This window comes from Gimesia aquarii (genome assembly GCF_007748175.1).
Taxonomy (GTDB): Bacteria; Planctomycetota; Planctomycetia; order Planctomycetales; family Planctomycetaceae; genus Gimesia; species Gimesia aquarii_A.
This window is the reverse complement of sequence record NZ_CP037422.1, coordinates 749,731-865,073: the sequence shown is the minus strand read 5'-3', so window position 1 is coordinate 865,073 and position 115,343 is coordinate 749,731. Positions and strand designations below refer to the sequence as shown.

Sequence of the window (115,343 nt, the reverse complement as noted above, 5' to 3'; positions counted from 1 at the left end):
CGTAACCGAGTTGGGCCGACCCGGACCTTATGCGACCAGTGTCGCTCAAGTGGTCAGACGTTGGCGTCTTCGTGGGGCGGACAATCCATTGACTTCGGATGATCTGAAAGAGTTTCCCTCTTTAGAAAATTCTGCTGTTGCCGCCTACAGTATGGTTAATGGTACTCTCCCCGCGTCCGATTTGAATCTCAAGAAACCGCTGACACAGGCAATTGCATTGGTCGATGTGACGCAAGCCGGGAATGTGAAGATGAAAATCAATTCTGTCAAAGGTTTGAAAGTCTGGCAGAATCAAACGCTGATTCCGGTAAAAGAATCGACTCAACTGTTACTACCTTCCGGTCGAAACCAGATCACGTTTGAAATTGACCGTGCGACCCGCGGTGAAATGGATTTAAGAGTTGAATTCCTCAATTCAGAGGCTCAACCCAATGGTCGTTTTAAAGTGGTTGGTGGACCTTAAACACAAATGCCCAAGCTTTTTGATCACATTAGTTCTGAAGTACACCCTGTAACCAAACCTGACACAATTTGGGCCAGCCTGAGATAGGGTTCTTGGAAGGTCGCATCCCGTAGCCATGCCCTCCTTTCGCGTAAAGATGCAACTCTGCATCAACTTTATCATCTTTTAATGCGCGACAGTAATTAAACGCACTATCGACCAGACGGCGGTCGTCCAAAGTTTGTACGATGAATGCCGGAGGCGTATTTGCAGTCACTTTGATTTCGGGAGCCATCTGACGCTTGTCTTTTTGATCATAGATATAGGCCGGGTAAATCAGAATGGTAAAATCAGGACGGCAGCTCAGCTTATCGGCAGCGTCAATCGGAGCATAGTCGCGTTTCTGATAGTTGGTCGAAAGATTGGCTGCCAGATGACCGCCGGCAGAAAAACCAAGTACACCAATCTGATCTGGATTGATACTCCATTCCTTCGCTTTACTTCTTACGATTCCAAAAGCACGTTGTGCATCCTGTAACGCGGCATCCCGTTGATTACCGGGCACCGTATATTTAAGAATGACAGCATGAATACCGATCGAATTCAGCCATTCGGCAATTTCAGTTCCTTCGAGATCATAAGCCAGAATCTGATAACCACCACCAGGGAAAATCACAACGGCAGGTGCATTCGGTTTTGCATTTTTTGCTTTATAGAATTCGATCGCAGGCCGCTTGACTTTGGTGATGCGAATAATTTTGTCGTATTTGACTTCATCGTCACTCTTTTCCAAGAGTGGTCGGTCAGGCCAGATTGCTAAGCTCTCATCTGGTTTTGGTGTTTTAATGGGAACTGCGGCCAGTGATAAGAGCAAAAACGCCACCAGGCAGAGATATCTCATTGTTGAAGTCTCCAGAATGAAGATTGAGCTGATTTTACAAAAGTGTGACTGTGTAAGGAGTGTCCTTATACTAGCAAGTATCATGAGTTAGATACAGTAATTAAAAGAGAGTAATTTACCGCTAATTTGCCAAAATTTCACATTACAAAGCAGACTGAATTCTTGCTTGCATTTTGGAAAAAACTAGCAATACTACTAATTTGCTCTCTCCCTTCAGAAATACATTCAGGTGAGATTCCGTCTCAAACTTTTTTATGAATCAAATTACCAGGCTCAAACTAAAAACGGTGCTCTATTTAGTAATCGCAGTGTTAATTGGCGGTGTCATAGGCATTGGTACTTTCACCTTCGGTTATGCCAATGGGGCCTCTTATCTCAAAGCGGATTCAAAATCTTGCGCAAACTGCCATGTGATGCAAGGCCACTTCGATGCCTGGGTTAAGTCATCGCATGGGAAGTTTGCTTCTTGCAACGATTGTCACGCACCGCATGACAATGTCGTTTCCGCTTACTACTGTAAAGCACGTAATGGTTTTTTTCACTCGTTAGCCTTCACTACAGGGGATTTCGAGGAGAACCTGAGAATTACAGATTATAACCGCGGCGTGACAGAGCAGGCCTGTCGAAAATGTCACGCTGATCTTGTCCATCAAATCGACATTCTCGCTGTTGGTGAGTTAAACAAAGATAGTTCAGAGCGACTTGAATCAAATTCTTGTATCCGCTGTCATTTAACGGTCGGTCATGATACATAATTAATAACGAAATTTGATGCTGCATTTTTCTTCTTAACTTTCGCGGAAAAACCATGAAAAAACAAACTAGTCAGATCACACTCCCCACACTGCTTCTGATTGTTATCCTTTCTGCAGGAATCTGTTTTGCGATGGTAGCACTGTTGACAAACATCTTTGAACGGAAACAGGAAGGCCGCTCGACCATCATGCGTGTTGTGGAAATCGATGATGACACATCTGACCCCGCGGTCTGGGGCAAGAATTTTCCACTGCAATACGATGATTACCTTAAAACCGCCGACATGATACAGACGACCTATGGTGGCAGCGAAGCCATTCCCCATGTTCCAACTGACGAAGATCCGCGAGACATCGTTTCGCGCAGCAAACTGGAATTGATTCCTCAATTGAAACGGATGTGGGCAGGCTATGCATTCTCTAAAGACTATCGTGAGAAACGCGGACACGCCTACATGTTGACCGACCAACTTTATACTGAACGCCAGAAAGTGGGTCAGCCAGGGACGTGTATTCATTGTCACGGTTCCACTTATGTGGCGATGAAAGAATTAGGAAACGGAGACATTCTGGCCGGGTTCGAAAAACTGAATGCCATGCCATACTCTGAAGCGAAAGAACATATCAAACATCCGGTCGCCTGTATCGACTGTCATGATCCCGACACGATGGCACTACGGATTACGCGACCGGCATTCATGGAAGGTATTGCTGCTTACAAAGCAACTCAGGGAATTAAGGATTACGATGTCAACCGTGATGCAACCCGGCAGGAAATGCGATCTTTTGTCTGCGGCCAATGCCACGTTGAATATTATTTCAAAGGTGATCAAAAACGATTGACCTATCCCTGGTCTGAAGGGCTGACCGTTGATGCCGCTTATGAGCATTTTGAGAAAGAAGAATTCAAGGACTGGGTCCACGCCGAAACCGGCGCGCCGATGCTCAAAGCACAGCATCCGGAATTTGAACTCTGGTCACAGGGCATTCACGCTCGCGCCGGGGTCTCTTGCGCGGATTGTCACATGGCGTATAAGCGTGTAGGAGCAATGAAAATCAGCGACCATCATATCCGTAGCCCGTTACTTAATGTCAATGCTTCTTGTGGAACCTGTCATAAAACCAGTGACCAGGAACTGATCGCGCGCACGGAAAATATTCAGACACGCCATCGTAAACTGGTCGAAGTGGCTCTCGATGCACTCATGGACTTGATTGATGACATCAACAAAGCTAAGAAAAATGGCGTTTCCGAAGAAAAGATCAAAAAGGCTCAGCAATGGCAGCGAAAAGCAACGTTTTACGTTGATTATGTTGAAGCTGAGAATTCCTCCGGCTTCCATGCGGGACAGGAAGCGGCCCGTATCCTGGCAGAATCGATCGACTTTTCAAGAAAAGGTCAAAATGTTCTCAGGGAGTCTACTCCCTGACGGATTCCCGATGGTGGCATTCAAAAACAGTTGCTTAAGTCATCCGACTTTCATTAGCAAAGGTAATCACCTCTCCCCAGGCTTGCTGGGCTGTTGAGAGCGATTCGCCTTTCATAATGGAATTCTCACCAATTCTTAATTGAATTGACTCCAGTTGTGGTGCGCCACTGACACGCCCCGCCACTTCAGAAAATAGTTGCCGTAAAGTCGGAGTATTTTGACTGACAGTCCTCTTGGCACGATAGCTTTCAGCCCCGATCGTAGCCTCGTATTCCACCCAGCCTTCTCTCGTCGGTTTATGTAGAAAAATGGTGATTGTGACATCTACTGAGTCACAACTCAAAGTCAGTTTTGTTTCAAATTCTTCTTTTTTTGCCAGAGTATCAGCTAGTTTTTGCAGAGCAGTCGCCTTCGTAAACCGTTTTTTGCCTACTTCAGGATTCACTGGTAACGTTGTATTTACCAGTTGATTTTCTGTAAATCGACATGCGATCCAGCGAATATTATTCAGACTACAATTTGTGAATTGACATTCTTGCATATCGACACAGAACCAGATTGTGTGTTCAAAATCGCAAGATTCAAACTGATTGTTTTCGAGACGTAGATTTCCAAAAACTTGAGATCGAAAGTCACACGATTGAAAGAGATTATTTTCAATGCGTACGGGATGGCAATCGTTTTGTGGTTCTATGTGACGGATTCGGCAGTGTTCGAACTGTGACATCTGAATGTGTGAAGGGCCAATGCTGCCGATCTCGGTATCGACCAGAGTCGGACCACCTTCTATAGGACAAGGCGAACCTTCGAAGTATTCAATCGTACTGTTCCGAATGGTAATTGAACCTTGAGACCAGACACGAAAGAACTGACAATCTTCTAGAGTCGAATGTTCGGGAACCTGGATGAGTCCGCTGCATCTTATCAGAACAAGGATTTGGTCTGGAATTCTTTCAAGATTCAGACCACCAAGTTGACTGGGATCATTCAGTTCTCGATCTCCGAAATGACAATCTTCAAAGATTGCGTGAGAGATCGATGCACTAACGCTGTGTTTGTGATAAAACCACACGTTCTTGAAAGTGAGTTTGTTACCCGAAAATCGCTCTATAGGAACTTTGGTGTCCTGAAATGTAATTCCCCATCCAAATGGACAATCCAGTAATTTCTGAATTCTTTGCAGGTTTTGTTTATCGCCTAATTTTTGAGAGAGAACTTCATCCGACACAGGAATTAACACACGCAGATCACTCAGTTCAATATGTTCCGGCTCCTCGCTATTCTGATTTGATTTTTCTGATTTCGTGCCATCGGCAACAATGACAAAATCAATTTTGTCTTCATCATCACTTACAGAAAATGTACCACCACCGTGTTTAATAAATCGGGAGAGTTTTTGAGTAATAGTGGGATCAAGATCTCGACAACGGAAACTCTTCTCCTGAAACCAGGGTTCGTCAAATTGAGCTAATGGATCTTGGGACATCTGACTGCTACTTTTTAACTCGTTGGATCCGATTTTATGAACACGTCTTTGAAAAGCCAGCCAATCTATTTTCCCCTTTTCAATTTTGCATTTCAACCCGCTCAGCTGATCAAGCGGCTTTTACACCTGCTGATAAAAATGGTCTGCTGGAACTTAACGTCTGAAATTCAGGAATAATTGTTGATCAACGTAGTGTTTGCAGATACCATAAATCTTTTGAATCTCTCCGTGATCAGACTCGATTCTGATTACATCGTTTCTCACCTGCAATAAAAAAGGCCTACCAGCATGAGTCGGTTCTTATTTTGTCTCTTGTTTGTTTTCGGTTCCACCTTGTCCCTCTTCGCTGCAGAATCTGCTCAATCGGAGAACATAGAATGGAAAGCCGGTGTGGCTTCTGCCAAGATTACTCCAGAAAAGCCGCTACGAATGGCCGGGTATGCGGGTCGCAAAGAACCTGCTGAAGGAACTGAGCAGGATCTGTTTGCTAAAGCGTTAGCTGTTGAAGATCAAGACGGTAACCGAGTGGTCTTTTTAACCCTCGATTTGATCGGTGTGATCGATCAATTGCGGGCTGATGTGACAAAGCAGGTTCAGGAAAAATTTTACCTGCCTCCGCAGGCACTTTTGATGAATGCCTCACATACTCATTGTGGCCCCGCCTATGGTCGCGATGATGCGAAAGCTTATTATGATACGTTAGCGCAAACTCTGGTTAAGACCATCGGTCAAGCACTTGAAGGTTTGCAGCCTGCGAAACTGAGCTGGTCGACTGCACGCTGCTCTGTAGCCATGAATCGTCGCACTCCGAGTGCCACTGGTTATCGTAATCACCCCAATCCGAATGGGTTGGTAGATCATCAGGTGCCAGTCTTACGCGTGGACGACCCGAAAGGGGAGTTGAAAGCAGTCATGTTTGGTTATGCCTGCCACAATACGACGATGGGTTTTCGCAAGTGGCTGGGTGACTATGCGGGATTTGCACAGGAGTATTTCGAAAAAGATCATCCTGGTGTCACTGCTTTATTCATGATGGGATGTGGCGGAGATCAGAATCCTTATCCACGTAGCGAATTACATTATGCTCATAAACATGGACGTTCCCTGGCCACAGCAGTCGAAGCGGCCCTGGAAGTCAATCAGCGTGCCCTGCGGCACCAACATCCCCTGCATGGACCACTCAAAGTCGCTTATGAGACCGTGCAACTGGAATACCTGCCAGAAAAAAAACGGGAGCCCTGGGATTATCCAGTCCAGGTGATTCAGTTCGGCAACGATCTGACGATTGTTGCTCTAGGTACCGAAGTCGTCGTTGATTATTCACTCCGTATCAAGCAGGAATTGTTTGAACCTGAAGGGCCAGCCATCTGGGTCGCCGGTTACTCGAATGTTTATTCAGGTTACATTCCCAGTAAGCGGGTGCTACTTGAGGGGGGTTACGAAGCTAGCCGTCCCTACCAACCAGACGTTGAAGAGCGCATCATCGGTAAAGTTCTGGAGCTGGATCAACGGTTAAAGAACCAGAAAGCAAAATGAGACGCGTTTTCAGCTGAGCCATCTCGTTAGCAACGTTCAAACAGGCTAGTGGAAGTAGAACTGTTAAGATGAGTTGAAATCAGTTCGAGGCTTCCGGAGTCATGTCTTCAGAGATACTCACCGCTTTCTCCACACCGGATATCAACTGATCAAGCCGAAACGGTTTGTAGAGCACGCATTTCAAACCAAGTTGACGTGCTTTGACAATCGAATGCGTCGGGTCATATCCAAAACCGGTCATTAGAATCACAGGCAAGTGCTCATGAATCTCTCGGATTTGAGAGAAGCATTCATATCCGTTCATATCAGGAAGACGAATATCCGCAATCACCACATCGTAATGAAAGCTGCGTACCATCAGAAATGCTTCTTCGCCATCGTGGGCCGTTTCCACTTCACACCCCAGGCGTCCTAACAGTTCGTGTGCAGCACGTCTGACAGAAGCGTCACTGTCAACAACCAGAATCCGCTTATTAAGTAACTTGGGATTCACCTGTCTCATCGTAGGCACATTATGATGATGGGGTGTTTGGGGAGCCATTTCTTCTCCCACCTGCTGAATCAGCTGTTTGATATGACGCGTATCTTTGAGGATACGCTGCAATCGCTCGCACACATTCGGCTCATGACCAATATAACGCTCCAGAATCCAGGCAGTATCGTTTAGGATTTCATCTACGGGATCCACGACACCACGCATTATTAATTCAGTGCTGGTAGAGGCCGTTGTTAATTTTTCGACCACCAACAACTCGAGCGTATTCAAAGCAATCGCGACTTCGCGACTGAACAGCTCCAGAAAATGCAAATCATTTTCATCGAAGGCCCCTGCATGGGGACTTTCTACATTGAACGTCCCCAACACTTCATCATGCAAGTTTAAGGGAACCGTTAATGAACTACGTGCGTCAGGAGCTCCTGTCATATAGAGCGGGTCATGTGCCGTGTCCTCACAGAGGTAACTTTTTCCAGTGGCTGCGACAAAACCGGTTACACCGTTGCCTTCAGGCTCGGCATGTAGTGTCCGATCTGCGGCCACTTGTTCCATACCCACGGCTAATAATACATCCAGGCGATTCGTCGCTTTGTCCAGAATGCGGATTTCAACGGTTTCAAATTCCAGCAGATCCTGCGTATAGTGCAGAATTTTGGCTTTTAATAATTCGACGCGGTCTTCAGTAGTCATCTCGAAGATTTCTTCTGGAGAGAGATCACCCAATTCCAGACCTGCCTGATAAATGGCGTTCAATTTTTGCCGTTGCAGGACATCTTCGGAGATATCGCGGATGCTGGCCACCAGATACGAAGGCTCTTGTCCACCTTCCACATCGCTCAGCACAGGCATCACTTCCACGTCATAATAGCTTTTATCGCCAACTCGTAAGCCACTCTTGGCGACAGCTCTTGTCGAAAATGCGGTGTGAAAGGGACTGAAGTCGGGACCTAATATTTCAGGAGCACCAAACGCATCATAAAAGGGACGTCCAATGAGTGGGGCCTGCTGACCACACAACTCACCCAATTGATGATTGGCCCAGAGAACCTTCAGGTCTGCATCGAGTATGGCAACAGCATGCGGTAAAAATTCAAGCAGGTTACCAGATTGGATTAGAGCAAGCGGCAATGTTCCCGAAGTGGCAGGAACCACCAGAGCAGAAACATTCCCCTGATCGAACTCTTCAATACCTTCCGCCAGATTTTCCGGGGTCACCACCAGATAGTCATTTGATGAGAACTTCTCTCTTAACGCAGATGTCTGGTCGTCAGTTGGCCCACAGAAGAGAATTTTTTGCGGATTGGTCACTGCAAAATCAGCCTTTGTCCACTAAGAAATACATTGCTAGACTTAAAAAAATATCCAAAACGAAGCCCCGTTGTTTCAGTTAACGAATAAAAAAATCAAACTGGAACTAAGTAGTATTCTTTTATTACGTCTTTTAAGGTGTAAATGCTAGAATACTCGTTCGGGTTTTATGCTTTTTGGCTAAAAACAGAGACGAGTGAAAACTACAAGCACATCGTAACTATGAAATCGGCTTTCTGAGAGTCAAAATTAAGATCCAACAACAGGAATCTTACATTTTTTCACAATTCTGAACCAGAATGAATACTTTTCCTCAAGTTTATAGGCTTAATTGACTGGCTGACAAGTAGCCAATTCACTGAACGCAATCACTCATTGACGCAGAAGAATACCATAAAATGCCTACACCTTGGGTCGCCATACAAAGAAACCCAATTTCTGGTACGGGAAATCGAGCCTCATTGCTACTGGAATTGATCCACCATCTCAAACAGAACGGCATACGACCCCGGCTTTTTTCCAATCGCGACCGTATGCAGGACATTCTGAATCAACTGGCAGTCGACGAACAGCCTCTGTGTGTTGTGGCTGCTGGCGGAGATGGGACCGTTCAAGATGTGATTAATCGCTATCCCAATCAAAAAATCGCTGTTCTCCCTCTGGGAACAGAAAATTTGCTCGCCCGTTATCTTGGCATCCCCAAATCAGGCCAGTTTGTTGCAGACATCATTAGTCAGGGTACCACACGGAATATTGATCTCTGCCAACTCAATGACCGAAAATTTGTCTTGATGGCAAGCATCGGCTTCGATGCTGCCGTTGCCTCGGAACTGGCTCAGTCCCGAAAAGGAAATATCTCCCATCTCAGCTATCTGAAACCCATTTTGAAAATGCTTTGGTCCTTTCCCTTTGAAGAACTCCAGATCACAGCGCGAGACAATGAGGGTGAGTACGAAACGACCGCCTATCATGCGATTGTGGTGAACATTCCCGCTTATGGATTGAATTTGAATTTCGCACCCGCCGCCAACGATCATGATGGCCTGCTCGACGTGATTCTCTTACAGGAAAAAGGGGTCTGGAATATGCTCAAATATGTGTATCGCATTATCCGTGGTACTCATCTTGACTCACCGGGCATTCAAAAGTTACAGACATCTTACATTCGGATCCAGTCTGCTCAGCCGGTTCCCGTTCAAACCGACGGCGATGCTTCCGGCTTTACACCAGCAGAGATTCAAGTGATTCCTGCGGCAGCACACTTTATCGTCCCTTGCTCAAACTCTGAAAATGATCAATAATTCAGATTCGTTGACGATGCTCTCTCAATACAGCCATAAAGGATTTCTCTGTGTCTCAAAATCCCGTCACCATTGGAAACATTCAATGTGGTACCAATCTGCCTCTTGTCTTTATCGCAGGTCCGTGCGTCATTGAGAGTGAAGAACTTGTTCTGACCACGGCAAAACAACTCGCTGAAATTGCCGCCAGGGAAAATTTGCCTTTAATTTTCAAATGCAGTTTTGACAAGGCGAATCGAACCAGTGTTGACAGCTTTCGAGGTCCCGGACTCGACGCGGGGCTTGAGATCCTGACAAAAGTCAAACAGGAAACGGGCCTGGAAGTCACAACAGATATCCACGAACCAGGTCAGGCAGCCCCGTCGGCAGAAGTGTGCCGGATTCTTCAGATACCTGCGTTTCTTGCACGGCAGACCGATTTACTGGAAGAAGCTTCCAAAGCTGCTTCGAAACATCAGGGAGTTGTGAATATCAAAAAACCACAGTTTGTCGCCCCGGAAGACTGCATTCACGCAGTCAAGAAATGTGAAGCGTTCGGTCTGGACCAGTTAATGCTCACCGAACGGGGAACTACTTTTGGATACGGACGACTGGTAAATGACATGCGCTGTATCCCCATCATGCAAAACATGGGAACCCCCGTTATCTTTGATGCCACTCACAGTGTGCAAACCCCCGGTGGAAAATCGACGGGAGGACAGCGGGACATGATTCCCTTTCTCGCAAGAGCAGCCGTTGCCTGTGGCTGTGATGGGATTTTTGCGGAAACTCATCCTGATCCCTCCCAAGCACTCAGTGATGGACCCAATATGTTACCATTAGATCAGTTTGCTAATTTTGCCCTCAATTTACAGAAATTCCGCTCACTGGTTAACGAAATCTGATGACGTTCAGACATTCCATCTGATTGAAAATCGGTTATAGTATAGAAAAGGAGTGTTACTGCCTTCATTATTTCTGTATTTATCCGTAGACGGATCTGATTAATTGAAGACTCATTTCCACCCAAATTATCGGTAGAGACGTCTATTCCCGCAAAGCAACGACTGATATGACATTGACCAATCTGCGACATTACAAATTTAGAATTCCTTCGGTTTTCCTGCTGAGCATTATTTTCATTGGTTTGTTGATAACCATTCCCGGTTGTGAAAAACCCGCTCCTCCACCTGCACAGAATCTGAATTCCGAAGACAATGCTCAGAATTCGGATTCCGAATCAGACGACCCGGATTGCAACAGTTACATTGATAACGCGATGAGCATGCTGGAGCCGGATCGTTTGGGGATTAGCGCCACGTTGGAACCTGCAATTGAACTGTTAAACCAGTGGACTTCGAAGTGTGGTAACTTCGATTCCAAACCTCCTGTTGTGACAGATTCACAAAAACCATTCTTGAAAAAATATTTAAGTGAAGCACAACTCGCGAAGATGGATCTCACTCGCTTTACTAAGCTTGACGGAAAATTCATCCGCAATTCACAGCTTTTTAAAGGCATGATCAACGCGGCGATCGCTGGCAAGACCAACGATAAGGACCGCGCTACGGCGGCTTTTTATTATTGTATCAATAACATCGCACTGGTCACAAATGAAAAAAACGTCGTGCCGCTGTCTCCATATGAAATCTGTATTTTAGGAGCAGGATCTGCCGAGCAGCGCGCCTGGGTCTACATTAATCTCATGCGGCAACTTCGCATTGATGCGGTTCTGTTTCGTCCTGCCAAGCCAGCTCCTTTTAAACTTCTGGTAGGAGTTCTTATCGACGAGGAGATTTACTTATTTGATCCGATCCTGGGGCTTCCGATACCTGCTACAGAACAACCCGCTGATTCCATACTCATTCAAAACCCGGCGACGCTCGCTTCCGTTTACAAATCTCCGGAGATCCTGAAAAACATTTACGGTGAAGACGCTGAAAATCGTTTTTCAGCAGAAGAACTGAAAAACGCTCAAGTTTTAATTATGGGTCAAAGCTGTGAATGGTCAGCCAGAATGCGACGATTGGAAGATTCGCTTTCACGCAAGCAAACCTTTGTACTGTTTCGAAACCTGGATGAATTTGAAGGAGACCCCGGTTTCATCGCCCATATTCAAACCATTGGAAAAGGAATCCTGAAAGAAGCAGAAATCAAGGTCTCAGAATATCCCGACGAACAAATGAGAAAAAGCATGGAAGTCGAAGGGGAGCTGGCTAAACGAATCGGTACGATGAAATTACCATTCCGCGCTCCTATTCCTTTTGATATCAATGCTCGAGTGAAAAAACCAGAAGGCTTTGAAGTCCAATGGGGGCCACCAACAAAAAAATTGCTCAAAACAAGAACAACACAATTAATGGGAGACCAGCCAGCGGCCATCCAGAGTTACGTTACTACACGTCTGGAACAAGGGTTTCCTGCCAATTTAATCGTGCCACAAGATACTCGATTGATGCACCTGATGGCCGCACAACAGGCGGCTTATTTCCTGGCATTGGGACAGTATCTCCAGGGAGAAGACAGCTCGGCTTCCAAGTCGTTTAATGATTATCTGCGGCTTTATTCGCGGGTCGAGCCAGACCGCACCTTAGCTGCCATGTACTTAATGGCAATCAGTGATGCCAAGGCAGGGAAGTTATCCAGTGCCATTTATTCCGTCTCTGAAAATAAACCTCCTGCTGCCATCAAACCGGCATTCCAATACTTCAAAGAACGCTGGAAGGATATTCGAGAAAAAGCGCCAAAGAAATAAACATTTCATCGGCATAACTTCAACTGAAATTCGAAACATGTTCGCCTTCCTACGTCGTCGCTGGTTTTTAATTTGTATCACACTGGTCATTGTCATCGGTGTTTATACGGGCCATCAGGGATCAGAAGAGATCCTCTCCGAACTGAAACAGTTCATTCGTCCCTCCTGGTTGACGGCGATTGTTTTATTTTTGATGTCGCTCAGTTTAAATTCCGAGCATTTGCTGACCTCCATTAAAAAGCCAGGTCCACTTTTCCTTTCACTGGCCACGAACATCATCCTGGTCCCTTTAATCGCCTGGGGCTTAATGCCTTTGCAGTTAACGCCAGACTTCAAAGTCGGTCTGATCATTATGGCCTGTGTCCCTTGTACGTTATGCGGGGCCTCTGTCTGGACACGACGCGCAGGGGGTAATGATGGCGTTTCCTTAATGGTGACAATGATTACCAATGGTGCCTGTTTTATCACAGTTCCGTTCTGGATCTTGTTAATCACGTCGCGCGAAATTGAATTCGATCGTTTTGAGATGATCACAAAACTGTTTTATGCCGCCATGCTGCCTGTCATTATCGGGCAAATACTCCGGCTCAATCATAGAATCGCAAAGTTTGCCGATCAAATTACATCCAAGCTGGGTACGATTGCGTTGGTGTTTGTGTTACTGATGGTTCTACTTGCTGCCGTACAAACAGGTTTTGGCATTCAGACTTCGGAACTTGGCATTTCCTTTGCCGCTGTCGCCATCGTCTGGATCAGTTGCATTGTGGTCCACATCACAGGTTTTGTGCTCAACATGTTATTGGGAAAAACGCTTCATTTTCATCCGCGCGATCGAATCGCCAGTGCCTTTGCCGGCAGCCAGAAGACTCTGCCCATTGCGGTCTTCCTGGCAACCGATCCTTCCATGTTTGGAAACGCTGGAATTCCGTCCGCCGTCTTCCCCATGCTGATGTTCCACACTTCGCAGTTCTTCATCGATACCATTCTGGCGGATCGACACCGTGAGAAATATCTCTTACTTGAAGAAGATGAATTAGCAAAACGGGAAGCAGAGCCTGTGTCGGCCTGCGAGCAGTGAGAGTATCAATACTTTCAATTCTGATAAATCACCACCAGAAACAGGACCGCTTCCCCACGTCCGCGGTTGATGATGGTGTGTGGCACATCGACGCGATAACTGGCGGAATCTCCCGGACCGAGTAATGTGGAGTCTTCACCCGATTCCAATTGGATTTTTCCTTTTTCTACGGTGAGAAATTCGCGCGTCCCTTTGAAGTGGGGCGCACTTTTCAGTTGGCCTCCCGTATAGAGCAGTACTTCATAGAACTCCACATCCTTCTCCAGATGAAGAGGGGACAGAGTTCGAATCCGGCACTCGGAATCAGAACGATAATGGAACGTCCTGTCATCGGCGCGAATCACTTCAATCGAAGAAGTCGATATCGGTGCTTCCACCAGATCGCCGAGTGCAATTCCGAACGCCTGTGAGATACGGACCGTCACGGCCAGCGTGGGATTCGCTTCTCCCCGCTCGATTTGGCTTAACATCGAACGACTGACACCACAGGCCGCCGACAACGAATCCAACGACCAGCCACGTTCTTTTCGCAAAGCGCGTACTCGTTGCGAAAGCTGCCCACTAATCTCATCCGGAGATATTTCCGCGGGAGTCGCTGTGCCGGCTGTTTTCTTCGCTGAATTTTTTGTCATCACAAAAATCTAATATATTGGATATTCTATCTTGCAAAACGGATTTCATTTTCTATTATAATGGATAACCAGACAATATGAAGGAAATTGCGTTGCGATATTTCTTAAAATTTTCAAGTGAGTGATCGAATCATGAAAGCACTGGTCAAAAAGGAATCAAAACCCGGACTTTGGCTGGAAGAGGTTCCTGTTCCCACGATTGGAATTAACGACGTTCTGATCAAAGTCGATCGTACAGGAATTTGTGGCACTGACGTCCATATCTATAAATGGGATGAATGGGCTCGGAAAACCATTCCTGTGCCCATGGTCGTCGGTCACGAATTTGTTGGCGAAATCATGGAGGTCGGTTCGAACGTCGTGGATTACGCTCCGGGCGAAATTGTGAGTGGTGAAGGGCATGTAGTCTGTGGTCGTTGCCGTAATTGCTTCGCAGGCCGGCGTCATCTTTGTGCACACACTGAGGGAGTCGGCGTGAATCGTCCCGGTGCGTTTGCAGAATATATTTCGTTACCCATGACAAATATCTGGCATCACGATGAATCCATTGATCGTGATATCGCTTCCATTTTTGATCCCTTTGGCAATGCCGTCCATACGGCGCTTTCGTTTCCCGTTCTGGGAGAAGATGTATTAATCACCGGTGCAGGCCCCATCGGTGTAATGGCAGCAGCCATTGTCAGACATGCCGGTGCGCGTCATGTGGTGGTGACCGATGTGAATCCCTATCGATTGGAACTCGCACAAAAAATGGGGGCGACCGTCGCTTTAGACGTCCGCAACCACCCGATTGCCGATGTGCAAAAACAACTGGGAATGTCGGAAGGCTTCGATGTGGGTCTGGAAATGTCAGGGAATCCTCAAGCATTTCGTGACATGCTTAACAACATGTGTCACGGCGGTAAGATCGCCATGCTGGGTATTCCCGAACAGGAAATGCCCATCGATTGGAATCTGGTTGTGTTCAACATGTTGACGATTAAAGGGATCTACGGTCGAGAAATGTATGAAACGTGGTATAAAATGACGGTGATGCTGCAAAGTGGCCTTGAGATCAGCCCTGTCATCACTCACCGTTTTGACGCCAGCGAATATGAAGCCGGATTTGAGGTCATGATCTCAGGTCAATCGGGGAAAGTGATCCTTGATTGGAAAAACGTTTAATCTTCAAGCTCTAAACGAATCAACAAAGCGAACAGGACTCATCCCATGTATGGATCGATGAAACAGGAATTGGAAAACACGCTCGCATCAATTCGTGAAGCAGGTTTATATAAATCAGAACGTATTATTACGACACCACAAGATGCGCATATTCGTGTCGCGGACGGAGAACCGGTCCTCAACATGTGCGCCAATAATTATCTCGGCCTGGCAGAACATCCCGAAGTGATCGCTGCCGCCCATGCCGGATTGGACCAGTGGGGATATGGCTTATCGTCTGTCCGTTTTATTTGTGGAACTCAATCCATTCACAAAACGCTTGAGAACAAGTTGAGTCAGTTCCTGGGAACCGAAGACACGATTCTCTATACATCCTGCTTCGATGCCAATGGTGGTCTGTTCGAAACGATCTTGTCTGCCGAAGATGCGATTATTTCAGATGAATTGAATCATGCCAGCATCATCGATGGGGTTCGTTTATGCAAAGCACATCGATTCCGATATAAAAATAGTGACATGCAGGATCTGGAAGAACAACTCAAAGCAGCCCAATCGGCTCGCTTTCGCATGATCGCCACCGATGGCGTGTTTTCCATGGATGGTTATATCGCAAATCTACCCGCCATCTGTGACCTCGCAGAAAAGTACGATGCCCTGGTAATGGTCGATGACTCACACGCCGTCGGTTTCATGGGCAAACAGGGAAAAGGCGTTCATGAATTTCACGATGTGATGGAGCGCGTCGACATCATTACGGGTACATTGGGTAAAGCACTTGGCGGAGCCAGTGGTGGCTATACCAGTGGTCGCAAAGAAGTCATCGACTTGCTCAGACAACGTTCGCGGCCTTACTTATTCTCAAACTCGGTGGCACCGTCAATTGTCGCGGCATCGATCAAAGCCATTGATCTGCTCTCAGAGTCAACTGAACTACGCGACAAGCTAGAAGCCAATACGAAGCATTTCCGCTCAGGTATTTCAAAAGTCGGCTTTGACGTTCTACAAGGAGAACATCCCATTGTTCCTATTATGCTGGGTGATGCGGCACTGGCTGCGCAAGTCGCCGATGCCCTGCTACAAAAAGGAATCTATGTCATCGGTTTTTCTTACCCTGTCGTTCCTCAGGGAAAAGCCCGAATTCGCACACAAATTTCGGCCGCTCATTCGATTGAGGATCTGGATTTCGCCATAGAGAAGTTCAAAGAGGTCAAGCAGGAACTGGGGATCTGAATCGAATACGGCGTAACGATTGGCAAACGAATTATCTCTTAATGTTTGCAGTGTCTCTCTTTTCAGGGGCAAAACCAATTACCGCATATTCAAATCGAGTTCTGCCGTTACTATCCGCCCGCATGCGTTCGGCGACGGCGGGAAGTCCCTGTGTCGCTGCAAAGCGAACCGAAGCCTTTGCGTCTCCATAAGAGAAGAGAATAATCACGAGGCTCTTGGGCTGAGGAACCGTTTTATAAATCGCATAAAAACGATCGACAAAAGACGGTATGGAATCAGCACGAAAGTCTGTGGTTTGTTTACCGATGGTCAATCGAAAGATGCCGTTCTCCGTCAGATAGAGTTCCCAGATATCACTGCGTTTGGTTAATTCATCATAGGTCAGAAAATGTTTTACGATATCTTCCGCCTTGGCACCTGCCAGCTCTCGTAGCTGTTTTTTAATTCGCTCGAGTTCTGCTTTCGTTTTCTCTGTATTGGGATCGGCTTTTGATTTGAGTACCGGGTCAAGGATTTGATCTGGAAGCTGAAACAATTGTTGTGCTAATGCGGCGACTCTGTCACGTTGCTCCTGGACTCCTTTGAGTTGCTCAGACAACTCTCGGTTTTCTTTTTTTAGAATTTGCTGTGAGGTACGGGAGAGCTTCAACGTCTTAAGCGACTGTTCTTGAGCTCTGGCAGTCTCACGCATAGCCTGTGCATTGAGCTCGGATAATTTTTTAATTCGCTGATGTGCCGACTCGCTGTCTTCAGAATATTTCTTGGCCTTTTGCTCTGCCTGTTGAACCTCTGTCGCGGCACGTTGTTCAATCCGTGCCGTTGTTTCCTGTGTATCCATGAACTGCGCAAAGATTACAATCAACAACAAGTCGAGCAGGGGAGTTAATTGGAATGTCAAACGACGCCGAGAAATCATTGCTCTGTCGAACCTCCGTTCGCAAAAGCAAGCTCACGCTTGGCCCGCACCACCGTATCTCGGACATGCTGACGATTCTCAACCAGATTCAAGAACGAGGTTTCCAGGATACTATTGAGGAACATCAAGAGAATGGCCGCAGCAAGGCCGGCAAACGTAGACCAGATCGCATCGCCAAAATGACTGACAATCGAATTAATGGCACTGGAAGTTTCAGAGCCGGTATTTAACTGCAGGGCGGCTCCCATCGCCAGTATGGTTCCCAACACTCCTGCCAGGGGATAGGCTTCGATCATTGTACGACAGATGTTGTAACTGGTTTCGAAAAAATGTGAGTTCAAGTAACGTCGTTTTTCGTCAAGAATGTGTACCCGCTGTGAGAGTACCTCCCGATCAGCAGGATTGGCCTTGGAATCGATGGTTTCATTCACATCCGCCAGAAACGCTTCGATCTGATCCGAGAGGTGGCCCGTGGAATCCAACACACTCCGATGTTTTAATCCACGTGTAAAATCATCCAGAGAAGACGCAATTCCCCGCAAATCCCGGCGCGACCAAAGCCAGAGCACAAAGAAAAAGAAGACATGCGCTCCAAACGTGACCGTGATTAGAAATGTGGACAAGCCTGATAGCTGACTTAAGTATTGCGACATCGATTGCTTCCAGATTCACTTAAAATGCTTGCTCAAGAATTCGAATTGGTTTAGATCTTAAACACAATCTCAGATAACACAAGACGAAACGCTTCCGGTACTCATAACGGCCCTTTCACACAAGTCGATCAAAATAATCTGTTTCAAGACGTATGTTACTCTTCACAAGAAACGTAGCTGTGACACATGAGCCATCGCATTGAATTGAACAAAAAAGGATGCAAGCCTTTGAAAAAGGGCTGCATCCTTCATTCACATGACACTGATTTCATCAATAATCAGGCACCATATTTTTCTAAACGACCGGCGTGAGCCATCGCCATTGACATCAGATACTTGGCTTCAAATTGCCCCAAGCCTCCCTGAATGCATTCCGCTTCGCCAAAACTCTGGCAGGCATCAAATCGGGCATTTTCAGCTGAGAGTAAAACAGGAACCGGATGCCAGCTATGCGATTTCATTTTCGCAGGAGTGCTATGGTCGCCGGTCACAATCAATACATCCGGATTTAAAGCAGTGATCCGGGGAATGCACGTGTCGACATGTTCCGTCTTGGCAACTTTGGCATCAAAGTTACCATCTTCCCCTGTGGAATCGGTGTATTTGTAATGCACAAAAAAGAAGTCGTGATCATCCCACACTTTTTCCAGACAATCCATTTGAGATTCCAGCGTCTGTCCGGCATCTTGCACATCCATACTGACCAGTCGGGCTAATCCACGATACATGGGATAAACGGCAATCGCAGCGGCTCTGGTGCCATAGACTTCTTCAAACGTCGGGATCTCCGGTAGCTTTGCGATGCCTCGCATAGTTAATAAATTGGCAGGCTGATCGTCCTTCAAAATGACGGCTGCCTGTTTCATAAACTCTTTACAGATCTCGGCGGTCTTTTGAGAGGCTGCATCAGCGCCTACGGGCTCTAAGGGAGGCACTCCGGTTTTCTGTGGGTCGGTATCATTGATGTTTCCGCTGAGCCCTTTGCCACGAATCACGATCACCAGACGATATTCTTTCACGTGACGCACAAACACTTCCACACCGGGAATTTCGATCTTGTCAAGTTTTTGACACAACTCGGCGCCAATCTCGCTGGCAATACGTCCCGCACGACGGTCGGAAATATTTCCGTCATCATCGATGGTACAGTAGTTACCCCGGATGGCGACGTCATCGGGTCCCAATTCAAAATCAATCCCTAACGCCTCCAGTACACCGCGACCAATATTAAATTCCAATGGATCATAACCAAAGAGCCCGAGATGGCCGGGGCCACTTCCGGGAGTGATTCCTGGTAGCACGGGAATACTGCGGCCTAAGGTTCCTTTTTTGGCCAGTGCATCGAGATTCGGAGTGTTGGCGGTTTCCAACTCAGTTTTCCCACCCGGCTCTAAAGGGAGTCCACCCAGGCCATCAGAAACCAATAGGACGATCTTGGAATCATTCTTCTTTTGCAGTTTTTTCATTAACGAGTGCAGGTCTGGCATCGAAATTGTTTTACCTTAATAATTAACATTGGAAAGAGAGGGGCCGAGATAGAACTCTACATTCAGTCAGTCTCGAATCAATAGAGGTACACAATACCTCAAACCAGCCCGATTGTTAAGCAGCACGATGCCTCATTCAAGTATCGGATGTCAATTGAGGCTCATTCTGCCTCAAACGTGAGGTCTCAACGGCCTTTTGAAAGAATTCTAAACTTTCCTCAGCCATCAATTCACTGCTATAGAACTGACGCACACGTTCATAACCCTGTTGTGCCAGTTGCTTATAATAGGCTTTGTCTTCATAAAGTTTTTCCCAGGCCGCTGCCAACGCTTCGGGATCTCCAGGGGGAACCAGCATTCCCCCCTCTGTCTTTTCGATGAGCTCCGGAAACGCCCCATGCGCCGGTTGTACGACAGGCACACCATTGGCCATTGCCTCCAATATAAACAACCCTTTAGGCTCATGGTAATCCGTCGGTACAGAGAGCACCGACAAGCGTTTATAAAAAGCGATTTTTTCTTCAAGTGAATCAGGGCTTCCCCAGTATTTGTAGGAATCGCCGAACGTCTGAAGAGTCTTGGTCGTTTCGTGAAAATAGTCTTCGCTTTCTTTTCCTAAAAACCCTCCCACATGCAATTGGCTCTCCGGATGAGACTGATGGAAGATCTCGAACGCACGCACGACATTGTGCAGACCTTTTTCTTTGCAAAGCCTGGCAAAAAAACCAATCGTGAAGGGCTCATTCCCATTTTCACCTGGTTTGCCGTCATGACCTTCCAAATTAATTCCCAACAGCACTTTGTGAATCTGATCAACGGGCAAACTGAAATACTCAGAGATGAAATCCCGGTAATAATCACTGTGTACCAACATGCCATCAATTTGTTGTATGTTATGGCGAATTAATTCCAGTGAGCGTGATCGATATGGTTCCCCAAGTTCTTCTAAAAAAACATCATCTCCCTGCAAAATACAAAACAGGGGACCAGAAAAATACTCTTTGATTTTTTTAATCGTACCAGACAACAGCGCGTTACTCAGACAAACGACATCCGGTTTCAGTTCTTCTCCCACAAACCGAGCTAATTCTTCGATTTCCATCAGCTCTGGACCCTGTTCTCCTTCGAGTAAGGTCACCGTCAGAGCCCCCAGTTCATGGGCATCATTGCTGACACCAAATCGTGTCGCGAGATTAATGATCCAGGGCGTATTCAACCAATGCTTGAAAATTTGTGGTAAACGCTGCCAGAATCGAGAACGATAGTTGAGATAGACATTAATTCCGCCCAGAAATACCTGCGAGCTACTCATATTCTGTTCGTCGACGCGAATCGGAGTGTAGGTGGGAATCAGAGTGGCTTCGGCCCCCTGATTGATCATCGATTTGGTCCAGGTATTGTCATGCATGCAAGCGCCACAAAACATCCCCGCGCCCCCTGAGGTGATGATGGCAACATGCAACTTGTTTTGAGGCTGTTCTGACATACGTTTGCCTGAATGCAGTAAGCAGTTGGATTATTTTTGTTCTAAGTGGATCGGCGCAATTTGTTGAACAAAACGTTTTAATAAGGCCATGGTCTCTGGTGTATCATGAATTGAATGCCGAAACTCTTCCATTGAGAGCCCCGCAATTTTTTCAACATATTCAGGATAGACGCGCAGCCGATTCAAAAACGATTTCTGATCTAATTCCGGATGAAATTGCGTGCAATAAATCGGACGATCTGTAAATCGATATGCCTGATTCTCAACCCGTTCTGTCGAAGCCAGCAATTCTGTTCCCGGTGGCAACTCTACAACGGTATCTTCATGGCCCATCAGCCCCTGCAGCACGGAACCCACGGGACCAAAAATCGGATCGGCTTTACCATGCTCAGTCAGAGTAACATGATGAACACCCAGCTCTGCTCGGTTGAGATCATGAACGACCTGCCCACCCATGGCACGTGCCATAGCCTGGAATCCCCAGCAGGAAGCAAATGTCGGCTTACGGGTGTCATGTACGACTCGCAGACTTTCCAGAGCCACTTCCAACCAGCGTCCTTCTCCCGCAGCAGAATAATGACCACTGCCGCCAATCAGAACGATATCAGTACGCTCTAAATCGATTTCCTGAAGAGGTCCCCCCAGAAGATCAAATACAGAAATCTGGCCGACCTGTGCATCCAATGCCTTGGCAAAACAGGAGACTTCCTGTTCTCGCATGGGATCGTCAGAATTACGAACTTGTAGCAATAAATAACGCAGTTGTTCAGACATCGGCAGCCGTCAATTTCCTTATCTGTGTATTAATGAAAAACGACCTATTACGGTCCTGGCGAGCTAATAGTATGCGAGAAACCCGCCGCTGTCGCGGTTCCTCTTTCAAATTGAAACATAATGAATCATTTATGTTACATTTCGATACAGACAATTGTAATCATGACTCAAAGAATATGTAGTCTATCTCCGTGGGAAACAGTCCACTATCCATACAATCTGGAATGGACATGCATTCAAACAGAAATTTTATGAAGAATTAATTTCCTGTTTATATTTGGCTTGACAATTTCGTCGATAAGAAACATGATGGGTCACCATAAGAGTGTTTTTATCTCATACATCATCTCCCTAGAGGATTATTTACTTCCTTTTTACTAACCTCTCTGATGTATGATTATTCGCGCCAGTCAACTCGTCTTGACTGGCGTTTTTTTATGCGCGTCACAAAGCCATTCCCGCCCTCAACTACAATGTCTATGACGCCGCAAATTTGAAAGCAGGAATCTTATTGACGGGAGAAATAAAAAAGCCTTTACCATTAGGATAAAGGCTATTCCATTGTAAACGAGCGCCTCTCACAAGACGATAAGAAGTACACCCCGCAGGGTTCGAACCTGCAACCTTCGGTTTCGTAAACCGATGCTCTATCCAATTGAGCTAGGGGTGCTCAACCTAAATTCATTTATAATAATGATTTGCAGTCTCTACGACTGGATTGCTCGAGAACACAAGTACGTTACCTTCTCTCAGATCAATCTGCTGAAGAGAAGCAACATACCAAATCGACAGTGTACGGTAAAGTTTCGAGAGTACTTTTGTTGTTTCCCTCTGATAAAACAGAGGGAATCTGAAGCGGTTTAGTTCGCTTTTCATTCAGAAAGTGCACTAACGTATCAGCTTTGCGAAAAGACTACGGTTCGGTTGCGATATTGTAAGGACTACCGATATTCAAAAAAAGTTCGCAGTATCAAGCTACTCAATACCGAGCTCATTCTTCCACCACTTGATGTAAATCTCAGGATCAGCCTCAGACGTGAAACCACGCTTTTTCATTCTGCCCTGATACCAACGGTTACTGGAATTGACGGCCGCTGATTCGTCCCTTTCAGAGATACGACCTTTATCGTCGGTACGTTGAACCCACTGATCGAGTTCGCTACTCATTTTTTGTAATGTCTGTGTGTAGGCAGAATCATGAGCGAGGTTACTCAACTCTTCGGAATCAGTCGTAAGATGATAGAGTTCTTCGGCAGGTCGCTTTTCAGTCCAGAAAATAGCAGGCGCTCCGGTAAGTTCATTGTGAAGGTGTAATACTCTTGCGACAGTGACTCCCGGATACTGAAGCGTTTTGTATCCACTGTGTTGTGAGTAGGGACGATCAGGATGATAGTTCCGAATATACTTGAAATGTTTCGTCCGAACACAGCGAACACGATCCAGTGTACTACCACAGCGATCACGTGCGGCAAAGACCATTTCTCTTCCTCTAAAGTTCTCCGCAAGCATGTCTCGACCATGCATCCACGCTGGAATTGCTATATTCGCCAGGCCAAGAGTCGCCGCGCTGACATCGATCAGGCTGACCAGTTCATCACAAACCTCGCCAGCCGAAATTTTTTGAGGCCGTCGAATGATGAGTGGCACCCGAATGCCACCATCATAAAGCCACTGTTTATCGCGATAGTGTGGTCGACCATGGTCACCAAAAAAGAAAACGACCGTGTTATCCATCAGATCTTCCTCTTCGAGCCGCTTTAGCACATTTCCTACTTTGTGATCGAGAACCTCAATCGTCTCCAGATAATTCGCCCAATCAACACGAATTACGGGATGCTCGGGATAATAAGATGGAATTTGAACTTTCGCGGCGCGGTCTGGGTCTTTCGCCCGCACGAAGTCGCGATGCGGTTCGTGAATCTGTACTTGGGCAAAAAAGGGTTGTCCCTGCTTTCGTTTGGACCAATCAGCGGCATCGTACATCTTGCCAGCGAATTTGAAATTATAATCGCGTTTTCCCGCCCGCTTCATCGTCGAGTTGCTGTTGCACACAAAATAACCCGCGCGACGCAATAACTCCGTGATTGGCTCAACTGGTAGGGGCAATGCCTTTTTGTTTAAAGTTCGATGTTGATGAGTTCCCGTGGTTGTCTGGTAAGCACCGGTAATGAATGCCGAACGCGATGATGAGCAAACAGGTGCTGTTGAAAATGCACTCGTATAACGGACTCCCTGTTGGGCAAGCCGGTCGAGATTCGGAGTGCTGACTCCTTTATAGCCGTAGCATCCGAGGTCGGGGCTAAGATCATCTGCAATGATCCATACAACATTAGGACGATCATCCGCGTAAGCATCAACATTGATGAACGTGGTAATAAATATTGCCAGAATACAGATCACATAAATAATTCGGTGCATAGTCATATCAAATTGATTCGTAGAGCAGAACGCTCAGTCGTTTGCGAACTAGAAAGAGGTTCAGGGACATAAAAATCGATTCCTGCTCCCTTAAACAAACAACCTCGGAACGCCTCGTCAACATGGTCGTGGTCCTCCTTTTGAGAAAAGGGGTAAAAACTTCCCTGGGAAATAGGGAAACCACTTCTGTTAGCAAGAACCTCGCTTTCACAGGTGTTAAAATAGGAATAATAAGTCAAGTTTAATGAATTGAACACCTGGCTTTACCAGAATAGTCCTCATAACCGATATAATCCATAAGGACACTGGCATCCTCATTTTCATCCTAAGCCTTGCATTTTACCATGGAAAAATTCGCCGTGAGAAAGAGTTTTCAGATGAGACATAAGCTCATATCTCTGATCGCTTTGTTGGCGTTCTGTTCTGTGGCCGACATTCAAGAAGCGCAGGCGCAACTGTTTGGTGATGAGGCTAACAACACGTTGATGCCCGCTTCGGGAGGGATGGCTGGTACCAGTATCGCCGAGCCGCAGGACCTCACTTCCGCGATCAATGGTAATCCCGCCTCGTTGACCCAGTTTCAAGACACACAATTTCTCTTTGGTGTGGCCTGGGCCGAACCAACGTTTCATTTGACTCAGTCTAAGCAAATCCCGGGACTGGTTGATCCGTTTTCAGCGAAGTCTTCTGGAGTGGGAATGCTGGCAGGAAATATTGGTGTCACTCAGGAATTCACTTTAATGGAGCGGCCCGCTACTTTCGGGCTCGGTTTCGTTTCGACCACTGGGGGTAATTTTGATTTTAGGCACGTCGACCAAAGTAAAGGCACAGACACATCCGCCGTAATTGTCAACTTGCCCGTCACCGTGGGCGTCGATCTGACCGATCGCGTATCCGTAGGCGCCGGCATGTCCTTGGGTGTCGCCATGTTCGATCCACCTTTTTTCGGTGCCATGTCGATCGCTTATGGATTGCGCGGAACGGTGGGCGCCAACTACAAATTAACAGAACAGACTACTCTTGGCGCTTATTACCAGACCGAGCAAGCGTTCAAGTTCAATAACATCATCGTCATAGATAGCCTACCTCCGCCATTCGACGGCGGACATGACCTGGACATGGAAATGCCCCAAAACATCGGATTTGGTTTAGCCAATCGTTCATTCGCCGGCGGCCGGCTGTTGTTGGCAGTCGACGTGCTTCTCAAGGTGTGGGATGAAGCCGAAATGTACCGTGGCTTCTATGACGATCAGTGGGTAATTCAACTCGGCGCCCAATATTCGACAGGCCGATACCGTCTGCGGGCCGGATACGCGTGGGCCGAAAACCCGCTCGATCCTACACCCGACGTCGTGGTCGGGGGGTTCGAACTACCGGGCGACGTCCCTTTTGTGCGTTACAACCAGGCCTTGGTAGCGAACACCAGTCAGCACCGTCTGGCAGTAGGAATCGGCATTAGCGATGTCGTGCCTGGGGTCGACTTTGATATCATGGCAGGCGGAATGTTTCGCGACTCGGAACAGCTTGGCGCCTCGACAGCGACCTCAATTTCGAGTTATTGGATCGGGGCCGGGCTAACGTGGCGTTTTGGTAGCAACAGTTGAAAACGGCTGCCTGACACCTTTTTTATGTCATCTAGAAGTCGAAATTGTCTGGATCTGGACCGAACCGTTTGCCACAGTCCATGCTGTCGATGAAGGCCACATCGTCCGGATGTAGCTCAAAATCGAAGATGTCAGCATTAGTGATGATCCTCTCCTTTTTCGACGACTTAGGAATCGTTGCCACGCCCTTTTGCAGATCCCATCGCAAGACGATCTGTGCGATCGTCTTAGAGTACTTTTCCGCCAACGCATTCATGGCGTCGAGCTTGAAAACATTGCCCCGCATCATTGGCGAACATGCCTGATATTGGATCACATTGGAAAAACAAAAATCGACCAGTTCTTGTTGTACAAGGTAAGGGTGAAACTCCACTTGATTCACCATCGGAATTACGGTTGCGTCGGCCATGAGATCTTCAAGGTGATGTTTCAAAAAATTGCTGACGCCGATTGCTCGCACTCTCTTTTCCCGGTAAAGCGTCTCAAGTGCGCGCCACGTCTCCTTGTACTTACCTTCGACCGGCCAATGGATCAGACATAGGTCCAAATAATCCAGGCGCGTACGCTTCAGACTGGCCTCAAACGCGTCCAGAGTCGAGTTGTATCCCTGGTCCGTGTTCCAAATCTTGCTCGTGACGAATATCTCCTCTCTCGGCACCCGGCTCGCCCGCACTGCCTCGCCGACTTCCGCCTCATTCTCATAAATCGAGGCGGTATCAACCAATCGATAGCCTGTCTCAAGAGCCAAAGTCACCGCTTCAACGACGTTGTCGCACTGAAAAACGCCCAGCCCAAGATAGGGCATCCGTACGCCATTCTTCAGTTCAAAGGTCCCACTCAAATCGGTAAGCTGATGGCGAGACGATGACATGCGATTCTCCTCTGATGTGTGTGCCACCTATTTTATGTCGTTGCGACATACGGGGCAACTCGGTAATATCAAAATACGAAACGGTGCAAGCACGAGAGGGAATGGTGATTCATTCGGAGTCCACAAGATGAACCTGATTTGCGCTTCCTGCTTGGCACTGATAATCGAGACGAATCAACGCGGAGTCAGGCAAAGAGGCTGCGATGAAAATACCGTCAAAAATGGAGGAAGTCACGCCCGCTTGGTTCACTCAGGTGCTTGCCCAGGAAGGACACATTATCAACTCCAAGGTTGTGAGAATAAAGACTCGACCGCTTGGATCAGGTATCGGATTCCTAAGCACAATCACTCATGTATCACTTGAGTACGATCATCCGGAACCGACTGGACCGACGTCCCTGGTCGTTAAGCTCCAACTCAGTTCTGGAGCATTACGCGAGCTCAGTGAGGATGTGCACGCTTTTGAGCGAGAGATTCGGTTTTATCGAGATGTCCCGCCCTTGGCTCCTATCCGCTTGCCGCGCTGTTACTTTGCGGCGATCGGGTCGCCCTCTAGCGTTCTCGTTATGGAAGATCTAACGTTCGCTACTCCGTGCGATCAGGTGAAAGGACTTCATGCCGCTGAAGTGATCCAGATTGCCCGTCTCATCGGTCGTCTACAGGGTAAGTTCTGGAATAACGACACCCTCGCGAGCCTAACTTGGATGCCAACGACAAACCGTCAATTCTGGGTTAATTTTGACTCTCTTTGGGATCGGTTTCTCCAAGACTTCGACGGTTCTATTGAGTCGTCTGCCCTGCAAGTCGGTGAACGTCTTCGGGGCCAGAGCGAATGGTTGGAAAATGAAACTGATCGACGGCCGCGAACCTTAGTTCACTCGGACCTTAAAGCAGACAACATCTTGCTTGGGCCGTCAGGAACACCTGAGTCGATCCTGATTCTGGACTGGCAACTGGCAATTCGCAGCATGGGCGCTTTCGACGTGGCCCGCCTGATGGGCGGTAGCGAACTTCCCGACGAGCGCCACGACCACCAATTGGACGTGCTCCGTGCCTGGTACGAAGAAGTTCGACAGAGTGATGTTGACTATGGATGGGAAGAAGCCGTCAATGATTTGCGATTAGGTGGTTTGCAAATGGTATGTTGGGCTATCCAGTTCTATGCAAGCGTCGCCGACTTGGAGGGTCGTCCCAGGGAGTTGGTCACACGGGTGTGCGAGCGGGCCTTCGATTCAGCTATGGAAATGGACGCCGTCAGCATTCTTCCACAGCAGAGGTAACTACCAACTCCGTGAGTCCGAAATAGTCACTCGGTGCATCGGTTGGACAAACGAATGGCACTGCCGCTGATTTTTGATTTGAATAAAAAAGCGATGGTTACCCACCATTATTCAATATGTGTAAATTGTCGCATCATCGAAACCTTCTTCCAGTGTCGCAGAGGCTTCCACATGGTAGTCTGAGAGTCGTTTGTCGCTGCCGCCCCAGTCATTCCCGCCTCCGTGGAAGTCGATCCGAAGATGATCAAAGTCGTCAAGAGGACGAATTGTAATCATGTATGGACAAACCAAAGAATCACGTATCTGCTTAGCCGTTATCGCCAGTGGCGGGTCTTCCTGGCTCAACAACGTATTGAACTGTGAGAGACGATCACTCGCCACAAAATCTCGAAACTTCTTAAACCAGGATTGACGTGCCATCCATATATGGTGAGCCGCTGGTGTTAGTTTTGCCAGTAGTTCGTCGGAACGTGTTTGTTGCGTATCGAAGGTGAAATCGATTTTGCGACCGTCGTGAGTGCGCTTCGCGACGAAGCTCTCAAAATTGTCGTCCCATCGGGTATCGTCAAACTTCGTTTTGTCATTAGAACCATTCATAGGATTACTTGAGTCGGCTAAAGTAATTGTTGACTGAATAATTATGTCCAAGCAATTGGAGTCCGTCAATCATGGTCTGCAGAAATTGGGCCGAATAAAAAGGTATCAGAAACGAATGGCACCTTCTATGTCCAGCAGTTTCTTCAGCTTGATTACCGTAAACTTCCGAGGGGTAAAGCGGTGTGCGTATTCAGGAAGCGATTACTTTGCAATCTTGTAAGCAGTCGTCAATACCATCCGTGGAGATTTGCTTGTCTGTGTGATGCAGCGTGGTGTATCATGACTTATTAATTTCGGAAATAGCAAATAAGGGTAGGTTTTCTACAGCGCAGACCTGCCCCTTTTTCTGTTCTAGTAAGCTTTATTATCTCGTGTCTCGACGTACTTTTGTACCCATGAAAAATCCCCACCTATTACCGCACTCAGATGGGTGAGCATAAATGTGCAAGCATTGTGAATTCCAATTCGTGCTTTCTTTTCGGAGGGAAATGGCCATTCATATTCGATGAAACCAGGGGTGATCGGCCCATCACCAAGATCCGATTTAGGCAGCAATACGGATAGCGCATGTGCTAGTTGAAGCATATTCTCACATTTCGTATCTTCTGGAAGGAATTTGACATTAATGTCACCATCTGGTGACTCAGAAAAAACGAAGTTGCTTTGCGGAAATGAAACGATGATTCCGTCGGGCAATTCGTTTTCAAGCCGATACGGCTCGGGCCAATCAAACTTGGAAAATTCTTCTTTCATCAGGTCCATGCTAAGAAACGATTCTTCGTCAAACATCATTCAACTTCCTGGTTAAAGTATTACAACAGTACCGTCGGGGAGAATCTGATAACCCAACGAAAGCAAGTAGTCCACTTCGCGCCCAAAAATCGATCGAATCTGGTTTCCTTGGGCGTCAAGGACGAATTCTGTTGTGTTTCCAATCCTGCGAGTTACGTAGGTTGCTAAATCATCGGCAGGATTTGAAACAAGCCGGAATGAATCACCACGCTTAATCGCAGCGTCCAACCATGGTTTGTTCGCTTGTTCCCAAAATTCATCAGTCACTGTCTTCCAGTACCTCGCAGAATCGCCCGATTCAAGGATAGCCATGTATTTCTTCTTGATGAAGTTCCATTGAGGTGACCTCAATATGTTGATGCCACCAGGGTTGGTCCTGTCTCCTTTTCCTGTCTGCCCTCTAATAAATCATCTCATCAATAATAAATGGCTTCTTGAAAAGAGACTTTATGACAGGAATCGACTCAAGGTATATCGGCGAGAGGATCAACCGGTTCCGCGTATTGAAAACGTAAAAACTCTCTCCATTTCGCATTAAGCTTAAAGACCTCTCAGGATTAGCGTTAACTAATACTGCAGCATACTCATAAAGTATCCTCATGACCTTAAAGATATCGGTCTCCTTATCGTAGGTGCCACCAATCATCCAGTTGACATCCAATCCAAATTCGCCGTAATCTTCTCGCATGACTTCACGATACGATGCATCAAGCTGTTGACAAGAAACATCAACGAGTCCATGAATGTGCAACCCAAATTGAGCATCGCCCCCATTAATTCCTAATAAGGGGGCAAACAAGTATTCCGGGGATGTAAGATCTGATTCCAGAAAAATGGAATAATCCGTTGACATTGAGCACTCTCTTATAATTTGAGGTGATGAACTAGGGAACGAAGTGATGAACAGTTCCATCGGGCATGAGGATTATGACTTCCTTCAGCCCTGGCACTGGATATCTTCTGACTTTGCTGTTTTTGAAGTGATCAATCGATGGATAAGCTGTTCTGGGGATAGCATTTTTATTTTGTTTCAGTTGTTCTCAAAACTGCTTGCGTAATAATTAAATACCAGTTGATTTAGTTTTTCTCAGATTCGAGGCAACTTTTTGAAAGTGAAATCAATTTCCATTTCATCAAACAGAATTTTAGTCGCATAATCCATTGGTATGGAGTCTCGATCATTACAAAAAACTTCCCCATCAGTTCTTAATATTTCACCAAGTTCACCATTTGACAACATAACTAAGTCGCAATACAACTCTTTTAAAAGCACTCCACAAAGTCGATAGAGTGTGGAATAGGATTCATAAGCGTATTTATCAAGTTGAACTTTATCGTAGTGAATTCTAATCTTGGGTATGAATCCATAAGTTTCTTCACAAAGTTCTTTGCCAATTTCAGATGCCTCAGCAACATAAATACTCGCGCCTTTCGAAACCAGGTATAAAATATCGTCTTGCAGTATAGGCTTTAAATCACAAGTTTCGATTAAGAGTTCCCTTGTTTCATCTAATGAGATGTTTGCATCCTCACCGAGTAGAATGCTACTGAATACCGACATGCTTTTCCTTCAATTTTTTATGAAATTGGAATAAGAAAGGTGTCAGTCACCTTTTTTGATACTCACTTGATGATCCATCGAAATGTTAAACTAATTCGCTCACTCGCGGCAGGATCTTTAGGAATCGCATGCATCCACTGAGCTTGTATTTCGTTTTGCATATAAAGTAAACCACCGCTATTTAACAAGTATTTAAATTTAATCTTTGAATCCAATTTGCTTCGGAAGGAAATATACCTACTAGATCCAAGCGATACGATCACGACACCGGTGTCCTCCATCAATTCATCTGTCGAATCGGAGTGGAAACCCATTGTAGAATGGCCATCGGGATAATAATTCATCAGACAATTATTTGGTAAAAACCCGATTTCCTGTTGAATTCTTTCACAAATCGGTACCAGTTCTGGCAACATTTCCTTCTGGGAATAAGTGATGCCCGAATAGTCGTACGAAATACCAAAACTTGCTGTTTTTCGGGCTTTCATTCGCTCGTCCCAATCAACTCCTTCTCGAAAAAAATCTAATAACTCATTCGGGTTTTCCAAGAAATTTTCGCGAAAGTAGAGTTCTGGTTCGTTCATGGTCCCATTTCACCAGTTGATGTTTATTTTTCTAATCGCAATTCATGCTATTGTCTACCGCCACAAAGAATGCGTTTTGTTACACCGGGTTTTAATTTAGACCGGATATCAATGGTTTGGGTTCGGACCACCTGAGTAATTGGATTATTGGAATGAACTGCTTCTTCGACATTCAATTTGTACGACAAAAAGGGGTCAGGGACAAAAAAATCGATTCCTGGCCCCTTAAATTCCTTATGTCGACTCTCAGCGATTAATCATTTTCATTGCGGCTTCAGGATATCGATCCCCTTTCACTATGATCTGAGCGGCAGCAGTCTCGATTTCAGCGAGATCGGATCCGGAGAGTTTGATCTCAGTTGCTCCGTTGTTTTCCTCGAGTCGATGAACTTTTGTCGTTCCTGGGATGGGGACAATCCAAGGCTGTTGGGCCAGGATCCAGGCCAATGCGATTTGAGCCGTCGTGGCGTTGTTACGCTTCGCGATCCGATCAAGAAGCGCAATCAGTGCCAGATTTGCTTTCCGGTTTTCCGAAGAGAAGCGCGGGACTTTATTGCGAAAGTCACTACTGTCAAACGTAGTTGATTCGTCAATCTTACCGGCCAAAAAACCCTTCCCCAGGGGGCTGAAGGGAACAAAGCCAATTCCGAGTTCTTCGAGTGTCGGGAAGATCACGTCTTCCGGTTCTCTCCACCAGAGTGAATATTCACTCTGCAGCGCGGCGACTGGTTGCACTGTATGGGCGCGGCGGATGACCTCTACGCCCGCTTCAGATAAGCCGAAGTGCTTTACTTTGCCTGCCTGAATCAGTTCTTTGACCGTTCCTGCCACATCTTCGATTGGCACATTGGGGTCAACACGATGCTGATAGAACAGATCGATATAGTCGGTCTGCAGCCTCTTCAACGACGCTTCCACGACTTCCTTAATATGTTCTGGTCGGCTGTCGAGGCCCGTCTGTTGGCCTTGCTCATCAATTGCGAATCCAAACTTGGTGGCAATGACCACCTGGTCACGGACAGGAGCCAACGCTTTACCAACCAGTTCTTCGTTCGTGTAAGCTCCATAGACCTCGGCCGTATCAAAAAAATTAATGCCCAGATCGACGGCCGTTCTGATCAAAGCGATTCCTGCTTGATCCTCAACGGGCTCACCATATCCGAAGCTCAGGCCCATGCAACCAAGCCCCAGAGCGGATACTTCCAGGTTACTGTTTCCAAGTTTTCGCTTATGCATTGCTATTTCCTTTTGTTGTATCGGGAAGTTTGTTCGTTGAGTTGATTGCCTTCAGTTCAGCCGAGAATAGAAGCAACTTTTACATGGTGCACAAAATTTTGTGAAACACTGCCTGCAAAAGAGTCTGATTGAGCCGCAGCGATCATAAAGTCATCCACTGTCTGCGTTCCCACTCCATAACTTGAATTAGACTGAATTAATTCGGGGCAACCCATTCACGAATCAATCAAACGTTTCCTGAGACCTTTTTATGTGACTCTGCATTGTTAGGCATCTTCAATCTGACTTTACAGGAACCATTGTGTTGGCGTCTCGAATGACGACCCAGCCATCTCCTTGTCTTTTCAATACGGAAAGCGCATCGCCCTTCATCAATGATTGCGACTTGGTGACTTTATCTGTCATTTTGAGAGTAATCGTCGATAGGAGACAAGCATGGTCGCCAAATATCTGGATTTCCTGAATCGAGCAATCAAGTTCAAAATCAGTGTTGGGATCCGTTGCGGTCGCAGCAGCGGCGAAACTCTCCTTGTCCATTTGCCCTGCACCTGGCACAAGGAAAATTGCATCGTCTGCAATTAAACTCCTCGCGAGTTCGAGTTCACCTTCTATTGTGGCCTTCATCCAATCATCGAACCAACGGCGGATGGCTTGTTCATCCTGATTCATTCTGACGTCTCCTTTGTTAGACTGCCCCTGACAGCCAAATAGTAATAGTAGCAACGGGGCGAATAGAATTGCCCACTTCATAATCGCACCACTTCCACAATGACAGTTAATACCAAACTTGAATTAGACTAAATTATTTCGGGTATAAAAAAGTGTCTATTTTCAGCTGACACACTTGTTGAGAACTCTTAATTGAAATTACTATCTTATCACTGATGATAAAAAACCAAAAAGATATATAAATCCTAGTGATACAAATACACAAAATACGCACTGATTTTCTAGTTGTTTCAATAAAGGAAGAGACAATACGGCTGAGACCAAAAAGTATATTCCAAAAATGAATCCATAACCTGAACCTTCCCCTCCATAAATAACAATAAGAGAAAAGTACAATAGTGGAAAAAATGAATAGCAGATAAATGCAGAATATTTATTAATAAAACGTTTTGGATATTCTTCAAAAATAATATACAAAATCCATCCAGGTACTAAAAACATTGATGAAAAAAATCCAATAATATATGGATCATCTCTAAGGAGTGATATGTCATAAATCAGACTAATAGTTAAAGTAATAACCAATGTTGTGAATCCAAAAATTGCGATGATTTTTTTGACTGTCTGATAAATGAAATTCATATTTTGCTTCCCAAGGTTAAAGGTAACGGGGCGGACACCTTTTTATATCCGGGAGGAATTCATAATGAAATCAATACTGAACGGTCTTTTTAAGACTCAAACGGCTTTGTCCCTGGCATGGGTTTGCGTTGCGGTAGCTTGCATGGCTACTCCCTTGATGGCATATCCGAAAGACAAAGACAAATTGGTTTATGAAAAAAATCTCGAAGTAAAATTGAATGACGGAGAGAAAGAAAGAACACGGATCATTGGAGTGATCAGGTTCTACTCCTACCCAAGTGGAGGCAGTGGTTACTACCAGGTCGAAAACAAAACCGATAAAAAGCGCAAGTATCAGCTCACGATCAAAAGTGTAGTGAAAGAGACTGGGGAAAAAAGAGAGAAAAAGGTCGCCGTTCGTGCCAATGCGAAATCGTTTTCAGGACGTGCCAGCTTTTCATCAGCAGGATTCAAGAAAGGACGCATTACTGACGTATTCGTTACCGTCCCTTTGGGCTCCTCTCGTTCCAAGACTGCGCCGGACTCGCTCGCTCTGGCAAAAAAGCTGGCAGACAAGAAGTTCAAAGGTTGGACCTATGGCAGCAAAGCCAAAGACAAGAAAATTGATTGCGTCCAATTCGTATTAGCTGTGACCGAAGAGGCTTTAGCTAAATCACTGAATGGGGAGACACGCAAGCAGATTCTGATTTCCCATCTCAGTGCAGCGGAGCAAAAAATGCTTCCGTCTCTCATCGAAATGGAAAGTGACAAAATCAAGGGCATTCAACATGCACTCGTTTCGATTCGACGCGGGACGGCAATCAAGCCAGACCAGGCCAGACCCGGTGACCTCATACAGTACTGGATGAAAAAACGCGACGGCACATGGTTTGGTCACGCCGGCGTACTTGAGAAAGTCGAAAAAAATGGTAAGACAATTCGAGCGACCATCTTTGGTGCCCACGCGAGTTCAAACGGAATTGCCTCATCTCAGTTCAAATTGAATTTAACGGGAACAGGCCGAAAAATTTTCATTGTCAGGCCGCGATAGTCAAAATAGGGGGCTGGTCCATTCAATCCTGCCCTCTTTCACTTTCTGTGCATGTATTGACGTCGCCCACTCCAATGTAGGGGCGAGACCCATGTGTCCGCCCGCTTTGTGACATTCCATTCACAATAAAAAGAACAATTGGAACCAGCGCGAAAGGTAATAATGGGGGCAGACATTGATCACTTAAGAGACCTGACCCCTTTTACAACCCACTGATTTTACCCGATGTAAAGCGAAGGCGATCTATTCTTCAGTGAAGCGTTTTCCTTTCATTTTCTGGACCTTTCTCAAAATGCAAGAAAATAAAATCTCTCACATTCTGCATAGATCAAGAAATGGTGGAAAGGTCATACCTCTTGACTCATCTCAAGAGACTTGGCGGCACGTTTAATCCCTCTCAACATACCGCCAAAAACGATGTTATGTAATGGAACCACGGTATACCAATAAAGGATACCTAGTAGACCTCTTGGACGAAATCGTGCAGTCATTGTGAGTCGCGTGAAACGGTTGTTATCTTCCACTGGTTCCATGCAGAACTCCAGTTGAGCGGTTCCTGGTAATTTCATTTCGGCATGAAGCAGCAGCGACTTGCCGCGTTCGATCCCGACCACGCGCCAGAAGTCGAGAGCTTCGCCAAATTCTACTTCCTCAGGATCGCGTCGGCCTCGTCGAAGCCCAGGACCTCCAACGATTTGGTCCATCAATCCCCGGATCCGCCACAAGATGTCCCCCGAGTACCAGCCATGACCGCCGCCAACACGGCAGACCGCGGCAAACACATCGGACGGCTGCGCTTCAATCTCGATCGACCTTTGATCGACATAGACCTTGCCACCAGCCCAATTCGGATCGCCAGGAATCGGTCCGGCTGCGGACCACCGTGTTGGTACCTTCCCCTCCAGGGTCTTTGCAATCGCACGGTGAATAGACTCACGCACCCCGAGCGATTGATGAGGCATTAGTGTCTGTGTGGTGTCGTCATTGACGACAACTCGATTGCGCAGGCCATCGGAGAGCGGACGAGCGATGCGATATGAAACTGGCGTGATGAGGCTGATCCACGCCGAGCTCAATCGCGGGGTTAGCACGGGGACACCGATAATCAGCCGTCGTCGAAGTCCCAACTCTTGAGCCATGATGTGCATTAGCTCGCGATAGGTGATCACATCGGGTCCACCAATTTCCAGGCTGCGACCGCTTGTCTCAGTTACGTGCAGACACTCGACCAGCCAGTACAATACATCAACAATGGACACTGGTTGAGATTCTGTTTGTACCCAACGGGGTGTGATCATCACGGGAAGTCGTTCGACCAAGTAGCGGAGTATCTCGAATGACGCAGACCCGGAGCCGATAATCATGGCAGCTCGCAGAGTTGTCACCGAAACTCCGCACGACCCCAAAGCCACTTCCACTTCGCGGCGCGAGCAAAGGTGTTGACTCAAACCCTCGCCAAGTTCACCTAAGCCACCCAGGTAGATGATTCTCTCAATTTGAGCCTCTGCGGCTGCTCTGGCAAAGTTATGGGCAAGTTGGGAATCGCGGTCTGCGTACGTACGACCTGAGGCGATCATCGAATGAATCAAATAATAAGCCGCTGAACAGTCGCGAATCTGAGCGGTGAGCTCGGCCACATCGCTTAGATCGCTGCGAGCAATCTCTACATTCGGGTTGTCGCACCAGGACCGTTCTTCAAGCTTACGTGGTTCGCGCGCAAGGCAACGAACACGATAACCTCGCTTGAGGAGCTCCGGAACCAGCCGGCCCCCCACATAACCTGTCGCCCCAGTCACTAGTATTGGGGATTCTCGAGAAATTTTGGTATTCAGGTTTATTCTCCAGTGGAATTAAAGTGGAGGGCGGGTGCCAGCACCCGCAGTGCGAAGCTAGGTCTCGGCAAGACTTTCACAGTCAGCCGAGAGCCAATACACACGCGTAACACAATTCCATGTCTTTTAAGAAGACGCAAGAGTGGCAGCATACTCATCGTTGCACAGCGGCCAAGTCGCCAAGCCGATTTCAGGTTTGCAACTTGAAGCAGCAGCTCGCGTCCTGTTGCATTTAGTTCGACCGGCCGACCGAACAGCGTTCCTTGCAGCTGGCCGGTCATTGTTAGTTTGGGGATGAACCAAGGTCACGCGTGCGTATCTTCATCGTGCCGGTCAGGGCCCATTCCGCATGCTCGGCGTTCGTGCCCGTGCCACTTGGAATTTTGATATGCATGTCATCAAACTCATAAGTAATCTCGGCGTTACGACCTGTCAAGCGGTCATAAAGGCCGATCGCCAGATCGCTCCAGTTTTTGGTATGTTCAGAGTCAGACATCAGATTCTCCTTTGAAACTTTAACTAATAAGGTACACGATTTTTTTCTCGAGCTGATTGAAACTATGCCTTTATAGTCGCTGCGAAAGCTGAGGAAGCAGAATATTTGCAAAAAAAAATTTTTTGAGCTGAAAGAGTCAAAGAATACTGACCTTCAGCGATATATGAGACTGACTGACCTTCTCCCCGTTTCTGGATCCATACAAAATGTAAGAGATCTTGTTCTCTTGCATTTTGAGAAAGGTCCAGAAAATAAACCAAAACGCTTCACTGAAGAACAATTCACCTTCGCTTTACGTCATTAAGAATCTTTCTCTAAATTTAGATTCTTAAAATACTTTTTAAATGCAAACAAATTGAAATGGTGAATTCCTATCTGAAATGACTACTATCTCGCCTGTTCTATTTGTATGCACTCCGCTACACCAAGTGTAGTAATCACCGCGCTTCTCGGGTTTTGTTGCAATAACCAATGAATCGTCGAGCTTAATTGTGAATTGCGTTTCCTTAGAATCTGAATTGCGGGATTCGTCCGCAGGCCGTCTCTCTACCTTCCCACTTAATATATTCCGTACGGTCTGTCTGCTAATCTTTTTGATACCAACGTTCAACTCATTCAGATTCATTTTTTTCATGCATGGGATGCATGATATATATACACAGAATGCATTAGATATATCGTCAGACCTGCGTAAAGTATTGTAGCAGGGACAGTGATTCCCCGTTGTCAAGATCGAAGTTCAAGCCAAACACGAGGAAAAATCATGAAAAAGTGGATCAAACGCACGATAACGAATTGGACGGTGCTGACTCTCTGTATCAGCACACCTGTCTTCGCTCAGAAAGAAAACACTGAGTCTACTACAGACCAGCAGCCGGCCCGGAAAATCCACAAAACACAAGAAGGCCAGACAACTGGTGGCAAGTGCCCCATTATGGGCATGATCAAGAGTGTTACCTCCCGACATACGGCAGCTGGTGGTATGACTAATGGAGACTGGTGGCCTAATCAGTTGAATCTGGACATCCTGCATCAGAATTCGAAGAAAAGTAATCCCATGGGGGAAGACTTCAACTATGCCGAAGAATTTCAGAAGCTCGACCTCGAAGCCGTCAAAAAAGACCTGAGAGCACTGATGACCGACTCGCAGGACTGGTGGCCTGCTGATTATGGACATTATGGCCCCCTTTTCATCCGCATGGCCTGGCACAGTGCGGGTACCTACCGAGTCTCTGACGGTCGCGGCGGTGCTTCGGACGGCACACAGCGCTTTGCGCCACTCAACAGTTGGCCCGATAATGCCAACCTGGATAAAGCCCGCCGCCTGCTCTGGCCCATCAAACAGAAATACGGACGCAAAATTTCCTGGGCTGACCTGATGATTCTGACCGGAAACGTCGCACTCGAATCCATGGGTTTTAAAACATTTGGTTTCGCTGGTGGACGGGAAGACGTCTGGGAACCTCAGAAAGATGTCAACTGGGGGCCCGAAACCGAATGGCTAGGCCGCAAACGTTATAGGAAAGATGAAAAGCTTGAAAATCCGCTCGCGGCCACGCAGATGGGGCTGATCTACGTTAATCCCGAAGGACCTGCGGGCAGACCAGATCCCCAGGCTTCCGCCCATGCGATCCGCGATACTTTTGGTCGGATGGCGATGAACGATGAAGAGACCGTCGCTCTCATTGCCGGCGGACACACTTTCGGTAAAGCGCACGGTGCCGCCAGCCCGGAAGGGAACGTCGGTCCCGAGCCGGAAGGGGCCAGCCTGATCGATCAGGGACTGGGATGGATCAACAAGTTCGGTAAAGGGAACGCTGACGATACGATCACCAGCGGTCTGGAAGGTGCCTGGACCTCCACACCCACACAATGGTCCAACGGTTACTTTGACAACCTGTTTGGCTATGAGTGGAAACTGGTTAAAAGCCCCGCTGGTGCCTGGCAGTGGACGCCTAAAGAAGAATCAGCCAAAGGGACGATTCCCGATGCACATGATCCTTCCAAAACTCACGCGCCGATGATGTTTACCACCGATCTGGCTCTCAAGGTCGATCCAGCTTACAGGAAGATCTCAAAGCGCTTCCATGAGAACCCGGACGAGTTTGCCGAAGCCTTCGCGAAAGCCTGGTATAAATTGACCCACCGCGACATGGGGCCGGTTTCCCGCTGTCTTGGACCACTGGTGCCGGAAGCGCAGATCTGGCAGGATCCCGTTCCCGAAGTCGATCATAGGCTCATCGACGAACAGGATATCGCTGCTCTCAAAAGTGAGATCCTCGCCTCGGAGTTGACGATTCCTCAACTGGTCTCCACGGCTTGGGCTTCCGCTTCCACTTTCCGTGGCAGTGACAAGCGGGGCGGTGCCAATGGCGCCCGCATCCGACTGGCGCCCCAAAAGAACTGGGAAGTCAACCAGCCCGAAGAACTGGCGAAAGTTTTGAAGACTCTGGGTGCAATCCAGCAGAACTTCAATGACGCACAGACCGACGGCACCAAAGTGTCACTGGCCGATGTCATCGTGCTCGGGGGTTGCGCTGCTGTTGAAGAAGCTGCCAAAAAGGGCGGATACACCGTCAAAGTGCCTTTCACACCAGGACGTACTGATGCCACACCGCAAATGACCGACGTCGAGTCATTCGCGGTTCTGGAACCCAAGGCGGACGGCTTCCGCAATTACTATTCGCACGGGCTTGATCGGCCGGCTGAAGAACTGCTGGTGGATAAAGCCAACCTGCTTACTCTGACCGCGCCTGAAATGACGGCCCTCATCGGTGGTATGCGGGTGCTCGATACGAATGTCGGTGTACCGGGAATGGGTGCCTTCACTAAACGTCCCGGCACTCTGAGTAATGACTTCTTCGTTAACCTGCTCGATATGAACACGAAGTGGCAGAAGTCACCCATGTGCGATCACTTCTTTGAAGGACGCGACCGCAAATCGGGCGACGTTAAATGGACTGCCAGTGCTGTTGATCTGGTCTTTGGCTCCAACTCCCAGTTGCGGGCCATCGCAGAAGTATATGCCAGCCGGGATGCCGAAAAGAAGTTGATTCACGACTTCGTAGCTGCCTGGAACAAGGTGATGAACCTGGATCGCTTCGGTCAGGAAACCGCGCTGCAAAAGGGGAATCGCTCCGTGACCCAAAACCAGAAGTAATCTACAGCGCTCGTAATCATAGGAACGCTAAGAGAAAAACGTAAGTGTCAGACCTATTCCCCTCGACGATTAGAGGGGAGTAGGTCTTTTTGAGGGAATAAAGGGGTCAGGTCTCTTTTATTCCTGGCTGTATTCTGTTATACTCCTTGTATGCCCCGTACCAAACGAATTTGTCCTGCCGGTGAAGTGTTTCATGTGCTCAATCGCTCTGTGGCGCAGATGACGCTGTTCGAGAAGCCGGACGATTATGCTGCTTTCATGCGGGTCGTTGAGGAAACGTGGGCAAAGATACCGCTACCGATCTATGCCATGTCCGTAATGCCTAACCACTGGCACTTTGTGGTACGCCCCCAGACAGATACCCAATTGACGGAATTCTTTCAACGACTCACCGTCACCCATACCATGCGCTGGCACGCGCACTATTCAACCGGGGGAAGCGGTCACTTGTATCAGGGACGATTTAAATCGTTCCCAATTCAGTCAGACGACCATTTGCTGACAGTGATGCGTTATGTCGAACGCAACCCGCTGCGAGCGAATTTGGTCAAACGTGCCGAGGAGTGGGAGTATGGCTCCGCCTGGGCACGACAACAAAAGGGAGATACGCTCGCGTGGCTGACAAAGCTCAAAAATCCACCGCTACCACGCCAATGGCGGTCACTGGTTAACAAACCACAAACGGACGCCGAACTGGCTGCCGTCAGAAAATGTATCACTCGCGGCACACCCTTCGGCGATGACAAATGGACCAGCAACACAGCCATCCGATTGTCCCTCGAAAGCACAATTCGCCCCCGTGGAAGACCCAGAAAAGAGACCTGACCCCTTTATTCCTGTTGCATAGTAATATTGGCCTACAGTTATGTCGCTGAATGAAATGAACCCTGACATCGAGGCTTTCAACGAAGATCAAGCAACACTCGAAGAGCAGCAGATCTGCGAGACGTTTGCGACGACCATTGACGACCTGCTTCCCGAAGCTGAGAGCAAGATTTGGCATCGGCATCCCGTCTGGTTCCTCAACGGAAACCCAATCGTCGGATACAGCAAACTGAAGGCGGGAATTCGGCTCATGTTCTGGAGTGGGGCGAGTTTCGACGAAGACAAATTGAATCCCGGCACTGGGAAATTCAAAGATGCTTCAATCATCTTCACGCATCCTGACCAGATCAATCTGAAAGACATGAAGAGATGGATCAAGAAATCGAAGACCATTCAATGGGACTATAAGAATGTGGCCAAGCGAAAAGGAAAGTTGGTCCGCTTGAAGGATTGAAGCGTTGATCAGTATTTGAAATACTTGGTTGTCTCTGAAGGATCGAGCCTTTGAAGATCACGATTTGAAACCACGGTGAATGTTCCCATCGACGCGACGTGGCGTGCGTGGACGACACCAGCTGACATCGTGCAGTGGAATGCGGCCACCGATGAATGGCACACTCCAAACGCAACCGTGCAGTGATCTTTTTCAAAGTCGCCGAAGGAATATTGTCTGAATGCAGATTTACGACTCGTCTAAGAAACAGCGGCTGGACAAACCGTCCCCACAATGGCAACGTGCTAAACTGCAGAGGTGGAAAAGATCGACGCACTTTACGTAAAAGCCGAAAGTGCGTCGGATTCATCGTCCAACGCACTTTGAAGGCAGCCACAAATCCCAAAAACGTTCGTTTTCGTTTGCTGTCCTGCATTCGATGAGTTTCGCAGGAATTCGATCTTGCCTTCGATCTGAGCAGCGTTCGAAATCGGAGAAAGCGCTCGCCGTTGATATACAGCAGCAGATACATCTTTGATGTATTCGATTTTGCGAAATGGGTGGTTTTTTGAAACGATTCGTAAAACGTATGGGTAAATGACACTTTTCGTTTTAGCCATCGCATTTCCGTCTGCTACCCGGTCCGCAGCGGTAGACAAACAAAAAAGAGGTTGTCACAATCGAACACGAAGTCTTGTGATTGGTGTCATTCACCGGGGCACGTCAGATTGAATCAGAGGATCCAAGATGAGCAACACGAATCAGGAAGAGGTCGGTAACCTGTCGAACGCTGAATGCGATTTCCCCAAGTATGCCGCCACTACTGAGCACACACTGCAACTCCCCAGCGGGCCACTTGCCTACAAGGCGGTTGCGGACTGGATTAGCTTGCGAAAGATCCACAAGCCTGTAGCACACCTGTTTTACACTGCGTACATCGCCGAACCACAGGATTGTACCCGTCCATTGACTTTTGTTTTCAACGGCGGTCCAGGGGCGGCATCAGCTTATCTGCACATGGGAGCCCTGGGGCCAAAGCGAGTGGTGTTCGGAAAAATGGGATCGCTGCCAGAACCGCCGACGCAGGTGGTGGACAATCAAGAAACTTGGCTGTCATTTACCGACCTGGTGTTCATTGACCCCGTGGGAACGGGATTCAGTCGGGCACTGAAGGAACCGGGCGCAAACAAGAATGCGGACGGCAGCAAGGAAAAGTCCGCCGAATCAGAACCGGAAGAGAATCCCGAGTTCTGGGAAATCGAGAAAGACCTCGATGCGCTGGGCGAATTTATCTGTCGATTTCTCTCAAAGTATCATCGCTGGACGTCGCCTCTGTTCATTGCGGGAGAGAGCTACGGCGGATTTCGAGTGGCCAGGATGGCGCGGAGGTTGCAGGAGAAGCATGGCGTGGGCTTGTGCGGCGCGCTGCTGATTTCACCTGCGATCGAACTCGATGCACTTCTTGATTCAGACTACAACCTGGCGTACTGGGTTGAACTGTTTCCGTCGCTGGTCGCGGCCGCACATCATCACGGTCGCACGGAGGATCTGGGCAATGATGACATTCAGAGCCAGGGAGAAACATTCGCCAACAACGAGCTGGTGCGGTGGCTGGCACAGGGTGAGGCACTACCCGCAGATGAACTGGCGTTGATCGTTGGGCGAATGTCCGCACTGACAGGGCTGTCGGCGACCGTGCTTGAGCGAGCAGGCGGCCGGATCAGTGCGACAATGTTCAGCCGCGAACTGCTGCGTGGCGAGCGACGATTATGCGGTCGGTACGATGCCTCTGTGACGACCGTGGACCCCTTCCCGGATCGCAATGGCTATGAAGGGCCAGACCCGACACTGTTTTCCATCGACCGTCTTTTTACCGGCGCCATCAATCATCACTTGCGGACCAACCTTAAAGTGGAAACTGAACTCGATTACCGCTTGCTAAGTATGCAGGTGAACGAGAAGTGGAAAGACAAGAGCAATCGGCACTTCTTTGTACGACAGGTTGGTGCTATGGATGATCTGCGATACGGAATGAGCCTCAATGAGCACATGAAGGTGTCTATCACGCATGGCCGCTTTGACCTCATCACGCCTTACTTCGGCAGTCAGCGACTAACGAAACTGATGAAACTTACCGACGAGCAGAAATCGAATTTGACCTGCCGGAATTTCGACGGCGGTCATATGTTCTATAGTTGGGACGAGTCACGCATCGAATTTCACGCGCAAATGCGGAATTTCTATCAATCGGCCTTGCCGGGCGATCGTGACGCATAGCCCAAGTGGTCTCAAGGCACATCCCGCCCGCGCAGGGCAATTGAAAGCGATCCCGAATAGCGGACGTGGAATTTCGGGTATACCGTTTACGCGATCACGCGAATCGGGTATCGTAAAACTTCTCCCGAAAATGGGTCGAATTACAGGACGTCTGAAGAAACAAATGAGTTTATTGTATAACGTCTTGCATAACCGGGCCGCCGCGGTTGATGCTCCATTTGGAAACGCGCTGTCGGCGGCTCCGCGTTCATGCCTTTGTTATGCCATGATTAGCCACGCGAGACGTATTTCTGAATGCAGTGAACGGCACCAAGCCCACGAGCGAGCCGGTGAAAGCTTGGGAGCATTTCAACGTTGTATCCAAGGTTCTCCCAGATTTGTTTGTTGGCATTGTCAGATGCCTGAAGATACGAGTAGTCCTTTTCGGACGATCCCGGCGACTGCAGGTCGTAACCGTAGGTTGGCAGCCAGACCTTCTTGTCGCCGGCGTCTTGTGTGTTTTGGACGAGTGCATTGTTCGCGGTAGCAAAGTACCAGCTACGCAATTCGACCTGAGAGACTCCAGCTGCAGTTAATGTTGTGTATATCGAGAAAAGCTCGGGATCGTGAGGGCGGTTGAACACAGAAACCGGCAACATCCGAGAAGAGAACGTGATTGGGAGTGGATTCCGGATGACTGTGTAACCGCTTGCAGAAAGATTGCTGGCGATATTGTCGAACACATTTTGCATCGAGTATCCCGCACCACTGGTGGACCATGGCGTGGCGGGACCTAGCGAAGGGTCTGCAACCAGAATCTGATAGCTACCGTTCTGATCCCTGCCAGCCAAAGACAAGAACATGTCGATGTGGAACAGCGGCTGTGCAGTGCCATTCTTGTTGCCCTGATAGACCATATCGACGTAGTACGTCCCCTGCTCCTGAGCGAGAACAATTCCTTCTGACGGTACGGGCACAGTTGATCCGATGTACCGAAGAGTTCGGCTGCTGTCGAGATATTCTGTATAAAGTCGGCGAACCAATTGTTCGCCCGTTTCGCCGGGGTTCGGAAATATTGAATTATTGACGTAGTCGAGTGTGTTTGTCGGATAGTCGATTCCAATAAACCAAAAATCGTCGCCAATCAGAATGTTGCCCCCTTGGAAGTAGAGCGGCGTCTGGAAATTTTTCAGCGAGGTTGCATTCGTTACGTAGTCTGAGATTACCGCATCGGCGTAACGGAGGAACGAAAGTGGTTCGATGAAGTAGGTCTCGCTGGCAGACGTTTCTGAAATTGCATACGCATCCTGAGCCCAAATCGAGAACCCAACATGGTCGGGAGCCTCAACCACGGCCGCATTTGTTCGGTTATAGGTTTGAATCCAGTTCTCGACAGTTGATTTCGAACCGGTGTTGACCAAGCACAACAAGTCCGTGTGAGCAGGGAGCGTCTCAAATAATTTGTCGTAGATCGCCGCAAAGTCGCCGGAGGTGTTCCCGACTGGGATCGTCAACAGCATGCCGGTGATCTTGCCGTCAGCACTCGGAATCAGTTTCGGATTTTGGGGTTGAGGGGGTTGCAGATTGTTGAGGAACTCAAAGTTCCGTGCGCTCGCTCGCGCACGTGTTGCCAACGCATTTAGTTCAAACGCATCTACTGGAATCGCGATGCTAGGAACGGCCATCGATTGCGGAAGGTCGCGTCGAACAACACCATCGTTTTCGAGGAGGCTATACAAATAGGCGGACGAACTCACGTGACACTCCTTTTTGTCCAAGCAGTTGGGTTAGTGGCATAACTTGTTATTAACCTGCACGGCCTTGTTCTGATATGATGCCCCAGCGGCTCCATATCACACATAGATTCTGGACATAATGCCAGAATGCTGTACATGATACTAAGCAAAGCTAGATTTTCAATATGTAACTTTATTCTTACTTTCTGTTTACATCAATTACTTGCTGATATTGAAAATAGAAAACGCAACCAGGAATGATGCCGAGAAACGTTGGTTTTATCTAATACTCCAGGAGCGTTTCTGACCAGAGTTTTCCGGTTGAGCGATGAATCCGTGAATACATATGGCTTTCACGCACACGTATGGAGTCCGCGAATTGGGTCCTTTGAGCTTACTGTCCGGTAATTGACGAGTTTAGCGAACAAAATTTGTCATATGTTATGTGAGAGCAGTTTTGATTTTGTTTCACTGCTAATCGAACACAACGTCTCAGCAAAATAAGTCGTTTTACTGTTTGGTCTCAAATAAAGGTGTCTGTTGGAAAATACGCCTGTGTTAGCTCAGCTGGTTAGAGCACCGGTCTTCGGAACCGGGGGGCTACGCAGAACTAGCGTTCGCCGCTGAAAAACGACTAGACGGGGACCGATTCGCGGTCTCCAGCAGCGGGCAGAAGAAAAAACAGAAATAAATCACCACTCGTTAGACACGGGTGAGGCGCGATGTTAAGTTGGGGAGGGATTCAGGGCATGGTATAGCCCTCCCGCTTCGTCAGCACGAGGTGGTTCTGGTAGACGATTACCCCTCGCAACAAAGGCCTGCCCCTTTTCTTCCGGGCAAAGTAAGACTAATGATGGCTATGAGCTTCTTCGATATCGCTGGCATCCTCGTGGCCCTCGCAGCGGCCTTCGCATTCATTAACCACAAACTGCTCAAGCTGCCGACGACGGTAGGCTTGATGCTGCTGGCTATGCTGCACGCGGTCGCGCTGCTGTTAATTGATTGGATCGTACCGGGGACGGACGTGCTCACCTCGGCCGAAACGCTCATCGGCTCCATCGACTTCGACCAGACGCTGATGCAGGGCATGCTCGGCTACCTGCTCTTTGCCGGGGCGTTGCATGTCAACCTCAACGACCTCAAGAAACAAACCGCGGTCATCGTCCTGCTCGCAACCATCGGCGTCCTCGCCACGACGTTCATCGTCGGCGGGCTCACCTACGTCATCACCGGCTGGCTCGGCATCAAGGTCCGCTTCATCTATTGCCTGATCTTCGGTTCGATCGTCGCTCCAACCGATCCGATCGCGGTCTTGGGGATCTTCAAGAGCCTCGGCGCACCCAAGTCGCTGGAGACCAAGGTCGCGGGCGAGTCGCTGTTTAACGATGGCGTGGGCGTGGTAGTGTTTATTGCGCTCCTGGGCATCGCGGGTTTGGGCGGGCATGGCGAGTCACCTGAAGACCTAACGAACAAGGAAGAGCCCAATCGCACCGTTGAACAGCGCGAACAAGAACATCCGCACGAGGTTCCAGCAAACAGAGAAGTAACAGAGATGAACGCAAGCGACGTCGCCAGGCTCTTCGCCCTCGAAGCCGGCGGCGGGATTGCGTTGGGCTTTGTGCTGGGGCTGCTCGCGTTCTTTCTGTTGCGATCAATTGATCACTACGCGACGGAGATTTTGCTTTCGCTGGCGGTGGTGACGGGCGGGTATGCGCTGGCGATGAAGCTGCACCTATCCGGGCCGTTGGCGATGGTGGTCGCGGGGCTGATCCTGGGTAACCATGGCCGAACGCTGGCGATGTCTGACAAAACGCGCGAGCACCTGGACACGTTCTGGGAGTTGGTGGACGAACTTCTGAACGCGGTGCTGTTTGTGCTGATCGGGCTGGAGGTCCTGGTGCTGTCGTTCGAGGGGCAGTATCTGCTGGCCGGGGCTCTGGCAATCCCTGCTGCGCTGCTGGCGAGGTTCCTGTCCGTTGGCACGGTGGTGACCGTCTTGAAGAAGGCGACCGGCCGGGAATTCACACCGCACGCGATCAAGATCATGACCTGGGGCGGCCTGCGCGGCGGGATCAGTGTTGCACTCGCGCTATCGCTCAAGGAAGAAATCCACGCCCAGCAATCGCAGTATGACAACGTCGGCGAACTCGTCCTGACCATGACCTACGTCGTCGTCGCCTTCTCGATCCTCGTCGGCGGGCTGACCATCGGGCCGATGCTGAGCCGGCTGGGTCTCGCGGGGCAGGACAAAACAGACGCCCACTAACTACTTATAGCAGCCTGCTCGCGGGGTTCACTTCGAGGAGAATAAAGGGGTCAGAGGAGAATAAAGGGAGGAGAATAAAGGGGTCAGGTCTCTTTTATTCCTGGCTGTATTCTGTTATACTCCTTGTATGCCCCGTACCAAACGAATTTGTCCTGCCGGTGAAGTGTTTCATGTGCTCAATCGCTCTGTGGCGCAGATGACGCTGTTCGAGAAGCCGGACGATTATGCTGCTTTCATGCGGGTCGTTGAGGAAACGTGGGCAAAGATACCGCTACCGATCTATGCCATGTCCGTAATGCCTAACCACTGGCACTTTGTGGTACGCCCCCAGACAGATACCCAATTGACGGAATTCTTTCAACGACTCACCGTCACCCATACCATGCGCTGGCACGCGCACTATTCAACCGGGGGAAGCGGTCACTTGTATCAGGGACGATTTAAATCGTTCCCAATTCAGTCAGACGACCATTTGCTGACAGTGATGCGTTATGTCGAACGCAACCCGCTGCGAGCGAATTTGGTCAAACGTGCCGAGGAGTGGGAGTATGGCTCCGCCTGGGCACGACAACAAAAGGGAGATACGCTCGCGTGGCTGACAAAGCTCAAAAATCCACCGCTACCACGCCAATGGCGGTCACTGGTTAACAAACCACAAACGGACGCCGAACTGGCTGCCGTCAGAAAATGCATCACTCGCGGAACACCCTTCGGCGATGACAAATGGACCAGCAACACAGCCATACGATTATCCCTCGAAAGCACAACACGCCCCCGAGGAAGACCCAGAAAAGAGACCTGACCCCTTTTAATTTCCAGCGGTGTGCGTATTCAGGAAGCGATTGCTTTGCAATCTTGTAAGCAGTCGCCAGTACCATCCGTGGAGATTTGCTTGTCTGTATCATGCAATATGGTGTATCATGACTTATTAATTACGGAAATAGCAAATAAGAGTAGGTTTTCTACAGAGCATTCCTGACACCTTTTTATATCTGAAGTGTCGTTTCAGCGGGGCATAAACACTCAATCAATGGTTTGTTCTAAGTCTCATTTTCACTGCTGATATCCAAATAGCAGAGGCAAAATCACCACGTAACCACTGCCTGGCAGAGATTGCACCCATTTCTTGCCCTCTCATTTGCCTTGAGTCAGATGTTTCAAATCTAGTGGTTGAAGATCATCGTATGTGATAGCCAGACGAAACAGTGATTCATCGAACGGTTGCTTGATTGCTCGAACTGAAGCATCGAGGAACACGGCATGTACTCGGTCTTGAAAGAGCCCCCCAAGCTTTGGGAGTGGTTTTTCAGGATCGAACGCGAGGTCGACTGGTTTTGTCCAAAGAACAGGTTCTCCAGCCTCGACAATAAGCAATGTGGATGAAACTCCGTCTTTGATCGAACTCAGCCGGAGTCCCTGTGAGCTCTCAAACGGCGTCCCTTTGCCAACGAAGACTTGGTAGAACGTCTGAAAGGGTTCTTTCGTCTTCACTCCCACTGGCGAGTAGACATCCGGCATCTTCGACAGTAATGCCTTGTTGTGCGGACTATTCCAAGGTTCATCGAGCTTAAATTGTTTGTGCAAATCGGCGAGTCCGAGGTACGGGAGCAATGCAACTCGCCAACTGAGAGTTGACTGGCCTTTCTTGTTCACAATCGCGGCGGACGGTAAACGTTTATGAACTTCGAAAAATTCATATGTTGCAAGACCCAACCGAGTCAAATTCTTTCGGCTTCGCGTCATGTCGGCTGTTCTCTGCTGAAGGAGATTCCCGGTGCCAGCTGACGTTTCCGCGGGTACAACGCGTTCGAGTACGAACGTCCGGCTTAATTTTCGGGGTAAAAATTCTCTCGGCCGCTTTTTATTACTGCGGGAAAAGGCAAGGTGGAGCGTCTTGTCCGATAGCAAATAAATTCCTAAATGGGAGTCGCCGCCCCTGGAGTTGATTCGCTTGTTCTGAGGAAACGCCAGCTCGTTTAATTTGATACGTCCCGGCTCGTTGGACGGGTCCAGTGAATAACGATATTGCTGAACCAACTGTTGCTTGTCATACACAAAAGCAATCTTGTCTGCCGTCACAACAACCTGAGGCCGTAGCTCCAGAGTTGAGGGGAATTTCGTTCCCCACCTCGTTTCATCGATGATCCGCCACGTTCCTTGAATTTGTTTGGCGTGATGCTGCGGCGCGGTAAGTTGCTCGCTGGAAATGTCAAAAGGAACAGCCGGTGAGCCATGTGTCTCTCGTTCGAGTTTAACGTGGACTAGTGTATTTGAACCTGTTGACGAAAATTCCTTGGGCATCTTGAATTCAAATTTATAACCAGGAGCGCCGAGATTAAGACAAAGCTCTAGATTTTTGTCATCAAGCTTATAGATTCCAGTGACTAACAAGTTTTGATAGTTACTGTTCGGGTGCGCCATAAAAATCTGTTTGGGATTGCGGTTGGCGTTCAGTTTGAAGATTGGCGTTTCTCGCGGAGACTTTCCGCTCATCCATTTGATCTGGTCGCCAACAATGATCCATCGCCACGTTTTCGATTTCTGTCGAAGAATGCCAGCTTCTCGCAATTCAGTGACCCGCCAGGTCCCTTGCAGTTTTTTGAGATCAGCCGCAGATTCCGAAGAGTTTTTGAGTGGTGCCCCCCGTCGAAACTCGAACATGAGAGAGTTTGAACCCTTCTTCGCGAGAAACCTGGTGGGACGAGGTGCGTTATGGCGTGTCGCCAGACTGAGCTTCAATGAATCGCTCTCCACCTGATAGATGCCTTTGAGCAATCCTGTTTTCAGTCCCGGGTTGAGAGCAGTAGAGGGGTTGTCAAAACTATTGGCGTTCAGATCGATTTCATTGTAGCCTTTGCCATTGATCAGCTGGTAGCGTCCGACCTCCCAGCCTCTATCTTTGTACTCAATGGTCAATTGACCGTTCACGAAATACCACACTCGGAATCGCGGCCGCAGCGATGTCGCCTTAGCCTTACCCGCCAGCCATGGCGGTACTTGATCTAGAGACACTTGCACCCATGAACCGTCCAAACTGTTCGGATCCGGTTCCTTCACTCCGGCGAGTTTCTCTTTAGTTGTGTTTTTGCCGTCGGACTGGCATGCCTCGATCGCGCCGGTGCAAAGCAAGTAACACAGCAACATGATTAGGTTTGGAAGTCGTATCATATTTGTCTCACGCGGATGTCGAATTCTCAATACAGTCGATGGTTTGTACGATCGGGAGCCATCTCTGACATTAGGGCGTAAATGATGCGCAGGTATCACGCAAATTTTACTCATTCTACTGAAGAAACTTAGTGGACATGTGCATCAAGCCATCCAAGCTACGTTGTATTCCGGTCGGTTGCGAGCAAAGGACGTTCGTCACTGTCGGTGACAGGTTTATCATGACCGAGACTCCAAAATCTCAAGCACACCCGTCTGAGAAAAAAGGTGTCAGGAACCTTTATCTCGTTCCGACTCGCTGGGAACGTTCTGATTTTTGTTACCCGTCAAATAATATTGGATTGCCGGTGTGACCCAAACAAAACAAAGTAATAGCATCACGACGATGCTCAACCTGAGCAACCGAAATACAGGCCAGTCGTCAATCGGATCGGGCAGCCACATCTCGTCAAACTCTGGTGATGACCCGGAACTAAATATCAGCACGCAGTAAAGGACAAAGGGAACCGACACAATCGCGGAAAGACCGTATGAAGTGAGTAGTGCCGCACGTCGTCGGAAGATGCCGAAGAACAAGGCGAGCATGACACCAACTCCGTAGACGACCGTACTGATCGCGGCCAGGAAGAGTAACAGGCCATTCCAGAAGGAAGCGTCAGCGTGCATTGCATTCTTCCGCGTTAGTGGGAACAACATCGGCAATCGTACCCCACTATCAATAAAACTTACGTTCTTAACTCCCAGAGTCGCCAGTATTGACATGCATTTCAACACCGTAAACCGGGAACATTGTTTTTGTTATTCTATCACCTACATAACTTGAACAAGACTAAATTGTTTCAGTATTACTCACTCAGGGTAAGAAAGAACAAAGGGGTCAGACCCCCTAAAGGGCAGGAACAAAGGGGTCAGACCCCCTAAACTGTAGCCCCCTAAACTGTTCGGCGTTCACCGGGCCATGAAGAACCACGTTGATTTCAGAATCCGCGTGGCCCGTAGCTCCGGTGCAACGCATTGTTATCCAATCTTTGTTGTCAACGGCGGAACGAGAATGTCCCTGTTTGCCTGTTAATCGTCAGCCATTCTTTGTGTCGATGAAAGGGTGGAACTGAAAGCTGAACCTCGAATTCCACGTCAGTCTCGTTTGTGATAGCAATTTTAGATTGCCGACAGATCCCGTTGAGCAGGTCATTGCCCATCTTGAGCGCCAACGTGCGATCAACTGGACCCACACCAATGCGATATTTCAGTCTACGTTGCAGCAGCGCCGACCAATCCACAATTTCTGGTCGCTTTTGGTCTCTTGCAATCGCTATCGCATCGTCCAAAGCACTCAGTTCGCTGTCATTGCCACGAAGCGTGAGGAACATCAGGTAAAAATCGAGGCTCGAAAGTATGTAATCGGCTTTTGGGCAACGAGTATCGTCCGCGATCGGAATCAGGATCGGCAGAAAGTCACGCCGTCCAAGTGCGAGATCTTCGTCCTGTTCATCGAGATGCAGGTTCTCATCATACGCCCATCGCTGAAGCGTTTCAGGACTTGGATCCCAATCGTGCAGTACAGTTTCTTCGGTCATAATGGATGGGGATAACTTGTTATTAACCTGCACAGACTTGTTCTGATATGATGCCCCAGCGGCTTCATGTCACACATAGATGCTGAATATAATGCCAGCATGCTGTATACGGTACCAAGCAAAATTAGATTTTCAATATGTAACTTTATTCTTACTTTCTGTTTACATCAATTACTTGCTGATATTGAAAATAGAAAACACAACAAGGCGTAAGAAGATCATGAAACTCATTGAGCAACTCGAACAGATATTAAAACGCAATCAGTTCTCGCCCGATTGAGACGAGCAAATGAAAAATATCAATGTCTGGGAAACAATAAATTACCCGGTCATTCAGAGTAAGTTCATTCCCCCTGCATCGTATCAATTCGTACGCCTAAAATCGATCGAAGTTAGCTGACTTCCTCCATTGAGTTGTAAACGTCAGTGACATAGAGCTGGGCCAGTTTTCCTTGATGAAACAACAGGAATACATTTGGAGCTACTACATAGGCGGTATGATTATCTGGTGGCCCCTCTTTAAAGTTAAGCAGAAGAGTGGGAATGGGAGGATCACCGTGCATGATGGCGTGCATCGGAGGCATTTTGATTAACTCCGGGGTTTAAATCAGCAATAATTTCGACGGCATCATATAACTGGATTTGGACAATATATTCATTTTTGAAATAAACATAGTGTCGAATGCCATGCATTTCCTCTGCACTCAGGTTAATTGCTAGCAAAATGGAGTGCTTGAGTTGTTGTACGAAAATGATGAGTTTCGTGAACAAAATTGAGCGGTCGGACTGACATGGATCAACTTCAGATCAAATCGCAGTGACGTGAAACTGTTTAACGGTGATTTAATGCTTGATTCAGAAATGGTATGAGTAAATGGGACTTTCAGCAAATTTAAGTAATGAATTTCGCTGAGGGATCCCTTCTACTTTCTATCCGCCTCACGGAATTGCCACTGATAGGCAACCCGACCACCAGCGCCAGTTAGTTTGATGTGGGATAGTATCACCTTGCCCTTACCAGCTGATGGATCGATCCGGACGGCGAGAACAGCATTCTTGGCAGTGAATTCGATCGCGTAGGTATGAGATTTGCCATCGTGATGAACGTTGAAGAGCTTACTTCGATCGCGGTGGAAGGCTGGGACGACCCCCTTCTCAGACCAGTATATTTGGCCCTTCCCAGAAGAGTTTGAAATCAACTTGAAGTGCAGCGTGAGCGTTTCTTTCGACACCTCTTCAGGAAGAACGTAACTCGCATGTGGATCTTTGCCAGAACTGGTAAACACCATGGAACCATCCTCGATCGAAAGCTGACATGTGCCAGAAGGTTGCCAACCGGCAACGGGTTTGCTTCGCTTTCGAGGAGATTGTTTTTGATTTTTTCTGCTCCTCTTCAAGGCCGCTATACCTTCGAGTTTGGGGCGATACTTCGACACATCGAATTTGGGATTGGGTTTTGGCTGGACTGCTTTGGTGTCGAGTAGGAACTTGTCAATCAGTGCGTCCATTTCATGGACTCGCTTGGGAAATTTCTCGGAGATATCTTTTGTTTCTTCAAGATCGTCCTTCAGGTTGAACAACTTCCAGCGATGCCGACATTCTTTGCCTCCATAGAAGATACGGATGAGCTTCCAGTCACCCTGATGAACCGAAACCGACGGAGGCAGCCAATCGGGCACGTTCGGGCTGTGGGGGAAGTACGTGAAGATGGCGTTGCGATTCAAGGACTTGCCTTTGAGTGCGGGCAGAATGCTTATGCCGTCGAACTTCTGTCTACGCTGTGGTTTGATCTCTAGCATATCGAGAAGTGTTGGATAGAAGTCGCTACTCTGGATGATTTCCGTGCTGCTTGAGCCTGCTTGCACAATCTTGGGATAAGCCACAATAGCAGGTCCTCGGATTCCCCCCTCATACATAGTCGCTTTGCCGCCGCGTAGCGGTGAGTTGCTCGTTGCCGTCGTGCCATCAACTTCGTTATACATATTCCCACCGTTGTCAGAGGCAAACACGATGATCGTGTTGTCCGCAATTTTCAGACGGTCCAGGGTATCGAGCAGCGATCCCACAGCATCGTCCATACTCTCGATCATGGCTGCGTACGTAGGACTGCGTTGCGGATTTTTGGGATCGACTTTCTTCCGGTATTCATCAATTAACTTCTTCTTGGCATCGAAAGGAGCGTGAACACTGAACATCCAGTAATTGAGAAAGAAGGGCTTGTTCTGGTTATTCTCCATAAAGGCCACCGCTTCTTTTGCCATGCGATCCTCGATATGTTCGCTCGGCGTTTGCGGGTCGAAGTCGGGAAACTTCCAAGGTGCAACGTAACTACCAGCTGGTCCGGGACCAGGCCAGTTTGGTACATCGACCTGGAACCCATGTTCCAAGGGAGAATACGGTTTGGAACCAAGATGCCATTTACCAAAATGACCAGTGGCGTACCCGTTGTCTCGGAACATCTCAGCCAGAGTGTAATATCTGGTGTCTAATCTCGTGGCTGAGTTGGGCAGGATGGCTTTTTTATTTGGTGGGGCCTTCTGTCCCAGAGTGGCTTTCAGAAGTACTTTCGGAAGATGGCATCCTGGTGAAGTAATGCCGATTCGAGCCGGGCTGAGCCCCGTAAGGACACTCGCACGAGTTGGTGAACAAAGTGGACTGCAAGCATAGGCTCGCGAGAACGTCATACCGCGAGCAGCGAGCCGTTCGATGTTAGGTGTCTTGTAGAAATTGGTTTTGCCAAACAGGGTTGTGTCGCTCCAACCGAGATCGTCTGCCAGAATGAGTATGACGTTTGGCTTTGATGGTCTGGGGGCAGCAACTGCACATGACAAGCCAGAAAGGATTGTCATTGACAAAATCAGATAGCGTAAACAAAAGAAGATTGTCATGACGTCCCTGTTAATTGATTGTGGAATTAAAATGGTAAAGAAAAAACGTTGTATAAGAGATGCCGGCGCTCATACTGATTCTATTGCACCTAGTTGGACCAGGAGTACGATCTGTTTCATAGTTCAGTCCTGAGATGCCTCATGAATGACTCCTGTTAGAATGCTCAGACATTAATTTTATCAATGACTGTTCTGTTTGTCTGCTGAATCGGGAATGGATTCCCGAATACGTTGGTTTTCGCGAATGGCTGTTGAAACACTCGACACATACCGCAAGATGCTCTAACTGAATACGTTTATGCCGTAAGCGAATTCTAAACACTTGCTTCCTGTCAATGGCAGAGATGAAAAAAGGGGTCAGGTCCATTATTGTTACTTTATAGACTACGCTAAAATTTCTTTTTTTATTCTGGTATGGAGTGCCATTCTGATCTGGTTTTTTGAAAGCCAATGAACTCTTCTACCGCTTTTCACGTCAATTCCCAAATGGGGTCTGACCCCTTATCCCCCTTGCGAACGCAACCCACTGCGAGCGAATTTGGTCAAACGTGCTGAGGAATGGGAGTACGGCTCCGCCTGGGCACGACAACAAAAGGGAGATAGCCCTGCGTGGCTGGCAAAACTCAAAAATCCACCGCTACCACGCCAATGGCGATCACTGGTCAACAAACCACAAACGGACGCCAAACTGACTACCGTCAGAAAATGCATCACTCGCGGCACACCCTTCGGCGATGACAAATGGACCAGCAACACAGCCATACGATTATCCCTCGAAAGCACAACACGCCCCCGAGGAAGACCCAGAAAAGAGACCTGACCCCTTTTAATCAGCTTTTAATCAGCAATTCAAAATAATATCGCGTGATTGAGGCCATCCATTAATGAAAAGTGTATGGGTAACGGTTACTACCGGACACTATGGCAGTTTAAGAACTATGTCTTAATAGACAGAGGCACGCATACTTTGCCAAAACTTCGCATTTCTTCTTTATCGCTTTTATCCTGAATCCACCCTGAACGCCATTGAGTAGACCGTAATGATCTTGTGGTGCGACTTAATGTTATAGGTCATAAACAATCCGAAGTGATAAAATTATCAGGTTGCGCAAAGATTTCCTTTAATTAGGAAATGGTTCATATAAATGATTTTTCTTTTTTATTTCATTATTTTACCTCCAACTAATTTCACCTGTACAACGAAAACAATCCGATCTTTTTGATCAGGTAGATAACATTCAGTCTCCTATGAACTAACTTTCAAAAAAACTATTTAGTCAAATAGCTAAGGAGGGCCATAAAATGCGTAGTAGTAGTAGAAACATTTTAATATTAGGACTTATTATTCTAACGTCTGGGTGTATGCCTGGTGTGAAGGTAAAAAAAAATCCAACTGATCGGGATACTGGAATTCGATATTACCGACCAAAGCCCTATTTGTTGATTACTCCATCCAGTGTAAAAAAAACTTTGGGTACAGGTCCAACACAAACATCTGAAACTTCCCCTTCTGATCAATTTGTTGAAATGAAATTAGATTATCTCCCTGATTTTAGTGAAGAATATTCAATAAATGTAAAAACTGGATTTGGCACAGCAGATGTTCAAATAAAGCTAGAAGATGGCTGGAATCTAACTTCAATCAATCAGAATCTGGACTCAAAAACGAATGAAAACATAAGTGCTGCAGCAGATTTGGTAACCGCATTCGGTAACGTTGCTAAACCAACAAGTCTAAATAGTTCAGTTCGAGGAAAGGAAAAATGGGTTGTGAAAGCTACAAATGTACCATTGGGCTATTATGAGTCTGTCATTGGTCCAGATCCTTACTGTAGTAATAAAAAGCGACTTTATGGATGGCGGTACGTAGGATTTGCACCATTTAATTATTGCCCAACTGATATCTGTGGTTCTAAAGAAGTTTACTGTAACGATGGAAGAGCCGCTATTTATGGCCTTACCTTCAATGACGGAGTCATGGTATTTAGTCCTCTCGGTTTGATTTCTTATGAATCAGGATCAGAGATGACACTAGTGCCATTTGGAGATATTGATGACACTGTAAGAATACCCCAAAGTCAGAAAGAAGAACTTCAATCTAAAATCAAGAAAAAAATATTAGAAAGCATTTCAGACCTTGAATTAGGCGATAAGCTTAATGTCAACGTTGAGCTTGATCAGGGAAACATAACCAAAGTAACACTATCTCCAGGCAATTTGCATGACTACTCATTTATAGCCGACTCAATGGGTAAGGCTATCGCGAGTGTAAAAGAAAATGTGGAAGAAGCAGTAGGGTTCACAGGTGAAGTCGATGTCGTAAAACCTATGGATCCTGCCTCTTTCCGTTTGCAATCTATAGGTTTTGAATAAAATTAAGAATTTCGGGGCCAAACAATAAAATATATTGACATAAGTAGTTATTGTTTGTTCTTCTGTATATTTGGATATAGCCGTAATACAATTCTGTATTACGGCTTTTTTATTCATATTGTTTGTGAAGTGGGGCTCCAAAATTATGCCAAGTTTGACCCAATCAGAATACCAGTATGCTCTCGAGTATTTACGTAATGACCCCAAAATTAAAAGTGATCCTAATATAGTTGATGTTGGGATTGGCTCTGGTTTACGTCAATTCTTACGGCAAGATTCCTCTCGAGAACTCTGTATTTGTTTCTATGTAAAGAAAAAACAAAACTCAAAATCAAAAAAAAGTTTTCAAATTAAAAAAAGTAAGACGATTTCAGTTCCGTTAAACAAATCTGGATCAATGAACTTGTCACTTCCATGTGATGTGGTTGAAGTAAATACGGTAAAGCCTAGTGGTCGATTCATTTCAGAAAATGGAAATATTAAAGTAACTACAGGTAGTGTTATAAAATGGGAAGAAAACCGTAGTTCAGGTACTACCGAGAACTGGGGAGTGATAACAGTAGCTCATGGATTAAAAAACTTAGCTAATAATCAAGATGTTGAAATTTTGGCAAGTTCACAACCTGGCTCGGGTACTGAGGCATTTGAAGGTACTGTCATCGTTCAATCCGATGATGATGAAAATATTGGTGGGAATCATTTGATTGATGCAGCTATTATAGATATATCTGTTGAAAATATTAGAGCAAATGGACTTCATGAACCTAGGTTAAATTTACCCTTCGTTGAAGAGATAGTCCCACTTTCTAATTTAAGAAATTTGGATGATAAAAAAGGTGACAGTCATCCTGATGGTCAAAGCTTTGCATTCACACTAGGAGCTTATTTAGGGGACTCAAGTATAATTTCCGACTTAGGTACTTTAGCTGATTTATTCCATGCTTCATCACACCTCGATAGAGGTTTTGAAGAAGGACGTTCAGGTTCTATTTGGAGAATAGACAATCGCCCAGCGTTCATGCAAATTGGAGCTGACTCTGCTACTTTTAATGAAGGATACGGACAAAGTTTAGAGACAATATTCAATTGGTGCAATTTTGCATTGAGAAGAATACGAAGAACTTTTGTAAATGGATCCTTGAAATACGTAAGGTCTTTTTGAGTAATAAAAGTTATTGGAAGCGACGACGAAAAAAGCGTCTGGGAAATACCTGCCGATTACTTGGGCACTTGCCGTTTTGATGCCTTGGTAACAGCCGTTACCTGGTTATTATTCGTTTGGGAGATCACTAGCTGATGTCTGGGTAACTCTTATTACCTGGTCACTCTTTTAAAGTGTGTCTGTTAAACAGTGGGTTTTTGAAATTCCAGAATAGGTATGAGTTGATGCGACCGAAGATCTGCTAACGTCTAGCTTAACCGGGCGGCGAGGTTACGTGTTGATTTCAGATACCGCCGGATTCGTCGCTCCGGTTCACGCTATTGTTAGCTCATACTCTCGAACCTTACAAATGGCGTTTGACGAATCCACCCATTCGTCCGTTGTACTCGATCGGATACTTCTCGGAGTCGACGTCTCCTAGCAACGACCACTTTGCATTGACCATTCGGCTTGTCCAGACGTTGTCATAGACCCAGGCAGTCCACCCCAAGTTGTGCCTATCTACGTAATCGATTAGCTCCTTCCCAAACTCGTCGGCTGTGCCATGTACGACCCGCCCCGCGCCCTGCTCAAAGCCCCACTCTGATACGAATACTGGGACTCGGTCTACGATTGGATCGAGAACGTTGGCGATTCGACGTCCAGGGTCGTGGCCGGGGTATGTGTGCGTAACATATGCTATCGAAGGTGGGTCGTTTTCCGGATCCAGTACTGGATCAGTCGCAGCCCCTGCCATTTCCAGACAGTAATTTGGACCACCCACGAGAATCAGGTTTTGCGGAGCATGCCGCCGTATCAGGTTGACAATTGGCTGGGCCATTTCATTCTTCCATGTTGCCCAGTCATACGGACCTTCCCAGGGATCGGTAGATCGTGGTTGCACCGGTTCGTTGTAGATGTCAAAGATTACGTTGGAGTATTCTCTGAACTTCGGCGCAATGAAGCTCCAGAATTCGAAGGCTTGATCCTTTTTGTCCAGGTACCCAAAGGAAGGTTTGTCATCGATTAAAGGTTCGCCATCGACGTAGTGCATGTCAATAATTGCATAGAGTCCAATGTCCGCGCAGTAGTCAACAAGGGGCTTGAGATAACGGTGAAAGTATGTGTCCTGTTGATGCAGGAATCCATATCCGTAGCCATAGAAGTCTTCCGGTATCACGGGGATCCGTACCACCTTGCATCCCAGATCAAAGAAGATTCGATCGGCAACGTCAAGCAGACTGACTCGGTGCCGATCCCTGTAAATAGCTTCTGGATCGGCGATATTAACGCCCTTTAACACGACTTCGTTGCCGCTTAAATCAACAATTCGCGAATTCCTAGTTCGAAGCCGAGGTAGCTCTACCATTTGTTCATCCTAGATAGCTAACTGGTTGTTAACCTGCACGGTCTTGCTCTGATATGATGTTCCAGCGACTTCACATAACATATGAATCCTGCCTATAATATCAGAATACATGTGTATAATAACAGGGGAAATTTGATTTTCAATATGAAACTTTATTATTATTTCTGTTTACAATCAGTTACTTGCTGATATTGAAAATAGAAAACACAACAAGGCGTAAGAAGATCATGAAACTCATTGAGCAACTCGAACAGATATTAAAACGCAATCAGTTCTCGCCCGATTGAGACGAGCAAATGAAAAATTTCAAGACCGGGTAACAGCTGTTACCGAGACATCAGAAAACAGCAAGTGTCTGGTAATGGTCCCTTCTTGTTGCGAACCACATTCCTGCCGAACGTCACCGTTCACCGGGCCGCGGCAAACGACGTTGATTTCAGCACCCGCGCGGCCCGCGGCTCCGTGTGCAACGGATTGTTACGCGTTTTCTTTGCGTTCCAAAACGCGCTCCTGCTGATCAGTGATTTCGGACGCAAGGTTCTGTAAATCCGGGAACAGCTTGGATTGCGAAACACCGGCCAGTCGAAGTTGCCATTCAAGCTTCGACTTTGCTGCTTGGGGGATTCTGTATTTTTGCAGAAAGCGTTGACTGTCCGCCAGTTGTTCAAGCGGAGTGCGATCGGCGTGGATCGTGAAAACGCCCTGTTGAATGAGCATCCGCAGATCGACCTCGTCATACAGCGTTGCGATAATTCCTTTGTCAGTTCCGCTTGCCCCGAAAGCTGGACGCATCAACGGCTTCAGTTCCGGATTCGAAAGTGCCGGAATATGCGGTAAGTCAAACGCCTGATTCAGCAGTACGGGCGATAAAGCCCAAATGGCGGCGTCGGTTTCGCGTTTGCTGTTGTGAACGGCAAAATACGCTGCAACGAGAATCGACTCCGTCCAGTCGAGTAGACGTGTTGGCACTCCGTAATGCTGCATAAGGCACAACCAAGCCGCCTGATCGTTGGAGTCGGGGCATCGGGGGTGACGTGACAAAGCACGGCGGCGAAAGTTCATGACCAGAGCGGATTCATAGCCAGTATTCGGGAACTTGCGGTGAACGGTTGGGCGCAGATCCCATGATGCGCTGTTATCCGCGTGCCCCCGAAACCACACGACGTATGTAAATGCCTTTGATGCGATTTCCGCACACTCGAACAGGTCACCAATTGAGTGAATCTCGCGAGTGATTGGAAACTCCGCGGACATACGAGTCAGCACCTTTAACGCATAACTTGTTATTAACCTGCACGGCCTTGTTCTGATATGACACTGATATGGAACAAATACGCGCAAAATAAACGGTTTTTGTTCTGATATGATGCCCCAGGGGCATCATATCACACATAGATGCTGGATATGAAGCCAACATGCTGTATATGATACCTCAGGGAATTCGCTTTACAAGTTATAAATTCATTTACATTAGACAGTTATAGTCAGTAGCTGCTGAGATGAAAAAACAGAAACGCAACAAGGTACGAAAATAACTTGAATCTCATTGAGCAACTAAAACAGATAACGTTCGTTTTCGCGAGTGGTTGTTGAAACACTTGACACACACCGCAAGATGCTCAAACTGAATCCGTTCTTGCCGTAAGCGAATTCAAAACACTTGTTTCCTGTCGATGGCAATGAAAACCGTACACATCCAGGACATCGTTAGCAACACGGAGAACGAGTGGGCAAAAGACACACGTCGGGGAAGAGGACTACCGGGACTGTGAAAAATCGTTGGCAGTATTTTCCAGCAGTAAACTGGCAGAATCAGTTTTGGTTATCTGACTTCCTTTCTAAAAGTTAAAATGATGGGTGGTGACCAATAGTTTCCCGATCATTATTGATGAGCTCATCCGCATAATTATATCAAGACATCCTGGCCATTTTGCTCCCTGTTCTTACAACACCGCTGCCCGATTTTCATCTGCTAGCTGTCGGGTGATATCGGTTAGAATCTTTTCGGGCGGGGGTTGTATCGGCTGTGTGCGAGTGTTCGTGCTTGCTACTTGATGGATTTTAGTTGATTGTCAGGGAGGGAGGTTCTGTAATGTGGTGTTTGATGTGCATGTTGTGGCGTTTGTTTTCTGGTTGGTGGACGGTTTGTGGTTTGAGTTTTGGTAACCATTGCAAACGGGGCGAGGTGGGCGAGTTTCTTATTTGCGCAGTTTTGTCTGAGAGTTGGTTCATTCGTGACCGATTGAGATCAGATTTTGTCGCTGATAAGGTCAGTTTGGGTACAAAAAGCAGTGAAGATTGGGAATCGGTTTTAGTGTCGCCGGTGGAATTCTTGCTGAAACCAGTGGGTTTTATCGTACTCAGATCCGCAGGCGCAGAAACATTCAGTATTGAGAAAACGGTTTTCGCGCCAAAATGGGGTCGCTCGACGGTGGCTGTGTGATTAATCGCATGTTTCCTCACTTTCGGAAAATCAATAAACCCTCTCAAATCTCTTAAGATTTGGCCATCTTTTTTGATCTCACGGAGCCAGTTTACGTTCTCAATAGTAATCATTTCACCGTTTTTTAGCTTAAACAATGCGAAATCACTGAGATCGACCACTTTACAACTCAGAGCCATAGATGAGTACAGTAAGTCTAAATACGATTATGATACTAATTAACCCTGGAGTCGTTACTCACTCAGAGCACGATTCATTGAGAGGGTCAAACATCCTGGTTGTTAAAAACATTGAGAACTTTGAACATCCATATCGCCAGTAGCGAGAACTTTGATCGCTTCACGATCAACGGCTCAGCAGAGCAATGGCTGACGATTCATTGCAGAAGCCGACACTAATTTGAAGAGAGGACCAGATATGAAAGAGTATGATCCAAAGGCCAAAAATCTTTTGATCAAATTTGGAATCACCGGGCTTTTTCTGGCAGGGTTATTTCTGGTAGTGAGTGGTTACGTTGTGTATTCGCAATTTCGAATCGACGTACCCGCAAAACACTTTGCCGTTTTAACGAGAAAGACCGGAATTGATCTCACGAATGATCAGGAAATCTCACCAGACCCCAACTTGAAGGAAGCGATTCACAAAGGTTTGCAGCGTGAAGTGTTGCCGGAAGGACGTTACTTTTACAACTGCTACAACTGGGACTGGGAAATTTATCCCATGGTCGAAATTCCGGCTGACTCAATGGGAGTTCGAATTCGCATGTACGGCGAAGATCTGCCGCCTGGCGACTTCATGTCAACAAGTGAAAAGCACAAAGGCATCATCGAAGAAGTGCTCAAACCGGGTCGCTATGCGATTAATGCTATTGTGATCGACAGAGAAACAAAGGAAACGATTGGCAGACCTCGAAGCAAAAGCGATTACATCGAGATCATCGAACTTTGGAAACCGAAGGTAATTCCGGCTGGATACAAAGGCATTGTCACAAATCTTGCAGGCCCCATGCCGGAAGAACCCAATCAACTACTCGTCGCCGCCAATCATCGGGGACCACAAGAAGCGACATTGGATGAAGGTACCTATTACCTGAATCCCTATACGATTCGTATCAATGCGATCGACACACGGTCTCTCAGATTTGACTTGTCTGAGGGGGGCGACATGATGTTTCCCAGTAAGGATGGATTTCCGATTACCCTCGATGGTGTGATTGAATTTCGGGTGATTCCTGATACCGCCGCTCAAACTTATGTAACCTACAACGATGTTTCCAATGATAAGGTTGGCTCAACGGCCATCGCCGAGGAAATCATCAATAAAGTCATCATGCCTAACGCGCGTGCGTTTTGTCGTCTACGAGGTTCCAATACGAGTGCCCGTGAATTTATTGGCGGAGAAACCCGTGCCGCGTTCCAGGAGGAGTTTCAGAGAAAGATCACGGAAACTTGCAAAGAGCAAGGAATCGAAATTGTGCAGGCTTTGATCACGACGATCACACCTCCCGAAGCCATCGCGGGGCCATTACGAGATCGAGAAATCGCTGTTCAAAAGAAAGGTCAATACAAACAGGAAACACTACAGAAAGAACAGGAAGCTGTACTGGCCACCGAGACCGCTTTGATTGAACAGAAAAAAGATCTTGTGACGGCGGACCGTGAGATCGTCAAGAAGATCACACTGGCTAAGCAGGAACAGGGAGTGGCTCTGGAACAAGCAGAGCGAGATAAAGAAGTGGCTCAAGAGGAACTCGAAGCCGCCAAAGACCAGGCTCTGGCGATTCTTGCCAAAGCACGTGCTGAAGCAGCGGTGATCGGGTTTGAGAATGTTGCAGACGCAGCGGGTTGGAAACGGTCTGTGGATGCATTTGGAGGTGATGGCTCAGGATTTGGTCGTTACGTTCTTTATCAGAAGCTTGCTCCTGGCTTCCGAAAGATCATGACGAACACAGCAGACTCTCCATTGATGAGAGTGTTTGACAATTTTGTGGATGAGACACGGGATGCGCCGCGCCCTGTCACCCCGGTATTGTCAGATAACTAAACGCGTCTGTTGGCAAGATAAAACAACTCTCACAAGGAGAAGACTCATGAAAAAAATATTAACCACTATTACCTCGATTTTAATATTGTTGCTAGTGCTACTTGGACTCGGATTTCACTGGACCATTGATCGCATTTATGTTGAAGAAGGACAAAGCCTTCAGCTTCGTTACAAAGGGCCTCTCATCTTCGGAACTCGAAAAAAAGCCGAAGCCGGGATGTGGGCGCAAGATGGTGAGATGGGAGTACAAGCCGAACTACGTGGTCCCGGACGACACTTCTACTGTCCGATCTGGTGGGAACGCAAAATTGTGGATGACATCGTCATTAAACCCGGCGAGATTGGAGAGGTGACTTGCAAACTCGGAAAAAACCTGGAGGGGGCCAACTTCCTCGTAGAAGGTGATATTGGAACGACCAAGCACAAGGGTGTGCTCCGCAAGGTACTTCATCCCGGTCGATACAGAATCAATCCTTACGGCTACACAGTTGAAGTCAAAAAGCGTGTCGATTTTACATCCGGCCAAACAAATAAAGTCGCAGGTTGGGTCGAAATTCCGACAGGCTATGTAGGCGTTGTCACACAGTTGTCAGAAAATCCGACAACGGGTACGAAAAAGGGTGTTCAGAAAAACGTACTGCCGCCTGGAAATTATCCGATCAATGGACGTGAACGACAAATCGACATTGTGGAAATTGGTTATCGTCACAGTACAATTCAGGTTGAAGTCAAACATGACGCGAATGGAAATATCGTCGTCGACGAAAATGGTGAACCACAGATTTCCGATATGAACAGCGGAATCGCATTTCCAAGTGCTGACGGTTTCCCTATGCACATCGACTTCACGGGGATCTGGGGGTTGATGCCTGATCAAGCACCACACGCTGTCAGAACTTTTGGTAATGTTGATCAGGTCGAAAAGAAAGTGGTGTTGCCTCAGATCGAATCGATCTGCCGAAACAATGGTTCGGAATACAAGGCCGTGCAGTTACTGGTGGGTAGCGACCGTGAGGTTTACCAGCGAACGTGCCTGGAACAATTCCATAGTGTGCTGGACGACAAAGCAATTACGCTACTGTATGGGTTGGTACGTCATGTTTACGTGCCCAAACAGGTACGTGAACCTATTCAGTTGGCTTTTATTGCAGATGAGCTAACACTGACACGTGAAGAAGAACAGACTACTGCGAAAGAAGAAGCCAAACTGCGTGAAGCAGAAACCAAAGTAGAACTGGCAACCGACACAGTAGACGCGGACACTGCAAAACAAGTCGAAGAAGCAAAGGCAGGAGGTGAGCGAGAAGCAGCAAAGATTCGTGCTGAAACAGAGAAACTAGTCGCGGCAATTGACAAAGAAACCGAAGAGTTGAAAGCACAGGCTGTCACCATTTTGGGAGAAGCCACAAACAACGGTAAAAAAATGGTTGAAGAAGCGAAAGCGGACCGATTTAAATTAGCCGTTGAGGCCTTCGGATCACCCAAAGCCTACAACGACTGGTTCTTTGCCACCAATCTGCCGGAAAACGTGGAACTCAACTTCCTGTATGCAGGCGAAGGAACGCTCTGGACCGATATGAATTCAGCAAATGCGGGATTCGGTATCAGAGCAACCGTCCCGCTGAAATCAGGATCTACTGAAAAACAACGAACTCGATCTTTACCCAAACAGAGGGGACCCATCAAACCTGTGAATCGATTGTCTACAGCCAAAAAGGCGCGATAGCTCTCTCTGCATTGTGATACGTCTTATCATTGGATATGCTCATACTTTGGGAGGCACAAATACATAATTGGTATTGTGCCTCCCCGAGTCATTTGATGATGGTCGAGTTAATCTCTAAGCAAGTAGAAAATCGTATGACGACTTGCGCATTGAAATGTCGTCAGGCACTGTGTATTGGAGGCACCTTTATTGGCTCATGGCGATCACTTAAGTAACGGACAGCGTAAACGCGCCTTCTTCTCGATGTTAATCATGGTTCCTCTGGCTGGGGCTGCGACTGACATCTACGTTCCTTCTCTGCCAGCCATGGCGCATGCTTTCGATGCTTCTCGATTCTCAATTCAATGCACTCTACTGATCTTCATGGCATTTTATGGACTTGGCCAGATTATCGCCGGGCCACTGACCGATACTTTCGGTCGCAGAATCCCAACACTCCTTTGCACAATTGTTTTTGTACTTGCCTCTGTCGGTATCGCCTTGTCTCCCCCGCTGTGGGCGGTGATCGTATTACGAGCGGTACAAGGGCTCTTTGGAGCGACCTCTGCAGTTGCAGCGCGGGCCATTGTGGCGGACTGTTACGATGGTTCAGGACGGACGAAAGCCGCCAACTGGATGACGATCGCCTGGGCGACAGGGCCGATTCTCTCCCCCGCACTGGGTGGTTATCTCCAGGTCTGGTTCGGCTGGACGGCGTCCTTCTGGTTCCTGTCCGGATGGGGAACAATCGTCGTGCTTGTTTCGTTATTCATCTTACCTGAGACACGGGTCAACAATTCGAATACTCAGTTCTTCGAAGCATTCAAACTCTATAAGCAAATGGCCACGGACCGTGTCTACCTTCCGACCGCACTGGGTATGGCCTGTTTAATTTCGGTGATGTTCGGCTTCGAGGCAATGGGGCCTTTTTACATCCAAACCGATCTGAAACATAATCCTATCTTCTACGGTCATTTGCAGTTGATCCTCGGATGCCTATGGCTGGCAGGCAACTTCTTCAACCGCTTTGTGAGTGCGCACATTAAGGTGATCCGAATCATCACCGCTGCTGCCGGGATTTCATTACTGGTCAGTCTACTCATGCTCGTGCTTGATCTCTCGGGGGTGTTTAGCGTGATGGCGATAGTGGTCCCTGCTGGGATCGTTTATTTCCTGATGGCCATGATCTGGCCGAACGGATATTCTTTATGCCTGGGTCGATTTCCAGATGCAGGCGGCTGTGCGAATGCACTGGTTAGTGGGCTATTCATTATTGTCAGCGCATTCTTTACTGCAATTGCTTCGTTTATGCATTCGCTGACTGCCTGGCCAATGTGGTCATTGTATGTCCTCGTTTGTACCGCCACGCTCATTTGCTTTCGTGGATTCCTCAAACAAGAATTCAATTATAAGGTGCGTTGAATAATCTCTTCAGTGATAGAAAATAAAAAGGCTCTGTTCCTGGAAACAGAGCCTTAACATTCTCAAGTCGAAATCACACTAGGGTATGAATAGACTTATCGACGGCCACGATGACCTCGATGTCCATGGTGCCAATGACCACGGTTTCCATAACCTCGGTATCCCCAGTTACCACCACGGTATCCATTAAAGTAGCGACTCCCACCATAGTAACCTCTACCACCACTATAAATACCAAAGCCGAATGAAGGGCTACGATAAAAATAGTTGGAACGGTAAGAGGGATAGTAATTATAAAAACCACCATACCCACCAAAACCGTAGCCTGAGTAACATCCCCCAGCCTGAGCTTCTTGAGCGGGAGTCAACAACAGCGCGCCCCCCATCACAAGCCCCATGCAAAGTGCCAGCTTCAATGCTTTTGATTTTCGAGGAGTTGACTGCACCTGGCCAACTGTGTTTGTTTTGTTTCGCATCGTTTCTCTCCTTGGAAAAAGAACCAAAAATGAGTGCAGCAGAATTTCTGAAACGTCTCCCCTTTATTGCCTCACACTCGATCGCAACGCAGTAGAGAGCTCTCAGGTTTACCTTCTCTCTCAGCTTGCTGTATTCAAAATATCGCGATCAGCGTGCCGAAGACTCGAATTTGCATTCTCAAATCTTTAAACTATTTATTGATATACACTTAAGCAATGCATGCTGTTCCTCTATCGAAAAGTGAAACCCTAAAAACCGTCTCGATATCGCATCCTTGAGTATCAAAATGACGGCAGGTTGAGAGGAGAGTTAGGCAGGAACTGCCGAAGCGATCGAGATAAAAAAACAAGCCTCTCATTCAAATGATCGGGCCGAACCAAATGAATGAGAGACTTGAAAAACGTGCCAGATTGAACCTGAAAACAGGAACCGGCCCGACAAGATCAGTTAAGTCCTGATCGTGGCGGATCTATTAAAAACATGGATCACCATCCATAGTAGTAACCAAATCCAGGTGAGTAAAAACGTGCCCCGCTTCCACGGTAATAGTAGTTGTTATACCGTCGTTGATAGCGATTAATATTATTATTTAGCTGTCGATCAAAGCGTTGTACATCACGAGATGCTTGACGGAAGTTGCGTTCGAGCTGACGGGACTGCCTTCGAATTTGCTTCCAAACTGGTGGCCTGGCCTCGCTCGATTCAATAGCACCCACAAATAACACACTAGACGCCAGCATGGCGACGGTCAGTGCACGTTTCATTGGTCTTGTCTCCTTGAAAAGAACCTTGTTGATTGACTATATTTTTCCATTGAATAAAACCAACGGTGATCATCTTTCAACAATTTTATCAACAGGAGAGTTGCAAGAGCTGTGCCAGTTAGGAAGGATCTGATTTAATTACTATAAATCATTATTCAGATTAGATTTGGGATTAAATTAATTTTCGACATACAAAGACGTATTACAAACGACTGTTGTAAAAGTGAAAAAACTGTGGTCGAAAAGAAGACAGTTAAACGACAGGACTTTCCAATACCCCAATTTTTTCAATCTCAGCTTTCATCTGATCGCCGGGTTTAAGAAATTTATTTTTGGATGCCCCTACGCCACTGGGTGTGCCTGTGGAAATAATGTCCCCGGGTTCAAGATGGACAAAACTCGATATGAATTCGATGATTGCTGCGACCGGGAAAATCATTTCAGCTGTTGAGGCATCTTGTTCAACATTCCCATTCACAGAAAGACTCATTTTCAGAGTCTGGGGATCACGAATATCATCTGACGGTGTGATGCAAGGTCCCATGGGGCAAAATGTGTCGTGCCATTTCCCATGTTGCCAATCAAAGAAAGAATCTTTTTCACGCTCGGTTCGATTCGGATTCGGTCGAAATTTTCGGTCAGAAATGTCGTTGATGACAGTATAGCCGGCAACGTAATTGAGCGCTTCTGCTTCAGAAACACCTTTACATGCTTTCCCCATCACGATTCCCAACTCCAATTCCCAGTCTATATGATCGGGAGAGACTTCAGGAATTTTGACAGGCTGTCCTGGATGCGTCAGTGTGGTTAGTGGAGGTTTCATAAACACATAAGGAAAGGTTTTTTGTCTTTCTTCTGCTTTACCTCCTCCTTCTTCGATATGCTTGGAATAATTCCCGGCAAGAAGCAACAACTTAGAAGGAGCAGGAATGGGAACCAGTAACTGCACATCATCTGTCATGATAGAAATCGGAAACAGCTCCTCATCCATTGCCTGTTTCAGAACTTTTTCCAATCCCAATAACGTGTCTCGCTGGTCTCCTCCCGGCAGAAATGGAATGAGCCCGACTGACTCATCCAGCATCACTCCCGCCATTTCCGCAGCAGCACTCAAAGGAATGATATTCTCATCCTGATAGAAACCAAGTGCGACTTTATTTTCCGATTGAAATCGACATAAACGCATAACTTAAGGACTCCTGAATGGGGAAGATAATGGGAGTGAATTGCTTGTATCCTACCGATTAATTTATAGAAGACCAATTCAAGGGACCTATTATGATAGCTGCTTCTGGAATCTCTTTAAACTGATGTCGATGATTCCAATACAACATAAGCTGAGCCCTAATACATAAGGCAATAAATCAGCGATATCTGAGCCTCTTAATACAATTCCTCTGAGTATTTCCAGAAAATAGGTTACGGGAATGAAAAACGTAAACAGATAAATGGGTAAAGGCATCTGTGACCGCGGAAACATAAATCCCGACAATAGCACGGAAGGTAACATCACCAGAAAGGCAAACTGAATCGCCTGCAACTGTGTTCTGGCAATTGTCGATACCAACATTCCCAATCCAAGTCCACATACAAGGAATAAAAGAGACAACAGCAATAGTTCCCACAAACTGCCGTGAATCGGCACTCCGAAAAAGAAGACCATGACAGTTAAAACAACCAGAGTTTCCACAAACCCAATCAAAGCATACGGAGCCAGCTTTCCCAACAATAAACCGGATTTACTGACTGGTGTGACAAACAACTGCTCCAGAGTTCCTAATTCACGTTCTCTGACAATGGCAAACGAGGTTAAAAAAAGTGTGACGAGTTGTAAAATGATTCCCACTAATCCCGGTACAAAAAAATGTGAACTCTCAAGATCTGGGTTATATAAAAGACGAGGCCTAATCTCAATCGGAAGTGCTGCTTCGCCACGCGCATCACGAGAGGGAACCGCAGGCAGGGTGTCTGCGAAGTGTTTCGTCATATTTATTGAAAGATTCATTCCCAGTAAGTTCGATGCATTCAATGCCGTTGTGGCAACTTGAGAATCACTGCCATCAATCAAAACCTGGATAGAAACCTGCTCTCCCTTTAGCAGACGATCTGAATAGTCGGGAGGTATGATCACACCTACTTTGGCTCTGCCAGATTCAAACGCGTTATGAAATGTGTCTTGATCAAAGACGCGCTCGATAATCTGGAATGTGCGCGTATTGGCAAATGCATCTCTCAGTTCGCGTGAACTGGACCGACCGTCCAGATCATAAATGACCGTTGGAATATTTTCGATTTGTGTATCAATGGCAAAACCAAAAATAATCGTTTGTAGCACAGGTACGGCAAAAACAAAAAACAGAGTCGATGGTTCACGGCGGATATGAGTGAATTCTTTCACCAAAATGGCCCAGAACCCTGCCAAAATTCCTGATATGTTTTGAGAGGATTTTGTCTTCGTGCCCAAATCCTCAACAGGTAATTCTTCGACCATCGCTTCAGGTGCTGTCGAAAACGGGCTGTGACCCTCTGAAGTGTCGATTGACTGTTCAGAAACTCGATTATTCAATTCCTCAGCCCGACTCAAGGTTACAAACACATCTTCCAGTGACGGGGTAATAGGTCTGACTTGAACTGCTTCCTGTTGATCCGGAATACGAGAAATAAAATCCGCTTCGGATAACTGTTGACTAGCCAGCACATGAATGGTTTGACCGAACAATGTTGCATCCCGAACACCATCCATTTCGCGAAAAGTCGTCAGTTTCGTAGCCGGGTGTGCCGTTTCAATTTCCCACCGCGCTGTTCCTAGGGGAGTAACGCTGGGTAGCTGTTTGAGTTCGTCTGGTTTTCCGCAGACGATCAGACGTGCATCATATATGTATCCCACATCACTACAACGCTCCGCTTCATCCATATAGTGTGTGGTGACAAATAGTGTTACCCCCTGCCCCGCTAATTCAAAAAGCAAGTCCCATAAATCCCGTCGTGCTACAGGATCAATGCCAGCCGTGGGTTCGTCCAAAAAAACCACCTCAGGTTCGTGGATGAGAGCACATCCCAAGGCCAAACGCTGTTTCCAGCCTCCCGATAAGTTACCAGCCAGTTGATCAAGCCGATCTCCCAAAGAAGTCAACTCGATGATCTCTTGAAACCGCTGTGTTAATTTTTCAGAATCGAGACCATAGATCCGCCCATAGAATTCAATATTTTCCTGCACACTTAAATCTGAATACAGGCTGAACTTCTGAGACATGTAGCCAATATGGCGTTTGATCAATTCAGCATCGCGAGAAACATTGTAGCCTAACACATGCGCGGAGCCTTCCGTGGGTTCCAGAACTCCACACAACATGCGAATAATCGTCGACTTTCCACTACCGTTCGGTCCAAGCAAGCCGAAGATAGATCCGCGTTGTACTTCAAAACTCACATGATCAACGGCCCGAAGACTACCAAAATCACGCGTTAACTCATCAATCTGAATCACAGGACTCATGGTCTGGTGCCCTTCCGATCCAACCAGACATCAGCTGACATTCCAGGTCTGAGCAATTTGTCCTGATCTTTGATTCTGACTTTAATGCGAAAAACCTGTTTTGATCGTTCTTCGGGTGTCTGTACATTTCGGGGAACAAACTCTGCTTGACGAGACACAAAAGTCACTCGTCCTTGAAAGACCTGATTGGGATAACTGTCAATTGTGACATCCACTTCCTGGTCAACTTGTATCCAAATGATTCTCTGGAACATAACAACGCACCCATAAGTTGTTCCAATCCAAGATGGAGACAACGGGAACATTGCCTCTTACCAGATCTCCCGGTTGTAAAGTCACTGCTTCAATCGTTCCATCAAGGGGGGCAATGATTTTTAACTCCTGAATCTGCTCATCAATAATCTGTAAACCTGCTTCTGCCGCTTTGACGCTCGCCTCTGCCCGCTTGATATCTTCACGCCGGCTTCCATTTTTTAACAACTGCCAAGCCTCTTCTGCTTGTTTCAACTGGGCTTTTGCTTCGTCGATTTCTTCTTTCCGAGTCCCTTCTTTCAATAGATCTACCGTTTTCTGCTTTACTTCTTTTTTGGAAGCGGCAACTTGCAATTCCGTATTCGCGGTATCCATTTCATCGGTCGAGGCCGATTTTTTGGCAAATAAGGATTCGATCCTCAAATGTTTTGCTTTGGCAAGTCGGTACTCTGCATCCGCTAAATGCAGTTCCGCAATCGCAGATTCAATTTCCTGTGGCCTGGGTCCATTCACTAATAAAGTCAAACGTGCCTTTAACTGATCTACGCGCGCCCGAGCTTGAGCGACTTCTTCCACACGGAAGCCAGCCACTAATTTTTGATAATTTGCTTTGGCTTCTGACAAACTAGCGACCGCTTCGGCACGACGTTCTAACAAATCATACGGCTCTAGTTCAATCAGTAAGTCACCTTGTGCGACGGATTGCCCTTCTTCAATCAATACACGTTTTACACGTCCACCGACGCGTGAGCCAGGGCGTATGTCATCCGCCTCGATAAAGCCAGAGACTTTCAGGGGTTCGTCCCTGTTCTGGCTATAAATGAGCGCAATAATGAGTGCAGCCGTCAGCAGAATGAGTCCCAAAATTTTATTCAAATCTTTCCCCTCATGATTGGTATCCAGTCTAACCGGCAAAACACCATTGATCTCAACTCATCTTACTTGAACAGGTGATAATACAGTAGTAAACCTATCCTTATCTAAGAACGTATCCTTCAAATTCTGGTTGACTCTGATTTTGTGACTCAGGCGAAACTCATGACCTGTTTCTGAGGTAAGAACTATCACAAGTTGTCTCTGAACGAACGAATGAGTGATAAAACCTCCATGTTTGATACCTTGCCCAAGAATCAGGCAACACTAAAGTCCGGTCCGAATTGTTTGATGACTCAAAAAAGAATTTTCTATTAACGGCTTGCAAGATCGATGGCCTTATCTCATTACTCTTACTCCAGATATGAAAAGTCAAAAGCATCACCTGGTCGTTGTCAGCATGATTTGGCACGTGATTCGCTTTATTAGAAATTACAATAATCATCAAACAGAAACATTCTCTTAAACAAGTATCCCTATAAACCGGGGCATTAAAAGTGTGTGCTCGATTCTGTTTGAGCAGCGTATTGTAAAAGTCAGTTTTAATAAGGAGCGATGGTGATTAGTTTCCCATCGAAGAAGAGAGGAATGAAAAGAGGATTTACACTCATCGAATTAATGGTCGTTATCGCAACACTTGCAGTATTGGTTGCTTTGTTGTTGCCAGACATCCAGACAGCGAAAGATGCTTCGCTTCAAGGACAAAAAAAGGAGGGACCTTATTGGGTCTATCGAGAATATGAATATGCAGGCGGCCCTGTCGTCTCTGAGATATCCGGCTCACATACACACTCATTGCAAGAGATTCTGGATATGTACGCCATCAACTTAAAAAAGCAACAGATGCAAGTTGCACGAGATTTACGTGCTGACGCCGAAACTGAAAAAGCTGGTTCCAGTAATTCTGACAGGGATACAGAGATTGAAAATAGTAATCTCTCAAAAGAAGAACAGATTAAAAGAGCCAAACGTGCGATGAAAAACTTCAAATATGACTTATCGCAAAATACGGCTTCCCTCGTTGCTCGAAGAAATCTAATGGAAGCAATCGAATCGCTGACTGAGGATTTGAAAAGACTTGAATCAGAGCCATAAAGCGGCTGAAATTGAAACGAATCTTCTTCAACCAGCTTCACCCAATTACAGGTGGCGCTTGGCTTAAACAGCTATGTGCCATCTGTTTTCGTAACTAAATCGGTTGCATTCCGAGTCCCGAACAAGTCTGTTTTTTGTAGATATTTCAATCTAAAAAAATGGAACATTTTTTGGTGATGTTGCTCTTGGCATAAAAATAAAGAGGCGTTATAAATCCACGCCTGTTGACTTTTGAATGAGTAAACCTCTCTCACTTCACACTTACTGATTCATCTGCTTAACAGGATATGCAATCGCATATTACTTCTCAAAAAACCTACCAAACCCATTACAATTGATTTTTTAAATGCCATTCATCTTTCCTTGAATCAGCTTAGCTTTTCAAGAGTGTGCATTTTCATGGACCGCCTCATCTCAATGAATGAGAAACCTGCCATGAATAATTGCGCGATTGGAAATGTGATTCTATTCAGAGAATGATAAAGGAGCACCAAAGATGCCCATCATCGTACGGGTATGCCTGCTTAGCGCAGCGTGTTTATTTACTCTCAGTCAGACGTCTTGCCATCGTGGACCCAGTGCCCAGGTTCGGCAAAGTATGTATCGCGCCCAACAGCTTTATAATCAAAATGCAGAATTGGCTATGCAACGAGATCAGTTCCAGCAGTCCGCAAACGCCCTGCAACACGAACGTGATCAACTGGCAATGCGCGCCCAGACGCTGGAATCCAATTTAAATATTGCCAACAAACGACTCGATAATTTGAATGTTGAACGCTCGGAAATGCAGCAGCGTTATGTGAGCTTGATGAAGAAAGCCAAAGGACAACCTAGTCCGCTGGATGGTGAAGCGACTCGTCGCTTCCAGGAATTGGCGGATAAATATCCTGACTTCGAATTCGATCCTCATACCGGCGTCAGCAAATTTCATTCAGATATTTTATTTGACTCTGGCAGTGATGTCATCAAATCTTCCGCTCAAGAAATTTTGACTCAGTTTGCTGCGATCATGAACGATGGTAATGCAAAGCGTTTAAATGTACTCGTTGTAGGTCATACGGACGACAAGGCGATCTCCAAAGCAAGCACTCAACGTCTGCATCGAACAAACTGGCATTTATCGACAAACCGAGCTAACTCTGTCGTGCTTTCACTCTCAAAATACGGAGTGAAACAAGACCGCATGGGTGCCGCAGGTTACAGCATGTTCCAACCAGTCGTACCGAATGAGAATAATTCTGCACGTCAGAAAAATCGTCGCGTTGAAATTTTCGTGCTTGCACCTGATGCTGTCGTGGCAGGCTGGGACCCTAACCCAACTCTCTTGAACTAGATCCTACCATCAGAATACTGATGTATCTCAAAGTTCGAAGTAGGTCTTAATTCCACTGAGTACACTGTCGACGGCAACGGAAGCCAGAATTAATCCACCAATCCGGCTGACAACGCTAGCACCCGAAGCACCAATCAGCTTTTGAATGGGACCAGCCAGCAAAAGTAAGAGCAATGTAATCAGCAAAACGACAAGCATCGTTATTGTAGCGGTTAACTGTTGCGCTAGATCAAAACGATGATTATCTGTGATGAGTACGATGGCCATCATCGCTCCCGGAGAGGCAATGGAGGGAATTGCCAGTGGGTAAACGGCTTTACTCTGATGCGAGTCCACTTTACTGGACTCCTCTATTTCCGCTTCAGGTTTACTTTCCCCGAAAATCATTGTTAGCGCAAAGAGAAACAACACCAAGCCCCCGGCAATTTGAAAAGCAGAGAGCGGGATTTCCAGTTCATCCAACAGAACCTGACCACCTACAGCAAACAGAATTAAGACAAGTCCGGCTGTGATGACTGCCCGCAATGCAATATTTCGCTGCGCTGCTTTGCTGTATCCAGCAGTGACAGCCATAAAAACGGGAATGGAACCGATGGGATCGATGACAGCCCAGAGGTAAATAAAATCCTTGAGAATGTCTTCCCATTGCATGCTCTGTCTCGGCTTTCGTTATTATTATAAACTAAAATCACTTCCCGGGATCATATAAGGGATTCGGTTTGGAAGGGATTGCCGCTTGAACCTGTTTTTGCCATTGATGAAGTGTCTTTGCTAATTCTTTCGCTTTATCAGGATGACTGTTACTCAGGTCCATCATTTCACTAATATCAAGGCGCGTATTATAGAGTTCCTGGTGCCCGTCTTCAAAGAACTCTAACAATTTCCAGTCTCCCTGACGAATGACCGAAACCGGTGTGGTACGAAAACGCTGCTGCATACCCTTATATTTTTGTAAATAGGCAGGAAAGTGCCAAAATAGAGAACGTGGTTTGAGTTTGCTTTGCGGCGCTTTTAACAAGGAAACCAGACTGACACCATCCAGTTGATACTTTTCAGGCTTTGAGGTTTCCGTTATTTCCAGGAAAGTCGGATAAAAATCGACATTAATCACGGGTTCATCACTGGAACTTCCCGCTTTGGTGACTCCCGGCCACTTGACTAACAGTGGAACGCGGATGCCTCCTTCATACAGCATTCCCTTCGAGCCGCGCAAAGGTTGCATGGTTGTAGCTGGCCCGTATCCGCCGTTATCAGACGTGAAAACGATGACCGTATTTTGAGCAAGCTTCAGCTCTTTCAGGGTTTTTAGAACCCGGCCAATGCTCTCATCCATACTTTTAATCATGGCGGCATACGTAGCATGTTGATGTAATTTCCCAGCCGGTTTTGCCTGGAAATGTTTGATGTTTTCCTGTTTTGCTTGCAGTGGAGTGTGAACGGCATAGTGTGTCAAATAAAGAAAGAAAGGAGAATCGGCATTTGATTTGATGAATGAGCAGGCTTCATCAGTCAGACGGTCCGTTAAATATTCACCCTTAGTGCCATTAGTCAGTTGAGGGTTTCGATAAGGACTGAAATAGCCTCCGCGCGGACTTCCCGATTGATTTCCCGCAATATTGGTTTGAAACCCCTGCGATCGTGGAGATTTCCCCAGATGCCATTTACCAATGCTGGCACAGCGATAACCTGCTTGTGAAAGGACATCGGCAATCGTAATAAACTGATCAGCCAAGACGGTGTTATTCGTTGCCGGTACTAACTTGCGATATTGATCATTGCCGCGTGCGGGATCGCCAACCGTATAGATTCCATGACGTGGTGTGTATTGTCCCGACATGAGACAAGCACGGCTCGGCGCACAATTAGGTGCCGCTGCATAAGCAGATGTAAATCGCATCGACTGTTGGGCCAGACGATCTATGTGTGGTGTTTCATAAAAATCACTTCCCATAAAACCAACATCTCTCCACCCCAGATCATCGATAAAAAACAGAATGACATTCGGCTTGCCGGACGCTGCTTCACTCGAGATGAGAAAACATGTATTCCAGCAAATGAGCCAGCACACAGTTAGAAAACGTTTCTTCATGTTCTCTCCCACAGCGAAACGGAGTGGTTTTTGATTTAGTAGTTGTTTACGATAAAATCAGGTGTATATTTTAGGCACTTACTTGCCCCCTGTCATTCCAGTATGTTGATTGATGTTACGAATCACCGATTTTCTATCGGTTCGATTCTTACACAATAAATAGCGCAGCCCTCTTGCGTAACACCAGAAAGGATGTAGAAGTGGAAAAAATTAAAGTCGGACAAATTGGCGTGGGGCATCCTCACGCCGGAGGAAAAATGCAGGCCTTACGTAAGTCAGCGGAATATGATGTGGTTGGCGTCGTCGAACCCAATGCACAACTGCGAAATTATGCTGAATCGACGGGCATCTATAAAGACCTGCCCTTTCTAACGGAAGAACAACTGCTGAACGTCAAGGGGCTCCAAGCGGTTGCAGTAGAAACACAGGTACCCGACCTGTTACAGACGGCTGAAAAATGTATTGCTGCAGGTAAACACATTCACCTTGATAAACCAGCGGGATTCTCGTTACCCCACTTTAAACGAATTCTTGATCAGGCAGCACAAAAACATCTGCTGATTCAGATGGGCTATATGTACCGTTATAACCCCGGGGTTGTACTATTAAGAGATCTCTTGAAAAAAGGTTGGCTTGGTGAACCTTTTGAAGTCCATACGGTGATCAGTAAAAAAATGGACAAAGTCAGTCGCGCTAAATTAGAACCACAACCAGGTGGTATGATGTTTGAGCTGGGCTGTCATGTGATTGATCTTGTCGTTCAGATTTTGGGAAGGCCAGACCAGGTAACCCCTTTCTCACAACATGCCTCTGTCATCAAAGATACGCTTCAGGATAATATGCTGGCAGTCTTTACTTATCCAAAGGCAATCGCAACAGTCAAATCCAGTTGTAATGAAGTCAATGGTTTCAATCGAAGACATATTGTTGTGTGCGGGTCAGAGGGAACGTTCCATCTCCAACCATTCGGAAGACCGGCTGCCAGTTTAACTCTCGAAAACGCGCGGGGAAAATATCGTAAAGGACAACAGTCAATCGAATTTCCTCGTTATACTCGCTATATCGATGATGTCGCTGATATGGCGCGAGTGATTCGTCGCGAAAAAGATTTAGACTTTTCCTATCAACATGACTACTTCGTGCAGGAATGCGTGCTCAAATCAGCGGGGCTGCCAGTCAGTTAAGATTTTAAGTATGCGTGTTTCGGTTATTCTTGCTTGAGTTGCCCATAGGCATGTTGGGCCGAGGCGATAATGGAAATGGTTTCATCTGTTTGTAATAGGCGTCGAACTTCTGCTTCGTCCTCGAGTGGAATAATAAACAGATCCTCAACATCATCGGTTTTAGCTTTACTCAACAGACAAATCAGTGCCCAGTCTGCGGCGAGCGCCATCTGAGTAGCCGTTACGAGATCATTGGACTGTCTATCACGAAGCGGTTTAATGGCGTCGAGAGGTTCAAGACAACCTGATAGAATTTGCATCCCTTCACCGAACGGCTCATCAATCTCAGTGAGCAGTACAATGCGCCCATCCTGAGATACCAGATTTCTGGCGGTTTCTAAAACACGCCCCAATTGAGTCCACGCATGGCCTGCTGGTCCACACTCAACGGCAACCACTACCACTTCTGCTTTGTAACTTGGTTCTAACTTCCAATATTGATCGAGAAGTTCTTTGCCTTTTCGAAAAGTGGCTTCGATACCGCCGAACACGATTTCTGAGGCGCCCTGACCGGCAGATGGAATGACCTGCAAGCTATATTGCAGCCCCAGCATCCAACCGACTTCGTCTATGAGCTGACGCAGGGGCCTGCTCTCTGCAGGAGTCAGTTCACGATGTGATTGGCCTCTGCTCTTTATGACGGCTTCTTGCGAAGAGAACTCGGGATAGAGTAAACTGCCGCCTCCTGCGTATCCTATAAGTGGGTCGTAGCTGACAAGTTCAATCGGAAGTATGAAGTCCGCTTCCAGCAAATGTTTTGAGAGGTAAATGCGTTCCCCACTTGCCGAGGTTCCCAGGTAGCCGAGCCCTTCTTTCGACTCAGGTTCATGTATAACCCATTGCGCATCTTGCTTTAACTCCGGATTCACCGAATCCATTAATTTTTGCTGCAGATTGAGTGAGCCAGATTGTGCTTGTAAGATTGTCACATCGGCGGCTTCGATTCCACAGTCTGAAAAAAAATCCCATACGGAATTAATGATTTCATCGACTACTGGAGTTTCACGGTCAACGACAATCGTGATTTTATCCCCGGGGATCACTGCTAAGTCAAGTGGGGGTAACTCCAGTGGATTATTTAATACATGTTGTGTTTTCAGCGGAACATCTTCCAAAGGTGGAGGCGCCTGCTGGTACCAAATCAGCCTCTCTGTCGGGATTTCGCATTGGAACTCTCGAGTATACCCGTAGTTCAGTTCGACTTTGACGGTTTCCGTGATCGACACAACAATATCCTGTTCGCTCAATAGCTTTTTATAATGATCAATAAAGTGTAAAGGGTTTCTGACAATTTTTGCTACTGATTTGAGTTAAAAGTGACTCAAGGCTGAAATGTTAGCGATTTACAGGTGAATTCTACAGGATATCTGATCACAATATCATAATATCACAGTATAAAAACTTGGTCCTGTTAAAAAGAAATACCGGACGATTGCAGATTTGAATGGTTGACAAGATTCAGTAGGATTAGATACACAGGCTTTGTTCCCAGACTATGGCCTGTTCTATTCAGGAAATAACATCATGACAGAAGACGATCAATTAATGATCCGAATCCAAAGTGGTGACCTGCGCGCGTTCGATGAACTAGTGGATAAATATCAGGGACCATTGATTGGTTTTTTCTTTAGAAATATTCGAGATTCGCAACTCTCAGAAGATCTTTCTCAGGAAACGCTCCTTAGAGTCTATAATCAGTCGTGGGACTATATACCTCAAGGCCGATTTCGCGGTTGGATGTACAGGGTCGCTCGGAACCTGATGATCGATAGTATTCGTCGTCAATCACATGACGCACTAGTGAAAGCTTACACCGGTAAGAAAACAGATGAAGATGATTCCCTCAACCGGCTGGCAAGCGAAGTGGTTTCACCAGAAGAGAAAGCCAATATCAAAGAATTGGCATTGATTGTGGATGAACTGCTGGGAACAATTCCAGAGGACCAGCGTTTAACATTTACTCTGCACCATTATTCAGAGCTGACCCTCAATGAAGTGGCTGAAGTAATGGAGACAAATCTGGCAACAGCGAAAAGCCGCCTACGACTGGCACGAGAAAAATTACGCGAGAAATTAAAGCTTATGGGTGTGACTGGCTCACAACAGAATGAAGTATAATATGAGATTTTAGAAATATAATTGAACCTGAAAGAAGGGAATTGCGTTGACTCGATAGGGCCTTCAAAATCGCAATCTTTTCGTGAACCATTTGATACAGTATGGAGAAGAGGAGAATGAGCTATTTTAGTCGGCTCACTGACATCGTTACCTGTAATCTAACTCAATTACTTAAAAATGCAGCAGATCCTGTCATTGAAATCGAGCAGATTATTGCTGAGATGAAAGAGGGTATCGCGGGCGCTAACCGTAGCGTAAAAACAGCAATTACCAATAAACAGGCGATCCAGAAGGAACTGCAGGAACACCAGGAGCAAATTTCACAGTGGAAAGAAGCCGCTAAGAACGCGTTAGCGGCCGGTGAGGAAGTAGAAGCACGAAATTCGCTGGTCCGAAAAAAGGAAATCGAAGACTTAATGGCAGGGCTAGAGCAGCAACATGCGGCAGCTTTAGCCACTTGCGAACATTTGACAACGACCTTACATGCTCTGGAAGCAAGACTCGCTGAAGCAAAACGAAAACAACTGGAGTTAACAGACTCCCATGGACTATCTGAATCTCCTGCACAAGCGACCTCTGAAGCACCAGCATCTGCATCCAGCTTGTCTCCATCACGCTCAGAGCAAATTGAATCGGAATTAGCAGCATTGAAGCGCGAATTAGATCAATCCTAAGCGTGCATAAAAACTTTGGTTGTCGTGATTTCCGGCAAAAGGACTATTGAATCAAAGTCACTATAACCAGTTTAATTGATTTGTCTTAGAATATCCGCATGTGAAAAAAGTGGACAAACGATTCGTTTTCACATTTGTTGTCGAAGATCGTTCCAAAGAACAAGTTGGTACTTGCAACCGACCTGTTCTATTTTAGAATAAAAATAGATAAGTAGAGCAGTTCACATAGGCTTCTTTATGGCAAATTCTGTTTCGAATCAGATTTCATGAAGAAGGTAAAGGTGTCACTGACATTATCAAAAGAACCCATAAGTTCTTCGTAAAGGCATTCGCCTATTGGTTTTCGGATTTGATCTTACTGATCTTTCTCAGTTAATGATCCGATGACGAATAATGTTACTTCCATTTTCAACTAACATCATTGATGTCGGAGTCGCGCCACAATGGCCAAAAAATATCTCAATCTTGAAGAAGCTGCTGCTCAGCTTGGCATGGAAACAGATGAATTAAATCGCCTCAGAGAGAATGGCGAAATTCGCGGATTTGCAGATAGAGGCGCGTGGAAGTTTCGCATGGAGGATATTGACGAACTTGGACGTTCGTTTCAGGCTGATTCTGATCCCGCGATTCCTCTAATGTCGGGTGAAGACGATGATGACCCGTTTGGCTCAGCCATTATGGAAGAAGGGGACATTACCAGCGGCTCAGATAGTGTGATTGATGAGGATGAGGTCGGCGAACAAGCAACAGTGATTCGTGGGAGTGTGCATGATGAAGAGGAAGAGGATTCTCCCATTGAATTGAGCAGTTCCGATAGTGATGTACGGCTGGTTGTTGATGATGGCGATGAACTACAACTAGACAGTGAACCGGAGCTGGTTGCCGTAGGAGAAGATTCAGACAGCGATGTCAGACTAACAGATGATTCCAGTATTGATCTCAGCAGCGACAGTGATGTCAAACTGGTCGATGCTGACTCTGAACCGGACTTTGAAACTCTAGACCTCGAAGAGGGTAGTGACAGTGATGTCAAACTGGTAGCCGACAACTCAGATTTAGCTAACAGTGAAAGTGATGTTGCTCTAGTAGGCAACGATGACTTCGATCTCGGTAGTGACAGTGATGTGGCTTTGATCCAGGAAGATGACGGAGACTCATCAATTCTGGCGGAAGATAGTGGCATCTCTCTTGCATCGGATAGTGGCATTTCCTTGGCTGGCCCCCTTGATAGTGGAATATCACTTGAAGGCGCCGACGAAAGTGGCATTTCACTCGTTGATGAAGATTCCAGCGGGTTATCTCTGGAAGATGACGAAGATATTTCCATTACTGCTGACAGTGGAATTTCGCTGGAGCCAATGGATGTCGATGATGTTGATAAAACGGTCCCCATGATGACTCCCGGTGGTGACAAAGACGCAACATTAGAAATTCCCTCTCTTGAGGATGATGAAGACAGTAATTTTGACCTGTCCGATTCCAGTGCCGACACCAGTGTGCTTATGCTGAATGAGGACGGCGATGTGGGAGGATCATCTGGCTCAGTAATTCTGGATTCCGATGATGAAGACAGTGAGTCAGGTCTCTTCGATGACGACGACGATGATGAGTTCGCCAGCGATGATTCAATGCTGTCTGACGCCTTCGATGACGACGAAGACGACTTTGATGACATCTATGATGCAGACGATGACGATTTCGATGACTCATTCCAAAGTGGAGAAAGTCATGCAGAATTTGTCGCCCCCGCAGGTTTTAGTGGTGGTCGGTCTGCAGCCATGGCACCTGAACCGGAATGGGGAGCAGGTACATTTGCCGCTCTTGGAATCTCCACGTTATTGTTAGGGATCTGTACTATCATGATGTATGATCTCATTCGTACGATGTGGCACTACGATGACCCTTCCAGTGTTAGCTCGTTCTTTTTAGAAACGTTCGGAGGGATGTTCTAAAGAACATCTGATGCCAGTAGAGTAGCCTCGTTTCAAATTTCGGATGATCTTTGGATTCAAGTGCGCGTGTATTAATCCGTAAACGATTCCTTTGCTTTCATAATCAGAACGTTCTTTCTCTTTAAAGTTTTGACTAGAGCAAAGTAACAGAGTAGGAATTCATAGTCATCTGGAATATATTCAGTATGGGAGTGGTCCCATCTGGTTAACTGTCTCTATTCTGGTTTATGAACATGAATTTGAAATCGTTGCTTGTATTCATAGTGCTCACGCAATTGCTTAGCAATAGCCTTGGGGCTGAGGAAGATCGGAAACTCGACTATACCGATCCCAAGCCACAAGAATACAAACTGGAAGCTCGTGCCAGCGAAATAGATCCGCGCACGAAAGAACATCCAGAACTCGGCTATGTTTTTAAATCTGGTGGTAAGGTACAGGATCTTGAACATGCCGTTGTCGATACTAGAGTGAAACCACGTGGCAAACTGGTTATCTGGCTGATGGGCTATAACAGCCAACTTTTTGATCGACTCTCCAGCTATGGTCTACACGCAATACAAGTACACTACGCTAACCGCTGGTTTTCAAAAGTCTGCCGTGAACAACCAGTGGGAGAATCCTGCCGAGGTAATGTGCGACTGGAAGCAGCAACCGGCGAAAATTTCAGCAATCAGGTTGACATTCCCAAACCGGATGGCATGAAAGAACGCGCATTGCAGTTTGTGAAGTGGCTAGCGAAAAAGAATCCGCAAGGCAAATGGGATTTTTATCTGACACCGGACGGAAACGATTTGCGCTGGGAAGATGTCATCATGGCCGGTAGTTCTCATGGCTCAACGACCGCCGCCCGTTTTGCTAAACATCAGAAGGTCGGACGCGTGGTGATGTTTTGCGGCCCGCGAGATCAGTTGCAGAACTGGCAAACACTCCCTTCCGCAACACCCACCAATCGCTATTTCGGTTTTTCGCATGTACTGGACGGCGGCTGGACTGCAGATCATTACTGCCGTTCCTGGGAACTGATTGGCCTGCACAAATATGGTCCAATCGTCAATGTCGATAAAGCAAAGCCCCCATATGCGAACACACGACGGTTGATTACGGACTTTGATGTGAAGAAAAATACCCGCCGCGCCCACTCGTCTGTAGTTCCCGGTGGCAATGCCGGCAAAGATGCGAAAGGGAAATACATTCACGAACAAGTCTGGAAATATCTCTTTACACACCCAATCGAAAAAACAGGAAAACCGGTCCTTATGGATCCGCGGTGTAATAAGAATCAACGCGGAAGTTAAAAACAGAAGTATAAAACACAAGTGGAAATGATATTTTTTCAATATAGATAAAATGATTCTCAGGAAGCACTCCCCTTAAAAAACTCATTACAGGAGAGGATGACTTTTTGAAAACGCTTTTTTTACTACAACTGATTTCCACATTCTACATGGTTGGATTGATCTGGTTTGTTCAAATCGTTCACTATCCCATGTACGATCTAGTAGGTAGATCAAGTTTCGCAAAGTACCAACAAGCCCACCAATTGCGTACAACGCTGGTAGTAGGCCCCATGATGCTGATCGAAGCTGCGACAACAGTGGCGATCGTATATTGGCCCCCTGCCGGAATGGGCCCGTACTACACCTGGGGTGGTGTCGCATTACTGTTCGTTGTCTGGTTCTCTACCGCTCTATTACAGGTCCCACGACATCATGCATTATCTTCCGGTTTTGATCCTGTACATCACCGAGCCCTGGTTGTGACTAATTGGATTAGAACTTTTGCCTGGAGTGGCAGGGCTCTTATTTTGATGTCCTATTTATTTCAAATCCTACCAGATTAGTTTTCACTCAATGAATTTCCATTACACGATGGAATGTAATCATCATACGTCACTTCTTATTCCTTAGCACGAAATTGATAAGTCGACAATAGATTTGATATAAGCGGCTCGATGATCTTACTGATTCTGCATTGATTGAATCACGATAGGAAAATACAAAAAGGGCGGTTGATTCGAGATCAACCGCCCTCTCGCAGTTTCAATTTTCAATTACTGAAAGCGCTTCTGGCTTCTCTTTGACTAGTTGCTGACACAAGTCTTGGGAGCCGGTGCAGTGCATGTCTTTGGCGCGGGGCAGCAGACAGGCACTTTACGGCAGACTTGTCTTGGCACACATCGTGTTTTCGTGACACAAACAGTTCGTGGCACACATTTGGTTCGCGTTACATATCTCGTGCAGCACACTTGCTGACAAGTTGTGTAAGGAACTTTTCGGGTACAGGTCTTTTGCTCATAGCTACAGGTGGTATAAGGAACCTTTCTGGTTCGGCATTCTGAAACCATAGTGCAAGTTGTATAAGGAACCTGTTTAGTAACACATTCTTCCTTCCAGCAGCAAGTCGTGTAAGGAACTTTCCGAGTGCGGCATTCGCGTACCATCTTGCAGGTTGTGTAAGGAACTCTCTTGGTTCGTGTTTCACACTCATAACGAACACATGTGTAAGGCACCTTTTTGGTAATCGTGCAAGGAACTCGCTCACATACTGTGTAAGGAACCCGCTCGTGCTTTACTTCGCGCTGGTAAGTTGTGCAGCAAACCTTTCTGGTCACCGTCTTGGGACACCAGATACGTCGGCAAATTGTTGTTCCAGGACACTGAACTTTCACTGTTTTGCAGCAACCGGGCTTGTAGATCGGGCAGCATGAGCTGCAATCATATTCCCAGGTCCCTGGTTCACAGATACATTTTTCAACGACTGGTCCGGGGCAGTGTTCTGTGGTTGTTTTCCATTCACCACAGCAAACTTCAACGTTATGCCAGGTATGAACAGGCTTGCAAACAGTACGACAGACATCCCGGTAACAGGTTTTGTATTTTGTTTTGTAAATCGTGCAGCAGACATCCCGATAGTGAGTTTCGCAAATTGGACGTCTTACTGTGTAACAAACGTCGCGATAGCAAGTGTTATAAACAGGCTTACATACCGAGTAGCATACATCGCGGTAGCAAGTATTATAAACGGGCCGTCTGCGTTTGCAGGTTACTGTGCGATAACAGGTCTTGTAAACGGGACGACAGACTTTGTAGCAAACGTCTCGATAGCAAGTTTTGTAGACAGGCTTGCAAACCGTATAGCATTCATCACGGTAGCAGGTCTTGTAAACATTCTTGGTGTATTGAACAGGAACTTTTTCGCAGATCGTATCATACACTGTTTTTTGACAGGTGTAGTTCTGCTTTTCCCAGACAGTATCAATGACTGTCTTGTAACAGGTATTTGAACATTGTTTGGCAGCGCTATAATCACCACAGGATGCACATGCTTCTGTGGGACAACAGTTATAACTACCTGCTCCCAGGTAGCCTGCCTGGGCATTCTCTCCAAAGCAGGCCATTATCATTGCGGCCGCCAGAAGGGGAATCCAGGTTGTATTTTTCATTGGTCTATTCCTCTACTTATTCATTTCAGCAAACAAAATTGAAAACTGGATACAGTTAAAATCTACTTCGTCACTAAACTTGTCATCTCTTAACCGATACACCTATTCCACTTTGTCTTACTACTCATTCTTTTCTCAGTGGTCACCACAAACCGTTCGATCACTACAATCGATACACTGTTGAGTTCTCCTTCGATATAAAACCGCGCATTCGACTGATTCAGTACTCGAAACTCGGTTACTGGAAATGTGACGTAACTCCTGTGATAGCAATCTTCAAAACTGATCTAAGAGAAACCTTGTTATACCTCGATGAAACATTGACAGCCTGCTATCCTCAAAGGGATGAATTCACTCTGAAATCTTTTCCATAGTAAAGTGAGATACTTACATGAAGTTTGCGATTTGCCAGGAATTGTTTGTTGATTGGGACTGGGAAAAACAATGTAATCTGATTGCCGAAATCGGCTACAAAGGAATTGAATTAGCGCCATTCGCTTTTGCAGACCGCCCCTCAGATATTTCTGCAGAACAACGAGCTGCAATCCGCAAAACTGCTGAAGACCGTGATTTGGAAATCATTGGTCTGCATTGGCTTCTGGCAAAAACAGAAGGGTTACACTTGACCACTAACAATACGGAGATCAAAAAAAACACAGCAGACTATCTCATCGAGCTGGGGAATCTTTGTGCCGATCTTGGTGGTGACTTAATGGTGTTTGGTTCTCCTTTTCAACGCGATATTGAAGAAGGCATGTCAGCCGAGCAAGCATACGAAAATGCCGCAGAAGTTTTCCAAAACAGCCTACCTGCAATTGCAGAGCGCGGTGTGCGTATTTGCATGGAACCACTCACAACCAAAGAAACCAATTTTATAAATACCTGTGCAGATGCCATGAAGCTGATTGATATGGTTCAAGCCGATAATTTTGTTTTACATCAAGATGTGAAAGCTATGTTGGGTGCAGAAACAGAATCCATTCCTGAATTAATTCAGAAGTATGATACAAAAGTAGGGCACTTTCATGTGAATGATTCTAACCTCCTGGGACCAGGAATGGGCGAGACAGATTATCATCCCATCTTTAAAGCGCTGAAGGAAAGTCGCTATCGAGGATGGATCTCTGTTGAAGTTTTTGATTATGAACCAGGCGCAGAATTGATCGCGCGCGATAGTTTTCGTTACATGAAAGATGTCTGGGAAAGCGTCTGAAACGCTCAAAAAAAGCGATCAAGCAAAAAAATTTCAGAAAACAGCAAAAAAAATTTGACGTACTTTTTATGCTTTTTTGAAAACGCTTCTGCTGTTTTTTTCAAACAACTTTTTATAAACAAACTGATTTTAAAAACATCAAAGAGGTTGTTTTCACGCTATTATAGTAGTGTTAAATCAACCTCTCTTTTTATAACTTATACGTTGCGTTTAATGAAATCATTACTTAAACGCTACGATTTTAAGTGGAATCACAAAGTACGCGTGTCTTTACAACAAGCCAAAAATAGTCATTTCACAAAATAAATGACTTGCAGAATTTTAGGAAATATTTACGATGATCCACATTAAATGGATGTAAGTCCTTATTGTGTAATGAGTGTCAATTTAGAAATCGTTTGATCTCATGATACTTCATTCTCAACAAGGGCAAACATCGGGGTTTGTCAAGGTTGACAAACTCAATTCTTATTCGTTGTGGCAGACCTTTGCCGACTTATAGCCCGGAGCCAGCGGCAAGGCAGCCCTCGTTTAACTCTCAAAGGAGGATTTGCGGTGGCAAAGAAAAAGGCAAAGAAAAAAGCAGCACCAAAGAAAAAGGCTGCTCCAAAGAAGAAAAAAGCAGTAAAGAAGAAAAAAGCAGTGAAGAAGAAAGCTGCTAAGAAGAAAGCTGCTCCAAAGAAGAAAAAAGCTGCTAAGAAAAAAGCCGCTCCAAAGAAAAAGGCTAAGAAAAAAGCAGTGAAGAAGAAAAAAGCCGCTCCAAAGAAGAAAAAAGCTGCTAAAAGGAAACGATAATCGTCCTTTTTAGTATTTGGAGACAACAAGCCATAACGAGTAAGAAGCGATCGAAATTTCGGTCGCTTCTTCTATTTCTACTGCTCGCGTATTTCAAAATCTTTAACTTGAGCCACTTTACTGAGTAAGAATCAGAAAAGAACCCTACTCCTCTTATAGTGGCATCTGGACTTGCTTTAACGCTACAATTGCCCAGGCACCGCTTATCAATTTTCAGCAGACTGAAAGAATCATCCGCATTGAATCAAAGCAGTAAAGTATTGACTTTGAAACCAAAACGTAAGCTTTGGCGCACCCGATTTAAAATGGCGCGTAGCACGTTTTCCTTTGCAACACGCATCCCATATCAAGAAGTCTGTCAGCCGGAAGTTTCTGAAGAAGAATTACAACATTGGGGAGAATACATTCTCTTATCCGATTCCGTTTGTGTGTTACATCGAGATGGAACAATCACAAGACGCGCGCATAATCTGACAAAACTTCATGCAAATGAATCGTTAGCACAATGGGATGAAGTCTACCGTTTTTATGATCGCCAAACCTCACTTTATAAAATTCAAACAGCCAAAGTCCATCTCCCCGATGGGAGTTCTAAGAAAGCCAAAAAAGTCGTTCAACCATATGGACAAACTTATTTAAACTTTTATCCACTTCGACCAGGTGTGACGGTTGAATTCGAAGAGCAACAAGATTTTTTTACTCCAGACCGAATTGCGGCCTGTATGTGGGGGCAAGAGTTTTTGCGCTTTGCAATTCCTTGTCGTAGACTGCGTTTTACTGTCGCCATCGCCGAGCCGTTTTCGTTTGAGTTTAAATTGCATCTCACAGAACAAGCGCCTGAGAAATGGAAACAGGGAAAATATCATGTCTACCAGTGGGACATGCGTGATGTCCCCGGTTATGAAACAGATGATGGTACTCCTCATCCAAGGGATGTCTTACCATGGGTCGATTTTACAACACTGTCTTCCTGGGAGCCGGTCACAAAATTTTACATGCAGGATCTGGATCCACCTCAAAAAACACCTTCCCAAATTCAGAAATTGTCCGAAGAACTCACGCAGGAAGATCAGAGTGAAGAAGAGAAACTCTATTCGATATATAAGTACTCTTCTGAAGACGTCAGGTATGGACGACACCCTAATGAACTGAACCTGGAAAAGACGCGTGAAGTGGGTTCCATGCTGGAGGACATGCGAGGCGACTGTAAAGATAAATCATCTCTGATGGTTTCCATGCTGAGACATCTGGAAATCAAATGTAACATCGCAATCCTTCTTACACGTATGAACGGCTCAGTCTCTTTTTTACCGGGAGCACGATTTGACCACGCCATCGTTTGTGTTGACTTGGAAAATGGAAAGCGTCTTTGGTTAGACCCTGCTGGTGGACCTGTTACATTTAAAGATCTGCCAACAAACGATCAAGGTACTCAGGCGCTACTCCTGAACTCCAATGGCGGCGAACTGACCACGATTCCTGATCGTGGTTCTCAAAGTCATCAAATCAATCGCGTCTGTCATGGTGTTTTGTCAGAAGATTGCAGTTATCAGTTCACAGCTGAAGTAACAACGACCGGCGATACCGCCATGGAACTTCGTTTGAAATATGTGAACCGAAATGTAGAATCTACGGCACTCACCCTGGAAAAAGAACTAGCGGCTCATCTGACAGGAGCCAGAATTGAATCACCTCGATTTATCAGCCTCAAAGATATTTCTAAAAAAGTAAGCTATACCTACCGGACTACACTGGAGAAATGGTCCCGACAGATTGAAGATATCATTCTTTTTCGCATCCCCTGGATAGGATCAATGCATACCGTTGGTCTGGTAAATGTCCAAAAAAGAACTTCAGCGTTACAAACTCCCAACCCTGTTCGGTTCACCGATGATCACAAAATTGAAATCCCTCCAGGATATCAAGGTTATGGATTGCCTTACTCACATGAACTGGAATGTAAGTGGGGGCGTTATCAGGCATCCGTATTTGTCGAAGGTTCATGTCTCATTTGCAAACGCGAAGTGGACCATCGAGGGGGTATTGTGTTTGAAGATCAATATCAGGAATTTAAAGAGTACTGGGAAGCCTGTACCCGTGCAGATGCTCTGGATGTCGTTTTAATGAAAAAAGTTGCCTAATACACATGTACACATTTCGGTTTATTTAATTAGTATGGCTCTCTGATAATTACTAAATGAACTTACAAACAGGAATTGGTGTCGGTAGTGTAGAAAAAGCCTATTCTCTCATAAACAAACTGTTAAAATGAGAGATAGGAGTTGGGACAACAATCAGTCCTCACATGACTGTTTATACTATATTACATTAAGGTTGAATCTCCTTGGCAGATCCTAAACGCGAAGAGCTGCAAGTCAAAGAAAAAAAGGCCATTCTGGCCGCCGTCATTTCTCCTTCAAGCCATATTAATAAAGAGCAAGCTTTAGATGAATTACGAGGTTTAGTCGAAACTGCTGGCGTCAAAGTCGTTGGCACGCTCGTCCAGAGTCGTGAGCATCCTCACCCTGCTACATGTTTGGGTAAAGGAAAGCTGGCGGAACTCAAGCAGATGGTAAAGCACGTTGATGCTGAACTCATTGTTTTTGATAATAATCTCTCCCCTTCTCAAGGAAGGAACATCGAAGAAGAGACAGGAACAGTGATCGTTGATCGTAGCGAATTGATTCTTGATATCTTCGCGACTCATGCGAAAACATACGAAGCGAAACTACAAGTAGAGTTAGCGCAGCTACTTTATTTTCGACCTCGCTTGAAACGCTTGTGGACTCACTTGGAACGAATTGAAGGGGGTGTGGGTGCAGGCCGTGGACCTGGTGAAAAGCAACTCGAAACAGACCGACGATTATTGGATAAACGCGTCTCAGAATTGAAACGCAAACTCTCCGAGGTAGAACGTCGTAGAGAGCGGACCGTCTCGCATCGTTTTGAACATCTCACTGTTTCGCTTGTAGGATACACGAACGCAGGCAAAAGCACACTAATGAATGCGCTCACCGGCGCTGATGTTTATATCGCTGACAAATTATTTGCGACGCTTGATACGCGCACGAGACGCTGGGAACTTCCAAACTGGGGAGAAATTTTGCTCAGCGACACCGTCGGATTCGTAAGAGACCTTCCGCATCATCTGGTTGCTTCTTTCAGATCTACACTGGAAGAAGCGCGGCAAGCAGACTTGTTACTGCACGTCGTTGACTCCAGCAACCCTGAAGTAGAACACCATATAAAAACCGTCTATCAAGTCCTGGATGAAATCGGCATTGATCACCAGGATGCAATCCTGGTCTTTAACAAAACGGACAAGATCGAAGACAGATCCAAACTTGATGTTTTACGTCTAAAATATGATAACGCCATCAGTGTCAGTGCTGTTTCCGGAGAAGGTTTGGACCGTCTTACCCAAACTGTCATTGACCGTTTGGCATCCGGCTATGCTATTGTAGAAATTGATACACCGGTAGGAAATGGGAAGTTACTTTCTCAACTGGAAGATCATTCACTGATCTTATCTCGCGAATATTCTAGTGATGATTCTCGAGTCACATTACAAGCCCGCATTGCGCGACGATTTTTACCACTGTTAAAATTAAATGAAGAAACAGAGTTAAAAATTCAGGGAGAAGAAGAGACTTTTGTTGCAGACAGAGTCCCTGAAGAAACTGTCAATAAGCTCTGATTCTATTCTCTCTCAATAACGCTCTCGTTCACCCTAAAACCCGATCTATAATTAATACAGAGATGATTCTCTAACTACTAATCAAATAGACTTCTCAAGATAGACTGATAAAGCAGTAGTGTGATGAAGAAACGATGGATTTACGGTTTGATCGTACTATTAAGTATTACATCAATCGGTTTAGCCATCGACTGGTGGACTGCCCTCCCTGAAGGCGAACAGGCGACTTATGTTGGCAGGCAAACCTGCTTCCAATGCCACCAGAAAGAAGCCGAACTTTGGAAAGGTTCCGACCACGACCTTGCCATGAATCCGGCAACTCCCGAATTTGTACTGGGCGATTTCAACGATACCAAACTCGAACACTTCGGTATTACATCTACGATGACACGGGAGAATGATAAATTCTATGTAACCACCCAGGGCCCCGATGGGAAGACAGCTCGATTCGAAGCGAAATACGTCATCGGCGTGAGACCATTACAACAGTACCTCGCGGAACTGGACCGAGGTAAAATTCAGGTATTACCGGTCACCTGGGATACAAAACAGAAGCGTTGGTATTACGCCAGTCCCGATGAACCATTTGGCCCTGGCGATCCCTTGCATTGGACTGGCTCGGCCCAAAATTGGAATCATATGTGCGCAGAGTGCCACACTACGAACTGGTCTAAAAACTATGACATTGCGACCGACACACATCACTTTTCATTCTCCGAAATGCGAGTCAGTTGTGAGGCCTGCCACGGCCCAGGATCGATTCATGTCAAACTCGCCGAATCAAAATCACTGTTCTGGGATCGTCGTTATGGTTATGGTTTGGCGAAACTCAAGGGCAAAGATGCCACAGCACAATTAGAAAGTTGTGCTCCCTGTCACTCTCATCGACGGCACGTGGCGCCCGGTCATACACCCCTTGATCGCTTTCATGATCATTACGCACTCTCATTGCTGGAAGATCATCTCTATCATCCCGATGGTCAGATCGACGAAGAAGTCTACGTCTTCGGATCGTTTACACAGAGTAAAATGTATCGCAAAGGTGTTCGCTGCACCGACTGTCATGATCCTCACTCGACACGTCTCAAATTTCAAGGCAATAAACTTTGTACCCAGTGTCATCTGGAAGCGAAATATGATGTTCCCGGTCACCATCATCACAAAGTCGGTAGTACAGGTGCTTCATGTGTTGAATGCCATATGCCTTCCAAAACCTATATGGTGGTTGACCCCAGGCGCGACCATAGCCTGCGTATTCCCCGTCCCGATCTGACAGTCAAATTGGGTACTCCAAATGCCTGCAACCAATGTCACACAAAGCCCGATGAAACTCCGGAATGGGCGGCGAAAAGCATCGAGAAATGGTATGGTCCCAAGCGACGTGATGATCCACATTACGGCGAAATTCTAGCAGCAGGCCGAACAGGAAGTCCTGATGCGGAGCGTGCCCTCATCAAACTGACACGGAATAAGGAAGTTGGCCCTGTAGTTCGCGCGACCGCTGTTTCGATATTAGCAACTCGGTATCAAACCCAGGAAAGCCGAGCTGTGGTTGAGAAGGCATTGAAATCGAAAGAAGAGATTGTTCGGCTGGCTGCCTTGCGTGGTTTTGATGGATGGACTCCGCGTTCCGAAAAAGAAGCAAATGAGATCGGCAAATTACTGGCCAAGGGTCTAACCGATTCCTCGCGAGGGGTACGCACCGAGGTCGCACGCATTCTGTCTTCACTCCCCATTCTACCGGATACAAAAGAAAACAAGCAGGCGCTGAAAGACGCTTTGGAAGAATATAAGACAGGGTTACTTACTGACGGAGATCAATCAGGCTCTCACATGAGTCTGGGGATTCTCTATGCCAACCAGGGTGATATGAAACAAGCCGAACAGGAATTTCGTACGGCCATTAAACTCTCACCGGCGGTAGCAGGCCCGCGATCGAATCTGGCTCAACTTCTCGAACAGTTAGGAAAAACCCATGAGGTTAAAAAGTTGAGGACTGAAGAAGCAGAGCTATTAGCCCGAGATGCAAAGTTGCTACCCGAGAATGCGCTGCTGCAATACCGACTCGGTTTACTCTATTATCTTTTAGGGCGAGAAGACGAGGCAGTGAACGCGCTGACTAAAGCCTGCCATCTCGAACCGCAGTCCGCCGATTTTCGATTGATGTTGACCCTGCTTTATGAGAAACAGGAAAAGTGGAAGTTGGCGTTAGAGTCGGTCGACGCTCTCATTCGCCTGCAGCCGGAGAACCCCACGTTCCGGCAGATTCTTTTGAACCTGCAACAAAAAGCAAACCCGAAAGACAAGTGATAGCCTTTCGGGTTGCTGGTGTATTAATCTAAAACCATAATTTCTCAGTCAGGCACTCTTTCGTAGTACTCCGGTAATCCGTTCAAACGTCTCAGTGGAATCGAAAGGAATCATGATTTGTCCCGAATGATCTGTCTTGAGTTTGATCTCCACTTTCGCTCCCAGGATTTCCCGTAATTGTTGCTGCAGATCCACCAGATGATTGGTCATTTCAGGAGCTGCCTTAGACTTCTTCGCATTCTCGAAGGGAACCGTATCAGCCTCTCCTTTGATGATTTTACGAACTTCAGCTTCAGTCTTTCGTACCGACAGTGATTCTGCCTGAATCTGCTCGCAGACAGCAACCTGTCGTTCTTCTTCCAAACTCAGAAGTGCCCGCGCGTGACCGGCTGAGATCTTCTCGTTCTGTAAAGCCTGTTTGACGGGGTCTGCCAGTTCAAGTAGACGAATCATATTATTGACTGTGGAACGATCCAGACTTAATCTTTGTGAGAGCTGCTCAATCGTACTGTTGAACTGACTCAGGTAATTTTTGAAAGCCTGTGCTTTTTCTAGGACATTCAGGTCCTTACGTTTGAGGTTCTCTTCAATCGCCACTTCACAAACCTGTCGCTCTTCCAGGTTCAACACACGGCAGGGAACTGTTTTCAACCCTGCATCGCGGGCTGCCTTCAATCGCCGCTCACCGGCAATCAGTTGGTAGGCTCCATCAAAGGGACGTACCAGTAACGGTTGCAGAATGCCATGCTGACGGATACTGCCTTCCAGTTCCTTTAGCGACTCAGAGGCAAAGTCTTGGCGGGGCTGGTAGGGGTTCCGCTCAATGAGCTCAATGTCGATCTCATCCTGCTCAGTAGGAACAGAAGCTTCAGATCCGTCTGCCCCCATTTGATCTGGCTGATTTTCTGATTCCGAATCAGAGCCACCCCGCCCCAATAAGGCATTCAATCCACGACCTAATCTGCGTCGAGGAGCACCTGGAGCTTCAGATTGCTCAGAGGGGTTATCAGCTTCTGTTTGATTTTGTTCGTCCATAACGTTCTCTTCTTACAATTAAACTGCCTGACAAAATAAGGGCACCACACGAGGCGCGGGATTCTATTTCGAATTTCAGTTTGAGGCAAGAGGGCTTTTCGAAAGTATTCCACGAATGTTAGCTTGAATGGCCGTTTCACGTGGAACACCCAGTTTGCCAAAGTTATTTCGTCCGGTATAACATTATGGGTTCGATCTCAGTCTCATTATTCAGATGTGCCTGATTTAGTCTTACCAACAGACTCGGCGAATAATCATACGACTTGACTAACTCAAAGTGATCACGCAATTGTTGGAACTTCTTTTGGAAGTCAGCATCTGCAGCGGCATGTGGACCTGTGAGTAAATAGACCGGCATCGAATTTGGAAGCGAATTCAGAAATTCAAAATCTGCCACGGGTCCGGTTAATGAGTGTCCTTGTGCCTTCAGATGAAAGAATAATCCGGGCTCAGCGTAAATGTAAAGGATCGAATCAGAAACGCCAGCACCGGTCTCTGCGCGTATGTCTGTGAGTACATTCTGGGAAACCTCAGCGAGCCCATTACGAGGCTGCCAGGCAACTACTGACCAAGGCATTATACAGAGTGTGATGATCAAGATCATACCCACACTGATTGCCGGAATGAAAGAGGACCGTTTTTTCTCTTTATCAGATAAGAACGAGAACAGTGAACTTGTACCACGCTGCTCGATCCAACCAGCAAGTGCAGCTGATCCCAACCAGGCTGAGATCGTCCAGGGAATCGTCAAGCGAGGATAGGGATAGTAAAGAGGAGTCGCCAGAAACAATCCACAAAACCAGGCTGCCAATAACCAGGCTGCTAAAGATCGCTTCAAAGATTCTGAATCTAGCTTGTCGGTTTCGCTCTGCTTTTGCACTATATGTTGACTGGCAAAAAATAACTGCATGAGGATGCCCAGGAATCCCATAACCGCAAGTGTCGGGCTCACTCCGAAAATGTAAACTGCAATGAGAGGTAGCGCCGCCGATACTCCGACTACAATTGCATTCCACGTGGAACGATCAGTTTCTGATCTTGTATGGAAGACTAGTTGTTGTTGCACCTTTAGCATGTGTAACAGAAGGCAGAGTACGAGACAAACCAGACCAATTCCAATATAACCTGGTGTCCCCTCCAGTAGTTTGTGGTTATCCACCTGACGAGAAAACGAATCAAGCCAACCAGAAAACCCAACTACATAGCGACTGTGATTGGCGGCGACAACAGAGTAGCCACCCCACTTCTGAAGCCCCATCAGCACCGGTAACCAAACAAGGAAAGCAATACACGCAATCACACCCCACCGTAAAAAATAGCTTGTTTTCGAATTGAGTTGCCGGCGGTAGATGAAGAGCCATGGAAGCATTCCGGAAAGCCCTACTGCCAAAGGAAGCCAGCCGTTATATTTGGTAGCCCACCCTGCTCCGATTGTGAGACCTGCCAGAACAGGCCACTTCCAGTCTCGACTGAGATAGCTCTTCCAGATCAGGTATACGCTTAGTAATAAATAAAAGCCTAGTAAAACATCAGTCAAAGCGGCTCGACTGTAGAGAAGATGGAGATCACTTAAACTGGCCAGTGTCAAAGCCACCAATCCCGCCGCAGGACCAAACCAGTTTCGTGCGACCCACCATGCCAAAGGGACAGTCAAGATCCCCGATAACAGCGAAGGGAGAAATGTACCCCAGGAACCACTGCCGAGGAAGACCATCGACCACTCGATCAGGAAGGGTAATAGTGGAGGTGCGTAGAAGTACCTTCCTGGATATTCAGCGCCTTGCTCCGGAGTAAACCATAAGTTGGAGGCATAGACACCTTCGTCAAAATGTTCGATAGCAGTCTCAGAGAGAAACAGACAGCGGAAGGAGCCCCCTAACAAAAAGAGTATCACAACTGTGATGAATTCCAGACGGGTAATCGGTGTCGATTCTAGTTCTTTGATTTCGATCTGAGGCACATCCCGCTTTCATCAAATGAGACAAAAAATAAGAACAATAGAAGTTCATCAATTCTACAGGAACCGAACCTCTATGCCTATGACTTCTTGCGATTCGTTCACTATCATAAATACTTCATTCTGGAACAGCATTTCATCAGAGAATAGTGGTTTGTATAATTGTTTGCTATACTATAATCGTAAAAGTGACGTTACTGAATCCCTGTTGAGATGGCAGTAACAACCAAATGAAAGCCTCAAACTTTAACCATACATTTAGAGAGAAAATGGGATGAGCACGCCAGCAAAGCTATACGATGAAGCAGTCAAAATCTACGAAAGCGGAGACATTGAAAAAGCTGTTGAGAAGCTGAATGAAGTCTTAGCAATTGACGAAAACTATGTGCTGGCTCTTTCAGCTTTGGCAGTTTACAATCAAAAATTAGGCAACTTCGATGAAGCAATTGCTCATGCAACTAAGGTTACGGAGCTGGAACCAGATGATAATTTCTCATTCATTCAGCTCTCTGTCATCTGCCAACGCTGTGGACGTATTCCCGAAGCAGAAGATGCCATGGCTAAGGCCCACGCTGTAGGACCTAAAAAATAGTTCAGCAATAACTTCGTTGATACAATATTAGGCTCTCCTAAGAATTTCTTAGCGAGAGTTTTTTTGTTTCCAGCCACAGCAATTTCAAATTACTACTCTTTGATTATGCGGAATGGTGAATCCATTTCAGAATCATTCTCCGCAGGAACTTCTGAGGAATTATCGAAAGGGTTGTCAGTCACTTCCGAAATCGTTCCGGGCTTTTCCTCAAATGAAATTCGTGCGGGCTCAACGGGTGCCAGCCGCTCTCTGGAAACTGCCCGGATCATAGAAGGTTTTGACGAGGGAGTGATTTTCAAAGGAGCAGTTGTATTAAAGGTTCGTCCATCCTGTGACTTCATGCGAACCACGAGTGTCAAGTCTTCGTTAGCAGGCTGCTGTTGCCAGGGAAGCTCAAATCGAAATCCGGAACCGGCAAATCCGGAATACCAGTGTGAGCGAACTTCCTCGCTATTGAAGCTCCATATACCAATCTTGCGATTTGCCTCTGGTTGATTTAAATCGACCAGTTCCAGCTCTATGTTGGCAGGAAGTTTGACAGTCTCTCCATCAGTGTCGTGAGGGGTAACGAGTGTCGTCCAGAGTTCGTCACCTTCTTGATTATCAATATCCACACCACCAGTGAGGAGACTATTGACTTTGACACCGGTGACTTTGTAAAGCGCCTGCGTTTGCTCAGGCAGTATTTTCCCCTGTGATGCCTGGGCGAGTTGTTTTTGCATTGCCTCTGTCTGATGACGGGCTGTCTCCAGCGCCTGATGAGATTCTTTCAAATCGCGCTGCAAAGCAAAAATATTGTCTTCCTGCTGACGAAGTCGGGCTTCCAGCAAATCCGTAGAACCCCGACCACCACACCCGCAAAGAGTGAGTACCAACAACAACGACGTCCATGTCGAAAGGTATTGCTTCATCGGAAATCAACTACAGCAGAAGGATCCTCTTCTGCTCTCCTGAGTATCAAAATTAAGTATTCTCTTTTTCTCCAGGTGCTTCGAGGTGCTCCAGCACATTATCAATTAAGCCGTATGCTTTCGCTTCCTGAGCATCCATGAAATTATCGCGGTCTGTATCCTGCTCAATTTTCTCCAAGGTCTGACCTGTATGATGCAGCAGAATTTCATTCAACCGCCTCTTCATCTTCAGAACTTCTTTTGCATGAATGTCCAAATCGGTCGCTGTTCCCTGCATACCAGCTAAAGGCTGGTGAATCATGATGCGACTATTCGGTAACGCATTTCGTTTTCCAGCCGCACCCGCCGTCAACAGCAAAGCTCCCATACTGGCAGCCTGGCCGATGCAATAGGTGGCGACATCACAGGAGATATATTGCATGGTATCATAGATTGCCATTCCCGCGGTTACAGAACCCCCGGGCGAGTTGATATAAAAATGAATGTCTGCTTCTGGATCATCAAACTGCAAAAACAGTAGTTGTGCTACCAGACTTTGTGCCACCTGATCATTCACCTGCGATCCCATCATCACGATACGATCCTGCAGAAGACGACTGTAAATATCCATGGCACGCTCATCGCGTCCATTCTTTTCGATCACATAGGGAGTAAGGACCGTCATATAACACTCATTTCAATAGTTGCTAAATTAATGGTTGATAATCACTCGACAGTACCGATGCCGACTCAATTTATTACTTTTACTTGTGTTCTTTTTTGTCTTTGTCTGAATCACCCTTATCGCGAACCAGGACCTCATCAACCAGCCCGTACTCGACTGATTCGGCGGCTGTCAGAAAGCGATCGCGGGAGGTATCTTCCGCAATTTTTTCAATGGACTGCCCGGTATGCTCAGCTAAAATTTTGTTCAGAATCTCGCGTGTGTCCAGAATGTCTTTAGCCTGAATCTCAATATCGGATACCTGACCACCGACTTCACCATAAGGCTGATGAATCATCATTTTGGCGTGAGGTAAGATATATCGTTTGCCCTTTTGACCACCGGCAACCAGAATGGCACCTCCACTGGCAGATAGACCGACACAATACGTGGCAACATCGCATTCAATGAATTGCATCGTATCATAGATGGCCATCGTGGAGGTGACTGAACCTCCAGGAGAATTAACATACAAATGAATATCCTGATGTCGATTTTCCGACTGCAGGTATAACAGTTTCATCACGATTAAATTCGCGCTGGCATCGTTGATGACACTATCCAAAAAGATAATCCGATTATCCAACAGGAGATCACCAATCCCCATCTGACGCTGCTGAGAGTAACTACGGGCACGTTGATTCGCCTGAGTTGGCATTTGCCCTGATATCGGGTCGAACATGATATTATCCTGAGATGTAATAGTTGTATTGAGTGGCTCGTAACGAGGTTAAATCTGATCTAACTCACACATAAATTTGAATGGTTGAATATGGCTGCTCTCTCATTGTCCGTCAAGTTGTAACTAATTGATTTTATGGCGTCTCTGAGGTTTGAAGAGACCTTTCCTGGTACCTCATGCCACAGTGTAGAGAGATTCTCTATTTCCTTTGATACGTTTATAACGTTCCTTATCCTATTTACCGGTGATTCGTCAAGAGAGGTTATTAAGTTCCGTCAGTGTCATTACCTTTACTTTCCTCAAACATCATTTTAAGAAGCTTAGGATCTCTGCACTTCAGCAAAAAGTGTACATTTAATCACATTCTATTTGTAACCATAAAAAAACACCAGAGACCTTACGATCTCTGGTGTGAGAATTTGAACCGATTTGAGAACAATGACTCAAAAACGTCGTTTCCGAGTACGTCTCCCCTTAGTAGGAAGTTCCATCAACAACATCCTGACCATAACGCAGACCAGCGGGAGTCAACAGACGAGCATACACGCCTGCATCCATCTGAGGTGTCAATGATTTTCCACTACCGTCGCAGAAAATGACATTCACTGCGCCGCTGGGGTGGTTGGAACTGGGTCGCCAGGCTGACCTGGGATTGGCTGTCAAGTTAGAACCAATTCGAGAATCAGTGCCCGTTCCGGAATTTGTTAAATTATATCCACCGGGCAATAACAAGTCATCAACTAAGCTAGCTCCTGTAGCATCTGTCGGTGTAGTTCGCGGCAACAACCCTTCCATATCCACACCAAAACCCAGACTACCGGTATCATTATTTGCCCACTCACCGGCTTGTAAATTCTCCGATAACATCAGAGTCTGAGTCAACCCATCAGCGGCAGAGATAAAGTCCAATGACATACGAGGAGCTGGTGTACCAAGGGCATTTGGTTGGCCTCGCCAAAAAACACCTGTCGCGAATTTGACCGGTGACTCTACTGCACCTCCTGTAGAAAGAATGTAGTTTGAGTTGGCTGCATGGGAAAAATCTGCAGCCGCGTTGTAGTTCAGCATGACATATCCAACGTTTGCGACATAAGATAACGCACCAGGATCTGTACCAAACTGATCATCGGGGCAAATAAAGACAGGAAATCGTTGGCTGTTTAAAAATACAATATCAGTAGTAGGTGCCCCGTTTACTGACGCAGCACTAGCAGTACTATCCCATCGTTGACGGAAACCAACCTGATCCAAGAACGGTAATATCGCCGTGCACCAGGAAAGATTATCCCACTGATCATTGGCATTAGTTCCCCCGGGATCTGTGATAATATTCTCATCAACCAACAGTGGCAATTGAGAGTTCGCCCCCGATGAGAAGTTGACGACAGCCAACCCCACGTTTCGCATGTTGTTCAGACACGTTACCTTTCGGGCAGCGGCTCGAGCACCATTAATTGCCGGCAAAGTCAGTGATACCAGGATACCGATGATGGTGATGACCACCAGCAGTTCGATCAGCGTAAACCCTTTACGCTTTTGTAGCTTTTGTTTGATTCTTTGAGCTTTCATTGTCATTCTCCTCACTAAAAATACGGTTCAAACAGATTATATATTAATTGTACACAACTAGCAAAAACAAACACAAAAACAGTTCAATTCTTCAGGAATCCTAAGGAATCACAATTGAATCGAATTTAAAGGAATAGACGATTTAAACGTCCAAGCCTCACATTATCCGATCACGAGCGGCCCGCAACCAAAACCTGCGACTACGGTAACATGGCTCTCCCCCTCTCTGCTGTAATGTGTTTCATATGTTTTGTCTGATTTGTAAGTTAATTATTTAAATGTATACTATATTTCGAACCATTTAAATTTATTCATTTTGAATCGTGTGACGATGTCGAATCAAACGTTTCCAGTTGTCAAATTGACCAGTGGTTGGTTCGAAAGCCTGCTCAGCCCGAGTACGATCGATTACGAAAAATCCGCGATAGTCTGGCTGATTCGCAGTACGTACTGGGACAGTAGGAAAGGGTGACAATCGGGCTCCGATTTGTACGGGATCCCCATAAATAGTCGTTCCTGTCCCAGTGGCTTCAAAGTAAGCGACTGACATAAATACAACAAAGGTATTACTACGGGTCGTTGTATTCGCGGCAATTTTCGACAGGATACGATTTCGGGTATGGGAATCCACGGCAACGCTACCGGCATTAACATGCTCAGCATTGGTCGCCAATTCAAACAGAAGTCGTGGATTAGCAGAACCAGATTCAGTCGGTAAACTCCGAAAGATTGTATGCTCACGTAAATTTTGCACATCAGTTGCACTGCTTGCTGGTGTTGAATGGTAAAAGCTACGGAAAGGTTGCGAGCGCGAGACTCGTGGTAAATCTAGTCTAACTGGTGTACCCGGAATTCGAGCTGGGTTTGCGAGCCCGGGATCAATATTATCTCGGGAGTCAATAAATGCCTGCCACCAGTCACCGCCACCCAAATGAGGCGCATTCAGACTTGGATGGTTAGGGTCGCCAGACATATCCATCGTAAAGGCATCTGTGTCGTCTAATAAAGCCGCCAAGATCGAAGGATTACGAATTGTATTGAGATTGATACGTCCAGGCACTCGAGGATCGTTGAGTGGATTACCCAATTGAAGGTGACTTCGGGTAGGAACTTCTACGAATTCCAGGAAGCGAAACCAGCGGTTGTCGTCGGTAGTATCACTCGCGTCTGGACCATTAGGGTCCAGGAATTTTTGGGTTCCAGCAAATTTAACATCATTCTCTCTAAGCACATCTGTAGCAGAACCGGCTCGTCCTTGCTTGCCAGCTACGGTTGCCAGATCGCGCGTAATGCGATTGGGTCCTACAATGGGCACACTGAATAATTCGACAATTGAAGCATAGTCACGATCAAAGTGAGGTTGCCAGACATGAAAACGAGGCCGGTCATCTGAAAAAGCCCAGCCACGCTCAGCAGAATTGTCAGCGCCACTGGCATTGTCGTCATCAAAGCCAGAAATTCCATTCGCACCATCAGGACCAACGCTGCCTATCCCTGTATTCGAATTTGTTGTGCCAACTGTATTGGCTCGATAACTCGAACCGGCATTGCCGGCAGCATGGGTTGCGTTCCCTGAACCACGTGCATAGAGAGGTTGAGAACGTTCATAACTTCGAAGTTGATTCAATTGATCTTGAATCTGTGTACCAATAGTTGCTTGAGTCAATGTAAATTCATTCATCCCTGTGACAACCATACTGTCAACTTCAACCCATGGGTTGTCTGCATTATCAATAGCATTATTGACAGCGGGGGTATTACGTCCTAAATGCGCTCGCCGCATGAGCCGTACAACAAATGTCAGGCTATTAAAATTCGTGGAACCAGAAGCGGTATTCGAATCGTTCAGGAAATCGCCTCTGCCGGACATCGGTGTCACGGTATCTGACTCTCTGGTTAACAAAAAGTCAGTGGTGTCATCATCAGTAATCAGATCAATGGCAGGTGTAGATATATCGAGAGGTACGATTCGAGTGAGAGTTGGGAGACCACTACCCGTATAATTCGGATCCACCTGGAAATAGCTTTCGCGCGGCATACCAGACATCGGGTCGGTATTTTCATCATCACCCGCACTACGAATCGAGAAGATGCCGCCACTGCCAACTGAACCGTTGCGTAGCGTTAACCTGCGCTTAAAACTATTGCTTGAAAATTCAGAGTCAGCGGGCAGATTATCAAGATCATCGTGATCTGCATCTACTGAATCAGCTCGCGGTTCGAGACGAATCTGCCAGGCATCATTGTTGAAGCTGATGGTCTGTGGACTAGCATTACGTAATTCAATGTAAGAGAAATAACGATCCTCCTCATCGTTATATTCGGTTGCACCATGATCAACCTCTGTTCCTCCGCTATCTGTTACTTTGGGAGCTTTAATCGCCAGAAACTCACTCAGTGTCAGTTTTTGAGCTTCGACACCGAAGACCTCAGCACGATCAGTTTCGCCAGCACTGGTATAGGGATTGTCATCCAAATTCCAGCCATTATTCAAATTCGTGTCATATTCGAAACGGGTAATCACATCATCAGGGTCTAACGCATCTACAACGTTAACTGCAAACTGAGCCATCTCCTCCAGTTGTGCATTTGTGTAAAGTGCATTTCCAGAATTATCTAAGCTATAATCGGTTGAGTCACTACCGCCGCCTAATGTGTAAAGCAATACATAGATATCCCGGGCCATCAATTGACGATCGTAGCGCGCCCAAAATTCCTGTTGTTCCATTGTATTCGGAGGATACGCGGGGAGATTAGGGTACACAAGAGAGCCATCCATTGGATCAATATTGCTTTCTCCATCCCAGCTGGTATTAATCACAGTTGAAGACAAACTGTCAAGTACACCATTCCCATTCAAATCCTCACCAAAATCCAATAAACCATTTCCATTCGAATCTTCCCCCGAATCGAGTACTCCATTGCCATTCGTATCTTCACCTACATCCAGCGTACCATTTCCATTTAAATCTTCGCCAGGATGCGGGGTCAAAGGACGAGTTGTCACGGTTTTTCCTGTTCCCGTCTGATCAAATACCAGAAGCTGATTTAAGTTTAACTTCATCTGAAAACGGGGAATCGCTGAATTTGTATTATTAGGAATGACCGTAAGAAATGAGTTTAATGCAGGGCGAAATGGATCTAGATTATCAGGAAGAAAACTAAATGGAGGAAATTGTCCACTCGCAAATTCCCAGTCTCTGAAGCCGGGAATTCTTGGCACAGGTATGCCAAACTGTTTACGATCCCAACTCATTGTCGTAAATTTTTGACGAATAGGATCTCGACGTGCATTGACAGATCCTGAACGTCCAAAATTAAAGGGTAGTAAATCTTCCAGACGTGAACTCACACCAGTATTATCACGGTCAGTCTGAGACAGATGCAGGAAGGCAAGGTCATCGGCGGCAAAAGGCTCATCATAGGGGCGTTGTACTTTTTCGAGATCAACGGTCATCTCATCTGCATCATCCAGTAAAATGAAGTAATCTGGGTGACGATCTTTATTAGAGTTTTTGAAAAGACGTAACCCATCGCTGTAACGAACGTTACCTGCAACTTCGATGTCCTCATAGCCTCTCCAACCATTAAAACTAATGGCGGCTTGACGATAACTACTTCCCGGTTTGTTAACTCTTCCCGAACCATTGTATGCCAGTGGATGCATAAACGCGTTCACATTTGCCCGACTTCCATTGAGCGATCCACTGAAAACACCACCTTCATAGCGATTGGCGTTATCATCCACGAGTGTCTGACCCGCGCGAGGAAATGTAACTATTGTACCACCAGTAGTATTGACTACAAAGATATTCTCAGTAGGAGTATTTCGCTGGGCGTCATACAACAGGTTCGGCTCCCCCCAACGACCAGCATAGAGGTCAATAATTTCGTTTTTAGTACCATTGTCACCGGGGTTAGCGGGTGCACCAAATTCGGCACGACCATAATTCAAAAAGAAATATTCCATATTCGAGATTTCACGCCAGTCTCGAGTACTTTCGTAAGCGTTCTGAAAAACACCGGCTGTACCATATGTATGGGGAGCTGCAATCAATCCATGAGGATAGGGAAAACCACCAAAGAATAAACGGTGTTGTTGAAAAACAGCAGCTGCACTGGCCGATCCATCCAAGTCACCTGTTGGACTTATTTCGGGTCGTGCATTGAGCACCCACTGTGGATTAATTTCTCCAGGCGAAGAAAGCCCCATGTTGGAACGGGACAGGAAAAGATATTTGTCAGAAAACGTCGCACTATCTTCACCAAAAAAACGACTGCCTGGAGCATAATTCAAATCAATGTCATCCGGTCTGCGCATGTTCCCGGCTGTATTCAAATTAACCAATGCATCCAAGTCGTATATCGTAAAGGAAAACAGGGGGATGATATATTTTGTTGGATCGTTGGGATTTTGGATCGGTGGAAAATCCAAATCCATCCAGATACCATCTACAATCCCATCATCATCATTATCCACATCCAATTCAATAATGGGGCTATTTGTAACAGAGTCAAAAGAATCTGTAAAAATGCCTAATTCACCATGTATCGTAGGATTTCCGCCAGTAATATTTAACAATGGCTGAAAAGGAAATGAAGTTGTAAAACGTGTATCTCCTGGGGCATTTCCGCTGGGATCTACAAACAGGTGGTCTGGATGCGGTCTGAGTACCATACCAGCCGTATTAGCATTACTATACCAGTCAGGGTAGTGCGTACCGCTTCCATCTCTTAAAAATTGAGGTCGCAAGAATGAAGGAATAATCACTTCCCTCAGGTTGCCCCCGTACAGAGTATAGCCCTTGTAGGCCAAGAAGAGATTATTGATATCAGGTGCAGTATAATCGACGTCTGGTTCGGGGAGATTGCCACTTTGTAACCCTGACGGCAACGTACCGCCATGTGCGCCAACACTATGATTTAAAAACAGTAAATCCTGGTTGGGATCTGCCGTACCATCGTAATCCTGGTCAACCACGAGATTGCCTAAGCCATCATATATCACGTTGATCCCCTGCCCGGAAAATGGGTGTGGGTCTGTGCCGAACATCTTGGGCAACAGAGAATGCCATTTGCCGTGCAGTGCGCTGTTATGTAGACTTTCATCAGGCCCGACGATTAATTGTTGAAGTCCCCAGTTGAATAAAACATCAGCGTCGAGGCCTGGATCGGCTTCATTCAGTGCAGCCTCTGTGAAATATTGCGCACTCCGCTCCTCCTGCGAAGAAAAAGTAAAAAACACCACTCCGAGTAGGGAAAGCATTGCTAATAAGGCGATCACAACCAGTAACGTCGATCCTCGACGACTCTGATAAATCGAAGCTAAATGCTTGTTTGTTTGTTCTGTCTGTTTCATGGAAACCGGCTTCATTTCAAAACCTCCCAAAGTAGCCAATGGCCGTGGCCCGGATCGGCACAATGGGGAAAATACCTACTTGTGTTGTGAACTCATCCCTCGCCCCGATTCCTCAAAGGATGAATCAAGGTCATTTGTCTGACTTGACCGGAAGAAGGGTCTTCATATCGAATTAAAATGCGAATTGCTGTTAAAGGTGATGCCCTGGGAACCGGATCTTGATTTGCTAGATCGTAGTCCGGTACTTGTGGCGCTGTCTCTGAAACTGTTGGGTCAGATAACATTGGAAAAGGTGGATCACCATCAGCGCCCGTAACGCCCGCAATGCCTGTAGGATGCCAGGTGTCAAATACATTCTTCCATTGCGAATTGCCGTGGTCTGTGTTCTGTCTTGCACTAGCAGCAAATCGCAAAGCTCTTGCCCCACCAATGTCAACAAAGTCTTGTCGAATATCATCAAACACTTTGATATCAAAGGAACGCACATTCGAAAGCACCAGATCTTCGGAACGCCGGGAACCATTTCTCAGTAAATCGATTACTCGATCATTGGGATTAACAATGAGGCTTGGAGCTGATGGGCTCATGGGGTTCCCGCCACCACCAATCGAAGTGTCCATCAGATCCTGAGGATAATTAAAATCCGGATGAGATGTCTCTTCATGAGTAAAACGACCAATGAATAACTGAGGAGGGTTGGTTCCCGTAGTGCTGGGCGCGAACTCTCGCGAGAGCCCCGTCTCATGATTAAATCCAAATCGAAGCCGAGGATTTCCAAGAGGAAAATTCCCAGTACTTGAGTTATCTAAATCAGAGAGGTCATGAAAACGTGCATAAACGGTTGTATTAGTAGGGTCTAAAATAAATGCGGAATAGTCGAAATCGCCCCAGAAATTATCACTTCTAAATCTTCCTTCTCCATAAAGTGGAGCGGGTGTGGTTCCTGACCTCAGAAAAAAAGGAGTATCTGCTGAATCTGAAGCGACAGGTTGTGAATTTTGTGTACTCGACAGGGATAATGGTTCCCGAATTAGCATGACACGACGATACAAGTTGCTGCCTCGTAAAAAGTAACAAACTTCCGCTGCAGAGGACTGCGAAGCACCGTCTGGCACAATTCGGCCATCGTCAGCTTCGGGTTGATTAGGATGATTTGCTAATCGCGTGCCGCCATCTGGTGTCCTTCCACTTAAGTCCAAAGCGCGTCCAAAATAGAAATCGTCTGTTTCTGTTTGTCCGAGGTTGGAAAAACGAGAGACCGTAAACTGGATAAAATCGTCGGTATCATCGTTGGGATCATTCTCTGAAATATAAAAATAACCTTGTCGATCTTCTTGGTGAAAACGCGGACTGCGTGGGTCATCAGGAGCTGGTGATGTAGGCGGTACCGTAAGTGGATTCGTAAAAGTTGTAGTAGCGGCGAAGGGCAGCAGATACTGGAATGTACGACGATCCAAATCGGCTTGTAACATCGTGACTAACAGTCGCTCACGTTGATCATTTTCCGAAATCCCTCGCTGTAATGTCATCGAACCGGCAAGAATCTGGAAAATCTCTGTAAACATCAACATCATCAACAGCACCAACGCCACCGAAACCAACATCTCGACAAGCGTAAACCCATCACAAGAACGATTTATTTTTCGTTCGAAATGTCTTTGATTAGAGGTGTTTAATGTTTTCATAAAAGACTTCACTCAATAACGAGACGTTTTAGCAACAACGAATTGATGCATGTATTACCTTGTTTTATTTCCTAGAGGGTAAACCTGAACAACATTGGGCATTAAAATAATACCAGGCATCTGATTTGAAGGGTCCGTAGAATCATCGCCAGGAGGATTGATCCTCTGAATGATTGGCTGATCCAGTGTAATCAGAGCATTTGAAGAAAGGTCATCTTCAACTCTTTGAATGCGATACCAGCGTGCATTAATGGAATCAAAAATATACCCCCCTTTTTTTAATTTAGGTGGAGTGCTGACATTCCCGTTAAAATGCACTCGGCACTTTGTATTACCTTCAACGAAGCCTGTAACATTATGTATAGCTTCCAGTTCGGGATCGTAGTTACGGCGAAAAAAGACAACAACATCGACAGAGGCCACATCACTGGCAATTTGACGACGCACCGTTAACAGGTATGAGTAGCGTTGTTCCAGTACCTCAATCCGTATCTTGGAAATACTTTCATAAAGTTCGTTGTCAGGTAATGGATCAGTAAAACTGATCTCAGCAGAACCGGCATTAATATTGGCACCTGTAATGTTGCGGACTTGAACCTGCTTGCCCGAGGTGTCATAAATCAGCATGCGGCCGCCCGTCAGTCCTGAAACCGTCTGACTGAGTTCCGTCAAATCAACGATCCCGGAATTGATATCTCGTGTATCAATGAAAATTGTATCACGGGTAGTGTTGATACCATCTGGAAAGGCGGTACTGGTTGGAATACCCTCGTAGAGTAGAATCCAGCTATCCTGCTGTGTAAAGAAATTGACTGCTGACAATGGAGCAGTTGGATCGGTGATTGGAGTGCCGACCAGACCGGCATGAAATCTGGGAACACGGGTTACTGCGCCACCGGCCCCATCATTTCCAAAGCTTGCTTCTAATCCTGTGCCATCGAAAGCTGCATAATAAGCACCAAGCGGGTCAACGATATAGTTGCGATTACGACGCTGATGTGCGATATGTCCATTCGGATCAAGCGTATCACCATCCGGATCAAAGACGAAGACTGTAGGAAAAGCATCGATGAGTGCTTCCGCATTATAACGTAACACGGTGGCATTCGTCAGTTGCGTTGCCTGAACACTACGTTGTACAGAAAGCGGAAATAGCGCTGCCAACGGAATGATTCCCAGCCCCATAATCATCACCGACATGAGAACTTCCATCAGAGTGACACCACTGCGATCTGCGTGTCGATGCCGGATAGCCGTGTTAATAGTTCGCTTCTGGAGTTGCTTCATTTGGCGACCTCCCCGGTTTCGGCATAAAAGAACACATCAGGCGACCAATTGGAAAGAGGTGGAGGAGGGAGTACAGAATTAAAAAACATCGGATAAGCGCTTACATTGCCCGTTCGAGTAAAGATAGAGAGTATAGAAGGAGCTGTATTCAACTCGACTCGCCAGGTGACCCCACCTTCTGTAAAAGTGTTGCCTTCAGTACGTGCTGCCGCACGAATAAATTCACTAGGATTATTTCCACTGGTTCCAGGACCCGTACAAACATAAATACGATCATAGGGTTTGAAACTGAGATCCGCTTCCGAAGTTGTCGGCGTAATAAAACGAGCCGGGACAGTCACTTGATCTCCTTCAGAGTAACTGGTGCCTCCCTTCCAGGTTGACTGAATATTTTCGAGAGTATCAATCACAAAATGAATCTTTCCTCCACTGGCTTCGCTTCCCGCAATAGAACCTCGGGGAGAAAACATCAGGTCCAATTGGCTGGAATAAAGACGAAAATCATCCGTTCCCGGCCAAAGTCGTTCGGCAAGATCGTCAGCCCCACCGCTTCCATTATCATCCACACCCGCATTGCCAGGTTGATTATCATCGCCTAAGTCAACAGCAGTGATGCGCCAACTTGCTGGAAGAAATGAACGGTCCAGGTCAATAGCTGTACCAGTAGGCAACAGAGTCGGTTCTTCACCTGATAAAACGACTGGAGGCAGTTCCAGAAGGTAGGTTGAAGGACCACTTCCAGGAGCAAACGCAACCACTTCGGTAGAGTCAGAAGTTCCCGCGTCACGATAAGCTGTGGTTAAACGCAACACTTCATCTGTATCAGGATCAAAAACAGGAGGATTAGTGTAGTGCTTCGAAATGGGTGAATTATTCAAGTCGATTGTGTACCAGGAACCGCTACTATCGCCGGGAATTTTAATCCTTGCTCCATCAATCAATTGCCCACGATCGTATAAAAACCTCCAATCTGTGCCTGCTCCACGCACATTCAATATGGTATCGACAATGCTATCAGGAGGATTGCTGGCATCAATTCGTTCCAATCGAATCACTCCCTGATTCCAATTGGGACTGGGTGCGATATAGACCATGCTGGTCACAGCAGTCGGGTTATTGGGATCAACCAAAAAACGGACCCCCCGGGGTTCTTTAGCATAAATAGCCCGGTCGCGTGCACCAGCTAAATAAGATTGCACTTGGCGAGATCCTCCCCGTGTCAGGTCAGAAGAGAGTGCAAAATTGATGGAAGTTACTGTCATCACAACCAGGATTGCGAGGATAGAAATCACAACCAGTAATTCTACGAGCGTGAAGCCCAAACGTACTGAAACAGAAGTGTACGTTTTCTGCGACAGTCTGAGCGACAACATATTGTAATTGCGAAAGGCTTGCACGGGTTTACCTGCCTCCTGCTCGTTGATTATGGTTTGTGATATTATCATAAATCCCATCGACAACTGGTAATATCGGCTGTGCTAACACACCGTTATTGGCTTGATCATGTGGTTCATAGAGCCCCAGAACACCATCCTCTCCAGCCGAAACAATCAATGGCAACCAAAACGTATTCATCGTCGCATATTCACCAAGAGTATAAGTTGCAGATGAGTTGAAGAGAGGCGATAATAAGTTACCCGAACGATCATCTTCATGTTGAATACGACCTTGTGGGTCATCGGCATCCACATTCAGTGGATCAGCTTCATTGAAACCTGCAGCAGCGACTGGAGGTAGGCCGTCAAAAAAGATACTGGCAATGGTCCGATCGGCAGTACCCCCAGTAGGCTTAATCAGGCGGGTAGGCCAGCGGTAAAATCGTAGTGGCCTGCCCCAGCCATCGACAAATTCTTTAAGACCATCGCCGTCAGTATCAGCAACTTCGTTTGTTGTAAATGCATCTTCACCAACCGGGGGAACACCATATATCTCGTGATTCGTCAAAATATAATACAGATACTCAGAACTGATACTGGCTCCATCATCGCCGCCAACTTTACCGGCAGTCCCAGGGGCACCGATTAAGTTATCCATGGCCGTATCCACACTTGGATTCTCAGCAATGTATTGTGGTAAGTTTTGTCGAAAAATATCTTTGCGAACCAAAATTTCCATTACAGGTCTGGGAAGACCACGATATTTGGCTCCCAGACTGGGATTATTCACATAATCTGTATATTTTTGATTAATCAATGACTGGATGAACTTTTGATTTTTACTGGAATCCAGTGCTTTTCGCATCGCTTCAATTCGGTCGTGCACCAAGCCATTCACTTTGACAATCGTTGCCATTGTCGCTCTTTCACGGGCCTTGTTTCCCATGTTTCGTACCACAATGGCTGATGTCGCGATTAAAAATAACAAGATGCCGACAACCATCATCAATTCCACGATCGTAAAACCACTTCGCGTTGATTGAACTGATTGATGAATTACTAAACGTCGCATTGTAAAAACCTGGCTTTATGAAAACGAATTTTGATTACTTCAAAGAACCGCTGACAAAATTGGTGATGTTGTCAGCTTCGACGGTTCGGTCATCTAAATAAGTAGGAGGTTGAGGGCCGGGAAAGTTTTTGTCTGGGTCATAGTTCCCGCCTACCCCATACTGGAAATCGGCACCAGGAGAAATAATCTGATAGGTCTTAGCTTTGTACGGTATCCCAGGAGTTGAACCATGAGCTGAACTCCCCTCACGATAGACACTCTTAAAACCCAATAATACAGGTAATTCTGAATCTCGATAACCGCGTCCATCATAGCTGCTAAAGTATAAATATGGTTTTTGCTGACCGGGAAATGAATCGAGATATTCTGGAGCAATATCACCATCAGTGTCTACAAAACGGCTGTTATCAAACTCGAAGTAAGGCCCACGTCGACTTGAATTGGTAGCAGATAGCGCAGCAACACTCGAACCGGGATTTAGGAATGGTTGAGCAGGATTTTTGGAAAAACCATAAACCCTAAAAGTTCCATCTGCAGTTTTCTCATAGACACCGCCTAAAAAAAACACCAGACATTCGCCCGCATTGAGAGTAATATCATTATCAAGTGCATCGCCATCTCCGTTGATGTCCTTATCTAACGAAAAATCAAACTGAGGCCACAACTTTCGAATTAGGTTTTTATCGCGCTGACTCCAAGTTGCGCTGCCTGATTCATGCAACACAATCCCACTCGGAGGATCCATACCAAAATCGGCTTTGAACGCAGTGATTGCCGCTTCCAGGCTGGAAATTTCTGCACGTACTTGCGACTGCTGTGCTCGGAGTCTTACCGCACCAATGGCCGGAATCAGCAAGCCGAGTAGAATCAGGATGATCACAATGGCGACCATGAGCTCGATCAGCGTGAAAGCACGTCTGTTTCGTTGTGACGCCTTAAGGGCTGTTGGCGACCGACGTTTCATTGTTAACTCCTAACTCTTTTCGAAATAACAGTTTGAGTACAGAGAAGCCTCTTCACTTTGTGCTGAGCATAAAATCAAGAGAGAATTCTCTAACTAATTTTAAGGGCAAATTTCGTGCCCGG

At 46.5% G+C, this 115,343-nt stretch carries 91 protein-coding genes, 1 tRNA gene and 2 pseudogenes (1 of these 94 running past the window's edge); 40 read left to right on the top strand and 54 right to left on the bottom strand.

The window, feature by feature from the left end; translation table 11 throughout:
• Positions 1-463: the 3' portion of a PVC-type heme-binding CxxCH protein gene (locus V202x_RS03570; protein WP_145171273.1), read on the top strand. Its footprint begins 3,791 nt before the window's first position; the window shows 463 of its 4,254 coding nt (coding positions 3,792-4,254); its start codon lies beyond the left edge, outside the window; it ends in the stop codon at positions 461-463.
• Between the two features lie 28 nt (positions 464-491).
• Here the strand turns inward: V202x_RS03570 and V202x_RS03565 are convergent, their stop codons facing one another.
• Positions 492-1,343 (bottom strand): alpha/beta hydrolase, encoded by an 852-nt coding sequence (locus tag V202x_RS03565; RefSeq protein WP_145171271.1) that lies wholly within the window; start codon positions 1,341-1,343, stop codon positions 492-494.
• Between the two features lie 254 nt (positions 1,344-1,597).
• Between V202x_RS03565 and nrfH the strand changes: the two genes are divergently transcribed.
• Together nrfH and V202x_RS03555 are read left to right on the top strand one after the other, a co-directional pair.
• Positions 1,598-2,098 (top strand): cytochrome c nitrite reductase small subunit, encoded by a 501-nt coding sequence (gene nrfH, locus V202x_RS03560; protein WP_145171269.1) that lies wholly within the window; start codon positions 1,598-1,600, stop codon positions 2,096-2,098.
• A 53-nt stretch (positions 2,099-2,151) separates the two neighbouring features.
• Positions 2,152-3,528 (top strand): ammonia-forming cytochrome c nitrite reductase subunit c552, encoded by a 1,377-nt coding sequence (locus V202x_RS03555; protein ID WP_145171267.1) that lies wholly within the window; start codon positions 2,152-2,154, stop codon positions 3,526-3,528.
• 34 nt (positions 3,529-3,562) lie between these two features.
• Here V202x_RS03555 and V202x_RS03550 read toward each other — a convergent pair whose 3' ends face one another.
• A complete protein-coding gene (locus V202x_RS03550; protein WP_145171265.1) occupies positions 3,563-5,014 on the bottom strand; it encodes a hypothetical protein in 1,452 nt (483 codons plus the stop codon).
• Between the two features lie 288 nt (positions 5,015-5,302).
• Here V202x_RS03550 and V202x_RS03545 point away from each other — a divergent pair, with 288 nt between their 5' ends.
• Positions 5,303-6,550: a neutral/alkaline non-lysosomal ceramidase N-terminal domain-containing protein gene (locus V202x_RS03545; protein ID WP_145171263.1), complete on the top strand. Its 1,248-nt coding sequence runs from the start codon at positions 5,303-5,305 to the stop codon at positions 6,548-6,550.
• Between the two features lie 79 nt (positions 6,551-6,629).
• Here V202x_RS03545 and V202x_RS03540 read toward each other — a convergent pair whose 3' ends face one another.
• Positions 6,630-8,354, bottom strand: coding sequence for a response regulator (locus V202x_RS03540; protein WP_145171261.1), 1,725 nt, complete (start codon positions 8,352-8,354; stop codon positions 6,630-6,632).
• Positions 8,355-8,752: 398 nt separating this feature from the next.
• Here V202x_RS03540 and V202x_RS03535 point away from each other — a divergent pair, with 398 nt between their 5' ends.
• The 4 genes from V202x_RS03535 to V202x_RS03525 all read left to right on the top strand — a co-directional run bounded on the left by V202x_RS03535 (position 8,753) and on the right by V202x_RS03525 (position 13,467).
• The gene (locus V202x_RS03535) at positions 8,753-9,655 is read left to right on the top strand and encodes a diacylglycerol/lipid kinase family protein (protein WP_145171259.1); all 903 of its coding nucleotides are present in this window, start codon (positions 8,753-8,755) and stop codon (positions 9,653-9,655) included.
• Positions 9,656-9,705: 50 nt separating this feature from the next.
• Entirely contained in the window at positions 9,706-10,539 is an 834-nt protein-coding gene (kdsA, locus tag V202x_RS03530; RefSeq protein WP_145171257.1) for a 3-deoxy-8-phosphooctulonate synthase, read from the top strand.
• Positions 10,540-10,706: 167 nt separating this feature from the next.
• Positions 10,707-12,389 (top strand): hypothetical protein, encoded by a 1,683-nt coding sequence (locus tag V202x_RS27345; RefSeq protein WP_197993206.1) that lies wholly within the window; start codon positions 10,707-10,709, stop codon positions 12,387-12,389.
• A gap of 37 nt (positions 12,390-12,426) precedes the next feature.
• Entirely contained in the window at positions 12,427-13,467 is a 1,041-nt protein-coding gene (locus tag V202x_RS03525) for a bile acid:sodium symporter family protein (protein ID WP_197993205.1), read from the top strand.
• Positions 13,468-13,481: 14 nt separating this feature from the next.
• Here V202x_RS03525 and V202x_RS03520 read toward each other — a convergent pair whose 3' ends face one another.
• Entirely contained in the window at positions 13,482-14,099 is a 618-nt protein-coding gene (locus tag V202x_RS03520; protein WP_145171253.1) for a helix-turn-helix domain-containing protein, read from the bottom strand.
• A gap of 132 nt (positions 14,100-14,231) precedes the next feature.
• Here V202x_RS03520 and tdh point away from each other — a divergent pair, with 132 nt between their 5' ends.
• On the top strand, positions 14,232-15,263 hold the full coding sequence (tdh, locus tag V202x_RS03515) for an L-threonine 3-dehydrogenase (protein WP_145180343.1): 1,032 nt from the start codon (positions 14,232-14,234) through the stop codon (positions 15,261-15,263).
• A gap of 45 nt (positions 15,264-15,308) precedes the next feature.
• The gene (locus V202x_RS03510; RefSeq protein ID WP_145171251.1) at positions 15,309-16,493 is read left to right on the top strand and encodes a glycine C-acetyltransferase; all 1,185 of its coding nucleotides are present in this window, start codon (positions 15,309-15,311) and stop codon (positions 16,491-16,493) included.
• A gap of 31 nt (positions 16,494-16,524) precedes the next feature.
• Here V202x_RS03510 and V202x_RS03505 read toward each other — a convergent pair whose 3' ends face one another.
• The 7 genes from V202x_RS03505 to V202x_RS03475 all read right to left on the bottom strand — a co-directional run bounded on the left by V202x_RS03505 (position 16,525) and on the right by V202x_RS03475 (position 24,233).
• On the bottom strand, positions 16,525-17,409 hold the full coding sequence (locus tag V202x_RS03505) for a hypothetical protein (RefSeq protein ID WP_145171249.1): 885 nt from the start codon (positions 17,407-17,409) through the stop codon (positions 16,525-16,527).
• Positions 17,406-18,062 (bottom strand): MotA/TolQ/ExbB proton channel family protein, encoded by a 657-nt coding sequence (locus V202x_RS03500; protein ID WP_145171246.1) that lies wholly within the window; start codon positions 18,060-18,062, stop codon positions 17,406-17,408. Before V202x_RS03500 ends, V202x_RS03505 begins: the two co-directional genes overlap by 4 nt.
• A gap of 278 nt (positions 18,063-18,340) precedes the next feature.
• The gene (locus tag V202x_RS03495; RefSeq protein ID WP_145171244.1) at positions 18,341-19,549 is read right to left on the bottom strand and encodes a 2,3-bisphosphoglycerate-independent phosphoglycerate mutase; all 1,209 of its coding nucleotides are present in this window, start codon (positions 19,547-19,549) and stop codon (positions 18,341-18,343) included.
• Positions 19,550-19,685: 136 nt separating this feature from the next.
• A complete protein-coding gene (locus V202x_RS03490; protein WP_145171242.1) occupies positions 19,686-21,035 on the bottom strand; it encodes a glycosyltransferase family 4 protein in 1,350 nt (449 codons plus the stop codon).
• 30 nt (positions 21,036-21,065) lie between these two features.
• Positions 21,066-21,809 carry a type 1 glutamine amidotransferase gene (locus V202x_RS03485; RefSeq protein ID WP_145171240.1) on the bottom strand — a complete coding sequence of 248 codons (744 nt, stop codon included), beginning with the start codon at positions 21,807-21,809 and terminating at the stop codon, positions 21,066-21,068.
• Between the two features lie 596 nt (positions 21,810-22,405).
• Positions 22,406-22,479: transfer RNA gene (locus V202x_RS03480), tRNA-Arg, on the bottom strand.
• 305 nt (positions 22,480-22,784) lie between these two features.
• A complete protein-coding gene (locus V202x_RS03475; protein WP_145171238.1) occupies positions 22,785-24,233 on the bottom strand; it encodes a sulfatase in 1,449 nt (482 codons plus the stop codon).
• Positions 24,234-24,604: 371 nt separating this feature from the next.
• On the opposite strand from V202x_RS03475, the gene V202x_RS03470 reads away from it, so the two are divergent.
• On the top strand, positions 24,605-25,831 hold the full coding sequence (locus tag V202x_RS03470) for an OmpP1/FadL family transporter (RefSeq protein ID WP_197993203.1): 1,227 nt from the start codon (positions 24,605-24,607) through the stop codon (positions 25,829-25,831).
• A gap of 31 nt (positions 25,832-25,862) precedes the next feature.
• Here the strand turns inward: V202x_RS03470 and V202x_RS03465 are convergent, their stop codons facing one another.
• On the bottom strand, positions 25,863-26,702 hold the full coding sequence (locus tag V202x_RS03465; RefSeq protein ID WP_145171234.1) for an aldo/keto reductase: 840 nt from the start codon (positions 26,700-26,702) through the stop codon (positions 25,863-25,865).
• A gap of 203 nt (positions 26,703-26,905) precedes the next feature.
• On the opposite strand from V202x_RS03465, the gene V202x_RS03460 reads away from it, so the two are divergent.
• Entirely contained in the window at positions 26,906-27,982 is a 1,077-nt protein-coding gene (locus tag V202x_RS03460; RefSeq protein WP_145171232.1) for an oxidoreductase family protein, read from the top strand.
• A 111-nt stretch (positions 27,983-28,093) separates the two neighbouring features.
• Here the strand turns inward: V202x_RS03460 and V202x_RS03455 are convergent, their stop codons facing one another.
• The 9 genes from V202x_RS03455 to V202x_RS03415 form a co-directional block, all read right to left on the bottom strand.
• Positions 28,094-28,579, bottom strand: coding sequence for a hypothetical protein (locus tag V202x_RS03455; RefSeq protein WP_145171230.1), 486 nt, complete (start codon positions 28,577-28,579; stop codon positions 28,094-28,096).
• A 351-nt stretch (positions 28,580-28,930) separates the two neighbouring features.
• The gene (locus tag V202x_RS03450) at positions 28,931-29,371 is read right to left on the bottom strand and encodes a hypothetical protein (protein WP_145171228.1); all 441 of its coding nucleotides are present in this window, start codon (positions 29,369-29,371) and stop codon (positions 28,931-28,933) included.
• Between the two features lie 12 nt (positions 29,372-29,383).
• Complete coding sequence (locus V202x_RS03445) at positions 29,384-29,683, bottom strand: hypothetical protein (RefSeq protein ID WP_145171226.1); 300 nt, start codon at positions 29,681-29,683, stop codon at positions 29,384-29,386.
• 88 nt (positions 29,684-29,771) lie between these two features.
• Positions 29,772-30,224: a hypothetical protein gene (locus V202x_RS03440; protein ID WP_145171224.1), complete on the bottom strand. Its 453-nt coding sequence runs from the start codon at positions 30,222-30,224 to the stop codon at positions 29,772-29,774.
• A 234-nt stretch (positions 30,225-30,458) separates the two neighbouring features.
• Complete coding sequence (locus tag V202x_RS03435; RefSeq protein WP_145171222.1) at positions 30,459-30,932, bottom strand: SitI3 family protein; 474 nt, start codon at positions 30,930-30,932, stop codon at positions 30,459-30,461.
• A 62-nt stretch (positions 30,933-30,994) separates the two neighbouring features.
• A complete protein-coding gene (locus V202x_RS03430; RefSeq protein WP_145171220.1) occupies positions 30,995-31,516 on the bottom strand; it encodes an alpha-ketoglutarate-dependent dioxygenase AlkB in 522 nt (173 codons plus the stop codon).
• A gap of 246 nt (positions 31,517-31,762) precedes the next feature.
• Positions 31,763-32,752, bottom strand: coding sequence for an aldo/keto reductase (locus V202x_RS03425; RefSeq protein ID WP_145171218.1), 990 nt, complete (start codon positions 32,750-32,752; stop codon positions 31,763-31,765).
• Positions 32,753-33,028: 276 nt separating this feature from the next.
• Complete coding sequence (locus V202x_RS03420; protein WP_197993202.1) at positions 33,029-33,421, bottom strand: YybH family protein; 393 nt, start codon at positions 33,419-33,421, stop codon at positions 33,029-33,031.
• Positions 33,422-33,622: 201 nt separating this feature from the next.
• Entirely contained in the window at positions 33,623-34,063 is a 441-nt protein-coding gene (locus V202x_RS03415) for a hypothetical protein (protein WP_145171214.1), read from the bottom strand.
• Between the two features lie 64 nt (positions 34,064-34,127).
• Between V202x_RS03415 and V202x_RS03410 the strand changes: the two genes are divergently transcribed.
• On the top strand, positions 34,128-35,093 hold the full coding sequence (locus V202x_RS03410; RefSeq protein ID WP_145171212.1) for a hypothetical protein: 966 nt from the start codon (positions 34,128-34,130) through the stop codon (positions 35,091-35,093).
• Between the two features lie 347 nt (positions 35,094-35,440).
• Here the strand turns inward: V202x_RS03410 and V202x_RS03405 are convergent, their stop codons facing one another.
• Both V202x_RS03405 and V202x_RS03400 read right to left on the bottom strand, forming a co-directional pair.
• Complete coding sequence (locus tag V202x_RS03405; protein ID WP_145171210.1) at positions 35,441-36,889, bottom strand: SDR family oxidoreductase; 1,449 nt, start codon at positions 36,887-36,889, stop codon at positions 35,441-35,443.
• Between the two features lie 319 nt (positions 36,890-37,208).
• Positions 37,209-37,421, bottom strand: coding sequence for a hypothetical protein (locus V202x_RS03400; protein WP_145171208.1), 213 nt, complete (start codon positions 37,419-37,421; stop codon positions 37,209-37,211).
• A gap of 763 nt (positions 37,422-38,184) precedes the next feature.
• Between V202x_RS03400 and katG the strand changes: the two genes are divergently transcribed.
• The 4 genes and pseudogenes from katG to V202x_RS28085 all read left to right on the top strand — a co-directional run.
• Positions 38,185-40,581, top strand: a complete 2,397-nt coding sequence (gene katG, locus V202x_RS03395; RefSeq protein WP_145171206.1) for a catalase/peroxidase HPI — start codon at positions 38,185-38,187, stop codon at positions 40,579-40,581.
• 150 nt (positions 40,582-40,731) lie between these two features.
• Positions 40,732-41,406 (top strand): transposase, encoded by a 675-nt coding sequence (locus tag V202x_RS03390; RefSeq protein WP_145171204.1) that lies wholly within the window; start codon positions 40,732-40,734, stop codon positions 41,404-41,406.
• 40 nt (positions 41,407-41,446) lie between these two features.
• Positions 41,447-41,860, top strand: a complete 414-nt coding sequence (locus tag V202x_RS03385; RefSeq protein WP_197993201.1) for a DUF1801 domain-containing protein — start codon at positions 41,447-41,449, stop codon at positions 41,858-41,860.
• 75 nt (positions 41,861-41,935) lie between these two features.
• Positions 41,936-42,040 (top strand): annotated as a pseudogene (locus V202x_RS28085) (polyketide cyclase); the annotation flags it as partial.
• A gap of 137 nt (positions 42,041-42,177) precedes the next feature.
• On the opposite strand, the gene V202x_RS03375 reads toward V202x_RS28085, so the two are convergent.
• Complete coding sequence (locus tag V202x_RS03375) at positions 42,178-42,459, bottom strand: hypothetical protein (RefSeq protein ID WP_145171202.1); 282 nt, start codon at positions 42,457-42,459, stop codon at positions 42,178-42,180.
• A 127-nt stretch (positions 42,460-42,586) separates the two neighbouring features.
• Between V202x_RS03375 and V202x_RS03370 the strand changes: the two genes are divergently transcribed.
• Positions 42,587-44,116, top strand: a complete 1,530-nt coding sequence (locus tag V202x_RS03370; RefSeq protein WP_145171200.1) for a S10 family peptidase — start codon at positions 42,587-42,589, stop codon at positions 44,114-44,116.
• Positions 44,117-44,385: 269 nt separating this feature from the next.
• Here V202x_RS03370 and V202x_RS03365 read toward each other — a convergent pair whose 3' ends face one another.
• Positions 44,386-45,852, bottom strand: coding sequence for a hypothetical protein (locus tag V202x_RS03365; RefSeq protein WP_145171198.1), 1,467 nt, complete (start codon positions 45,850-45,852; stop codon positions 44,386-44,388).
• Positions 45,853-46,690: 838 nt separating this feature from the next.
• On the opposite strand from V202x_RS03365, the gene V202x_RS03360 reads away from it, so the two are divergent.
• Together V202x_RS03360 and V202x_RS03355 are read left to right on the top strand one after the other, a co-directional pair.
• A complete protein-coding gene (locus tag V202x_RS03360) occupies positions 46,691-48,097 on the top strand; it encodes a cation:proton antiporter (RefSeq protein WP_145180339.1) in 1,407 nt (468 codons plus the stop codon).
• A gap of 127 nt (positions 48,098-48,224) precedes the next feature.
• On the top strand, positions 48,225-48,899 hold the full coding sequence (locus tag V202x_RS03355; protein WP_145171196.1) for a transposase: 675 nt from the start codon (positions 48,225-48,227) through the stop codon (positions 48,897-48,899).
• Between the two features lie 332 nt (positions 48,900-49,231).
• Here the strand turns inward: V202x_RS03355 and V202x_RS03350 are convergent, their stop codons facing one another.
• The 5 genes from V202x_RS03350 to V202x_RS03330 all read right to left on the bottom strand — a co-directional run bounded on the left by V202x_RS03350 (position 49,232) and on the right by V202x_RS03330 (position 55,730).
• The gene (locus tag V202x_RS03350) at positions 49,232-51,265 is read right to left on the bottom strand and encodes a TIGR03067 domain-containing protein (RefSeq protein WP_197993200.1); all 2,034 of its coding nucleotides are present in this window, start codon (positions 51,263-51,265) and stop codon (positions 49,232-49,234) included.
• Positions 51,266-51,535: 270 nt separating this feature from the next.
• Positions 51,536-52,027, bottom strand: a complete 492-nt coding sequence (locus V202x_RS03345; RefSeq protein ID WP_145171192.1) for a hypothetical protein — start codon at positions 52,025-52,027, stop codon at positions 51,536-51,538.
• Positions 52,028-52,299: 272 nt separating this feature from the next.
• Entirely contained in the window at positions 52,300-52,842 is a 543-nt protein-coding gene (locus tag V202x_RS03340) for a hypothetical protein (protein WP_145171190.1), read from the bottom strand.
• A 392-nt stretch (positions 52,843-53,234) separates the two neighbouring features.
• Complete coding sequence (locus V202x_RS03335; RefSeq protein WP_145171188.1) at positions 53,235-53,426, bottom strand: hypothetical protein; 192 nt, start codon at positions 53,424-53,426, stop codon at positions 53,235-53,237.
• A gap of 339 nt (positions 53,427-53,765) precedes the next feature.
• Positions 53,766-55,730: a sulfatase gene (locus V202x_RS03330; protein ID WP_145171186.1), complete on the bottom strand. Its 1,965-nt coding sequence runs from the start codon at positions 55,728-55,730 to the stop codon at positions 53,766-53,768.
• A 538-nt stretch (positions 55,731-56,268) separates the two neighbouring features.
• Here V202x_RS03330 and V202x_RS03325 point away from each other — a divergent pair.
• The 3 genes from V202x_RS03325 to V202x_RS03315 all read left to right on the top strand — a co-directional run bounded on the left by V202x_RS03325 (position 56,269) and on the right by V202x_RS03315 (position 59,265).
• Positions 56,269-56,550 (top strand): hypothetical protein, encoded by a 282-nt coding sequence (locus V202x_RS03325; RefSeq protein WP_145171184.1) that lies wholly within the window; start codon positions 56,269-56,271, stop codon positions 56,548-56,550.
• A 482-nt stretch (positions 56,551-57,032) separates the two neighbouring features.
• Positions 57,033-58,103, top strand: a complete 1,071-nt coding sequence (locus tag V202x_RS03320; protein ID WP_145171182.1) for a hypothetical protein — start codon at positions 57,033-57,035, stop codon at positions 58,101-58,103.
• 145 nt (positions 58,104-58,248) lie between these two features.
• On the top strand, positions 58,249-59,265 hold the full coding sequence (locus tag V202x_RS03315; RefSeq protein WP_145171180.1) for a hypothetical protein: 1,017 nt from the start codon (positions 58,249-58,251) through the stop codon (positions 59,263-59,265).
• A gap of 343 nt (positions 59,266-59,608) precedes the next feature.
• Here V202x_RS03315 and V202x_RS03310 read toward each other — a convergent pair whose 3' ends face one another.
• The 3 genes from V202x_RS03310 to V202x_RS03300 form a co-directional block, all read right to left on the bottom strand.
• Complete coding sequence (locus tag V202x_RS03310) at positions 59,609-60,613, bottom strand: glycoside hydrolase family 5 protein (protein WP_145171178.1); 1,005 nt, start codon at positions 60,611-60,613, stop codon at positions 59,609-59,611.
• 477 nt (positions 60,614-61,090) lie between these two features.
• Positions 61,091-61,867, bottom strand: coding sequence for an FRG domain-containing protein (locus tag V202x_RS03305; protein WP_145171176.1), 777 nt, complete (start codon positions 61,865-61,867; stop codon positions 61,091-61,093).
• 807 nt (positions 61,868-62,674) lie between these two features.
• Positions 62,675-63,169 carry a hypothetical protein gene (locus tag V202x_RS03300; RefSeq protein ID WP_145171174.1) on the bottom strand — a complete coding sequence of 165 codons (495 nt, stop codon included), beginning with the start codon at positions 63,167-63,169 and terminating at the stop codon, positions 62,675-62,677.
• A gap of 304 nt (positions 63,170-63,473) precedes the next feature.
• Here V202x_RS03300 and V202x_RS03295 point away from each other — a divergent pair, with 304 nt between their 5' ends.
• The 3 genes from V202x_RS03295 (at position 63,474) to V202x_RS03285 (ending at position 68,226) form a co-directional block, all read left to right on the top strand.
• On the top strand, positions 63,474-65,099 hold the full coding sequence (locus V202x_RS03295) for an SPFH domain-containing protein (RefSeq protein ID WP_145171172.1): 1,626 nt from the start codon (positions 63,474-63,476) through the stop codon (positions 65,097-65,099).
• A gap of 46 nt (positions 65,100-65,145) precedes the next feature.
• The gene (locus V202x_RS03290; protein WP_145171170.1) at positions 65,146-66,825 is read left to right on the top strand and encodes an SPFH domain-containing protein; all 1,680 of its coding nucleotides are present in this window, start codon (positions 65,146-65,148) and stop codon (positions 66,823-66,825) included.
• Between the two features lie 174 nt (positions 66,826-66,999).
• Positions 67,000-68,226 carry a multidrug effflux MFS transporter gene (locus V202x_RS03285; protein ID WP_145171168.1) on the top strand — a complete coding sequence of 409 codons (1,227 nt, stop codon included), beginning with the start codon at positions 67,000-67,002 and terminating at the stop codon, positions 68,224-68,226.
• A gap of 95 nt (positions 68,227-68,321) precedes the next feature.
• Here the strand turns inward: V202x_RS03285 and V202x_RS03280 are convergent, their stop codons facing one another.
• The 5 genes and pseudogenes from V202x_RS03280 to V202x_RS03255 all read right to left on the bottom strand — a co-directional run bounded on the left by V202x_RS03280 (position 68,322) and on the right by V202x_RS03255 (position 74,079).
• The gene (locus V202x_RS03280) at positions 68,322-68,702 is read right to left on the bottom strand and encodes a hypothetical protein (RefSeq protein WP_197993199.1); all 381 of its coding nucleotides are present in this window, start codon (positions 68,700-68,702) and stop codon (positions 68,322-68,324) included.
• Between the two features lie 486 nt (positions 68,703-69,188).
• Positions 69,189-69,467 carry a hypothetical protein gene (locus V202x_RS03275; RefSeq protein WP_144981664.1) on the bottom strand — a complete coding sequence of 93 codons (279 nt, stop codon included), beginning with the start codon at positions 69,465-69,467 and terminating at the stop codon, positions 69,189-69,191.
• 253 nt (positions 69,468-69,720) lie between these two features.
• Positions 69,721-70,653, bottom strand: a complete 933-nt coding sequence (locus V202x_RS03270) for a fumarylacetoacetate hydrolase family protein (protein ID WP_145171166.1) — start codon at positions 70,651-70,653, stop codon at positions 69,721-69,723.
• A gap of 90 nt (positions 70,654-70,743) precedes the next feature.
• Entirely contained in the window at positions 70,744-72,963 is a 2,220-nt protein-coding gene (locus V202x_RS03265) for an ABC transporter permease (RefSeq protein ID WP_145171164.1), read from the bottom strand.
• A pseudogene (locus V202x_RS03255) lies at positions 72,960-74,079 on the bottom strand (HlyD family secretion protein). Before V202x_RS03255 ends, V202x_RS03265 begins: the two are co-directional and overlap by 4 nt.
• A gap of 597 nt (positions 74,080-74,676) precedes the next feature.
• Between V202x_RS03255 and V202x_RS28040 the strand changes: the two are divergent.
• Together V202x_RS28040 and V202x_RS03245 are read left to right on the top strand one after the other, a co-directional pair.
• Positions 74,677-75,183, top strand: coding sequence for a prepilin-type N-terminal cleavage/methylation domain-containing protein (locus V202x_RS28040; RefSeq protein WP_315851531.1), 507 nt, complete (start codon positions 74,677-74,679; stop codon positions 75,181-75,183).
• Between the two features lie 496 nt (positions 75,184-75,679).
• Positions 75,680-76,516, top strand: a complete 837-nt coding sequence (locus V202x_RS03245; RefSeq protein WP_145171156.1) for a flagellar motor protein MotB — start codon at positions 75,680-75,682, stop codon at positions 76,514-76,516.
• 27 nt (positions 76,517-76,543) lie between these two features.
• Here V202x_RS03245 and V202x_RS03240 read toward each other — a convergent pair whose 3' ends face one another.
• Positions 76,544-77,167: a MarC family protein gene (locus tag V202x_RS03240; protein WP_145171154.1), complete on the bottom strand. Its 624-nt coding sequence runs from the start codon at positions 77,165-77,167 to the stop codon at positions 76,544-76,546.
• Between the two features lie 37 nt (positions 77,168-77,204).
• Positions 77,205-78,605, bottom strand: a complete 1,401-nt coding sequence (locus V202x_RS03235) for a sulfatase (RefSeq protein WP_145171152.1) — start codon at positions 78,603-78,605, stop codon at positions 77,205-77,207.
• Positions 78,606-78,805: 200 nt separating this feature from the next.
• On the opposite strand from V202x_RS03235, the gene V202x_RS03230 reads away from it, so the two are divergent.
• Positions 78,806-79,789 carry a Gfo/Idh/MocA family protein gene (locus V202x_RS03230; RefSeq protein WP_145171150.1) on the top strand — a complete coding sequence of 328 codons (984 nt, stop codon included), beginning with the start codon at positions 78,806-78,808 and terminating at the stop codon, positions 79,787-79,789.
• A gap of 23 nt (positions 79,790-79,812) precedes the next feature.
• Here the strand turns inward: V202x_RS03230 and V202x_RS03225 are convergent, their stop codons facing one another.
• Positions 79,813-81,054, bottom strand: a complete 1,242-nt coding sequence (locus tag V202x_RS03225; RefSeq protein WP_197993197.1) for a lactate racemase domain-containing protein — start codon at positions 81,052-81,054, stop codon at positions 79,813-79,815.
• Between the two features lie 298 nt (positions 81,055-81,352).
• Here V202x_RS03225 and V202x_RS03220 point away from each other — a divergent pair, with 298 nt between their 5' ends.
• The 5 genes from V202x_RS03220 (at position 81,353) to V202x_RS03200 (ending at position 86,412) form a co-directional block, all read left to right on the top strand.
• Positions 81,353-81,946, top strand: coding sequence for an RNA polymerase sigma factor (locus V202x_RS03220; RefSeq protein ID WP_145171146.1), 594 nt, complete (start codon positions 81,353-81,355; stop codon positions 81,944-81,946).
• Between the two features lie 116 nt (positions 81,947-82,062).
• Entirely contained in the window at positions 82,063-82,620 is a 558-nt protein-coding gene (locus V202x_RS03215; RefSeq protein ID WP_197993196.1) for a PspA/IM30 family protein, read from the top strand.
• 443 nt (positions 82,621-83,063) lie between these two features.
• Positions 83,064-84,572: a hypothetical protein gene (locus tag V202x_RS03210; protein ID WP_145171142.1), complete on the top strand. Its 1,509-nt coding sequence runs from the start codon at positions 83,064-83,066 to the stop codon at positions 84,570-84,572.
• Positions 84,573-84,805: 233 nt separating this feature from the next.
• On the top strand, positions 84,806-85,867 hold the full coding sequence (locus tag V202x_RS03205) for a BPSS1187 family protein (RefSeq protein ID WP_145171140.1): 1,062 nt from the start codon (positions 84,806-84,808) through the stop codon (positions 85,865-85,867).
• Between the two features lie 107 nt (positions 85,868-85,974).
• Positions 85,975-86,412, top strand: a complete 438-nt coding sequence (locus tag V202x_RS03200) for a hypothetical protein (protein ID WP_197993195.1) — start codon at positions 85,975-85,977, stop codon at positions 86,410-86,412.
• Positions 86,413-86,652: 240 nt separating this feature from the next.
• Here V202x_RS03200 and V202x_RS03195 read toward each other — a convergent pair whose 3' ends face one another.
• A complete protein-coding gene (locus V202x_RS03195; RefSeq protein WP_145171138.1) occupies positions 86,653-88,014 on the bottom strand; it encodes a hypothetical protein in 1,362 nt (453 codons plus the stop codon).
• 391 nt (positions 88,015-88,405) lie between these two features.
• On the opposite strand from V202x_RS03195, the gene V202x_RS03190 reads away from it, so the two are divergent.
• From V202x_RS03190 to V202x_RS03170, 5 genes are all read left to right on the top strand, one after another.
• Complete coding sequence (locus V202x_RS03190) at positions 88,406-89,227, top strand: sugar phosphate isomerase/epimerase family protein (protein ID WP_145171136.1); 822 nt, start codon at positions 88,406-88,408, stop codon at positions 89,225-89,227.
• Between the two features lie 555 nt (positions 89,228-89,782).
• Positions 89,783-90,022, top strand: coding sequence for a hypothetical protein (locus V202x_RS03185; RefSeq protein ID WP_197993194.1), 240 nt, complete (start codon positions 89,783-89,785; stop codon positions 90,020-90,022).
• Positions 90,023-90,261: 239 nt separating this feature from the next.
• A complete protein-coding gene (locus V202x_RS03180; protein WP_145171134.1) occupies positions 90,262-92,163 on the top strand; it encodes a DUF3857 domain-containing protein in 1,902 nt (633 codons plus the stop codon).
• Between the two features lie 203 nt (positions 92,164-92,366).
• Complete coding sequence (gene hflX / locus V202x_RS03175) at positions 92,367-93,719, top strand: GTPase HflX (protein WP_145171132.1); 1,353 nt, start codon at positions 92,367-92,369, stop codon at positions 93,717-93,719.
• Positions 93,720-93,842: 123 nt separating this feature from the next.
• Positions 93,843-96,029, top strand: coding sequence for a tetratricopeptide repeat protein (locus tag V202x_RS03170; protein WP_145171130.1), 2,187 nt, complete (start codon positions 93,843-93,845; stop codon positions 96,027-96,029).
• Positions 96,030-96,077: 48 nt separating this feature from the next.
• Here V202x_RS03170 and V202x_RS03165 read toward each other — a convergent pair whose 3' ends face one another.
• Both V202x_RS03165 and V202x_RS03160 read right to left on the bottom strand, forming a co-directional pair.
• Complete coding sequence (locus V202x_RS03165; protein ID WP_145171127.1) at positions 96,078-97,064, bottom strand: ParB/RepB/Spo0J family partition protein; 987 nt, start codon at positions 97,062-97,064, stop codon at positions 96,078-96,080.
• Between the two features lie 163 nt (positions 97,065-97,227).
• The gene (locus V202x_RS03160) at positions 97,228-99,024 is read right to left on the bottom strand and encodes an ArnT family glycosyltransferase (RefSeq protein WP_145171125.1); all 1,797 of its coding nucleotides are present in this window, start codon (positions 99,022-99,024) and stop codon (positions 97,228-97,230) included.
• A 271-nt stretch (positions 99,025-99,295) separates the two neighbouring features.
• Here V202x_RS03160 and V202x_RS03155 point away from each other — a divergent pair, with 271 nt between their 5' ends.
• Complete coding sequence (locus tag V202x_RS03155) at positions 99,296-99,613, top strand: tetratricopeptide repeat protein (RefSeq protein WP_144981585.1); 318 nt, start codon at positions 99,296-99,298, stop codon at positions 99,611-99,613.
• Positions 99,614-99,705: 92 nt separating this feature from the next.
• Here V202x_RS03155 and V202x_RS03150 read toward each other — a convergent pair whose 3' ends face one another.
• From V202x_RS03150 to V202x_RS03105, 10 genes are all read right to left on the bottom strand, one after another.
• Positions 99,706-100,524, bottom strand: a complete 819-nt coding sequence (locus V202x_RS03150) for a hypothetical protein (RefSeq protein WP_145171122.1) — start codon at positions 100,522-100,524, stop codon at positions 99,706-99,708.
• 52 nt (positions 100,525-100,576) lie between these two features.
• Positions 100,577-101,188 carry an ATP-dependent Clp endopeptidase proteolytic subunit ClpP gene (clpP, locus tag V202x_RS03145; protein WP_145171120.1) on the bottom strand — a complete coding sequence of 204 codons (612 nt, stop codon included), beginning with the start codon at positions 101,186-101,188 and terminating at the stop codon, positions 100,577-100,579.
• 79 nt (positions 101,189-101,267) lie between these two features.
• Positions 101,268-101,909: a ClpP family protease gene (locus tag V202x_RS03140; RefSeq protein WP_145171118.1), complete on the bottom strand. Its 642-nt coding sequence runs from the start codon at positions 101,907-101,909 to the stop codon at positions 101,268-101,270.
• A gap of 474 nt (positions 101,910-102,383) precedes the next feature.
• Complete coding sequence (locus V202x_RS03135) at positions 102,384-103,478, bottom strand: DUF1559 domain-containing protein (RefSeq protein WP_197993193.1); 1,095 nt, start codon at positions 103,476-103,478, stop codon at positions 102,384-102,386.
• A 307-nt stretch (positions 103,479-103,785) separates the two neighbouring features.
• Positions 103,786-108,852, bottom strand: coding sequence for a hypothetical protein (locus tag V202x_RS03130; RefSeq protein WP_145171113.1), 5,067 nt, complete (start codon positions 108,850-108,852; stop codon positions 103,786-103,788).
• A gap of 77 nt (positions 108,853-108,929) precedes the next feature.
• A complete protein-coding gene (locus V202x_RS03125; protein ID WP_145171111.1) occupies positions 108,930-110,522 on the bottom strand; it encodes a type II secretion system protein J in 1,593 nt (530 codons plus the stop codon).
• A gap of 54 nt (positions 110,523-110,576) precedes the next feature.
• A complete protein-coding gene (locus tag V202x_RS03120) occupies positions 110,577-111,809 on the bottom strand; it encodes a hypothetical protein (protein ID WP_145171109.1) in 1,233 nt (410 codons plus the stop codon).
• The gene (locus tag V202x_RS03115) at positions 111,806-113,254 is read right to left on the bottom strand and encodes a Tfp pilus assembly protein FimT/FimU (RefSeq protein WP_197993192.1); all 1,449 of its coding nucleotides are present in this window, start codon (positions 113,252-113,254) and stop codon (positions 111,806-111,808) included. Before V202x_RS03115 ends, V202x_RS03120 begins: the two co-directional genes overlap by 4 nt.
• Positions 113,211-114,257 (bottom strand): type II secretion system protein, encoded by a 1,047-nt coding sequence (locus V202x_RS03110; protein WP_145171105.1) that lies wholly within the window; start codon positions 114,255-114,257, stop codon positions 113,211-113,213. The genes V202x_RS03115 and V202x_RS03110 overlap by 44 nt, the downstream gene beginning before the upstream one ends.
• Before the next feature lie 34 nt (positions 114,258-114,291).
• A complete protein-coding gene (locus V202x_RS03105) occupies positions 114,292-115,221 on the bottom strand; it encodes a type II secretion system protein (RefSeq protein WP_145171103.1) in 930 nt (309 codons plus the stop codon).
• Between the last annotated feature and the right edge of the window lie 122 nt (positions 115,222-115,343).

Excerpts from the sequence above, each read along its gene's own strand:
- V202x_RS03105 (WP_145171103.1), bottom strand. The coding sequence starts at position 115,221 with ATGAAACGTCGGTCGCCAACAGCCCTTAAGGCGTCACAACGAAACAGA.
- V202x_RS03120 (WP_145171109.1), bottom strand. The coding sequence starts at position 111,809 with ATGAAGCAACTCCAGAAGCGAACTATTAACACGGCTATCCGGCATCGA.
- V202x_RS03170 (WP_145171130.1), top strand. The coding sequence starts at position 93,843 with ATGAAGAAACGATGGATTTACGGTTTGATCGTACTATTAAGTATTACA.
- V202x_RS03315 (WP_145171180.1), top strand. The coding sequence starts at position 58,249 with ATGCCAAGTTTGACCCAATCAGAATACCAGTATGCTCTCGAGTATTTA.
- V202x_RS03350 (WP_197993200.1), bottom strand. The coding sequence starts at position 51,265 with ATGATACGACTTCCAAACCTAATCATGTTGCTGTGTTACTTGCTTTGC.
- V202x_RS03535 (WP_145171259.1), top strand. The coding sequence starts at position 8,753 with ATGCCTACACCTTGGGTCGCCATACAAAGAAACCCAATTTCTGGTACG.
- V202x_RS03420 (WP_197993202.1), bottom strand. The coding sequence starts at position 33,421 with ATGAATCAGGATGAACAAGCCATCCGCCGTTGGTTCGATGATTGGATG.
- V202x_RS03445 (WP_145171226.1), bottom strand. The coding sequence starts at position 29,683 with ATGGCTATCCTTGAATCGGGCGATTCTGCGAGGTACTGGAAGACAGTG.
- V202x_RS27345 (WP_197993206.1), top strand. The coding sequence starts at position 10,707 with ATGACATTGACCAATCTGCGACATTACAAATTTAGAATTCCTTCGGTT.
- V202x_RS03485 (WP_145171240.1), bottom strand. The coding sequence starts at position 21,809 with ATGTCTGAACAACTGCGTTATTTATTGCTACAAGTTCGTAATTCTGAC.
- V202x_RS03265 (WP_145171164.1), bottom strand. The coding sequence starts at position 72,963 with ATGAGTCCTGTGATTCAGATTGATGAGTTAACGCGTGATTTTGGTAGT.
- V202x_RS03205 (WP_145171140.1), top strand. The coding sequence starts at position 84,806 with ATGAATTTGAAATCGTTGCTTGTATTCATAGTGCTCACGCAATTGCTT.
- V202x_RS03415 (WP_145171214.1), bottom strand. The coding sequence starts at position 34,063 with ATGAATTTCATTTATCAGACAGTCAAAAAAATCATCGCAATTTTTGGA.
- V202x_RS03130 (WP_145171113.1), bottom strand. The coding sequence starts at position 108,852 with ATGAAGCCGGTTTCCATGAAACAGACAGAACAAACAAACAAGCATTTA.
- V202x_RS03195 (WP_145171138.1), bottom strand. The coding sequence starts at position 88,014 with ATGAAAAATACAACCTGGATTCCCCTTCTGGCGGCCGCAATGATAATG.
- V202x_RS03470 (WP_197993203.1), top strand. The coding sequence starts at position 24,605 with ATGAGACATAAGCTCATATCTCTGATCGCTTTGTTGGCGTTCTGTTCT.
- V202x_RS03270 (WP_145171166.1), bottom strand. The coding sequence starts at position 70,653 with ATGCGTTTATGTCGATTTCAATCGGAAAATAAAGTCGCACTTGGTTTC.
- V202x_RS03305 (WP_145171176.1), bottom strand. The coding sequence starts at position 61,867 with ATGTCCGCGGAGTTTCCAATCACTCGCGAGATTCACTCAATTGGTGAC.
- V202x_RS03500 (WP_145171246.1), bottom strand. The coding sequence starts at position 18,062 with ATGTCGCAATACTTAAGTCAGCTATCAGGCTTGTCCACATTTCTAATC.
- V202x_RS03300 (WP_145171174.1), bottom strand. The coding sequence starts at position 63,169 with ATGATTACTATTGAGAACGTAAACTGGCTCCGTGAGATCAAAAAAGAT.
- V202x_RS03125 (WP_145171111.1), bottom strand. The coding sequence starts at position 110,522 with ATGAAAACATTAAACACCTCTAATCAAAGACATTTCGAACGAAAAATA.
- V202x_RS03275 (WP_144981664.1), bottom strand. The coding sequence starts at position 69,467 with ATGAAACGTGCACTGACCGTCGCCATGCTGGCGTCTAGTGTGTTATTT.
- V202x_RS03310 (WP_145171178.1), bottom strand. The coding sequence starts at position 60,613 with ATGGTAGAGCTACCTCGGCTTCGAACTAGGAATTCGCGAATTGTTGAT.
- V202x_RS03140 (WP_145171118.1), bottom strand. The coding sequence starts at position 101,909 with ATGTTCGACCCGATATCAGGGCAAATGCCAACTCAGGCGAATCAACGT.
- V202x_RS03465 (WP_145171234.1), bottom strand. The coding sequence starts at position 26,702 with ATGTCATCGTCTCGCCATCAGCTTACCGATTTGAGTGGGACCTTTGAA.
- V202x_RS28040 (WP_315851531.1), top strand. The coding sequence starts at position 74,677 with ATGAAAAGAGGATTTACACTCATCGAATTAATGGTCGTTATCGCAACA.
- V202x_RS03345 (WP_145171192.1), bottom strand. The coding sequence starts at position 52,027 with ATGTCAATACTGGCGACTCTGGGAGTTAAGAACGTAAGTTTTATTGAT.
- tdh (WP_145180343.1), top strand. The coding sequence starts at position 14,232 with ATGAAAGCACTGGTCAAAAAGGAATCAAAACCCGGACTTTGGCTGGAA.
- V202x_RS03220 (WP_145171146.1), top strand. The coding sequence starts at position 81,353 with ATGACAGAAGACGATCAATTAATGATCCGAATCCAAAGTGGTGACCTG.
- clpP (WP_145171120.1), bottom strand. The coding sequence starts at position 101,188 with ATGACGGTCCTTACTCCCTATGTGATCGAAAAGAATGGACGCGATGAG.
- V202x_RS03155 (WP_144981585.1), top strand. The coding sequence starts at position 99,296 with ATGAGCACGCCAGCAAAGCTATACGATGAAGCAGTCAAAATCTACGAA.
- V202x_RS03245 (WP_145171156.1), top strand. The coding sequence starts at position 75,680 with ATGCCCATCATCGTACGGGTATGCCTGCTTAGCGCAGCGTGTTTATTT.
- V202x_RS03330 (WP_145171186.1), bottom strand. The coding sequence starts at position 55,730 with ATGACAATCTTCTTTTGTTTACGCTATCTGATTTTGTCAATGACAATC.
- V202x_RS03150 (WP_145171122.1), bottom strand. The coding sequence starts at position 100,524 with ATGAAGCAATACCTTTCGACATGGACGTCGTTGTTGTTGGTACTCACT.
- V202x_RS03385 (WP_197993201.1), top strand. The coding sequence starts at position 41,447 with ATGTCGCTGAATGAAATGAACCCTGACATCGAGGCTTTCAACGAAGAT.
- V202x_RS03235 (WP_145171152.1), bottom strand. The coding sequence starts at position 78,605 with ATGAAGAAACGTTTTCTAACTGTGTGCTGGCTCATTTGCTGGAATACA.
- V202x_RS03190 (WP_145171136.1), top strand. The coding sequence starts at position 88,406 with ATGAAGTTTGCGATTTGCCAGGAATTGTTTGTTGATTGGGACTGGGAA.
- V202x_RS03340 (WP_145171190.1), bottom strand. The coding sequence starts at position 52,842 with ATGACCGAAGAAACTGTACTGCACGATTGGGATCCAAGTCCTGAAACG.
- V202x_RS03410 (WP_145171212.1), top strand. The coding sequence starts at position 34,128 with ATGAAATCAATACTGAACGGTCTTTTTAAGACTCAAACGGCTTTGTCC.
- V202x_RS03115 (WP_197993192.1), bottom strand. The coding sequence starts at position 113,254 with ATGATAATATCACAAACCATAATCAACGAGCAGGAGGCAGGTAAACCC.
- V202x_RS03335 (WP_145171188.1), bottom strand. The coding sequence starts at position 53,426 with ATGCCTCCGATGCACGCCATCATGCACGGTGATCCTCCCATTCCCACT.
- V202x_RS03520 (WP_145171253.1), bottom strand. The coding sequence starts at position 14,099 with ATGACAAAAAATTCAGCGAAGAAAACAGCCGGCACAGCGACTCCCGCG.
- V202x_RS03110 (WP_145171105.1), bottom strand. The coding sequence starts at position 114,257 with ATGCGACGTTTAGTAATTCATCAATCAGTTCAATCAACGCGAAGTGGT.
- V202x_RS03490 (WP_145171242.1), bottom strand. The coding sequence starts at position 21,035 with ATGTCAGAACAGCCTCAAAACAAGTTGCATGTTGCCATCATCACCTCA.
- V202x_RS03460 (WP_145171232.1), top strand. The coding sequence starts at position 26,906 with ATGAAAATACCGTCAAAAATGGAGGAAGTCACGCCCGCTTGGTTCACT.
- V202x_RS03435 (WP_145171222.1), bottom strand. The coding sequence starts at position 30,932 with ATGTCGGTATTCAGTAGCATTCTACTCGGTGAGGATGCAAACATCTCA.
- V202x_RS03210 (WP_145171142.1), top strand. The coding sequence starts at position 83,064 with ATGGCCAAAAAATATCTCAATCTTGAAGAAGCTGCTGCTCAGCTTGGC.
- V202x_RS03215 (WP_197993196.1), top strand. The coding sequence starts at position 82,063 with ATGAGCTATTTTAGTCGGCTCACTGACATCGTTACCTGTAATCTAACT.
- V202x_RS03290 (WP_145171170.1), top strand. The coding sequence starts at position 65,146 with ATGAAAAAAATATTAACCACTATTACCTCGATTTTAATATTGTTGCTA.
- V202x_RS03295 (WP_145171172.1), top strand. The coding sequence starts at position 63,474 with ATGAAAGAGTATGATCCAAAGGCCAAAAATCTTTTGATCAAATTTGGA.
- V202x_RS03550 (WP_145171265.1), bottom strand. The coding sequence starts at position 5,014 with ATGTCCCAAGATCCATTAGCTCAATTTGACGAACCCTGGTTTCAGGAG.
- V202x_RS03510 (WP_145171251.1), top strand. The coding sequence starts at position 15,309 with ATGTATGGATCGATGAAACAGGAATTGGAAAACACGCTCGCATCAATT.
- V202x_RS03370 (WP_145171200.1), top strand. The coding sequence starts at position 42,587 with ATGAGCAACACGAATCAGGAAGAGGTCGGTAACCTGTCGAACGCTGAA.
- V202x_RS03475 (WP_145171238.1), bottom strand. The coding sequence starts at position 24,233 with ATGACTATGCACCGAATTATTTATGTGATCTGTATTCTGGCAATATTT.
- V202x_RS03400 (WP_145171208.1), bottom strand. The coding sequence starts at position 37,421 with ATGTCTGACTCTGAACATACCAAAAACTGGAGCGATCTGGCGATCGGC.
- V202x_RS03455 (WP_145171230.1), bottom strand. The coding sequence starts at position 28,579 with ATGAATGGTTCTAATGACAAAACGAAGTTTGACGATACCCGATGGGAC.
- V202x_RS03165 (WP_145171127.1), bottom strand. The coding sequence starts at position 97,064 with ATGGACGAACAAAATCAAACAGAAGCTGATAACCCCTCTGAGCAATCT.
- V202x_RS03440 (WP_145171224.1), bottom strand. The coding sequence starts at position 30,224 with ATGTCAACGGATTATTCCATTTTTCTGGAATCAGATCTTACATCCCCG.
- V202x_RS03495 (WP_145171244.1), bottom strand. The coding sequence starts at position 19,549 with ATGCCAGACCTGCACTCGTTAATGAAAAAACTGCAAAAGAAGAATGAT.
- V202x_RS03555 (WP_145171267.1), top strand. The coding sequence starts at position 2,152 with ATGAAAAAACAAACTAGTCAGATCACACTCCCCACACTGCTTCTGATT.
- V202x_RS03135 (WP_197993193.1), bottom strand. The coding sequence starts at position 103,478 with ATGAAAGCTCAAAGAATCAAACAAAAGCTACAAAAGCGTAAAGGGTTT.
- V202x_RS03240 (WP_145171154.1), bottom strand. The coding sequence starts at position 77,167 with ATGCAATGGGAAGACATTCTCAAGGATTTTATTTACCTCTGGGCTGTC.
- V202x_RS03430 (WP_145171220.1), bottom strand. The coding sequence starts at position 31,516 with ATGAACGAACCAGAACTCTACTTTCGCGAAAATTTCTTGGAAAACCCG.
- V202x_RS03375 (WP_145171202.1), bottom strand. The coding sequence starts at position 42,459 with ATGGCTAAAACGAAAAGTGTCATTTACCCATACGTTTTACGAATCGTT.
- katG (WP_145171206.1), top strand. The coding sequence starts at position 38,185 with ATGAAAAAGTGGATCAAACGCACGATAACGAATTGGACGGTGCTGACT.
- V202x_RS03390 (WP_145171204.1), top strand. The coding sequence starts at position 40,732 with ATGCCCCGTACCAAACGAATTTGTCCTGCCGGTGAAGTGTTTCATGTG.
- V202x_RS03545 (WP_145171263.1), top strand. The coding sequence starts at position 5,303 with ATGAGTCGGTTCTTATTTTGTCTCTTGTTTGTTTTCGGTTCCACCTTG.
- V202x_RS03425 (WP_145171218.1), bottom strand. The coding sequence starts at position 32,752 with ATGCATAAGCGAAAACTTGGAAACAGTAACCTGGAAGTATCCGCTCTG.
- V202x_RS03280 (WP_197993199.1), bottom strand. The coding sequence starts at position 68,702 with ATGCGAAACAAAACAAACACAGTTGGCCAGGTGCAGTCAACTCCTCGA.
- V202x_RS03320 (WP_145171182.1), top strand. The coding sequence starts at position 57,033 with ATGCGTAGTAGTAGTAGAAACATTTTAATATTAGGACTTATTATTCTA.
- V202x_RS03525 (WP_197993205.1), top strand. The coding sequence starts at position 12,427 with ATGTTCGCCTTCCTACGTCGTCGCTGGTTTTTAATTTGTATCACACTG.
- V202x_RS03360 (WP_145180339.1), top strand. The coding sequence starts at position 46,691 with ATGAGCTTCTTCGATATCGCTGGCATCCTCGTGGCCCTCGCAGCGGCC.
- V202x_RS03505 (WP_145171249.1), bottom strand. The coding sequence starts at position 17,409 with ATGATTTCTCGGCGTCGTTTGACATTCCAATTAACTCCCCTGCTCGAC.
- V202x_RS03565 (WP_145171271.1), bottom strand. The coding sequence starts at position 1,343 with ATGAGATATCTCTGCCTGGTGGCGTTTTTGCTCTTATCACTGGCCGCA.
- nrfH (WP_145171269.1), top strand. The coding sequence starts at position 1,598 with ATGAATCAAATTACCAGGCTCAAACTAAAAACGGTGCTCTATTTAGTA.
- V202x_RS03355 (WP_145171196.1), top strand. The coding sequence starts at position 48,225 with ATGCCCCGTACCAAACGAATTTGTCCTGCCGGTGAAGTGTTTCATGTG.
- V202x_RS03450 (WP_145171228.1), bottom strand. The coding sequence starts at position 29,371 with ATGATGTTTGACGAAGAATCGTTTCTTAGCATGGACCTGATGAAAGAA.